121 protein-coding genes and 2 pseudogenes (1 of these 123 only partly in view) are annotated in these 110,801 nt (G+C 61.6%); 55 read left to right on the forward strand and 68 right to left on the reverse strand.

The features are described 5' to 3' along the window. The 3 genes in view from ACVZUB_RS31575 to ACVZUB_RS31585 are tightly spaced (each overlapping or abutting the next) and all read right to left on the reverse strand, a layout consistent with a single transcriptional unit that may run on beyond the window. Positions 1–238, reverse strand: the 5' portion of a protein-coding gene (locus ACVZUB_RS31575; protein ID WP_064444989.1) for a hypothetical protein. 14 nt of this gene lie to the left of the window's left edge; only the first 238 of its 252 coding nucleotides appear in the window; the start codon lies at positions 236–238; its stop codon lies off the left edge, out of view. Further along, on the reverse strand, positions 235–1,167 hold the full coding sequence (locus ACVZUB_RS31580) for a universal stress protein (protein ID WP_376137864.1): 933 nt from the start codon (positions 1,165–1,167) through the stop codon (positions 235–237). The genes ACVZUB_RS31575 and ACVZUB_RS31580 overlap by 4 nt, the downstream gene beginning before the upstream one ends. Further along, complete coding sequence (locus ACVZUB_RS31585; protein ID WP_482628568.1) at positions 1,164–1,682, reverse strand: flavodoxin domain-containing protein; 519 nt, start codon at positions 1,680–1,682, stop codon at positions 1,164–1,166. Before ACVZUB_RS31585 ends, ACVZUB_RS31580 begins: the two co-directional genes overlap by 4 nt. Before the next feature lie 238 nt (positions 1,683–1,920). Here ACVZUB_RS31585 and ACVZUB_RS31590 point away from each other — a divergent pair, with 238 nt between their 5' ends. Continuing rightward, positions 1,921–2,298, forward strand: coding sequence for a hypothetical protein (locus tag ACVZUB_RS31590; protein WP_376137868.1), 378 nt, complete (start codon positions 1,921–1,923; stop codon positions 2,296–2,298). A gap of 12 nt (positions 2,299–2,310) precedes the next feature. Here the strand turns inward: ACVZUB_RS31590 and ACVZUB_RS31595 are convergent, their stop codons facing one another. The 4 genes from ACVZUB_RS31595 to ACVZUB_RS31610 are packed head-to-tail and all read right to left on the reverse strand — an operon-like array spanning position 2,311 to position 4,620. Then, positions 2,311–2,454 carry a hypothetical protein gene (locus ACVZUB_RS31595; RefSeq protein WP_482628569.1) on the reverse strand — a complete coding sequence of 48 codons (144 nt, stop codon included), beginning with the start codon at positions 2,452–2,454 and terminating at the stop codon, positions 2,311–2,313. Then, positions 2,451–2,702: an HAD family hydrolase gene (locus ACVZUB_RS31600; protein ID WP_376137870.1), complete on the reverse strand. Its 252-nt coding sequence runs from the start codon at positions 2,700–2,702 to the stop codon at positions 2,451–2,453. Before ACVZUB_RS31600 ends, ACVZUB_RS31595 begins: the two co-directional genes overlap by 4 nt. Continuing rightward, a complete protein-coding gene (locus tag ACVZUB_RS31605; protein WP_482628960.1) occupies positions 2,699–3,697 on the reverse strand; it encodes a zinc-dependent alcohol dehydrogenase family protein in 999 nt (332 codons plus the stop codon). The genes ACVZUB_RS31600 and ACVZUB_RS31605 overlap by 4 nt, the downstream gene beginning before the upstream one ends. A gap of 35 nt (positions 3,698–3,732) precedes the next feature. Further along, positions 3,733–4,620: a universal stress protein gene (locus tag ACVZUB_RS31610; protein ID WP_482628570.1), complete on the reverse strand. Its 888-nt coding sequence runs from the start codon at positions 4,618–4,620 to the stop codon at positions 3,733–3,735. 236 nt (positions 4,621–4,856) lie between these two features. Between ACVZUB_RS31610 and ACVZUB_RS31615 the strand changes: the two genes are divergently transcribed. The 3 genes from ACVZUB_RS31615 to ACVZUB_RS31625 all read left to right on the forward strand — a co-directional run bounded on the left by ACVZUB_RS31615 (position 4,857) and on the right by ACVZUB_RS31625 (position 8,244). Next, positions 4,857–5,828, forward strand: a complete 972-nt coding sequence (locus ACVZUB_RS31615; protein WP_376137874.1) for an Acg family FMN-binding oxidoreductase — start codon at positions 4,857–4,859, stop codon at positions 5,826–5,828. An 80-nt stretch (positions 5,829–5,908) separates the two neighbouring features. Further along, the gene (locus ACVZUB_RS31620) at positions 5,909–6,556 is read left to right on the forward strand and encodes a response regulator transcription factor (protein ID WP_376137876.1); all 648 of its coding nucleotides are present in this window, start codon (positions 5,909–5,911) and stop codon (positions 6,554–6,556) included. Beyond that, the gene (locus tag ACVZUB_RS31625; protein WP_482628571.1) at positions 6,553–8,244 is read left to right on the forward strand and encodes a GAF domain-containing sensor histidine kinase; all 1,692 of its coding nucleotides are present in this window, start codon (positions 6,553–6,555) and stop codon (positions 8,242–8,244) included. The genes ACVZUB_RS31620 and ACVZUB_RS31625 overlap by 4 nt, the downstream gene beginning before the upstream one ends. 615 nt (positions 8,245–8,859) lie before the next feature. On the opposite strand, the gene ACVZUB_RS31630 is transcribed toward ACVZUB_RS31625, so the two are convergent. After that, on the reverse strand, positions 8,860–10,026 hold the full coding sequence (locus ACVZUB_RS31630; protein ID WP_376137880.1) for an iron-containing alcohol dehydrogenase: 1,167 nt from the start codon (positions 10,024–10,026) through the stop codon (positions 8,860–8,862). Positions 10,027–10,164: 138 nt separating this feature from the next. On the opposite strand from ACVZUB_RS31630, the gene ACVZUB_RS31635 reads away from it, so the two are divergent. The 6 genes from ACVZUB_RS31635 to ACVZUB_RS31660 all read left to right on the forward strand — a co-directional run bounded on the left by ACVZUB_RS31635 (position 10,165) and on the right by ACVZUB_RS31660 (position 15,726). Then, on the forward strand, positions 10,165–10,938 hold the full coding sequence (locus ACVZUB_RS31635; RefSeq protein WP_482628572.1) for an ABC transporter ATP-binding protein: 774 nt from the start codon (positions 10,165–10,167) through the stop codon (positions 10,936–10,938). Next, on the forward strand, positions 10,931–11,644 hold the full coding sequence (locus ACVZUB_RS31640; protein ID WP_482628573.1) for an ABC transporter ATP-binding protein: 714 nt from the start codon (positions 10,931–10,933) through the stop codon (positions 11,642–11,644). Before ACVZUB_RS31635 ends, ACVZUB_RS31640 begins: the two co-directional genes overlap by 8 nt. After that, positions 11,641–12,522: a branched-chain amino acid ABC transporter permease gene (locus ACVZUB_RS31645; protein WP_376137886.1), complete on the forward strand. Its 882-nt coding sequence runs from the start codon at positions 11,641–11,643 to the stop codon at positions 12,520–12,522. The genes ACVZUB_RS31640 and ACVZUB_RS31645 overlap by 4 nt, the downstream gene beginning before the upstream one ends. A 5-nt stretch (positions 12,523–12,527) precedes the next feature. Further along, complete coding sequence (locus ACVZUB_RS31650) at positions 12,528–13,724, forward strand: branched-chain amino acid ABC transporter permease (protein WP_482628574.1); 1,197 nt, start codon at positions 12,528–12,530, stop codon at positions 13,722–13,724. Beyond that, entirely contained in the window at positions 13,721–14,887 is a 1,167-nt protein-coding gene (locus ACVZUB_RS31655) for an ABC transporter substrate-binding protein (RefSeq protein WP_376137890.1), read from the forward strand. Before ACVZUB_RS31650 ends, ACVZUB_RS31655 begins: the two co-directional genes overlap by 4 nt. Positions 14,888–15,117: 230 nt before the next feature. Further along, positions 15,118–15,726 carry a TetR/AcrR family transcriptional regulator gene (locus ACVZUB_RS31660; protein WP_376137892.1) on the forward strand — a complete coding sequence of 203 codons (609 nt, stop codon included), beginning with the start codon at positions 15,118–15,120 and terminating at the stop codon, positions 15,724–15,726. A gap of 11 nt (positions 15,727–15,737) precedes the next feature. On the opposite strand, the gene ACVZUB_RS31665 is transcribed toward ACVZUB_RS31660, so the two are convergent. After that, a complete protein-coding gene (locus ACVZUB_RS31665) occupies positions 15,738–16,826 on the reverse strand; it encodes a CaiB/BaiF CoA transferase family protein (RefSeq protein ID WP_482628575.1) in 1,089 nt (362 codons plus the stop codon). Between the two features lie 27 nt (positions 16,827–16,853). Further along, positions 16,854–17,990 (reverse strand): acyl-CoA dehydrogenase family protein, encoded by a 1,137-nt coding sequence (locus tag ACVZUB_RS31670; protein WP_482628576.1) that lies wholly within the window; start codon positions 17,988–17,990, stop codon positions 16,854–16,856. 176 nt (positions 17,991–18,166) lie between these two features. Here ACVZUB_RS31670 and ACVZUB_RS31675 point away from each other — a divergent pair, with 176 nt between their 5' ends. From ACVZUB_RS31675 to ACVZUB_RS31715, 9 genes are all read left to right on the forward strand, one after another. Continuing rightward, positions 18,167–19,348: a thiolase family protein gene (locus ACVZUB_RS31675; RefSeq protein ID WP_482628577.1), complete on the forward strand. Its 1,182-nt coding sequence runs from the start codon at positions 18,167–18,169 to the stop codon at positions 19,346–19,348. Positions 19,349–19,381: 33 nt separating this feature from the next. Further along, positions 19,382–20,929 (forward strand): class I adenylate-forming enzyme family protein, encoded by a 1,548-nt coding sequence (locus ACVZUB_RS31680; protein WP_482628578.1) that lies wholly within the window; start codon positions 19,382–19,384, stop codon positions 20,927–20,929. Next, positions 20,859–21,767: an enoyl-CoA hydratase/isomerase family protein gene (locus ACVZUB_RS31685; RefSeq protein WP_482628579.1), complete on the forward strand. Its 909-nt coding sequence runs from the start codon at positions 20,859–20,861 to the stop codon at positions 21,765–21,767. Before ACVZUB_RS31680 ends, ACVZUB_RS31685 begins: the two co-directional genes overlap by 71 nt. After that, complete coding sequence (locus ACVZUB_RS31690) at positions 21,764–22,567, forward strand: SDR family NAD(P)-dependent oxidoreductase (protein WP_482628580.1); 804 nt, start codon at positions 21,764–21,766, stop codon at positions 22,565–22,567. The genes ACVZUB_RS31685 and ACVZUB_RS31690 overlap by 4 nt, the downstream gene beginning before the upstream one ends. 46 nt (positions 22,568–22,613) lie before the next feature. After that, complete coding sequence (locus tag ACVZUB_RS31695) at positions 22,614–22,973, forward strand: muconolactone Delta-isomerase family protein (RefSeq protein ID WP_138872126.1); 360 nt, start codon at positions 22,614–22,616, stop codon at positions 22,971–22,973. Positions 22,974–23,029: 56 nt separating this feature from the next. Then, a complete protein-coding gene (locus ACVZUB_RS31700) occupies positions 23,030–23,803 on the forward strand; it encodes an MBL fold metallo-hydrolase (protein WP_482628581.1) in 774 nt (257 codons plus the stop codon). A 4-nt stretch (positions 23,804–23,807) separates the two neighbouring features. Then, positions 23,808–24,875, forward strand: coding sequence for a nuclear transport factor 2 family protein (locus tag ACVZUB_RS31705; RefSeq protein ID WP_482628582.1), 1,068 nt, complete (start codon positions 23,808–23,810; stop codon positions 24,873–24,875). After that, a complete protein-coding gene (locus ACVZUB_RS31710; protein WP_376137908.1) occupies positions 24,865–25,632 on the forward strand; it encodes an enoyl-CoA hydratase/isomerase family protein in 768 nt (255 codons plus the stop codon). Before ACVZUB_RS31705 ends, ACVZUB_RS31710 begins: the two co-directional genes overlap by 11 nt. Positions 25,633–26,121: 489 nt before the next feature. Continuing rightward, positions 26,122–26,370: a hypothetical protein gene (locus tag ACVZUB_RS31715; RefSeq protein ID WP_076948940.1), complete on the forward strand. Its 249-nt coding sequence runs from the start codon at positions 26,122–26,124 to the stop codon at positions 26,368–26,370. A gap of 683 nt (positions 26,371–27,053) precedes the next feature. Here ACVZUB_RS31715 and ACVZUB_RS31720 read toward each other — a convergent pair. The 6 genes from ACVZUB_RS31720 to ACVZUB_RS31745 form a co-directional block, all read right to left on the reverse strand. Further along, on the reverse strand, positions 27,054–27,227 hold the full coding sequence (locus ACVZUB_RS31720; protein WP_482628583.1) for a hypothetical protein: 174 nt from the start codon (positions 27,225–27,227) through the stop codon (positions 27,054–27,056). Between the two features lie 211 nt (positions 27,228–27,438). Continuing rightward, positions 27,439–29,223: an Hsp70 family protein gene (locus ACVZUB_RS31725; protein WP_376137912.1), complete on the reverse strand. Its 1,785-nt coding sequence runs from the start codon at positions 29,221–29,223 to the stop codon at positions 27,439–27,441. 66 nt (positions 29,224–29,289) lie between these two features. Further along, a complete protein-coding gene (locus ACVZUB_RS31730) occupies positions 29,290–31,053 on the reverse strand; it encodes an Hsp70 family protein (protein WP_376137914.1) in 1,764 nt (587 codons plus the stop codon). Then, entirely contained in the window at positions 31,050–32,495 is a 1,446-nt protein-coding gene (locus tag ACVZUB_RS31735) for a GTPase (protein WP_376137916.1), read from the reverse strand. The genes ACVZUB_RS31730 and ACVZUB_RS31735 overlap by 4 nt, the downstream gene beginning before the upstream one ends. Further along, positions 32,492–32,974 carry a hypothetical protein gene (locus tag ACVZUB_RS31740; protein WP_376137918.1) on the reverse strand — a complete coding sequence of 161 codons (483 nt, stop codon included), beginning with the start codon at positions 32,972–32,974 and terminating at the stop codon, positions 32,492–32,494. The genes ACVZUB_RS31735 and ACVZUB_RS31740 overlap by 4 nt, the downstream gene beginning before the upstream one ends. Next, entirely contained in the window at positions 32,971–34,845 is a 1,875-nt protein-coding gene (locus ACVZUB_RS31745) for a dynamin family protein (RefSeq protein ID WP_376137920.1), read from the reverse strand. The genes ACVZUB_RS31740 and ACVZUB_RS31745 overlap by 4 nt, the downstream gene beginning before the upstream one ends. Before the next feature lie 354 nt (positions 34,846–35,199). On the opposite strand from ACVZUB_RS31745, the gene ACVZUB_RS31750 reads away from it, so the two are divergent. Together ACVZUB_RS31750 and ACVZUB_RS31755 are read left to right on the forward strand one after the other, a co-directional pair. Then, positions 35,200–35,391 carry a hypothetical protein gene (locus ACVZUB_RS31750; RefSeq protein ID WP_165639311.1) on the forward strand — a complete coding sequence of 64 codons (192 nt, stop codon included), beginning with the start codon at positions 35,200–35,202 and terminating at the stop codon, positions 35,389–35,391. Positions 35,392–35,539: 148 nt separating this feature from the next. Beyond that, a complete protein-coding gene (locus ACVZUB_RS31755) occupies positions 35,540–36,799 on the forward strand; it encodes a DUF7373 family lipoprotein (RefSeq protein ID WP_482628584.1) in 1,260 nt (419 codons plus the stop codon). A gap of 339 nt (positions 36,800–37,138) precedes the next feature. Here the strand turns inward: ACVZUB_RS31755 and ACVZUB_RS31760 are convergent, their stop codons facing one another. Further along, on the reverse strand, positions 37,139–37,774 hold the full coding sequence (locus ACVZUB_RS31760) for an isochorismatase family protein (protein ID WP_347570834.1): 636 nt from the start codon (positions 37,772–37,774) through the stop codon (positions 37,139–37,141). Positions 37,775–37,923: 149 nt separating this feature from the next. Here ACVZUB_RS31760 and ACVZUB_RS31765 point away from each other — a divergent pair, with 149 nt between their 5' ends. Then, positions 37,924–38,889, forward strand: coding sequence for a GlxA family transcriptional regulator (locus ACVZUB_RS31765; RefSeq protein ID WP_482628961.1), 966 nt, complete (start codon positions 37,924–37,926; stop codon positions 38,887–38,889). 160 nt (positions 38,890–39,049) lie between these two features. Here ACVZUB_RS31765 and ACVZUB_RS31770 read toward each other — a convergent pair whose 3' ends face one another. The 4 genes from ACVZUB_RS31770 to ACVZUB_RS31785 all read right to left on the reverse strand — a co-directional run bounded on the left by ACVZUB_RS31770 (position 39,050) and on the right by ACVZUB_RS31785 (position 41,751). After that, on the reverse strand, positions 39,050–39,577 hold the full coding sequence (locus ACVZUB_RS31770) for an RNA polymerase sigma factor (RefSeq protein WP_064688417.1): 528 nt from the start codon (positions 39,575–39,577) through the stop codon (positions 39,050–39,052). A gap of 142 nt (positions 39,578–39,719) precedes the next feature. Beyond that, entirely contained in the window at positions 39,720–40,052 is a 333-nt protein-coding gene (locus ACVZUB_RS31775; protein WP_482628585.1) for a hypothetical protein, read from the reverse strand. A 50-nt stretch (positions 40,053–40,102) separates the two neighbouring features. Then, the gene (locus ACVZUB_RS31780) at positions 40,103–41,035 is read right to left on the reverse strand and encodes a C39 family peptidase (protein WP_482628586.1); all 933 of its coding nucleotides are present in this window, start codon (positions 41,033–41,035) and stop codon (positions 40,103–40,105) included. An 80-nt stretch (positions 41,036–41,115) separates the two neighbouring features. After that, the gene (locus ACVZUB_RS31785) at positions 41,116–41,751 is read right to left on the reverse strand and encodes a hypothetical protein (protein ID WP_482628587.1); all 636 of its coding nucleotides are present in this window, start codon (positions 41,749–41,751) and stop codon (positions 41,116–41,118) included. Positions 41,752–41,950: 199 nt separating this feature from the next. On the opposite strand from ACVZUB_RS31785, the gene ACVZUB_RS31790 reads away from it, so the two are divergent. Then, complete coding sequence (locus ACVZUB_RS31790; RefSeq protein WP_482628588.1) at positions 41,951–42,160, forward strand: hypothetical protein; 210 nt, start codon at positions 41,951–41,953, stop codon at positions 42,158–42,160. 16 nt (positions 42,161–42,176) lie between these two features. Continuing rightward, a complete protein-coding gene (locus tag ACVZUB_RS31795) occupies positions 42,177–42,815 on the forward strand; it encodes a hypothetical protein (protein ID WP_482628589.1) in 639 nt (212 codons plus the stop codon). 62 nt (positions 42,816–42,877) lie between these two features. Here the strand turns inward: ACVZUB_RS31795 and ACVZUB_RS31800 are convergent. The 12 genes and pseudogenes from ACVZUB_RS31800 to ACVZUB_RS31855 form a co-directional block, all read right to left on the reverse strand. Continuing rightward, positions 42,878–43,525 (reverse strand): annotated as a pseudogene (locus tag ACVZUB_RS31800) (SOS response-associated peptidase). A 79-nt stretch (positions 43,526–43,604) separates the two neighbouring features. Further along, entirely contained in the window at positions 43,605–44,612 is a 1,008-nt protein-coding gene (locus ACVZUB_RS31805; protein ID WP_076949309.1) for a hypothetical protein, read from the reverse strand. Between the two features lie 448 nt (positions 44,613–45,060). Further along, positions 45,061–45,411, reverse strand: a complete 351-nt coding sequence (locus tag ACVZUB_RS31810; protein ID WP_076949308.1) for a helix-turn-helix domain-containing protein — start codon at positions 45,409–45,411, stop codon at positions 45,061–45,063. Beyond that, on the reverse strand, positions 45,398–46,453 hold the full coding sequence (locus tag ACVZUB_RS31815) for a tyrosine-type recombinase/integrase (protein WP_256718345.1): 1,056 nt from the start codon (positions 46,451–46,453) through the stop codon (positions 45,398–45,400). The genes ACVZUB_RS31810 and ACVZUB_RS31815 overlap by 14 nt, the downstream gene beginning before the upstream one ends. Positions 46,454–46,578: 125 nt before the next feature. Then, positions 46,579–48,336, reverse strand: a complete 1,758-nt coding sequence (gene arsA, locus ACVZUB_RS31820) for an arsenical pump-driving ATPase (protein WP_482628590.1) — start codon at positions 48,334–48,336, stop codon at positions 46,579–46,581. A gap of 20 nt (positions 48,337–48,356) precedes the next feature. Beyond that, positions 48,357–48,764, reverse strand: coding sequence for an arsenite efflux transporter metallochaperone ArsD (gene arsD, locus ACVZUB_RS31825; protein ID WP_076949306.1), 408 nt, complete (start codon positions 48,762–48,764; stop codon positions 48,357–48,359). Positions 48,765–48,824: 60 nt separating this feature from the next. Beyond that, positions 48,825–49,240: pseudogene (locus tag ACVZUB_RS31830) on the reverse strand (arsenate-mycothiol transferase ArsC). Positions 49,241–49,261: 21 nt separating this feature from the next. Then, positions 49,262–50,248 carry a thioredoxin-disulfide reductase gene (gene trxB / locus ACVZUB_RS31835; RefSeq protein ID WP_482628591.1) on the reverse strand — a complete coding sequence of 329 codons (987 nt, stop codon included), beginning with the start codon at positions 50,246–50,248 and terminating at the stop codon, positions 49,262–49,264. A gap of 41 nt (positions 50,249–50,289) precedes the next feature. Then, entirely contained in the window at positions 50,290–50,706 is a 417-nt protein-coding gene (locus ACVZUB_RS31840) for an arsenate reductase ArsC (RefSeq protein WP_482628592.1), read from the reverse strand. A gap of 51 nt (positions 50,707–50,757) precedes the next feature. After that, on the reverse strand, positions 50,758–51,414 hold the full coding sequence (locus ACVZUB_RS31845) for an arsenate reductase ArsC (RefSeq protein WP_482628593.1): 657 nt from the start codon (positions 51,412–51,414) through the stop codon (positions 50,758–50,760). Positions 51,415–51,438: 24 nt separating this feature from the next. After that, positions 51,439–52,536, reverse strand: a complete 1,098-nt coding sequence (gene arsB / locus ACVZUB_RS31850) for an ACR3 family arsenite efflux transporter (RefSeq protein ID WP_482628594.1) — start codon at positions 52,534–52,536, stop codon at positions 51,439–51,441. Further along, positions 52,533–52,919, reverse strand: coding sequence for an ArsR/SmtB family transcription factor (locus ACVZUB_RS31855; RefSeq protein ID WP_076949302.1), 387 nt, complete (start codon positions 52,917–52,919; stop codon positions 52,533–52,535). The genes arsB and ACVZUB_RS31855 overlap by 4 nt, the downstream gene beginning before the upstream one ends. Positions 52,920–53,031: 112 nt before the next feature. On the opposite strand from ACVZUB_RS31855, the gene ACVZUB_RS31860 reads away from it, so the two are divergent. Both ACVZUB_RS31860 and ACVZUB_RS31865 read left to right on the forward strand, forming a co-directional pair. Further along, positions 53,032–53,436 (forward strand): MerR family transcriptional regulator, encoded by a 405-nt coding sequence (locus tag ACVZUB_RS31860; RefSeq protein ID WP_217019156.1) that lies wholly within the window; start codon positions 53,032–53,034, stop codon positions 53,434–53,436. Next, positions 53,433–54,440, forward strand: a complete 1,008-nt coding sequence (locus ACVZUB_RS31865; RefSeq protein WP_256718344.1) for an alkylmercury lyase family protein — start codon at positions 53,433–53,435, stop codon at positions 54,438–54,440. The genes ACVZUB_RS31860 and ACVZUB_RS31865 overlap by 4 nt, the downstream gene beginning before the upstream one ends. Before the next feature lie 75 nt (positions 54,441–54,515). Here ACVZUB_RS31865 and ACVZUB_RS31870 read toward each other — a convergent pair whose 3' ends face one another. Then, positions 54,516–55,400 (reverse strand): helix-turn-helix domain-containing GNAT family N-acetyltransferase, encoded by an 885-nt coding sequence (locus ACVZUB_RS31870; RefSeq protein ID WP_482628595.1) that lies wholly within the window; start codon positions 55,398–55,400, stop codon positions 54,516–54,518. A gap of 97 nt (positions 55,401–55,497) precedes the next feature. Here ACVZUB_RS31870 and ACVZUB_RS31875 point away from each other — a divergent pair, with 97 nt between their 5' ends. The 7 genes from ACVZUB_RS31875 (at position 55,498) to ACVZUB_RS31905 (ending at position 61,023) form a co-directional block, all read left to right on the forward strand. Further along, positions 55,498–56,847 (forward strand): FAD-dependent oxidoreductase, encoded by a 1,350-nt coding sequence (locus tag ACVZUB_RS31875; protein ID WP_482628596.1) that lies wholly within the window; start codon positions 55,498–55,500, stop codon positions 56,845–56,847. Between the two features lie 12 nt (positions 56,848–56,859). Further along, on the forward strand, positions 56,860–58,098 hold the full coding sequence (locus ACVZUB_RS31880) for an MFS transporter (RefSeq protein WP_482628597.1): 1,239 nt from the start codon (positions 56,860–56,862) through the stop codon (positions 58,096–58,098). Between the two features lie 17 nt (positions 58,099–58,115). Next, positions 58,116–59,186 carry a flavin-containing monooxygenase gene (locus ACVZUB_RS31885; RefSeq protein WP_482628598.1) on the forward strand — a complete coding sequence of 357 codons (1,071 nt, stop codon included), beginning with the start codon at positions 58,116–58,118 and terminating at the stop codon, positions 59,184–59,186. 142 nt (positions 59,187–59,328) lie between these two features. Beyond that, positions 59,329–59,532, forward strand: coding sequence for a hypothetical protein (locus ACVZUB_RS31890; RefSeq protein WP_064688423.1), 204 nt, complete (start codon positions 59,329–59,331; stop codon positions 59,530–59,532). Positions 59,533–59,871: 339 nt separating this feature from the next. Beyond that, positions 59,872–60,084 (forward strand): DUF5956 family protein, encoded by a 213-nt coding sequence (locus tag ACVZUB_RS31895; RefSeq protein WP_482628599.1) that lies wholly within the window; start codon positions 59,872–59,874, stop codon positions 60,082–60,084. Continuing rightward, the gene (locus ACVZUB_RS31900; protein ID WP_482628600.1) at positions 59,993–60,364 is read left to right on the forward strand and encodes a DUF5956 family protein; all 372 of its coding nucleotides are present in this window, start codon (positions 59,993–59,995) and stop codon (positions 60,362–60,364) included. Before ACVZUB_RS31895 ends, ACVZUB_RS31900 begins: the two co-directional genes overlap by 92 nt. A 302-nt stretch (positions 60,365–60,666) precedes the next feature. After that, entirely contained in the window at positions 60,667–61,023 is a 357-nt protein-coding gene (locus ACVZUB_RS31905) for a histone-like nucleoid-structuring protein Lsr2 (RefSeq protein ID WP_064688425.1), read from the forward strand. Between the two features lie 549 nt (positions 61,024–61,572). On the opposite strand, the gene ACVZUB_RS31910 is transcribed toward ACVZUB_RS31905, so the two are convergent. The 6 genes from ACVZUB_RS31910 to ACVZUB_RS31935 form a co-directional block, all read right to left on the reverse strand. Further along, positions 61,573–61,887 carry a hypothetical protein gene (locus ACVZUB_RS31910; RefSeq protein ID WP_064688426.1) on the reverse strand — a complete coding sequence of 105 codons (315 nt, stop codon included), beginning with the start codon at positions 61,885–61,887 and terminating at the stop codon, positions 61,573–61,575. A 104-nt stretch (positions 61,888–61,991) separates the two neighbouring features. After that, positions 61,992–62,399 (reverse strand): DUF6188 family protein, encoded by a 408-nt coding sequence (locus ACVZUB_RS31915; RefSeq protein ID WP_482628601.1) that lies wholly within the window; start codon positions 62,397–62,399, stop codon positions 61,992–61,994. A gap of 1,561 nt (positions 62,400–63,960) precedes the next feature. After that, on the reverse strand, positions 63,961–64,299 hold the full coding sequence (locus ACVZUB_RS31920) for a hypothetical protein (RefSeq protein ID WP_482628602.1): 339 nt from the start codon (positions 64,297–64,299) through the stop codon (positions 63,961–63,963). Between the two features lie 98 nt (positions 64,300–64,397). Beyond that, on the reverse strand, positions 64,398–65,108 hold the full coding sequence (locus ACVZUB_RS31925) for an IS6 family transposase (protein WP_482628603.1): 711 nt from the start codon (positions 65,106–65,108) through the stop codon (positions 64,398–64,400). Positions 65,109–65,222: 114 nt separating this feature from the next. Continuing rightward, positions 65,223–65,507 (reverse strand): hypothetical protein, encoded by a 285-nt coding sequence (locus ACVZUB_RS31930; protein WP_482628604.1) that lies wholly within the window; start codon positions 65,505–65,507, stop codon positions 65,223–65,225. A gap of 55 nt (positions 65,508–65,562) precedes the next feature. Further along, positions 65,563–67,236: a SulP family inorganic anion transporter gene (locus tag ACVZUB_RS31935; RefSeq protein WP_482628605.1), complete on the reverse strand. Its 1,674-nt coding sequence runs from the start codon at positions 67,234–67,236 to the stop codon at positions 65,563–65,565. 460 nt (positions 67,237–67,696) lie between these two features. On the opposite strand from ACVZUB_RS31935, the gene ACVZUB_RS31940 reads away from it, so the two are divergent. Then, positions 67,697–68,542 (forward strand): hypothetical protein, encoded by an 846-nt coding sequence (locus ACVZUB_RS31940; protein WP_143541238.1) that lies wholly within the window; start codon positions 67,697–67,699, stop codon positions 68,540–68,542. Positions 68,543–68,879: 337 nt separating this feature from the next. Here the strand turns inward: ACVZUB_RS31940 and ACVZUB_RS31945 are convergent, their stop codons facing one another. From ACVZUB_RS31945 to ACVZUB_RS31985, 9 genes are all read right to left on the reverse strand, one after another. Next, positions 68,880–71,414 (reverse strand): cutinase family protein, encoded by a 2,535-nt coding sequence (locus ACVZUB_RS31945; RefSeq protein WP_482628606.1) that lies wholly within the window; start codon positions 71,412–71,414, stop codon positions 68,880–68,882. A gap of 939 nt (positions 71,415–72,353) precedes the next feature. Next, positions 72,354–72,593 (reverse strand): toxin, encoded by a 240-nt coding sequence (locus ACVZUB_RS31950; protein ID WP_076948904.1) that lies wholly within the window; start codon positions 72,591–72,593, stop codon positions 72,354–72,356. Continuing rightward, positions 72,590–72,850, reverse strand: a complete 261-nt coding sequence (locus ACVZUB_RS31955) for a ribbon-helix-helix domain-containing protein (RefSeq protein ID WP_076948903.1) — start codon at positions 72,848–72,850, stop codon at positions 72,590–72,592. Before ACVZUB_RS31955 ends, ACVZUB_RS31950 begins: the two co-directional genes overlap by 4 nt. 28 nt (positions 72,851–72,878) lie before the next feature. Continuing rightward, complete coding sequence (locus tag ACVZUB_RS31960; protein ID WP_143541236.1) at positions 72,879–73,187, reverse strand: hypothetical protein; 309 nt, start codon at positions 73,185–73,187, stop codon at positions 72,879–72,881. 285 nt (positions 73,188–73,472) lie between these two features. Beyond that, on the reverse strand, positions 73,473–73,637 hold the full coding sequence (locus ACVZUB_RS31965) for a hypothetical protein (RefSeq protein WP_156888993.1): 165 nt from the start codon (positions 73,635–73,637) through the stop codon (positions 73,473–73,475). 527 nt (positions 73,638–74,164) lie between these two features. After that, positions 74,165–75,034, reverse strand: a complete 870-nt coding sequence (locus ACVZUB_RS31970; protein WP_076948901.1) for a MaoC/PaaZ C-terminal domain-containing protein — start codon at positions 75,032–75,034, stop codon at positions 74,165–74,167. Then, entirely contained in the window at positions 75,034–76,230 is a 1,197-nt protein-coding gene (locus ACVZUB_RS31975; RefSeq protein WP_076948900.1) for a CaiB/BaiF CoA transferase family protein, read from the reverse strand. Before ACVZUB_RS31975 ends, ACVZUB_RS31970 begins: the two co-directional genes overlap by 1 nt. A gap of 90 nt (positions 76,231–76,320) precedes the next feature. Continuing rightward, the gene (locus ACVZUB_RS31980; protein WP_076948899.1) at positions 76,321–77,016 is read right to left on the reverse strand and encodes a nitroreductase; all 696 of its coding nucleotides are present in this window, start codon (positions 77,014–77,016) and stop codon (positions 76,321–76,323) included. Further along, positions 77,009–78,634: an ABC transporter substrate-binding protein gene (locus ACVZUB_RS31985; RefSeq protein ID WP_217019139.1), complete on the reverse strand. Its 1,626-nt coding sequence runs from the start codon at positions 78,632–78,634 to the stop codon at positions 77,009–77,011. Before ACVZUB_RS31985 ends, ACVZUB_RS31980 begins: the two co-directional genes overlap by 8 nt. A gap of 223 nt (positions 78,635–78,857) precedes the next feature. Here ACVZUB_RS31985 and ACVZUB_RS31990 point away from each other — a divergent pair, with 223 nt between their 5' ends. Continuing rightward, positions 78,858–79,391 (forward strand): TetR/AcrR family transcriptional regulator, encoded by a 534-nt coding sequence (locus ACVZUB_RS31990; protein ID WP_179090799.1) that lies wholly within the window; start codon positions 78,858–78,860, stop codon positions 79,389–79,391. A gap of 238 nt (positions 79,392–79,629) precedes the next feature. On the opposite strand, the gene ACVZUB_RS31995 is transcribed toward ACVZUB_RS31990, so the two are convergent. The 6 genes from ACVZUB_RS31995 to ACVZUB_RS32020 form a co-directional block, all read right to left on the reverse strand. After that, positions 79,630–81,015 (reverse strand): aldehyde dehydrogenase family protein, encoded by a 1,386-nt coding sequence (locus ACVZUB_RS31995; RefSeq protein WP_198035750.1) that lies wholly within the window; start codon positions 81,013–81,015, stop codon positions 79,630–79,632. Between the two features lie 29 nt (positions 81,016–81,044). Continuing rightward, positions 81,045–81,794, reverse strand: a complete 750-nt coding sequence (locus tag ACVZUB_RS32000; protein WP_064442779.1) for an enoyl-CoA hydratase-related protein — start codon at positions 81,792–81,794, stop codon at positions 81,045–81,047. Further along, on the reverse strand, positions 81,791–83,392 hold the full coding sequence (locus ACVZUB_RS32005) for an acyl-CoA synthetase (protein WP_076948895.1): 1,602 nt from the start codon (positions 83,390–83,392) through the stop codon (positions 81,791–81,793). The genes ACVZUB_RS32000 and ACVZUB_RS32005 overlap by 4 nt, the downstream gene beginning before the upstream one ends. A 54-nt stretch (positions 83,393–83,446) precedes the next feature. Then, the gene (locus tag ACVZUB_RS32010) at positions 83,447–84,136 is read right to left on the reverse strand and encodes a nitroreductase (protein WP_064442777.1); all 690 of its coding nucleotides are present in this window, start codon (positions 84,134–84,136) and stop codon (positions 83,447–83,449) included. 358 nt (positions 84,137–84,494) lie between these two features. After that, a complete protein-coding gene (locus ACVZUB_RS32015; protein ID WP_076948894.1) occupies positions 84,495–85,442 on the reverse strand; it encodes a TauD/TfdA dioxygenase family protein in 948 nt (315 codons plus the stop codon). Continuing rightward, a complete protein-coding gene (locus ACVZUB_RS32020; RefSeq protein ID WP_232330107.1) occupies positions 85,439–86,074 on the reverse strand; it encodes a TetR/AcrR family transcriptional regulator in 636 nt (211 codons plus the stop codon). Before ACVZUB_RS32020 ends, ACVZUB_RS32015 begins: the two co-directional genes overlap by 4 nt. Positions 86,075–86,154: 80 nt before the next feature. On the opposite strand from ACVZUB_RS32020, the gene ACVZUB_RS32025 reads away from it, so the two are divergent. Next, positions 86,155–86,439, forward strand: a complete 285-nt coding sequence (locus ACVZUB_RS32025; protein WP_232330108.1) for a hypothetical protein — start codon at positions 86,155–86,157, stop codon at positions 86,437–86,439. A gap of 110 nt (positions 86,440–86,549) precedes the next feature. Here ACVZUB_RS32025 and ACVZUB_RS32030 read toward each other — a convergent pair whose 3' ends face one another. After that, on the reverse strand, positions 86,550–86,816 hold the full coding sequence (locus ACVZUB_RS32030) for a hypothetical protein (RefSeq protein WP_232330109.1): 267 nt from the start codon (positions 86,814–86,816) through the stop codon (positions 86,550–86,552). Between the two features lie 240 nt (positions 86,817–87,056). Between ACVZUB_RS32030 and ACVZUB_RS32035 the strand changes: the two genes are divergently transcribed. From ACVZUB_RS32035 to ACVZUB_RS32050, 4 genes are all read left to right on the forward strand, one after another. Beyond that, positions 87,057–87,245, forward strand: a complete 189-nt coding sequence (locus ACVZUB_RS32035) for a hypothetical protein (RefSeq protein ID WP_076948893.1) — start codon at positions 87,057–87,059, stop codon at positions 87,243–87,245. 46 nt (positions 87,246–87,291) lie between these two features. Then, on the forward strand, positions 87,292–87,879 hold the full coding sequence (locus tag ACVZUB_RS32040) for a type 1 glutamine amidotransferase domain-containing protein (protein ID WP_076948892.1): 588 nt from the start codon (positions 87,292–87,294) through the stop codon (positions 87,877–87,879). Positions 87,880–87,998: 119 nt separating this feature from the next. Continuing rightward, positions 87,999–88,586 (forward strand): sigma factor, encoded by a 588-nt coding sequence (locus tag ACVZUB_RS32045; protein WP_064442773.1) that lies wholly within the window; start codon positions 87,999–88,001, stop codon positions 88,584–88,586. A gap of 963 nt (positions 88,587–89,549) precedes the next feature. Next, complete coding sequence (locus tag ACVZUB_RS32050; protein ID WP_076948890.1) at positions 89,550–90,395, forward strand: GAF and ANTAR domain-containing protein; 846 nt, start codon at positions 89,550–89,552, stop codon at positions 90,393–90,395. Between the two features lie 96 nt (positions 90,396–90,491). Here the strand turns inward: ACVZUB_RS32050 and ACVZUB_RS32055 are convergent, their stop codons facing one another. Together ACVZUB_RS32055 and ACVZUB_RS32060 are read right to left on the reverse strand one after the other, a co-directional pair. Continuing rightward, complete coding sequence (locus ACVZUB_RS32055) at positions 90,492–90,893, reverse strand: hypothetical protein (RefSeq protein WP_076948889.1); 402 nt, start codon at positions 90,891–90,893, stop codon at positions 90,492–90,494. A gap of 68 nt (positions 90,894–90,961) precedes the next feature. Next, entirely contained in the window at positions 90,962–91,639 is a 678-nt protein-coding gene (locus ACVZUB_RS32060; protein ID WP_076948888.1) for a GAF and ANTAR domain-containing protein, read from the reverse strand. 260 nt (positions 91,640–91,899) lie between these two features. Between ACVZUB_RS32060 and ACVZUB_RS32065 the strand changes: the two genes are divergently transcribed. Next, the gene (locus tag ACVZUB_RS32065) at positions 91,900–92,160 is read left to right on the forward strand and encodes a hypothetical protein (RefSeq protein ID WP_064442767.1); all 261 of its coding nucleotides are present in this window, start codon (positions 91,900–91,902) and stop codon (positions 92,158–92,160) included. Between the two features lie 316 nt (positions 92,161–92,476). Here ACVZUB_RS32065 and ACVZUB_RS32070 read toward each other — a convergent pair whose 3' ends face one another. After that, the gene (locus tag ACVZUB_RS32070) at positions 92,477–93,103 is read right to left on the reverse strand and encodes a recombinase family protein (protein WP_269750133.1); all 627 of its coding nucleotides are present in this window, start codon (positions 93,101–93,103) and stop codon (positions 92,477–92,479) included. A 1,786-nt stretch (positions 93,104–94,889) separates the two neighbouring features. Between ACVZUB_RS32070 and ACVZUB_RS32075 the strand changes: the two genes are divergently transcribed. Then, positions 94,890–95,075, forward strand: coding sequence for a hypothetical protein (locus ACVZUB_RS32075; RefSeq protein WP_482628607.1), 186 nt, complete (start codon positions 94,890–94,892; stop codon positions 95,073–95,075). 144 nt (positions 95,076–95,219) lie between these two features. On the opposite strand, the gene ACVZUB_RS32080 is transcribed toward ACVZUB_RS32075, so the two are convergent. The 3 genes from ACVZUB_RS32080 to ACVZUB_RS32090 all read right to left on the reverse strand — a co-directional run bounded on the left by ACVZUB_RS32080 (position 95,220) and on the right by ACVZUB_RS32090 (position 96,476). Continuing rightward, positions 95,220–95,684, reverse strand: coding sequence for a hypothetical protein (locus tag ACVZUB_RS32080; RefSeq protein WP_482628608.1), 465 nt, complete (start codon positions 95,682–95,684; stop codon positions 95,220–95,222). Between the two features lie 27 nt (positions 95,685–95,711). Continuing rightward, a complete protein-coding gene (locus tag ACVZUB_RS32085; protein ID WP_482628609.1) occupies positions 95,712–96,026 on the reverse strand; it encodes a hypothetical protein in 315 nt (104 codons plus the stop codon). 285 nt (positions 96,027–96,311) lie between these two features. Further along, complete coding sequence (locus tag ACVZUB_RS32090) at positions 96,312–96,476, reverse strand: hypothetical protein (protein ID WP_167398246.1); 165 nt, start codon at positions 96,474–96,476, stop codon at positions 96,312–96,314. Between the two features lie 64 nt (positions 96,477–96,540). On the opposite strand from ACVZUB_RS32090, the gene ACVZUB_RS32095 reads away from it, so the two are divergent. The 7 genes from ACVZUB_RS32095 to ACVZUB_RS32125 all read left to right on the forward strand — a co-directional run bounded on the left by ACVZUB_RS32095 (position 96,541) and on the right by ACVZUB_RS32125 (position 102,615). After that, complete coding sequence (locus ACVZUB_RS32095) at positions 96,541–96,711, forward strand: hypothetical protein (protein WP_482628610.1); 171 nt, start codon at positions 96,541–96,543, stop codon at positions 96,709–96,711. A 555-nt stretch (positions 96,712–97,266) separates the two neighbouring features. Further along, on the forward strand, positions 97,267–99,333 hold the full coding sequence (locus tag ACVZUB_RS32100) for an MMPL family transporter (RefSeq protein ID WP_482628962.1): 2,067 nt from the start codon (positions 97,267–97,269) through the stop codon (positions 99,331–99,333). Positions 99,334–99,360: 27 nt separating this feature from the next. Further along, positions 99,361–99,612 (forward strand): YgaP-like transmembrane domain, encoded by a 252-nt coding sequence (locus ACVZUB_RS32105; RefSeq protein ID WP_482628611.1) that lies wholly within the window; start codon positions 99,361–99,363, stop codon positions 99,610–99,612. Positions 99,613–99,654: 42 nt separating this feature from the next. After that, the gene (locus ACVZUB_RS32110; protein WP_482628612.1) at positions 99,655–100,074 is read left to right on the forward strand and encodes a DUF302 domain-containing protein; all 420 of its coding nucleotides are present in this window, start codon (positions 99,655–99,657) and stop codon (positions 100,072–100,074) included. Then, complete coding sequence (locus ACVZUB_RS32115; RefSeq protein WP_482628613.1) at positions 100,074–100,847, forward strand: sulfite exporter TauE/SafE family protein; 774 nt, start codon at positions 100,074–100,076, stop codon at positions 100,845–100,847. The genes ACVZUB_RS32110 and ACVZUB_RS32115 overlap by 1 nt, the downstream gene beginning before the upstream one ends. Positions 100,848–100,926: 79 nt before the next feature. Continuing rightward, positions 100,927–101,196: a metal-sensitive transcriptional regulator gene (locus tag ACVZUB_RS32120; protein ID WP_027494148.1), complete on the forward strand. Its 270-nt coding sequence runs from the start codon at positions 100,927–100,929 to the stop codon at positions 101,194–101,196. A 57-nt stretch (positions 101,197–101,253) separates the two neighbouring features. Continuing rightward, positions 101,254–102,615 carry an MBL fold metallo-hydrolase gene (locus ACVZUB_RS32125; RefSeq protein WP_482628614.1) on the forward strand — a complete coding sequence of 454 codons (1,362 nt, stop codon included), beginning with the start codon at positions 101,254–101,256 and terminating at the stop codon, positions 102,613–102,615. Between the two features lie 151 nt (positions 102,616–102,766). Here the strand turns inward: ACVZUB_RS32125 and ACVZUB_RS32130 are convergent, their stop codons facing one another. The 3 genes from ACVZUB_RS32130 to ACVZUB_RS32140 are packed head-to-tail and all read right to left on the reverse strand — an operon-like array spanning position 102,767 to position 105,188. Then, positions 102,767–103,699: a hypothetical protein gene (locus ACVZUB_RS32130; protein WP_482628615.1), complete on the reverse strand. Its 933-nt coding sequence runs from the start codon at positions 103,697–103,699 to the stop codon at positions 102,767–102,769. Then, positions 103,699–104,031 carry a helix-turn-helix domain-containing protein gene (locus ACVZUB_RS32135; RefSeq protein WP_482628616.1) on the reverse strand — a complete coding sequence of 111 codons (333 nt, stop codon included), beginning with the start codon at positions 104,029–104,031 and terminating at the stop codon, positions 103,699–103,701. The genes ACVZUB_RS32130 and ACVZUB_RS32135 overlap by 1 nt, the downstream gene beginning before the upstream one ends. Before the next feature lie 5 nt (positions 104,032–104,036). Next, entirely contained in the window at positions 104,037–105,188 is a 1,152-nt protein-coding gene (locus tag ACVZUB_RS32140; RefSeq protein WP_482628617.1) for a tyrosine-type recombinase/integrase, read from the reverse strand. A gap of 97 nt (positions 105,189–105,285) precedes the next feature. Between ACVZUB_RS32140 and ACVZUB_RS32145 the strand changes: the two genes are divergently transcribed. Then, positions 105,286–106,218 carry an ATP-dependent DNA ligase gene (locus ACVZUB_RS32145; RefSeq protein ID WP_482628618.1) on the forward strand — a complete coding sequence of 311 codons (933 nt, stop codon included), beginning with the start codon at positions 105,286–105,288 and terminating at the stop codon, positions 106,216–106,218. 75 nt (positions 106,219–106,293) lie between these two features. Here the strand turns inward: ACVZUB_RS32145 and ACVZUB_RS32150 are convergent, their stop codons facing one another. Then, positions 106,294–106,563: a WGxxGxxG family protein gene (locus ACVZUB_RS32150; protein WP_287484056.1), complete on the reverse strand. Its 270-nt coding sequence runs from the start codon at positions 106,561–106,563 to the stop codon at positions 106,294–106,296. 603 nt (positions 106,564–107,166) lie between these two features. Between ACVZUB_RS32150 and ACVZUB_RS32155 the strand changes: the two genes are divergently transcribed. Next, positions 107,167–107,922 (forward strand): ANTAR domain-containing protein, encoded by a 756-nt coding sequence (locus tag ACVZUB_RS32155; protein ID WP_482628619.1) that lies wholly within the window; start codon positions 107,167–107,169, stop codon positions 107,920–107,922. 463 nt (positions 107,923–108,385) lie between these two features. Here ACVZUB_RS32155 and ACVZUB_RS32160 read toward each other — a convergent pair whose 3' ends face one another. Continuing rightward, positions 108,386–108,586 carry a hypothetical protein gene (locus ACVZUB_RS32160; protein WP_287484054.1) on the reverse strand — a complete coding sequence of 67 codons (201 nt, stop codon included), beginning with the start codon at positions 108,584–108,586 and terminating at the stop codon, positions 108,386–108,388. A 27-nt stretch (positions 108,587–108,613) separates the two neighbouring features. After that, positions 108,614–108,958 (reverse strand): MerR family transcriptional regulator, encoded by a 345-nt coding sequence (locus ACVZUB_RS32165; RefSeq protein ID WP_482628620.1) that lies wholly within the window; start codon positions 108,956–108,958, stop codon positions 108,614–108,616. 177 nt (positions 108,959–109,135) lie between these two features. On the opposite strand from ACVZUB_RS32165, the gene ACVZUB_RS32170 reads away from it, so the two are divergent. The 4 genes from ACVZUB_RS32170 (at position 109,136) to ACVZUB_RS32185 (ending at position 110,771) form a co-directional block, all read left to right on the forward strand. Next, positions 109,136–109,594, forward strand: coding sequence for an Hsp20/alpha crystallin family protein (locus tag ACVZUB_RS32170; RefSeq protein WP_287484052.1), 459 nt, complete (start codon positions 109,136–109,138; stop codon positions 109,592–109,594). 57 nt (positions 109,595–109,651) lie between these two features. Further along, complete coding sequence (locus ACVZUB_RS32175) at positions 109,652–109,975, forward strand: hypothetical protein (RefSeq protein WP_482628621.1); 324 nt, start codon at positions 109,652–109,654, stop codon at positions 109,973–109,975. Between the two features lie 319 nt (positions 109,976–110,294). Next, positions 110,295–110,546: a hypothetical protein gene (locus tag ACVZUB_RS32180; protein ID WP_482628622.1), complete on the forward strand. Its 252-nt coding sequence runs from the start codon at positions 110,295–110,297 to the stop codon at positions 110,544–110,546. A 60-nt stretch (positions 110,547–110,606) separates the two neighbouring features. Beyond that, positions 110,607–110,771 carry a hypothetical protein gene (locus ACVZUB_RS32185; RefSeq protein WP_287484049.1) on the forward strand — a complete coding sequence of 55 codons (165 nt, stop codon included), beginning with the start codon at positions 110,607–110,609 and terminating at the stop codon, positions 110,769–110,771. Positions 110,772–110,801: the final 30 nt, after the last annotated feature.

The raw sequence follows: 110,801 nt of genomic DNA on the forward strand, positions 1-110,801 counted from the left end.
CGGCCTTGCTGTCGAGATAGCTGATGATGCGTTGCCGCGCGAGTCGTTCGCTGAGTTCAGGTCGGGCTTGCGGCGTTGTCCAGGACAGATCGTCGAGGCAGCCTGTCACGACGATGTTGATGCATTCCGCCGAGATGAGTCCCTTGAACTCCGCGGCGAGTCGATTGACTGTGGTGGAGTATTGGTTGCGGTCCGAGGGCGAGTTCGGTGGTGATTGGGGTTCGAGGTGCGTTGTCACGTGTTCTGGTCCTTCTGGCGGGTGGGGGACGGCATGATCAGCAACGGGCAGGACGCTGTGTGCATGAGACGGCGACTCGTCGAGCCGAGTAGCATCGACGAGAATCCGCCCCGTCCTCGCCGTCCGACGAGTACGAGTTGTGCCGATTTCGATTCGATTTCCAATTGTCTTGCAGGATTGTCACGTACGACGACACATCGAACGGCGACGTCGGGGTACTCCTGCCTCCACCCCGCAAGCCTTTCCGCCAAGACCGCATGCTCGGCGGTTGAGATCGTGTCCCAGTCCAGCGATACACCGTCAGGGTCGGAGCGAAACACGGTTGTAAGGTCGGAGTCGCTCCAGGCATGGATTGCAGTGAGCTCCACTCCGTGGAGTGAAGCGGTCTCGAACGCTTCGGCAATCGCGGGTTCGCTGTTCTCTGTCCCGTCGATACCCACCACTATCGGACCGCTCATCTGCGGCTGTTTCGAATTCGGGACGTTTCGGATGACTGCGACAGGCACGTTCGAATGGAGTACCACTGCCGCGCTGACGGAGCCGAGTATCGCGTCGGCGAATTGGTTGAGCCCGTGTGATCCGACGACAAGCATTGCAGCCGTGCGGGATTCGTCAAGGAGTGTTTCTACACCGTTTCCGAATCTCAGCTTGTCGACGATCTGTAATTCTCTGTCTCCCAGCGTCGCTGCGGACAGCAGCGCCTCGGAACGAGCTGTGGAGAGTCGTTCGCGACCAACAGTTCGTTGGTCTGGGAACCGTGGTGCACCGAGTTTGACAGCACCGCCGAAAGTGGATGCTTCGTCAGGCATCACGGACAGTAAGTGGAGCGGTCGAGTGCGAAGTACGGCTTCTCGGGCCGCCCATCGAACTGCGGACAGCGCCGGTGCCGACCCGTCGACACCCACCACGATTGGTGCTCCGCGGTTCATGACGTTTCCTCTGATTCGAAATCCCGTGTGGTGCGAGCTGCCTCGAGGATCGACTCAGCCCAGGAGCGAACCGAAGCCCAATCCCGGAAGTCGCCTTCGGGCGCGTGAACGACTCGTACGGCTACTCGTTCACCGAACCCCAATCCTTCGCGGTCGAGTTTGCCTGCGAAGGATTTGTGTTCGACTGCACCGGTTTTCTCCATCAAGGTGGGGATGTCGGATGGAACACCGGTCGTGGATTCGCCGGAACCGATCGGTCCCGAGGAGAACAGCCAAACCTGGCGAAGCCGCAATGCATCCGAGAAGCGTTTGGTGAATTCCTCTGCGTCCTTCATCCAGTGCCCCATATAGATCGCGCTCCCGAGGACTATCGTGTCGTACGCGGTGAGTTCGAGAACGTCGTCGGGGTGTCGGCGGTCCGCGTCCATTCCGCTCTCTCGCAGGGATTTCGCGAGATAATCTGCGATTTCGCTTGTTGAACCGTGGCGGCTTGCGGCCGTGACCAGTGTCTTCATCCAATGCTCCGCTCGGGAATCAACACGGTGATTGCTCACATGCACTCGCCGTGCTCGGGTGATCGTGATTCGAATTGTGCCGGGGTCAGGACTTCCTGGTCAGGGCCGCGAGGTGCACGAAAAAGGGTCTTTCGGCCTTCTGATCCGTGTGCAGTCGGCACCTGTGGTGGTGGTTGTTGTGGGCTAGCGTCGACGGCAGGTGGCGACTCGACCGGTACGGCTGCTCAGGAGGCGCACAATGAACTCGCAAAGGTTTGCGCGGTTGGTGAGCGCAACAGGGGAGACAGTGGCGGTGATCGGCGAGAATGTCGATGCCAGGTCGTTCCCGGTCGGGGTGTGGTTGTTGACAGACGGTCGGCATGTCGTGGTCGTTGGTGAGGGCGGACCGCTTTCGGCGGAGGCGGTAGACGGGAAGGCTCTGATTGCGGCGGTACATGCGCGATGGCCTGGCGCTGTCGTGTTGGAGAGGTTGTCTGCATCGGAGAACGCAGCTGATCCCCGTGCCTACTCGGCCAGATACGTCGAGGTTCGAGAGGACGGTTCGCACGGCGAGCCCGCCTATACGGATCTGACCGACGCAGGATTCGCCCTCGATCCGCCGATTGACGTCGAGTGACGGCATCGCTGCTCAGACTTCGTCGGTGTCCGAAGCTGCCCGCGATGTAGATGTAGACGCCACGTTCACCGAGGAACTTGCAGCAAGGGTGTAACTTGTGGCGTGTATCGAAAGTTCGATCGGTGGGACATCTTTCGTCTCCGATGTCACGGTCACATCCGAATGGGTGCACTGTATTCGAAGGCGGTGGCCACGGTGAATTCTCGGTAGCTCTCGTCATCGAGTTCCACGTTCCCGACGCCGCCACTCTCGCTCAATTCGTGAAACAAGCAACCCCACGCCGCTCGATGCGTTTGTCGGGTATCGGTAACCACTCCGTCCATGTCGAACAAGACTGCTCGAAATACTTGTCCACCAATGACTACCGAGGCGTGCTCGGAGTTCTCGGGGCGCCAGATACTCATGGCATCAGTACTGCTGCACCGGTGACTCGATCGGCAGCCAGGTCTTCCAGCGCGCGATTCGCACGAGTGAGCGGATAGGGCGTGGTGTGGACATCGAGGTGGTGATTGCTGGCGAATTCGAGGAACTCCAAGGCATCTCGCCTGGTATTCGAACTTACCGAGCGAACCTCGCGCTCGTAGAACAGATGTTTCTGGTAGTTCAGCACAGGTATGTCGGAGAGGTGTATTCCGGCGATGGAGAGGACACCTCCGCGGTCCAGTGCCTCGAGAGCGGTGGGAACGAGTTCGCCGATCGGCGCGAAAAGCATTGCCGAATCGAGTGGTTCGGGTGGACGGTCGTATGCGCCCTGTACCGAAGTGACTCCGAGACAGTGGGCAAGCTCGCGCGCGGGCTCGCTGCGCGTCATCACATGTACTTCCGCGCCGCGAGCGATGGCCACCTGGGCCGCAAGGTGTGCACTCGCGCCGAATCCGTAGATTCCCAGCCGCCCTCCCTCGCGTAGGTCTGCGCGCTCGAGCGCGCGGAATCCTATGATTCCCGCGCACAGGAGTGGTGCAAGCTCGTTGTCGTGGTATCCCGACGGAAGTTTGAGTGCGAATCTTTCTGACACAGACGTATATTCGGCGTACCCGCCGTCGACATCCCAGCCGGTGTAGGTGGAGTTCGGGCACAGGTTCTCGTCTCCCCGTCGGCAGTAGCGGCATTCACCGCATGTCGAGTGGAGCCACGCAACCCCGACACGATCTCCCGGCAGGAACGCTTCGACAGATGTTCCGACTTCTTCGACGAGCCCGACCACCTCGTGACCGGGGACGATGTTGCGGCGGTGTACGGGCAGGTCGCCTTCGGCGACGTGAAGGTCGGTTCGGCACACTCCGCAGGCGAGAACCCGAACGAGTAGTTCATCGGCACCTATTGTCGGGCGTGGTACAAGTCTTCTGACGAGTGGGTGCGTCTCGACAGGTCCGGGTCTGTCGACGTGCCACGACATCATCCATTGTGCAGCGGGAACTCGGGGAGTCATCTCGTTCATCGGTGACTGTTGACGATCAACACCGGGCAGTGCGCGTCGTGAAGCACCTCTCGACAGGTGCTACCGAGGAGCATCCCACTGAATCCGCCACGACCGCGTCGACCCAGGACAACCAGTTGCGCTCGTTCGGTGTGATTCACGAGATTCCGCCCAGGCCTGTCCTTCACGACGACGGTGTTGACGCCGACATCTGGGTAGCGATCGGCGTAACCAGCGAGACTTTCGGCGAGTAGCGCGCGCTCGGTGTCCTGACGAGCGTGCCAATCGACCTCCCTGAACTTCGAGAAAACTACGTCGAGGGCGACGTCGGACCATGCGTGGACCGCAACTAACTCCACGCCGCGAATGGAGGCTTCCTCGAAGGCGGTTGCGATGGCGGGTTCGCTGTGTACGCTGCCGTCGACCCCGACTACAACAGGACGAGTGGCGACATCCCCGTCGCCAGCGAGTCCCCGAATGATGGCGACCGGGCACAGGGAGTGCACTGCCAGCGACGAACTCACCGAACCGACTAGACCGCCGGTGTATTCGCCGTGTCCGTGGCTTCCGACGACGATGACCCGGGCAGTTTTGGAGATATGGCGAAGGACTGGAATCGGAGGATCCGACGCCAGTTCGACATCGATCTCGACTGCACTGTCGCCGATCGCTTGCTTGGCCAGTTCGGTCGCCTCGGCAAGTCGTTTCTTGGCGGCTGCTTCTTGTTCGTCGAAGTAGAACGCCGGCATACCGATCGGAACGCCGTAGGTGGTCGGGGTGAACATTGTCGTCAGGAGGAGTAGAGGTGCGCCTTTGAGTGCGGCTTCATGCGCGCCCCACCACACCGCGTCCCGTGATTGCGACGACCCGTCAAATCCGACAACGACAGGTGGGTTGATTTTCACGACTGTTCTCCTTGCTCATCGCGATGGATGCCAACTGGCCGTGACCGAATTTTTCGCGAAAGCCATCGGCGACGGCAGAGGAGAAAGTCATTTTCGGTGTCACCAGTCGGTTGGATCTACATTCACACAATCGGTTCGTCGGTGACCATTGGCTCTACTGCGAAACGTGTGATCCTGCAACGCTCTCTACTGAGGGCCGTGCGAATGGCGTTGGGCCGCCCGAGATCGGAGGAGACGTGGACCTCACCAGACCGGATTCGAGCGTGATCCAACTTGCTGTCGATCTCGCGTGTCGTGCGCCGTCTCTGCACAACAGCCAACCCTGGCGATGGATCTACACGGACGGCAAACTGCAACTGTTCGGTGATCACAGCAGGCTACTGCGGGCTGCCGATCCCACGGGGCGGCAACTGCATATCAGTTGCGGTGCTGCTCTCGACCATCTGAGAGTAGGTCTCTTGGGGTTGCGCTGGAACGCAGAGATTCACTACGAACAACGTGCGGTGTCCCCGAGTCTTCTTGCCACTATCACCTTTCGGCATGACGGGCATCCCCGTTCCCACGACTTCGACATGTTGACGGCTATCCGACGTCGGCGGACCGACCGGCGATCCTTCGGGATATTCGAGGAGATCGACGACGTGGTCGACAGTGTGGCTCACGATGCCGCGGGCTGGGAGGTGGGAGTTGTGGTGCTGAACGAGGCTCAACGGACCGGCCTGACCGCCGCGACAGAAGCGACAGCTGCAGCCAGACGATACGACTCGGAGTATCAAGCCGAGCTTCATTGGTGGGCTGGGCATTCTTTGAAATCGGGCGGTATTCCCGCAACTGCACTTGTTTCCGGCGCCGGTGGCGTTCCGCTGGGACGGAAATTTCCCTTCCGTCCCGATTCGCCTGTAGAAGTCGGTGGCCCGATCGACGAATCCTCTGTCGTGGCCCTCGGTACCCCGGCTGACGCACGTATCGACTGGTTGCGAGCCGGGCAAGCGCTCTCTCGCGTCTTACTCGAGTCGACGGTGCGAGGTGCGGCGACTTGCCCGCTCTCGCACATGACCGAAGTGACAGTGAGTCGTTCGGTCATCGGGAAACTGGTTCCTGAGATCGGCGTGCCGCAGATGTTGGTCCGAATCGGGCGAGCGCCCGAGGCCACCCGGCCGGCGGAGACACCACGACGATCCGTCGCGGATGTCCTCACCCTGAGTTGAGCGGGGTGATTCGTTCGTCCGCCGCGGGGTAGTCGTTCTATGTGGGCGAATGCGCCGATGGTGGCAGAACGGATGGTTCGATGACGGACGTGTTCCTGGTGGATGATCACGAGGTTGTTCGGCGCGGCCTCGTCGAGTTGCTGGAGGACGACCCAGGGTTGCGAGTCGTTGGAGAGGCGTCGGACTACGCCCATGCCATTGCGCGGATCCCGGCTCTGAAGCCCGACGTGGCTGTGCTCGACGTTCGGCTTCCTGACGGAAACGGCATCGAACTGTGCCGTGAACTTCTGTCGAAGTTGCCTGGTTTGCGGTGTTTGATCCTCACCTCCTTCGAGGACGACCAGGCGATGCTCGACGCGATCCTGGCCGGTGCGAGTGGTTACGTGGTCAAGGACATCAAAGGCCTGGATCTCGCCCGAGCGGTTCGAGATGTCGGTGCGGGGAAATCGTTACTCGACAACAGGGCTGCTGCCGCCTTGATGGCCAAGCTGCGAACCGATGCAGCGGATAAGAACGGTCCATTCGAGGAACTGAGCCAACAAGAGCGCGTTTTGCTGGGATTGCTCGGGGAAGGATTGACGAATCGACAGATCGCGGCGCGGATGTTCTTGGCGGAGAAGACAGTGAAGAACTACGTGTCGCGATTGTTGAGCAAGCTGGGCGTCGAGAGACGAACTCAGGCGGCGATACTGGCAACAAAGATGCACGAACATCTGCCGCGGCCATGACGAACAGCGAGTCGGGCTCCCGCCTGGAGAGCGGGACGACGTCGGTCAAATTGGGCGTCCCGATGGAACAACTCGTCCACGTCGACGGGTTTCTCGAAGCCTTGCTGGCAGTGTCCTCCGGTCTGGATCTGGATTCGACGCTACGGACGATCGTCAAATCTGCCATCGCGTTGGTCGACGCGAAGTTCGGGGCGCTCGGTGTAGTCGGCGAGGGCGATGAGTTGAACCAGTTCGTCTTCGAAGGAATCGACGAGGAGACGACGAAGTTGATCGGTGACCTTCCGCGCGGGCGCGGTGTGCTCGGCGTTCTGATCTCCGATCCGAGGCCGTTGCGGTTGGGCGATCTGGCGGAGCACGACGCCTCGGTCGGCTTCCCGAAACACCATCCGCCGATGAGGACCTTTCTCGGGGTGCCGATTCAGACGCGCGGCAAGGTTTTCGGAAATCTCTACCTCGCTGAGAAATCGAACGGAGAGGAGTTTTCTGCGCGCGACGAAATGACAGTTCTCGGGTTTGCTGCAGCCGCTGGAATCGCGATCGACAATTCGCAGCTCTACGCGTTGGCTCGGATGAAGCAGGAGTGGATGCAGGCGACCAGCGAGGTAACCACCGAGTTGTTGGCCGGGGTGAATCCGCTGGAGGTCCTTCAATTGATCACAGACAGATCCTCGTCTCTCACACACTCCGACTGTGCGTTTCTCGCCGTGCCCCCCGACCCGGAAGTAACAGGACGAGAGCCAGCCGAGCTGGTAATCACAGTTGCCAGTGGACCCGAATCCGACATCCTGGTGGGGCACAGCATTCCGTTGGACTGCTCGACGTCCGGTGCCGCCTACAGGTCGAATATGCCGATTTCAACCGAGTCGTTGGCCTTCGATCCTGGATTCGGTGACGAGAACGAGTACGGACCCGCGATCGTACTGCCGCTGAGAGACGGCCAGTACATTCAGGGCGTTCTGGTCGTGTTGAAAGTAAAGGGATCTGAGCAATACACCGCCGATCAGGTTTCGTTGATGTCGGCGTTCGCCGACCAGGGTGGGGTTGCGCTGCGGCTGGCTGACAATCAGCGTCGGATGCGCGAAATGGATATTCTCTCGGATCGGGATCGGATTGCTCGTGACCTTCACGATCACGTGATTCAGCGGCTCTTCGCCGTAGGGTTGTCCGTACAGGGGACCCTTCAGCGTGCGCGCGCGCCGGAAGTGCAGAGGCGTCTCGACGCGACCATCGGTGACTTGCAAGAAATAATTCAGGACATTCGCCGTGTCATTTTCGACCTGCATTCAGGTGACGACGGAGCGCTGTCTCTCCGAAAACGATTGAACCAGGTAGTAGCAGAAGCGAGCGCTGACACCGAATTGCGGATAACTGTCCAAGTCCGAGGGCCGCTGTCAGTTGTAGATGACTCGTTGGGAGAGCAAGCTGAGGCGGTAGTACGAGAGGCTCTCAGCAACGTGGTCCAGCATGCCCACGCGTCCACCGTTGGGATCACCGTCGACGTGCACGATGCATTGACCATCGTGATCGAGGATGACGGTATAGGTTTCGAACCGACCACGCACCGGCGTGGATTGAAGAACCTGTGCGACAGGGCGCTCGCACGGGACGGGACGTTCGAGGTACGGCCGCTCCCTGGATGCGGTACGAAGCTGGTCTGGTCGGTGCCACTACCAGACTGGAACGGGTGACGATGATCAAAGTGCTGATCGAGTACGCGAGTGCCAACGGGTCGACTCGAGGAATCGCCTGCGCGGCGTTTCCACACTGAACTCACTCTTGGTCACCGTAGTAACGGTAGTGCTGTTGGGTACGGCTGCATCGAATTGCTGATGAGAGCTACTGGTGTGGCAGCACTTCCGGGAAGCAGGCGGGCACGTCCCAAGCAGACCCTCGGCCGCGTGCGATCTCGTGGACCGTAAACTCACTCGTGACGAGTCGAACAAGTTGTGGGTCACGGATATCGCCGAATATTCCTGAATGAACTGGCAATGAAACAAGTCGACGGATCGAAAGATGTTTTCTGTCAGTACGTTTCGACAAAGAAATGAGCCGGGAGTCGTCGTTGTCGCCAGGCAGGCGCCGGTCACGAGAACAACACGACTGCAAGGATTCTCGGGACTCGCGACGCAGCCGCGATACGTAGGTGTAGCGCCATGACGTGCGCCCGACTCCCTCCTATCCGATGACGATTCCGTCCATGGAGCAGAATTGATCAAGAAAATGCGATGAACGACGCGCAGCTCATCCAGGGTGAAGCTCGCTCCAGGCTACCCAATCGTTCCAGGCTACCCAATCCTTGATCGTCACCACGCCGCTTCCAGTAGCGTGACGATGCTGCTCTCGGTCACGGGTCGGGGGTTGGAGGCCAAGGAGATGTCGCCCGCGATCTCTGAGGCCATCTCGGCGAAGTGTGAACGGTTGCCTCCTGCCGTTGAGATTCGGTTGGGTACAGGTAGCCGGTCGACGAACTGACGGACAAGTTCTGGAGCGGATGAGGCGTATCCGTCGTCGGTGCACCCGAAGGCTGCGGCTATGAGCGCGAGCTTCTCGCGGGTCACGGGAGCGTTGAATTCCATTACCGTCGGGAGCATGATCGCCGACGACACTCCGTGAAGGAGGTTGAACCGAGTCGCGAGTTGATGGCCGATCGCGTGCGACAGTCCGGCTCCAGTGTTCGTGATTCCGAAGATTGCCAGCCACGCGGCTTCGAGGCACGCTGACCGAGCGGCCGCATCGTCGGGATGAAATGTGCTGTGCGCCAAGTGATCGTCGAGCATGCGTATCGCCTTCGTGGCGAGAGCGTCGACGAAAGGAATGCTCCCGTTGGCCAGGATGCTTTCGACTGCGTGATCCAGTGCCCTGATTCCCGACGCAGCCCAGAGTTGTGGAGGCGTGTAGGCGGCTACGTGTGGGTCGAGGATGACGGCGCGAGGAGCCAGAGCACGGAAGCGGAAGACGTGTTTGGCGTGGGTCCGAGTATCGCTGATGCCTACGATGTCGGTGTGCTCGGCGCCAGACAGTGTCGTAGGAATCGATACGTGTGGGATGGCTGATTCGAGCTCTTTTGGAAGTATGACCTCGCCGTCCGTTGTTCGAAGTGCGCGATAAGCGTCGAATTGGGACAACTCGGTCAGGCCCTGAGAAAGGCACATCGCGACACCCTTTGCGCAGTCGATCGACGTACCGCCGCCGACGCTGATCACGCTGTCAGCGCCGCATTCTCTGGCCATCCGTGCGGCGGCGAGGACGGCTTCCCGAGGAACATGCTGAGGGGTTTCGGCGAAGGTGCCGATTCCCGCACCGCCCAAGACCGTCTGTACCCGCTCCCCGACGCTGCCTCTGGCCAGGGATGCAGACATGACGACGAGCGCCCGGGTACCTCCGATGGATCCGAGTCGCTCGGGCAGAGCCTCCAATGCGCCCTCGCCGAAGGTGACGTTCTCGATTGGCGGTGTTGTAAAAAAGCGCACTGTCCCAGTCCTTTTCATGTTTCGGGTCATGGTGGGGTCGGCATTGACAAGGAGAAATCTTCACCTTTATGGTGTGCATCACATCAATCGATGACTTGAAAGTCAAGTAATTGACCATGAGGCCATTTTGGAGCAGCAATGTTGGAAGTCTCGGATATCGAAGTTCGCTTCGGCGGGCTCAAGGCCCTCGACGGGCTATCCCTCGAGGTGGGCGAGGGGGAGATCGTTTCGCTCATCGGGCCCAACGGTGCAGGAAAGTCGACCGCGTTCAACGTGATTACGCGGATAGTTGATCCGCAGGCAGGCCAGGTGAGATTCAAGGGCGAGGATCTTCTCGAACTTCCCGCCCATGCGATCGCGGGTCTGGGAATCGGCCGTACCTATCAGGGACTCGAGCTTTTCGGTTCGATGACAGTCGCGGAAACCTTGGCCGTGGGTTACGAAGCGTTCGAGCGGTGTGGACTCTTCGCGGGTGCCGTCTGGGCAAGGCGATGTTCCGGGCTCGTTGGTTTGGCACGTTCCGCTGCCCTGGACGCGGCTCGTCGACTCGGTCTCGAAGATTTGTTGGATCTTCCGGTGACCGCCCTGCCCTATGGGGTGCAGAAGCGTGTGGACATCGGCAGAGCACTGGTGGGCAGGCCACGTCTGTTGCTCCTCGACGAACCGGCAGCGGGACTGACCCATGCCGATCTCGACGAACTCGGAGAGTCCATCACACGGATCCGGACCGACCTCGACGTGTCGGTTCTCCTGGTCGAACATCACATGCCGCTGGTCATGTCGATCAGCGACCGTATTCACGTGCTCGACGCCGGAAAGCCGATCGCCGAGGGGACGCCGGTCGAAGTCCGTTTGAATCCAAAGGTCATCGAGGCGTACCTCGGCGTTCCAGCGGGAGGCGACCATGCTTGAGCTGACTGGAGTGACGGTCTCCTACGGCGCCGTTGCAGCAGTCGATTCTGTCGACCTTGCCTGTGCGCCAGGCGAAGTGGTCGCATTGCTCGGCGCCAACGGCGCTGGGAAGTCCAGCATCGTCAAAGCTGTCAACGGCCTCGTCCGGCCGATTGGCGGATCGGTCGTCTGGCAAGGTCGGCGCCTCGAGTCCTTGTCTCCTGAGCGAATCGCCCGGGCGGGTATCGCGACAGTCCCGGAAGGACGTGAGATTTTCGGCAACCTCACGGTGCTCGAGAATCTCCGCTTGGGCAGTCATCGCCTCGGTCGACGCCGCGTCGACCGGTCGATGCTCGATCGTGTCCTCGAGTACTACCCCGTGCTTGCTGCCCGAACATCGCAGACAGCGCGTACTTTGTCCGGCGGCGAGCAACAGATGTTGGTGATCGGGCGCGCACTCATGGCGCAGCCGGAGTTGCTGCTTCTGGACGAACCATCACTGGGGTTGGCGCCGAAGATTGTTGCCGCGGTGTACGGCACCTTGCGGGAAGTGTGTCGGGACCTAGATCTCACCGTACTTGTTGTGGAGCAGGACATCACGACGGTGCTGTCTATCGCGTCGCACGCGCATGTCATGGCGTCGGGGCGGATCAGTGTTTCCGGAACCGCTGACGAGATCCGGTCGGACGAGTCACTGCGAGCAATCTATCTGGGAGAAACGGCATGAATCTGAGCTGGCAACTCGTTGTGGACGGGGTGGCGATCGGCGTGATCTACGGACTCGTCGGATTGTCGTTGCTGATGGTCTATCGATCCACTGGCGTGCTCAACTTCGCGCAGGGGGAGATGGCGGTCTTTTGTACTTACGTAGCCTGGTCTCTGATCGTGAGCTTCGGTGTGAGTCTGTGGCTGGGATTCGCTGCGACGGTTCTCTTCTCGTTCGTGCTCGGTGTCGTGGTCGAGCGAATCTTCGTCCGGCCTGCGGGCGCGGCCAACCCACTCACTGTCATGATCGTGACGATCGGGCTGTTCATGATGTTCAACAGCTTCCAACGAGACTGGTGGCCGGCGGGACCGAAATCGTTCCCGTCGCCGTTCCCTTCCGGGACTGTCGAGATCGGGGATGCCCGCGTCAGCTGGGTCAGCATCGGGATTCTGGGCACAGCAGCGTGTGTGATGCTCTGTTTGACGGCTCTGTTCCGCCTGACGCGTGTCGGTCTGGCGATGCGCGCCGTAGTCGACAATCCCACTGCCTCCTCGCTCATGGGCATCAGCAATCATCGGATCATTTCGCTGGGATGGGGTCTGGCGTCGGCAGTCGGTGCGGTTGCCGGAATGCTCGCCGTGAATCTGCTTCTCCTGGACCCGAGTACGGCCTACGCATTGCTTCTGTTCTCGTTCGCCACTTTGGTCCTCGCCGGTATGACGAGTCCAGCTGGGGTGGTCGTGTGCGGCCTGCTTCTCGGATTGTTGAACGCAGTCGCAAGTAGTTTCAAGCTCATCGGCACCGAATTGAGCATTGTCGTAACACTTCTCGCCCTGATTCTCGTTCTGGTGGTCAAACCAGGCGGGCTGTTCGGAAAGGCACCGGTGGTCAAGGTATGAATCGATTGACGAATCGCAGAACTATCGCGGCGGTCGCCGGGACAGCTACAACGGCAGTGGTCTACGGCGTGCTCTACAGCATGGCGTGGATCCCCGGTTGGCTCGTTCTGGTCGCTGCGGGTATCGCCGGAGTAGCTGTCGGGCGTGCACTAGGGCTCGCTCGTGCCTCGGCCTTGCCGACTCTGCTCGTTCTTGTTCTCGCACCGTCACTGATTGCACCAGTTGATCTCGTGCAGGTCTTGATTTTCGGGATCGCAGCATTGGGTTTGTACGTGCTGCTCGGGTTGAGCGGTCAGCTGAGCCTTGCCCAGGGAACGATGTTGGGAATCGGCGCGTACACGACTGCGATACTCGCGAGCGAGCATGGATGGCCTCTGCTCGCTGCGATCCCGGCAGGGGTTGCGGTTACCGGGCTGATCGGATGGCTTCTCGGCCTCGTTGCAGTGCGGTTCGACGGCGTCTATCTGGCGATTCTTACCGGTGCGTTCGCGATCGTGGCGCCAATCCTGCTCAAGTACTTCGCCGATGTCACCGGCGGGGTGCACGGGATTTCGATTCCGCCGCTGCACTCACCGATTCCTGCACTCACGGACGACCAGTTTCTCTACCTGTTGGTTCTGGCCGTCGCGATAGTGGCCGGTGTGCTGACTTGGAATATCGCGCGCGGACCCGTCGGCTTCGGTCTCCGTGCGATGCACGACAGCCCTGTCGCAGCTCGCGGTATCGGGATCAGCCTAGGGCGCGCAAAGATGCAAGCCTTTCTCGTCAGCTCACTCCTCGCCGGGCTGGCCGGCGGTCTCTACAGCGTTGCAGTTGGTTTCGTGAGTCCGGACAGCTTCGGTCTGATGCTCGGCATCCACTTACTGGTCATGGTCGTCATCGGTGGCACGGGTTCCATCGTCGGTGCATTCATCGGAGCCGGCGCCGTACATCTTCTGCAAACCCATCTCGAAGAGATCTCCGTACCGGTGGGGTCGGGATTCTCCGTGGCATTCGGCCCGCAGGCCGTCTTCGGGATCGTGCTGATTCTCGTTCTCCTGCTGATGCCGACGGGTCTGTCCGGCCTTCCGCAGCGCCGCGGTGCCCTGTTCCACACATGGCACCGCAGAACGACAGTCACCGATGCATCGCTGGTTCCAGGTCCCGCGGCACCAGCACGAATTCCAGTCGACGCAACATCAGAAGAAGGAGAAAGAAATTGAAGCCAATCACTGTGCTGGTCGCGTGTGCGACGGCGCTCACCCTGGTTGCGTGTGGCCAAGCACGCGGGTCGGATGAGTCCAGTGTCGTCGGTGTCACCGACGACACGGTGCGCTTGGGAATGACCGCTCCGTTGACCGGTCCGGGAGCATCCTACAGCGGTTTCGCGAAGGGGATGCAGGCGTATTTCGCGAAAGTCAACGCGGACGGTGGAATTCACGGCCGAAAGATCGACCTCATCGTCCGCGATGATGCGTACGATCCGGCGAAGACCGTGACCGAGACGTCGAGACTGGTCAAGTCCGACGAAGTGCTGGCCGTCGTCGGAGGAGTCGGCGGCGCCACGCAAAGTGCTGTTGCTGCAACCAACAATCGGGACGAGATACCGACGCTTCTTGCCATCACCGGCCTGGACGCACTCGTAGATCCACCGATGCCCTTCGTGTCGATCATGCAGCCGACATACGGCATGGAATCGGCACTGTGGATCGACTACATCGAAAGAATCCATCCCGGAGCCAAGGTAGGCCTGCTGTACCAGAACGACAACTCGGGTAAGACGGTCGATGCGGCATTGACCCTGGCGTTTGCCGGACGCTACGCCTCCGAGGGCTACGGCACCACCGATGCCGATGTCTCGACGCAGATCACCGCGCTGCGTCAAGCGGGAGTGGACGTCTTACTGTTCGCGTCTGCTCCGAAGTTCGCTACGCAAGGGCTCCTCGCCATAGAACGGTTGGGCTGGAATGTACCGACCCTCGTGTCGTCGGTCGGCTACGACTCGAGCGTCGCAACGAATGCCGGTGGTGCGGCGGACGGCGTCGTTTCCGCCCTGTCGGTCAGGCCTTATCAAGATGAGTCCGACCCAGTTGTCAAGGCAGCCAACGACATAGTCCGTCAGTACGGGGAACGGGTTGAACCCAATCAGTGGACGATGGTGGGCATTGCCAACGCAACGATTCTGGCGTCCGTTCTCGAAGATGCAGGTGAGGATCTGAACCGTGAAACTCTCATGGAGGCTCACGATTCGCTCACCCTGGATGACGGTCCGTGGTTCGGTTCGGTAGAACTCTCCCCAACCGATCGTGTCGCTCTGGGATGCTTCGAACTTGTCACGATCGAGAACGGATCTCACAAGGCATTGGGCGAACCGGTTTGTAGCTGAACCGCGGTGACCATGCAGCAGGGCCCGACGTCGAGTCGGGCCCTGCCGCCTGTGAAGAAACACGTCATACTTGGTGTTCACTCCATTGGTCATCACAGTCATCGAATTGATCTGTGGTGTCATTCCGATGACAATCGAATGGATCTGTTTGGTTGTAGGCATCGGCAGTTGTAGGCACGGCAGTTTTGGGCACCGACTGTCTGCATGGACAAAAGGGGGAGCACCGAGCAATGGCGCGCTGGGAGAACGAACACAAAACGAGTGAGCAGGTCCGTGAGATCAAACGCCAGGCTGTCTTGAGGGAGGCCTCTCGCGCATTCGGGCGAAAGGGGTATCACAACACGTCCCTCGACGACGTCGCTCGCTCGCTCAACATCGCCAAGGGCACGCTCTACAACTATGTGCGGGACAAGCAGGAAATTCTGTTCGAGTGCCACAAGGAAGCACTCGACATCGGTGACGCAGCGATGGAGCACTCATCATTCGCCACTACCGGTGCAGAGCAACTTCGGCTTGCGATCAGGTATTACCTGGAGCGGATTGCGGAGAACCTGGGTGCCTGCGCCGCACTGCTGGAAGTCGACGCCTTGCGGCCCGCTGACCGGAAGGAAGCGGTCGAGCGCAGGCGCGGGTTCGAACTGAGCCTCTCGACCATGGTCGAGAGGGGAGTCGCGGACGGCAGTCTCAAAGCCGCCCTCGACCCACTACTAGTCGTGCGCACCGTGATGGGAGCCATCAACTGGATTCCGCGCTGGTACGACCCGGAGCGGGACCAGTCGCCGGCGGAACTCTCGGTCGAGATGTCCGGGATGTTGCTCGACGGCTTGACCGCCCCCTGAGCAGTGGTGGGCTACAACAGGTCGCGGTTCGCCTCCCCGAGTCGGGGAGTACCGCGTGTGGGGCCAGGTCTGGCACCGTCGAACATCAGCGGTTGGGCTACACAGGTCAGCGTCGTGCCATCGGTGAGTGGCACTGCGTGAAACAGGTCTCGATCTCGAAAGTGCTTGTCCTGCTGAACTTCCGCAATATCCAGGACGGGAGACCAGGCGATGTCCGCCGCATCCAGCAGGCCGGACCACTCGTCACGGGTGCGTTGAAGCAGCGCGTTCTCGAGCCGGTCGCGTAGAGCCACGCGTCCCCGGATCCTGGCCGCTCGGGGTAACTCACGGACATCTGACATGTCGAGGAGGTCGCACAGCGGCTCCCAGAACCAGTCCTCGTATGCGACCGACAAGCTCAGCAGCTTGCCGTCGGCGCATGCGAACAGCCCGTAGGCGGGTTCGGCTGATCCGAGCTCGGGATTCGGCTGATCGTTCAACGACGGTACGAGTGAGGCAGTCAGCCAGGACACCAGTCCGTCGGTCATCGACACGTCGACATGCGCGCCCCGCCCGGTCTGTTGCCGGGCGAGGAGGGCAGCGAGCGTGCCGACCACCGCGAAGGTGCCCGACGACAGGTCTCCCAATGCCAATTCGTCGATCGCGGAAGTGTCGCGATCGGCCACTCTCGCATGGAGCAGTCCTGCTGAGGCTTGATACGAGATATCGTGTGCTGCTCTGAGGCGGTTCGGGCCGGTCTGCCCGAATCCTGTGATCGAGACATACACGGTCTGCGAATTGATGGCACTGACGTCGTCCGGACCGAAACCGAGACGAGTCATTGTTCCTGGGCGAAATCCCTCGATGAACACGTCCGCAGTGCCAAGGAGTCGGCGCAATCCGGCGCGGCCTTCGGCGCTCTTGAGGTCGAGCGCCACCGAGCGTTTGTTGCGATTGAGAGCGGCGTGGAAGGAGGGGAACGCTCGCGTCGGATCGCCGGCTCCTGGGCGTTCGACGATGATGACCTCGGCGCCGAGATCGGCCAGGATCATCGTGGCGTACGGCCCGGGGTATTGCTCGGCGGCAGTCACGATCCGGAGTCCGGAAAGGGGAAGTGTCATGTGGAGAGTCCTTGCGGTTGAGGGTGATCAGAAAGCTGCGCGTCCGGTGAGGGACTTGCCGATGATGAGCCGTTGGAGGTCGGACGGACCCTCGTAGATGCGGGTCATCGCGATGAGTCGGCTCAACTTTTCGACAGAAAAATCAGGGGATGTGCCGTAAGCGCCGTGAATCTGGAGTGCGCGATCGGCGACGCGATGGGCCATTTCGGTGGCAAACAGTTTGGCGGTCGCAGACGCGAGTGCAAATGGCTGACCTCGATCCACGAGAGACAGCGCCTGGTATGCGAGCCCGCGTGCGGCCTGGATCTCAGCATGGTTGTCTGCCAGCTTGGCTTGTACGAGTTGCTTGCCGGCTAGAGAATCGCCGAAGAGTTCCCGCTCATCGGCGTAGCGCAGGGCTGCCGATTGGGCTGCTTGTCCCAAGCCGACAGCGTTCAGAGCGACGAGCGCCCGCGCTTCCTGGAAGGTGCCGAGCATCGCACCCAGCCCTTTGCCCTGGGTGTCGAGACGATGGTCGGCGGGCACTTCGACATCGAAGGAAAGTTCGGCGGTGGTAATCGATCCGTTGGTGACCAGGGGTGTCACGCCGTAGCCGTGGGTTTCCTTGTCGACTACGAATAGGTCCAGGGCATCGTCGTCGGTCCGGGCGAGCACGATGGTGAAGTCGGCGATGTGGCCGTTGGTGATCCAGACCTTCGTGCCGCGCAGGTGGTAACCGTCACTGGTTCGCGTTGCGCGTGTTGCCGTGCGACGGACATCTGAACCGCCGGACGATTCAGTGTTCGCTGTGGCGCCGATCCTGTCGCCCGTCATGAGCGGGGAAAGGTAGCGCTCGCGTAGGGGAGCTGACGCGTGGCGCGCGAGAACGAGACCGACTGTCTCGTTGATGAAGGCAGGTGTCGTGACGTCGACGGCATGTTCGATCCCGGCTTCGAAGATAAGCCCTGCCGTGACTGCGTCCAAGCCGAGTCCTCCGTCGGGGACCGGGACTCGCCCGTTGCCGAGTCCGAATCCGAGGAAGCCGCGAAGCAGCGGCAGCAACCGCTCTCGGCTTGCGCCGATGGGTTCTTTCGAGGCCTCGAGCGCAGGACGGACGCGGTCCCGACAGAACTGGACGAACGATGAAAGCAGGGCCTCCTGCTCGGTGGTCCAAGGGGGGATCATTACGGCCTCCAGAGTTAGTGACTATCTAGTCGTAAAGATGACTTCAAAGTCAGAGTAACGTGGTGAAGCATCACGAACAAGGTTGTACGTGAACGGAAATCGGCTCTTGACGTTGCATTGCAGGCTATGTACGTTCAGTGACTATAGAGTCAGAAAAATACGAGAGTGAGTCATTTATGAAAGACGTTGTCGTCGCTGGAGTAGGGATGACATCCTTCGGAATGTTCCCGGAACGGACTTTGGTAGATCTGAGCCGTCAGGCTGTCGACGAGGCTCTCGCGGACAGTGGATGTGGGGTGGACGAGATCGAGTTCGTTGCCTATTCCAATTCCACGGCAGGCGCTATGAGTGGTCAGCACTCGATCCGCGGTGAGGTTGCACTACGCGACACCGGACTGCTCGGACGCGCCATCGTGAATGTCGAGAATGCATGTGCCTCCGGCTCGACCGCATTTCGAACGGCATGCCTCGAAGTTGCCTCCGGTGCCCGCGAAGTGGCGCTGGCTGTCGGGGCGGAAAAGATGTCCTATCCGGACAAAGCAGCGATGTTTGCGGCTTTGAACGGAGGCACGGACGTCGGAGATATCGGATCGCTTGTCGAACGCTTGGACGGTCGAACGAATCGCAGCATCTTCATGGACATCTATGCTGACGCAGCTCGTCGAAGAATGGCGAAATACGATCTTGGACAGGAAGATTTCGCGCGAATCGTCGAAAAGAGTCGTCAGGCGGGATCGCTCAACCATCGCGCTCAGTTCCGTAAGACCACGACTGTAGACGAGGTGCTTGCGGCTCGAACCGTGGTGGACCCGCTGACCCTTCCGATGTGCTCCCCGATCGGAGACGGTGCCGCCGCAGTAGTCGTGATGTCTGCTGAGTCTGCGCGTCGTCGGGGGATTGCCCCCGTGTTCGTTCGGGCAGTGGAAATCACCTCCGGCTTAGGAGACGTCGCCGGCCCAGTCGCTGCCGCTCGCGCTGCTCGCGCAGCCTACGAGAGAGCCGGAATCGAACCACAGGACATCGATGTCGCCGAGGTTCACGACGCAACAGCCTCCGCTGAACTCGGACTCTACGAGGACCTTGGATTCTGCGCACCGGGCGAAGCGTCGATGTTGATTCGAACCAACGCCACCGCGATCAACGGACGAATCGCGGTGAATTCGAGTGGCGGGTTGCTCTCCCGGGGACATCCGATCGGCGCGACCGGGTGCGCGCAGATCGTCGAACTCGTCGATCAACTGCGCGGCCGGGCAGGAGACCGCCAACGGGAAGGCGCACGGACTGCTCTCGCGGAGAACGGTGGTGGCTGGCTCGGTGACGACGCAGCCGTTGCTGTCGTGACCATCCTTTCGACCTGAACTGTCGGACGCAACTGACCAGAAGGACGACCAATGAAGCAATTTGTCGACAGTTTCTACGACGGCGCCGCCGAATTTCCCGAGCGGGTGTTCGCGATCGACCCGCAGGGGCGTGAATGGACTTACGCCGAAATCGCCTCGGTTGCAGACCGAGTCGCGACCGGAATCATGGCGGCCGGTGTCGCACCTGGATCCCGTGTTGCGATCTTCAGCCCGAATCACGTGTACGGGCTGGCGGTCAACTACGGCATCGTACGTGCCGGATGTGCCTGGGTAGCACTGAATTACCGTATGGGAGCCGCAGCAGTTCGCGAGACGCTTCACGACATCCCGGTCGCCGGCGTCTTCGCTCACACGTCACTGGAGGCAGAACTGGACGGCATCGATGTCGGTCCGGTGGGCGTAGTCTTGCTGGACGGATCCGGGCTAGCGCACCCGGGACTGGAGGACTGGCTACCCGCGCAGCCTGCGCGCACGTTCCCCTCCAGCACCCCGGAGGATCCCGCAGCGATCTTGCTGACGAGCGGCACGACCGGCAAACCCAAGGGAATTGTCGTTCCGCACCGTGCATTTGTGGCCATGCTCGAAGACTTCGACGAGATCTTCGATTACCCGGAGCCGCCGCGTCACCTCGTCGTCGCGCCGATCACACACGCGGCGGGCATCTACGCGGCCGCCCTGCATCGTCACGGCGGAACCCACATTCTGATGGATCAAGCCGATCCCGGCGCCATTCTCGATGCGATCGAGCGGCACAAGATCACGACGCTCTTCCTTCCCCCGACACTCATCTACATGATGCTTGCCCACCCGGCTGCGCGAAGCCACGATTATTCGACGCTCCGCACCCTCATCTACGGTGCCTCGCCGATGTCCGCCGACAAAGTCCGTGAAGCCTGGGATGTGTTCGGCCCCGTCATGTTCCAGGGCTATGGGCAGAGCGAAGCACTCATGATCGCTTCGGTGCTCTCCGTTTCCGACCACGCAGAGGCGCTTGCCGATCCGGCCCTCGCGCATCGTTTGGCGAGCGCAGGCCGACACGGTCCGAGTACTGCCGTCGCGATCATGGACGAGAGCGGCTCGCTGGTGAAGACGGGGGAGAAGGGCGAGATCGTCGTCCGCGGCGACATTGTCATGTCCGAGTATCTCGATCAGCCGGAAGCGACCGCAGAGGCCAAGGCGTTCGGCTGGCATCACACGGGCGATCTCGGGTATCTCGACGCGGACGGCTTCCTGTTCGTGGTCGACCGCAAGAAGGACATGATCATCACGGGCGGACTCAACGTCTTTCCAGGTGAGATCGAGCGAATTCTGTTGAGTCACCCCAAGGTACGTGATGTTGCGGTCGTCGGGGTACCTGACCCGAAATGGGGCGAAGCCGTTCACGCAGCCGTCGAACCGAAAGAATGTGGCTCCATCACCGAAGCTGACCTGATCGAGTACTGCCGTCCGCTGCTCGGCGGAGTCAAGACACCCAAATCCGTTGCCTTCGTAGAGACATTGCCACGAAATGCGACCGGCAAGATTCTCAAGCGCGAAGTCCGCGCTCCATTCTGGGAAGGGCGAGACCGTGATATCTGAGCAAGAATCTGAAAGTGCTTCGAGGGAAATATCGCTGATTCGACGAGGTTCGGCGCTGTGGGCGACCATCGAACGGCCTCACGCGATGAACAGCCTGACACTCGGTGTACTTCGCGGGATCGAGGAAGCCGTCGACGCCGTCGAGGAGTCTCCCGATCTGCGTGCACTCGTGATCGCAGGAAGTGGCCGTGCCTTCAGCGCAGGCGCAGACCTTACGGGAGTGCCCGACGTGACCTCCGCTGAGGGCGGCGCTGACGACTTCCGCAGCTACCTGACGGAGGCGGGCAAGGCTTTCGCCCGGTTGGCCTCATGCCGACGACCAACCATCGCCGCCGTGCATGGTTATGCCCTCGCAGGGGGACTCGAACTCGCCCTCTCCTGTGACATCATCGTGGCCGCGGAGGGTGCCAAACTCGGTGACGGACATGCCAAGTACGGCCAGTTTCCGGCGGGCGGTGCTACAGCCCGCCTTCCCCTGCGGGTCGGGCATGCGTTTGCCAAATACATGATGTTCAGTGGGGCGGTGTTGGACGGCCGTGAGGCCGAGCGCCGTGGTCTGGCAGAGCTCGTCACCGACGATGGCGACCTCGCTGCCACAATCGACCGTCTCGTCGAATCCTTCTCCGCCGCGAGTCCGCTCGGACTGCAGAGAATGAAGGAACAACTCGAACCGACAGTCGTTCCACTCGAAGATCACATCCGGGCCGAACTCGACGTAGCCGTCGAGTACGCCCGCTCAGCTGATCGAGACGAAGGGCTCGCAGCTTTCCTCGAAGGACGAACCCCCGCCTTCGGAGACAACGCATCGGTCAACGATGCCGAGAGGTCGCCCGCATGATTCCCACAACACATGAGTCGATTCTGTCCTTGACCGACCGCGTTGCCCTCGTCACGGGCGCGGGTCAGGGGGTGGGCCGCGAAGTCGCGCTGACGTTTGCGCGCAACGGCGCTAGAGCCGTCATCGTCAACGACTTCGACGAAGCACGCGCCGCCTTAGTTGCCCAGGAGGTGGAGTCTGCCGGGGCGCGTGCCGTCGTCATGGCCACCGACATCACCGACTACGACGCGGTCACCTCGGAACTCGGGGCGGCGGTTGGTGAACTCGGCGGGCTGGACATCCTGGTCAACAACGCCGGTAATGCCGGACCGCGTACCGCTGACGCAAGTTTCGACCCCTTTTGGAAAACCTCTCCGGACGACTGGAACGCCTGGCTGGGGACAAATCTGTTCGGGACCCTGAACGTGAGTCGCGCAGCGCTGCCAGCACTTCTCGAATCCGAGGCGGGCAGCATCGTCAACGTCATCTCCGACGCGGGCCGCGTCGGAGAACCCCATATGGCGGTGTACTCCGCGGCGAAAGCGGGGGTCGCCGGCTTCACCCGCGCGCTGGCAAAAGGGACCGGCAGGCTCGGGGTACGGGTCAATGCCGTCTCGCTCGGAAGCGTGCGAACGCCGGGCATCGAGGCCATGATCGCCGACCCGCAGGCTGTCGAGTCGATGCTCAAGCAGTACGTCATCCGCCGCCTGGGTGAGCCTGCCGACGCCGCGAACATGATCCTGTTCCTGGCGTCCGGCGCCTCCAGTTGGATTACGGGGCAGACGTATCCGGTCAACGGTGGCTATTCGTTCTCGTCCTGACAAAAGTCGAGCCCGTCGAGGGTTCCGGTACGCCATACGAGGAAAGGTGAGTACGACTGTGCTGTACATGTTCGAAGCACGACTGAGTCAGGGGCAATTGTCCAACGAGGAATTCTATTCCCGATGGCTGAGCGAAGCCGAGTACGCCGCGAGCCTTGTGGAGGCAGGTGTCATCAAATCTGCGTACAAGGTTCCCGGCGAACACCGGGTAGTCGTTATCGCCGACCTCGACTCACCGGAACGCATCGACGATGTGATCCACAGCCTGCCGCTGTTCAAGAACGGCCTGTGGCCGCAGGTCCAGCACACCTGGACTCCCTTGCGGCTCTACACCGACTGGACCGAGGATCTCAAGGCTCTCGCCTGCGGCCGGACCCCGATGCGAGCAAAGGACGCCGAGGAATGACGATAAACCGCATTCACCATCTCGACGGCTGCACAATGCGTCCGCGAGGATTGCCAGTGAACGGGCGCGGCATCTTGGTCGGGCACGTCCTCGCAGTGGAGTTGCGGAGCGGTGACGTAGTTCTCGTCGATTCCGGGATCGGACGAGCCGCGCGTCGCGAACCCCGACGAATGCTCGGTGCTGCATTCGTTCACGGGTTTCGGCCCGACCTGAGCGAGTCGGGATCGGTGTTCGCGCAGTTGGTCAACCTCGGGCTAGCCGACCACGTGCGACACATCGTGCTCACGCACCTGGATGTGGACCACGCCGGTGGGCTCTCGGATTTTCCCCGCGCGACCGTGCATGTGCATACGCGGGAATTGGCGGCAGGAAGCTCTGTGCGAGGGTGGAACGCTCGAATGCGCTACAGGACAGCACTGTGGGGGCACGGACCTCGATTCCGCTCGTTCAGCGACGGCGGAGACTCGTGGAACGGATTCGACGGGGCTCAGGTCCTGGAGGGTCTTACCGACGAGGTGGTGGCGATCCCCTTGCCAGGGCATACGCAAGGTCACGTCGCAGTAGCCGTGCGCTCTGGGGAGAACTGGCTGGTGCATGCGGGTGACTGTTACTTTCACGGCAGTTCGGTCGGACGCGACCGCGACGACGTCCGTTGGGGAGCTGAGCTTTTCGAGACAGTTATGGCCGTCGATCGCCGCAAGGTTGCCGCGAACCACGAACGACTTGCCGAACTCGTCGCCCGCACGGACCGGACGTTCGAGGTGTTCTCTGCGCACGATCCGTTCGAATTCGATGAATGCCGTGCGCCAAACGGCGCGAACGAGAGGTAGGACGATGGAAAAGTCTGCAGCGCAAAATGATACGGAACGATCGGCCGAGTCCTTTCTTGCGTTGATCCGAGCCCAGGATGCCGCGGGAATCGTCAGCCGGTTCTCTCCGGAGGCGTCCCTCGTCGTCAACGGACGCAAACAGGATCGGATCCCGTTTGCCGGGGCTTACGACGGCACCGATGCAGTCGGGCAGCTACTTACACGTATCTTCGAAGCCGTCGAGATCCACGACCTACGTCCACAATTCACGCTGCGTGATGCCTCTGACGAGGTGGGTACGAAGATTGTCTGCTGTCTCAACCTGGTCGGTACGGTGCGGTCGACTGGAACGCAGTTCGACCTCGAAATATCGGCAATGGTGATGGTGAACGGTATGGGCGCAGTGGAGTCGGCGCGGGTGTTCTACGACACCGACATCACCCGCCGCGCCTTCGAAGAGAAATCTGACACCGTGTTACGAGACGAGAAGGGAAGTGGAATCAGCGAGGTCTCGCACGCGGTTTCGTATGACCCGAAACAGATCGTGTCCGAAATCTACAAGCTCATCTTCGAGGGAGTTCCCAAGGGCACCAAAGTAGGTTTCGGTGACTTGGCTCGCTCGACGGCCGAATTCGCTCGGCACAACATCACCAAGCCGCCATCATTTTGGTGGCAATTGGTGAGAAATTTCAACGTGTGGGATCTTTCACGGCAGTCGGCGGCGCTTCGTCCGTACTACTCACCTGGCCTGATTCATATGATCAAGGGTGGGGAGACCGAGGTCGAACTCTGTGGGACGTACCACGGACACCAAGGACTCTCCGACTTCGCGCTGACACTGTTTTCGGACTTGGAGTACGAGGGAGTACCGCCGCAACTCGAGACCATAGCCGAAGGTAATCGATGCGCCGTCCACATGCCCGAAACATTCGTCAACAAGGCGACGGGTACACGGGCAGTGGTTCACATGCTCCACCTCTGGCGTTTCGACGACGTCGGTAGGGTCGTCGAATTCAAGAGTTACAACGACACTTTCGAGATCGTCCACAGCTACGGTCTCGCGGGCTCCGGAGGAGAACTCCGTGACAGTTGACGTAACCTACGGGGAGCGAACCGCCACCGTCACATTCTCGAACAGTGGATCGCTCAATGCACTCGACCTGCACACAGTTCATGATCTTGCCCGTACATTCGAGAGCATCGCGACTCGGGCCGACATCGACGTCGTCGTTCTTGGCGCGGAAGACCCCGGATTTTGCGCGGGCGGCGATCTCGGGTTCGTGGCCGAGCATCTCAACGACCTCAGCTCAGCCGTGGACCAGTTCCTCGACCAAAGCGACGCCCTGATCACCTCTCTCCTCACCATGCCACAGGTCACCGTCTCGGCCGTTGATGGTGTTGCTGCAGGTGCCGGACTGTCACTGGCTGCGGCCGCCGACATCAGTATCTGCTCCGACCGAAGCACGTTCTATCCGGCGTACGCGCGGCTCGGCGTTCCACCGGACCTCGGAGGCTCAGTGACCCTCCCACACCGCCTCGGTTACCGCCGAGCATTGCAACTTCTCCTACTGCACTCGAGCCTCGACGCACGGTCAGCGCACGAATGGGGTCTCGTCGACGACGTCCAACCTCAGGAAGGATTCTCGAAGCATTTGTCCGAGAGGATATCCCGGATTCTCGATCTTGAGCAGTCCGCGCTTCGCGCTACGAAGAGCATGCTCGTCGGAGTTCATGACCTTGAATCGGCGCTCGCTCACGAACGGCGCCACCTGAAGGTTGCGATGTCGACGCCCTCCTACGCGCACAAAATCAGATCGTTTGTCGTTGATGCGGTACACGGTGTGAGCTGACCACCGACGATCTGTCAATCGAGTCAGGTAGTGGCCGTTCCTCCGCGGCCACTGAGCATTTTCGATCGGTTACTGGTTCAGATGTGATTCGGGCACCAGCTGAAGGCCCTCGAAGTTTGGACAACAGTAACCATAGAAACTGGCTGCACTGACCGAATGAGCATGAGAGACAACATCGTTGGTGTGACCAGGTTGAGCTTGCACTTCACCAGATCGTCTGCGCGATGTACCTACGAGGCATTGTCGACGAACGTTATCGTTTTTCCTGGCGCTCGATCCGGACTGTTATCAGAGCTGACTGCAGGAGCGTGAACCGGCAGGGGCGTGAACCGGCAGGACGATGCTCCACGCCGGCCTCGGACGGACATCATGGGTGACAGCTCCAGCGAGTGATGGCGGTATCGAGCACACTCAACCTCCTGCTCTGCCAGAACGTGTCGCTGGGCCCCGAACGTAGTTGCCGCGAAGTTGCTCTGCCAGAATTGGAAGATGACCGACAAAAACGGCAAAAGCAATGATGTGACTGCAGTAGGTTCCCGTGTGCGAATCACGGTGTCAGACTCCGATGCCGGTGGCAGCGTGGCATGCACGGGTGTGGTGATCGAGGACTACGAGGACATGGTCATTGACCGCGGTTCGGTGGGGCGGGACTGGGCTCCGGTGCATCGGTGGGCGATCGCACTCGATGACGGGCGCCTGATCTTCGCGAACGACGACGACCTGACGCCGGCAGAATAGGGCGCATCGGAAGCCTGGAACGCTTTGCGAGTCCATTCGGCAAGAGCAGCGTCAGACTCTGCTGCCCGAGGCTGTTTGGTGGTCGCCTAGCAAACACCCAGGAAGCGTAGGTCGAAGTGTTTTGACGACCGTACTTGTGTCGTGATGGTGCGAAAAGCTCGGTGGCTAGTCGAGTCGTTCCGACACCGACTCAGGGTGTTGCTCCTACACCGATGTCGAGAAAGATACTCAGCGGCCATTGCGTCTGCGGGTACGGCAATGGCTTCTGACTCGGTATCGGCTGAATCACCAGGGATTTCGTTGGTGTGGTTGCCACCTTGAGCGACGGTCATTTCGGATTCGGGTTTCATCGTCCCTTGGTTCGGCACGTACGCCGCGTGTCCGGTATCGGGGGTGCACCACCACCGCCCGTAGTGCCCGCCTGTCCTGTAATCGCTCCTCGCGGACCTCTGAGTGCCGTCTTCGACGGATTCGCGGATGCACCTCTCATTCAGTGTGCACTCCTGACCTTTCACGTCTGTCGTCGGAACAGTGGACGAAGATCCCAAACATTGAGCACTGCAGGAAAACTGGCCTCTTGGGTTCGAATTTGGCTAACATCTTGTTGCTGCGGTGATTCTGAGTGGTCAGTTCGTCCGCGCAGGGCCTGCCCTCCGGTTGTTCACTCGCCGGGCGGCGGGCTTCTACCTCGCCTCGATTGTCACACGATCCGAATACGTCGGGTGCGTGGTGACGGTACTGACCCGGCCCTCGTCGGAGAGTGAGGAACTTGGTATGACCGCCAACGGATCATCTGCCAACGGCGCTTCGTGATGCGCGGCGGGCACAGTCGAGACGAAAGCTGGCGGCCTTCTCATGTCTCGTCTCATTGCTTCGAGCGCCGGTTGGTTCTTCGTCCGTGGCGATGGCTTGGTCTGTTCACGCTGTGGTGGAGTGCCGGCCGGCTGGGCGAGCGTGATCGTGCGAGGTGAGGCGCGGGTGGGAAGAGTCTTTCGGGATGTGGGAATCGCGGGGTCGTGGTGGTCAAACATTCGTCCTGTGTGGCTCGGCTTTTGGTGGATCGGACAATCAGAGGAGGCCTGTCTTTTTGAAGAAGCTAGTGACAGCAGCGCTGTCGGTCATGCTGTAGACGTCGATTGTGAGGCCGGTTTCCATGTTGACGTAACTTCCCGATACTTGTCCGGTGGCGCCGTCACTGATGTTGACTCCTGCTGTGCGGGAGTCGTTTTCGACCAGGGTGTAGTTCCCGTAGTCGTATTCGCGGTATCCGAGAAGTGTCTTTTTCGCTTGTTTCAGGTCGAGGCTGGCTGTGAAGCGATTGCCGTACTCGGAGAAGCTTTCGGCGAGTTGGTTGGATTTCTTGATATCGCAGCTGATCACGAGGGCGCCGTCGGTGGTGAAGGTGGATTGCCGGCAGTTTTCGGAGGCACTGCTCAAAGCTGTGGGGAGGGCCGCTTTGACGGTGTCGGCGTCGGTGACCGGTCCGGCAGTCGTGGTCGTTGAGGATGTGCTGCCAGCGGCTGCTGGATTGTCCACGTTCGAGTTGCCCGGTGACGGGCGCAGAACGATCACGGCTGCCACGATTGCGCCGATGACGACGAGAGCGCCGGCGGCGGCAAGGTACTTGAGTTTCTTGGAGCTGGACGGGTTCGACGTGTGAGGTCTTTGGGTGGTGGCGTTGAGAGTGAAGGCGGGTTGCATCTGCCCAGGGGCGGGGTGGGCGTTCGGGCTTGCTCCGCTGCCAGGCGCAGCGAGCCGCGGGTTGGGGTAATCACGTCGAACCCCAGCACCGATGAGTGCGCCCTGGGCGACCACTGTTTTCGGGTCGTCGAGCGTCGCGATCGGCCCGAGGGCAGCGAGTCGTTGATGGACCAGTGGGATCCGTGACGAACCACCAGTCAGGTACAGGGCCGAGAGCTGACTCGGATGAGTGATGCCCGCATCGGTGAGTGTTTGTCGCGTCAAGGCGACTGCACGGTCGACGGCTGCGGCGATGAGTGATTCGAATTCCGGGCGGGTGATGGACAGTGTTTCCTGATGTCCATTTCCGTTGACCGTGATCGTCGCTGACGGGCTCGAGGAGAGCAGTTCCTTGGCTCGCTGGATGGAGTCGTCGAGACTACGGGTGACGTGCAAGGGCGCGGAGGTGCGGATGAAGTGCAGTAGATCGGGATTGCGATCATTGAGCATGTGATCGACCCACCCTCGTAGTACCGCGTCGAGGTTCTTTCCGCCGAGGCTGTTGTCGCCGCGCGCGGCGATGATGTCGAACGAATTGGCATCGGTGGCAGTCAGGACGGCAATGTCGAGGGTGCCGCCGCCGAAGTCGAACACTGCGATCTTCGTGCCGGCGGGCATGGTTTCGGTGCGTGAGTAGTAGTGCGCGGCGGCCCGGGGTTCGGAGACGGTACTGACGCGTCCCGATCCGTAGCCGACTCTGGCTGCAGCGTCGAGCAACACCCCGACCTCGCGTGGTGACCAACCCTCTGGATGGGTCAGGACCAGATGGGAGGGCGCTTGGTCACGGTGGGCGGCGGTGGCACGCCCGATCACCGTGTGCAGGACAGCAGCGACCGGCAACGAGGCGGGGATGTCGTAGCCGTTGACGTGCACCATGCCTTGGCCTACGACGCGTTTGGGGGACGGAATGAAGGCCGCTGGATTCGTCTCGGCCCGATTCAGGGCGACGTCGCCGACATCGATAGTCGCTGGTGATTCCACGAATACGGCCGAACTCATCAGATTGCCCTGGTGGGTCAGAGACAGAGTTTCCACTGCTCCGGTGACAACACCGGTGTGCGCGGCGGCGGTATTCGATGTTCCGAAGTCGACGCTCAGCATCCAACCCGACATGATGTATCTCTTTCCTGTGATTGCTTGTCGACCGCGCTGTGTCGGTCAGTTTCCTGAAGCGGATGTCTATTGGTCGGTGACGGAACAGAACATCCACTGGCCTTCTTCGCGGACGTATTCGACCAGGACCACACCTTCGTCGGTCGTGCCATCTTTATCTGTGACGATCCGCAGACGGACGGAGGCGTTGTCGCCGACGACGTTCGAGGAGATGAATTCCTTGACCGTGATCGTCACGCTGGCGGGCGGGGCTTCATCGGGTTCTGTTGTGGCAGAGACATAGCCGTCGCAACGCATGGATTCGATTGTGGCTTTGTCACCTGCACTGACGGCGGCGAGGTATTCGGTGGTCCGGTCCTGGACCGCGGTGATGTCGTCAGCGGTGCCCGGCGCGGTGTTCACCGTCCGGATGGGCGAGGCGTTGTGCGTGGGGGTGTCGTCGTTCGACCAGGCCGACAGCCATACCGCTAGCCCGACGGCACAGAGTACGACGAGCATTCCGGCACCGATGAGGACACCGCGCGAGCGGGAGCGCGACGCGGGGGCCACTGCAGCCTCGAATGCTGAGGGCTGCGAGCTGTGCGAATGGCCGCGAGTGGGAACGCTGCCGGTACGGGCGGATTCCCCGAACAACGGCGCTCGTGTGGGCGATGGCACACCTGCACCTGCGGAAGTGCTCGATGGAAAAGGGCCGGTCGTTGCATCAGACGATGGTGTGGTGGCGATCAGTGCGCCTTGAACGACCACTGTTTTCGGATCGTCGAGAGTAGCGATCGGACCGAGCGCGGCGATCCGGCTCTGCACCAACGGGATCCGGGACGAGCCGCCGGTCAGGTACAGCGCCGTCAACCCTTGTGGTCCGCTCAACCCTGCGTCCACCAGAGCGGCATGGGTCAAGGTCGCGGCGCGCTCGATTTCCGAAGCGATGATCGTTTCGAACTCGCCGCGGGTCAGGGTGAGGGATTCGCGGCGATCGTGCCGGCTGTCCACCACGGAGATCGTCGCGGACTCGGTAGAGGAGAGGAGCTCTTTGGCGCGGCGGATGGAGTCGTCGAGGGTCCGCAGGGTGTGGGCCGGTGCGGCGGTCCGCAGAAAGTGCAGCAGCTCGGGGTTTTCGTCCTGCAGTTGAATATCGACCCAACGGCGCACGAGCGCATCGAGATTCTTTCCGCCGAGGCTGTTGTCACCGCGCGCAGCAATGACCTCGAACCTGGCGCCGCTGGTGGCGGTGAGGACGGCGACATCCAAAGTTCCACCGCCGAAGTCGAACACCGCGATCTTCGCGCCCGGCGCGAGGTGTTCGGTGCGGGTGTAGAAGTGGGCGGCCGCACGAGGCTCGGACACTGTTACCACCGAGTCGTTCTGGTATCCCAGGGCTGCGGCCGCTTCGCGGAGAACCTCGATTTCGCGCGGCGACCATCCCTCCGGGTGAGTCAAGACCAGCCTGGCCGGTGGTTGGCCGCGGTGTACTCCGGTCGCCCGATCGAGGGCGAACCGCAGCACTGCCGCGACGGGCAACGAGGCGGGGATGTCGTAGCCGTTGACGTGCACCATGCCTTGCCCGACGACGCGTTTGGGGGAGGGGATGAACGCTGCTGGGTTCGTTTCGGCCCTGTTCAAGGCGACGTCGCCGACGTCGATTGCGTTCGGCGATTCCACGAATACGGCTGAGCTCATCAGGTTGCCCTGGTGCGTCAGGGGCAGTGTTTCTGGTGATCCGGAGCGGATTCCGGTGTGCGCGGCAGCAGTATTGGAGGTTCCGAAGTCGACTGCCAGGACCCACCCTGGCGTCGGGGGCGCCGCGGGTGTGGTGTGGTGTGGTGTGTTCATGCCTGCCTCCGCATGCTCGTGTACGTGCGCACCAGTTCCGCCAAAGCTGCGTCCTCTGCGGCGGTGCGCGTGGAAATCGCCTGCCGCTGAACGTGAACCAGTCGTTCCCCGGCGTAGTGGGCGAGCTGCCCGGGGCTGGTCTCGGGGTGCACGCCTAGGCGTTCGGCGTCGGTCCGTCCGGAGAGTAGTCGCGTCAGTTCGGTGACGACGGGCGCGTGCGGGTCCGCGAGCAGCATCCCGCGCAGTGCGCGATACAACAGCACAGTGTGCATCGCCGGATCGTTGCGCACCCAGTCGGTGATGGTGCGGATGTGCTCGCGGGCAGGATGATTGACGGCGAGGAGGCCGAGTTCGGTGAGGATCCGATCGGCGCGGTGCAGCGCCGCGAAATCTTGTAGTGCACTCTCGAGTAGGTACTTCACTTGCGTGATCCCGGAATGTTCGGTGAGCCATCGGTTCACCGCGTGCGCGCCCTGCCCCGCGACGGTGCGGGCGCCGAGGACGCCGTATTCGCCGAGGAGATCGAGTAGGCGATCGCGCATCACTGGCCCGAGCTGTTCGGGGCTTTCCGATTCGAGGAGGTCCATCAACTCCAAGGTGTTCATCGATGCGAGGGTGTGCAGGGCGATGGCGTCTGCTTCGGTGACCTGCCCGGTGTGGCTGCTCTCTGCCAGAAGACCCGCGACCGGCACCACGGTGGCCACCGACTGCGCCAGTCGCTGCGCGAGCTTCTGAGCGTGCTTGTGTGCGTGTTCGATCGGGTTACGTTGCCCCAGTGCGCCTTCGCCGAAACTGTCTGCTCGGGAGAGCACACCGAGGGTGTTGAGTGGGGTGAAACCGAGTTGGCGCAGGAATTCGATCTCGTCGGCTCGTGGGGTGCTGTCGAAGAGGAACACGGCACCGTCTGCGTCAACGGACGCGGCGCGGGTTTGGGCGAACCCGTCGATCAAGGCCGCCCTGGTGCGGTTTTCGTTCTCCACGGTCAGTGTCGCGAGCCCGGGAGTATCGACGAGGGTCAGGTTGGCCAGTGCCTGTGTGGGCAGGTGCCGGTGCACGTAGGCGATGTCCGCAGCATCGGCATCGAGGCTCACGGAGGTACCGGCCGCGAGTGGGATCGGGCGGCGGTCACCGTCGAGGTCGACGAGTTCGGCACGTGAGGGTGCCCCCGCTTGGTAGACGGTAACGACGTTGGTTGCTTCCAGTGCTGCGGTTTCAGCGACCGGCGCCCCGATCAGGGCGTTGACCAGTGTTGATTTACCTGCCTTGAGGCGGCCGACGATCACCACCCGCGGCGGCGACCACAAGATCGCACCGATGCGGTTGGCGTGATCGACGAGATCCCCACCGAGTCCGGCGAGGGAGTGCAGGCCGCGGTCGAGAGCAGTGCGGACCGCTTGTTGCCGGTCGAACTGCGCGGGATTCGGCGGGTACGACGTACTCATACGGGCATCGGGTCCGTCGGCGCGATGTAGACAGCGACTTCGGCGAACCGGATGATCCCAGCGGGGCCGACCCAGCCGGGCCGGACCAGGGCAGCGACGGTGCCGACCTGCTCCGGGGTGGCCGCGACCGCGCCGGAGACTGCCTTGTGGTGCGCAGAGTCGAAGAGGGCACCAGGGGCGGCGTCGAGCATGTGGACGTCTACCTGCGCGAGGTCTTCGCGGATCCGTTCACGGGCGGAGATGCCGCCGTCGAGGTCGTGGATACCGATCAGAGAGGTGACCAGGCGCCGATCCGCATCTATCGGTATCCCGTGTGGGACCGCAGTAGGTGCGGGCGCGGTGACAACAAGTGGGCCATACCCGGCGCCGTTGTCATGGTCGGCGGTGGCGGGTGTTCGGGCGGTGCACAGCATCCAGCCGGCGGCGACGCCTCCGGCACCCACCAGCACAATCAAGACGAATGCGAGCGTTGGGTTCATGAATTCGTCGCCTTCTCCGAGTCGGACACCGCTGTGGCCGGTGCGGATGCTGATGTGGGCGTGGACAGTCGGGTGATGAGGTTCTCCACTTCCGAGGATCGCGCCGTCACCACTCGCAAGTTGTTGTTGAGGCGCTTGAGCGTCGCATCACGCGTCGCGCCGTCCAGACGCGCAGCTTCCTTCGCGTCGGTCATCTGTTGCTGCACCTCGTCGATGCTGGTGCGCAGGTGCTCGCGGTAGCGGATCACAATTTCTGGCCGCGAGAGCGCCAACGCCCCCTCGAGCATCCGCGAAGTACTGACTTTCGCGGTCGCCACGGTCTCTCGCAGCCATGTCAGCAGGTTCGTCTTTCCTGCTCGCATCGCTTTGTAACCGAGGTTCACCCCGACCCACACGACGCCGGCGATCGCCCCGACTCCGATCAGAGCGCCGAGCATCGAGGTACCGATCATGCCCATTGTCAGCACACTCGGGTCGAGTAGGCCTTGCTTCTTGCTACCGACCTGGCCGGTCGTGAGGGGATCGGATTGCATGGAGGCGATGACATCGACTTCGATGCTCTGCCATACGGTTTCGGAATCGAAGAGCGGCATCACGATGCCCCGCAGCTGATCGAGGAACACCTGCACCGCCGCGGTCATCGCCGCGAGGAGATCCGCTTCGATCTCACTGGTGAACACCTGCGGGTTCTTGCGCAGTACTTCCATGCCGGAGGAGTTGATCCGGTCTGTCCACTTCGATTTCACGCCGTCGAGTTGTTCCTCGAGGCTTGTCAAGGCAGCTTGGCGGGCGAAGACGAGGTCTCGGCCGAGGTACTGCTCCCACTGCGTCGACTGCGCTTTCAGCTCGGTGAGCCGGTCCCGCTGCGCCTCCAATTCCGGTAGCGCGCCGGCGCCTTCTTCGGTGACGGCGATGTCCGCGGTGATCTTCGCGTGCACTTTCCGCAGCCCTTCGAGCGCGGTCCTCAGGCCGTCGACCTGGGCGCGGTGGTCCGAATTTAGTGAGCTCTGAATGAGGGTGCGGAGAGCGGTGATCCCGGAGGCGTCCTCGGCGGCGCCTCGGCGTATCGGATCTGCAATATCGGCGGCCGTGAGAGCGCGGACACTCGAGACCCCGAGCACGGGGACGGTGCGGCGTAGATGAGTACGAAGCAGGCGGCGGTTTTCTTCCACGATCGGCTTCCACCGGCGCAGATTCTTGTCCGTTTTCGTCACCACCACGATCACCGCTTCCACGGTCGCAGTGCAGGTTCGAATGAACTCCATCTCCGGTGCGGTCAGCGGGGAGGTGGCATCGCAGACGACCACGATGACGCCGGCCTGTTGCGCCGACTGCACCGACAGTTGCGCACGGACTGCATCGAGTCCACCGGATCCGGGGGTGTCGACGACGACGAGACCTTGCAGATGAGGGGAGGAAACGGGCACGATCGCCCGGGTCGGGAGCACCTCGCCCTGTGTGTCGGCGACATGACGGCCCGCAGCGCTGACCCAGTCCGCGACCTCGTCGAATCCGATGCGGCGCACCGCGCCGGGGAACACCAGATCCGCCGAACCTGGCGGATGTTCAGCACCAGCGGGCACCAGCGAGATCGTTGCAGACGTAGTGACGTCGACATCGACCGGCGAGACACCCCGAACCCCGACGAGAGCGTTCACCAGTGAACTCTTACCTCGATTGACCTCACCGACCACCACCACGGTCCGCTGATCGTACCCGCCGGACGTTTTCGCAGCCGCGGCATCGGCTGTCGCCGTGAAGCCATAGGTGCGCAGGATTTTCGTCGCACCGGCCAAGGTGGATTCTGTCTGGCTGCTTATGTCGCTGCCCGTGTCCGCTGCGACAACGGCAGATTCGTCGGACTCCGCCACCTTCTGCCCCCTCCACTGCTCGTCCCACCCGGTGCACGACGTGTCGTCGCCCCACCGCCCACCCAGGGAAGCGAGCCGTCCCGCCTCGCGGACAAAACCTTATCCGAGGTGAGCGCACAGTTTGTGCGGTGCATTCACAAAGTCAGATGCGCACAACGAGCGGAAAGTTCCCCCGAAACCCGAACGAAATTCAGCAGCCACATCCAGGCGGGTGATCGCACACCTGACGAACGCGGATCACACCCGCCGCGCAGCGGATCCCCATCTTCGATTCGGAAGGGGCTGAGAAGGCCTGTGTTCGGGTGCATCGTCCGCGACGGTGCCGATGGGAGATTTCTGCTGCATACTGCCTGGATGACTGATCGCTTCGATGAAGAGCTGATGATGTTGGCTGACATCCGAGCGTATCTCCGCACCGCGGAAGGCCCGGATTTCCCCATCTCGACATCTGTGATCGACCGAGTGCTCGACGAACGCAACAGCGCCCGCCTCGGGCGATCCGCGGAATCCGATATCGGCCTGCCAGTCGACGAGCAGCAAGGATGAGTGCTCTCCACGAGAGACATCACTGAAGCAGATGAACAAATTTCGGGGCAGTGGGAACAAAACCCGCCGCCGTCCCATCTGATTGTCGAGGTTCCTTACCTGGTCGGTTCGGCCGGTTCAGGTCGATCACGCGGTAATGAGTGGGGACATGACAGTTCTGAGAGAGGGAAAGATGCGCGCGAAAACCTTTGCGCCGTTGGCAGCAACGGTAGCGGCAATCGTGTTGGTGACTGGATGCTCGCGCACCAGCGAAGGCCAGGCGAACGCCGAAAGTGAGAGCGGAAGCAGCGCGACCGTCGCTGCCCAGGGCGCAGCACCTGGGGAGATGGATCCCGGAACGTACCGCACCACTCCTCAAGCCGACTTCGGAACCGTGACCAGCGTCAACTCCGGCCGCTACGTCGAAGGGCAGCGGATGGCCGAATTCGTCGTCCTCCCCACCGAACTCGACCCGCTGCTGACGGGCCCAGTGGGGATGTCGACGTACGTCATCAAATCCGGCACCGCACTGAGCGTCCTGCTGACAGGTAAGTCGCCGGACATCGCCGAACGCGAAGGCATGTTGACCGGGTTCTCCACCTCCCGCTCCTACGAAGACAAGAAAGCGGACAAGTCCATCGTGCACGCTGTATTGCGGTTCCCGGACGCAGAATCAGCGCAACGGGCAGCGGCAGATATGTCCGCCGATGACGCGCTTCCCAGCGAGTACTTGCCTGGCGGGGTACCTACGAGCATCGACATCCTGCCGGACACACTGACCACCACTCGCGAGAGCTCCGACGGTACGTTCAGCTCGAATTCGTTCACCCCGCACGGGCAGTACATCATCTACACCTGGGCCAGCGCTCCGATCGCAGAAAAGGACTGGACGGCGCAGATCACCGCGAAAGCCCTCGAACAACAGGGCCCGATGATCGACAAGTTCCCCGCGACCGCAGCCGATAAGTTCGCCGAACTGCCGATGGACATCGACAACGTGTTGGTGCTGACGATCCCGGAGGACGACGGCAACCGCACCACCAGCTCCGACGCCGTATACGGGCCTCGTGGGTCGGCGCACTTCTCGACCCATCCGACACTGACGCTGGACTTCATGGACAAATCCGAGACGACGTTGATGGCACGTTCGGGAAGCAATGTCTATCGATCTGAAAGCGCTGACGGTGCAGCGACGCTGTTCGATTTGTTCAAAGGAGACATCGTCGACTCCGAAGGATTCACTCCATCCGCCAACCCGCCCGGTGTCCCGAACGTGGCCTGCTTCACCAAGGACAGTCCGCAAGGAACGTACAACTACTGCATCGTCCACCAAGGGCGGTACCTCGGTGAAATCAGTGCTCTCGACGACGAGACGAAGGTCCACCAGATGACCACCGCGCAGTACAAGATCCTCGAATCCGCGAAATAGTATCTACAGCAACAATATCCGGTGTACACCTTGGGGGTGTACACCGGATATTGTTGCTGAGGTGACGGAGGCCGCTGGGTTGACTCGTGTGGGCCGGGTTCAGCCTCCACGTAGCGTCAAAGCCCCTCGGGGGGAGGCTTCCGTTTCCCGCGGAGGTGCGGGAGTGCTGAGAACAGACCAAGCGGTCGCAGCTTCGCGTTGCCTGCCGGCGTCGCCGTCCGCGTTCATTGGACTGATCAGCCTTGAAGTGTCGCGGCATCCGAGGGGCTAAGATAAGTCGCCGGTATCGGCGGGGAGTCGAAATGTCTTAAACTGTTGTCCCGGTGCGGCATTGGTAAGTCAGTTGGAGGCTGACTCGCGTCCCTGGATGGCTGAGACGACAAGATTGCTCTTGGGTAAATTCGTTCCGGAATTTACGGCCTCGACCCATTCGCTTGTTGTTGCGACGGCGGCGAAGTTCGATTGCAGAAGAATCATGAGGGTCTCGTGTAGCGACTGCGCTGATACCTGACCTGCTTCGTTGGCCAGATGGATCGCACCGCTGGCATCGGAGATGATTTCGGCGGCGAACCCGAGCGCCTCTGCTTCCACGGCGGTGCCGAGGTCGCAGTTGTTCGTCATGTACCCGACGATCGTGATGGTGTCGACGTCCTTCGTGCGCAGCCATTCGGCGACATCTGTGCCGGCGAAGATACTCGCGTACTGCTTGTGAACGCGCTTGGTTGCCGAATCGATGTGACCCTCGAGTGCCGGGTGAAGCGACCATCCGGGGGTGCCTTCGACAAAGACCGGGGCGCCGTCGGGCATTCGATGTTGCACGATGACGACGGGAAGGTCATTCGCGCCGGCAACCTTGACGGTGTTGAGTATGTTTGCCAGCGATTCCTCACGCGGCGGATATTGAATCTCCAGAGGGCCGTCGAAGTACTCCTGCTGGACGTCGACGACGATAAGGGCACGGCGAGGTGTAGGCACTTTCATCACTCCTGGAAGATCGGCCGGATTCAGTTTCGCGTCGGTGTCCCTGACGCTCATCTTCCATTGTTCGGTGGTCTCTATGAATCGGTGAGTGGCACGGGTGCATACTTTCGATGACTTTGCGCCAAGCAGCGGGGGAGACCGAGATGCGAATTGCCGTGTACGCGTTCGACAGCATCACGATGTTTCACCTCGCGGCACCGCTGATGGTGTTCGGTGAGCTAGGCCGACTCGGAATTGCACGTGATTGGGAAACCAGGTTGTGGTCCGATCGCTCGGGTCCGGTGCGGACCGCAGAGGGATACTCGATCGCAGATGTGGCGGGACCGCGGACGCTCGATTGGGCGGACATCGTGATCATTCCCAGTTGGCCGCTACCACTTTCACCGATCAGCGAGACGTTGCGAGCCAAGCTTCGCCAGTCACACGCTCGCGGTACACCGATCGTGGGGCTGTGTCTCGGCGCTTTTGCCGTCGCCGACGCGGGGATCCTCGACGGCCGAGCGGCCGTTACGCACTGGGACATGATGCCCGCCCTCGCCGAACGCCATCCCAGCATCCGCTTGGACGAGTCGGTGCTTTATGTCGACCACGGGGATGTCATGACGTCCGCGGGGACGGTGTCGTCGGTCGACGCTTGTCTGCATTTGGTGCGTAAGCACCTCGGATCCGCAGTTGCCACCCGTGTGGCGCGAAACCTGGTCGTCGCGCCGCACAGAGAGGGTGGCCAGGCCCAGTACATCGAGAGACCACTCGCGGAGCCTGCGGGCGATACAGCTGTTGCGGATGTACTGGAATGGGCGCTACGACGACTGGGCGAACCACTTTCCGTTGACCGTCTCGCGGGTCAGGCTCGAATGAGTCGTCGAAGCTTCATTCGGCAATTCCGCCTCGTTACTGGCACAACTCCTGCACGATGGGTTCTCCAACAACGCCTGAGCGAGGCTCGAGTGCTTCTGGAGACGACCGATTGGAGTATCGACGCTATTGCTGTCGCGTGTGGGTTCGGAAGCGCAGTCACCTTTCGGCAGAACTTCGCATCCGCGTTTGCGATCACACCTTCGTCGTACCGGAAGCAGTTCGCAGACCACCCTCTCAGGGGTTCCGGATAAAATGCGACGTCGGTTGGGTAGAGAGGTGAACGCTCAGGTAACAAATATGACCATCCCGCGTCTCCCACTTCGCGCGTCAAGGGTAGGCCAGGCCGTCCCTGGTCGTACCGCCCTCCGCTGACGATCCACCGCCCTCACAAGTACCTGGATTTGAGAATTGTCAGCCGGTGGATGGGGCGAGTGCGGTGACGAGTTGTTTCCGGGCGCGGTTGATGCGGCTTTTCACTGTCTGGACGCCGACGCCTTGGTGTTCGGCGATGTCCGCGTAGGAGAGTTCTGCGAATTCGCGGAGCACGATCGCGACCCTGAAATCTTCCGGAAGCTCAGCAAGGGCTGTACGGACCGCGTCGACGTCGACGACGCGGTCCGCAGTCAGCGAGGCGGGATCGTGCAGTTCGACGAGATCGTCCGGTGCAGTCGGGTCTGGGGTACGCCGTCGAATTGTTGCCAAGGCGGCGTTCGCGGCGATGCGGTGCAGCCAGGTGCTGAATCTGGCATCCCCTCGGAAGCGGTGCAGGTTCTGCCAGGCCGCGGTGATGGCGTCCTGGAACGCGTCCTCCGCGTCGTGATGATTCCCGGTGATCTGCAGGCATACAGCCCACGCGTGGGTGCGATGTCTGCCGACCAATTCGCCGAAGGCGCGGCTGTCGCCTTCGCGGCACAGCTGCAGTAGCGCGGTGTCGTCCATCGGTCCCCTCGGTTGGTCAGCGGTCAGAATATATGCCACAGGTTGCCGAAGAATGACATGGCCGATCACCTGTCCTTTTTGCGAGGATTCAGTCGGCGTGAGAGAGGCCCTGGATGGCTGACGCCGCGGTCGGCGCTGATATTTACATGCCGTCGCCGAGATCGATGTCATCGTTGATGTCCTCGTCGTCGCTGTCGTCGGGGACTTCGACGTCTCCGAAGTGCTCGAGGTCCGGGTGAGCATCGCCGCTGTCGCTGCTCACGGTGTCGTCGTCGAACGTCCCGATGTCGTCAACATCGTCTCCGGGGCGCACGGTGTCGTCCATCGGTGGGGCGAGTATGTCGTCGGCAGGGGCGCTGTCAGGGTCGAGCGCATGCACGAGAGCCGCGGACCACACGTCTTCGGGCGGTTCCGGCAGCAACGACTCGCGTGGAATGCCGAGTTCGTCGAACAGACTGCCTTCGTCACCGGACATTGCGGATCTCACTTTCTCTGATCATTCGGCCGCGGCGTGCGTGCGGTGAGTCATCGATGCGTCAGGGTAATGATCGCCCACGGCCTCGGAGCCAACGCAGCGACGGTCGGATCTACGGTGGAATCGGCGAGGTCAGCATCCGGAGCATCGGCGACGAGCATCTCGTGCCCGGAGTCGGACCACGCATCCTCGAACCTGTCGATGGGGACCTCGAGTTGGTTGCCGTCGGGATGGCCAGGGTCGGAGAGGATGACCACGCCACGTTCAGTGTCGATGCCGGCGACCACGAGAGCATGATCCGGGGTGTCGTCTTCGACGGTTTCCTCACCGGGATACCAGATCTCACCAGAATCGACCATCGTGACCACCCCGTACCCGTCGGACAGTTTCTCCTCCAGATCGCTGATCGAACTGGTTTCGAGATGGCACGGCACGCCTTGGTCTTCCATGAGGATTTCCATGCTCTTCGATGTCATTCCTTGTGACGGATCACCGTTCGGAAACAGTCCGAGTTCGAGTGCCCGATCGACGAGCTGTTGCGGGTCGCTGATGTCGAGGCCTGTGTATTCGGAAACGATCTGAGCAACGGACGACGGGCCGCAATAGCCGTCGACCTCCTGGTAAAACCAATCCGCTGTCCACGCGGTGGGCGTTCCGTATGTTCCGTCGTCAGGGCCTGGGGTTCCGTCGGTCGCTGGTGTCGGTGTCTCGGCCGGGTCGGGAAGTGAGGCATCGTCATTGGTCGGGATCGGAGCGGGCGGGGCAGCGTCTGGTTCGATGTCGTTGTCGGGGACGGTCATAGCGGGCATGGACGGCATCGCATTCGGACTCGTCACCGAGTCGGGAGTGTCGTCCCACATTGTCGGCATCGCCGGCATGTCGATCCCTGCACTATCCCCGAGGAACTCGGCCCCGTCATCCGTCGGCGTCGGGTCGCCAGCGTAATCGGTGTCGGCTAGGTCGGTGCCGAAATTCTCGTCCATGTCTATCCCATCAGATGTCGGCACCGAAGTGCGAATAACGAATTGCATTGCAGAACAGCGAAACCGAAATCAGACTTCAGTCAGAGATCTATCGCGTCGGGAGCTGGTGGCGCCGTGTCAGGGGTCTCGGCGGGATCAGTGAAATCGGGGACCGGATTCCACTCACCGGTCTGACCTGGATCAGTGACGAACCCGTCGGCGAAGCCGTCGCCGTCCACGTCGATGCCCGCGAAGTCGAGAATTCCGTCGCCGTTGGTGTCCACGATGACGGTGTCTACTCGGCCGTCGCCATCGGAATCGAAGTCCGCTTCGTCTGCGAGACCGTCGAAGTTGGTATCGAGGACGACCCCGTCGATGCGGCCGTCGTTGTCGACGTCGATCTGGGTGATGTCGGCGTAACCGTCGCCGTTGCTGTCGATATCGATCACATCGAAACGTCCATCACCCGCAGTGGATGTTTCCACCACATCCGCCGTGCCATTACCGTCGAGGTCGTGCGTGATCTGATCGATGTCACCGTCACCGTCAAGATCGATCTCGATGGTGTCGACGATGCCGTCGCCGTCGAGGTCGCGCGCTGACCCGTATCCGCTATCGACGCCGGAATTCGACGTCGGAACAGAGGATGGGGTGGCTGTATCGGCGCCGGTGAACTGGGCATCTTCCGGGTTGCCGGTGACCTGAGGGTTGATGGAGATGTCATTCGGAGTAGCCATCGCAGAAGTCCCTTTCGCTGTGGTGACACAGCGACCGTTCGCTGGTGTCGACAATCAGATGCACCACAACCCCAGAAAGTTCCCGAGGAGTGCAAACTGGTTCATTCCTCTGGCTGAGTTAGCGGGAACACGTTCGCCTTCGAACATTGATGAGACGCTTCCTTTCGGAGCTCTGCTCGGGCGAGGAGTGCCCCGGACGGTGGATTCCGCGATTCAACTTCGCCCTGAGCTGCGGCGTGAGGCCGTCGGTGGGGTCGATCGTGGAGAACCCGACGCCGAGTCCGAGGAATGCTGCGACGTTGTCGGTCATCCGGATTGTGAGCATGTCCTCATGCTTCCAGTGACCGCGGAATTCCGCTGGCAGGTGATCCAGTGGTGCGGCGCACGTCGGGCCGAGCGCACTTGGTGAGCGTTACGGTCTGACGATGACTCCGATTGAAATCGACCTTCCGGATCCGGCTGCAGCACATCGGATGCTCGCGGGATGGGCGGCAGCGTACGCGGCAGTTTTCTCCTTCTCTGACCTCCATTCGACCTTCACCATCGAAAACAATCGAGTCACCTACCGCGACGGCGGCGGATCGCACTTCGACGTCATTTTGCTGCCGGGTGGCCGTGCTGCGATCTTCGGTTTCGATCGGCACGACCCTGATCCTGCTTTGGAGGTCGGCCGCGCCGTCTTGTGCGATCACGGTGCCGAACCCTGGTGGCTCGACACCGCAAGCAACGACGAAATCCTGAACTTCGCTTACGGATACGAGGTCGGGACGTGGAGAGCTGTTGGCCATGATCCGACACGCGTTGTGCCTTTCGTCCTCGCACCGGGTTCGTCGGGGGAGCCGAATTCAGCGCTCTCATCCCTCGCGGATTTCCTCGAGCAGGCTTCGGAAGACCTTCTCGGGGAATCAGTACGCGGAGATGAGACAGCCCTCCGCGCGCTGTTGAATGCTGGATCGGACCTCGACGAGCTGACTCTGCGCGCAGCGCTGGTGGGGGAGTACGAGTACCTGCAGGATGGGCTCGAAGCGGCAGCTCTGTTTCGGCTCCGCGACGCTCCGCGGTGACCGTCAACTCAACGCGGTCAGACGAATGCTGCCGGTCCAGTTGTGCACCAACGGACGTGCGGTCAGATCGGCTCCAATAGTGACGGGTTGTTGTTGCGAGGGCTGTTCACCGTAGTCGAAACTTCGTAGGGCGCGAGATGCGGCTCCGCAACCGAATTGATCATGGCCTGGACCTCGCCTATGTCGGTGAGGTTCGGATCGAGCCAGTGTCCCCAGAACGATTCGAGCAGGATCAGCGGGGATCTGTCGAGTATGTGCCCCAAGGAATCTGAGGCTGGCCGAGTCAAAACTGTGCAGGTCCCTACCCACTTGTTCGGATCATCTTCGGGCAGTACAGGATCGGACCACAACTCGTACAGTCCGGCCATCGCGAGAATGTTGTCCTCGCCGTGAAGGAATAGGGAATTTTCGTCCCTGCTTCACTTTTCATTCACTCGTAGTATTCGGCGGCCGGGATGATGGCGCGCCTTTTGGAAGCGCTACTTCTGAATGACGGCTTCTCCGTGACGGTTTCACTGCGGGCGTTGATGAGCTTGGACGCCATCTTTCGATCCTTAGACCAACCGGCAACAAGCTCTATTTGACCGTCCTGAGCTGGCGCTCGGGCTCGGCGTCGGGTTCCTCGCGGGGGTTCGTTCGATGATCACACGCACGGGCTGGGTGGGTGCGACGTTGTAGGACGGTGGGAGTTCGTCGCCGACGGTGTGCATGGTGTCGAAAAACGACTGCAATTCCTTATCTGTACTGGGGGAAGTTAGTTATTTCCATCAGAACTATTCGGATAATGCCTCATCTCAGACCTGGATAGTCATTCCACGTTCCACCCGACATTCGCGACCATCTACTCGCAGTGCCGACGGACACCCCGATTGCATCGGCGACAACTCGTGCCGGTAGCGAAGTCGCTAACTGCCTCATCGCTGCCTCCTTCGCGAGCCGCGGAGGTACTCCAGCACCCGACACAATCCGGCCCAGGTGCGCTGCCGTGACGCGACTGGAAGGTAGGAGGCCTCCGAACAGCCAGTTCGTTTCAGAATTTCGATAAATCGCACGACCAGAAGGCATCTCCAGGTAGCGGCGAACCAGCTGCGCAACAGAATCCGGCAATTGGATCGGCTCCGATGCGAACCTGACAGCGACGCCCTGATCCGTCAACACAACATCAGAGCGGCGCAGGCGAACACAGGCCGCCAAAGGTTGGGCGTACAGCAGGATGAAAAGCCCAGCAACCCGTGCAGCCATCTCAATGGTCTCGTCGACGAGAAGATGGTCGACGGCCTGCCACAGCTCGTCCGCACTCATTGCTGCCGCAGGACTGAATCGCTTGTTGATCGGCACCTCGATCCCGAAGGCGTGGCCATTCGCGCACGCCCAACTGACAAAAGCACTGAGGGCATTGTTGCCCGTACCCACGTTCGCGACGAAGTAGTCAAGATGCCCCTGATTGGCAGTGGCCAACGAAACGCCCTGCGCATCAATCCAAGACAAGAAGGCACTGAACGCGCGGAGATCGCCCCGGCGCTTGTCGAGCACAGCCTGACTCAGAGGTTCGAGCGTTGACTGTTGACGTAGGCGACGCAAGACATGCCACCGGTGATAGCGCCCAAGGATGGCGGCGTTCGACGGAGGGAGGGCTGCGAGAAAGGACTTCGCATAGATTTCGAATTCGTTGAGGCGCACATCTATCGGCGGCAATGTTCCTGAGCTGACAAGGAGTTGACGGAAATAGTTCACCCGCCGTGACTGCGGAAACCGATTGACTCCCTCGTGGCTGATCGGCACCTGTCCGGAAGCCATGGCCCGCAACATTGCGGCGATTGGCTCCTTGCTGAGCCATCGTGTCACCGAGCGTTTGTCCGGGGCGCTGAGCAAGTGCGTGTAAAGGCTGACCAGATCGGGATGGAGTGTGTCATCCTCCCGTGACAGAACGCTGCGGGCTCGATCGGCTAGACGGCAAGGACCGCAGTGCGAGCCTGTGAGCTGCTCTTCACTGCCGCAGGACTTGCAGGCGAACCGTGCAGGGACACCCGCGCATGCGGCGCAGACGATGTCGCCCGAGTCGTTGTGGAATGCGAGGACCTTGGTGTGCCCGCACGATGGGCACGTGGCTGGGTGACGGCGCAATCGCGAGTAGCAGGGGTTGCAGATTGGCCCTCCGAGTAGGTCGTAGCCGGCCGAGATTTCCCGTCCACACAGGTGACAGGTTCTATCCCCTGACCGTCGCGGCATCGATGGAGCGCCGGATTCAGTCACGAGGTGGTCGATGGATGCGGGCGGGTACTGGTCTGAGCGAGCCGACGGAGGGGCCTGAAACCTCCGGACGGTTGGTGGTTCCAGTACGGATTGTTTGACCGATGCCTACGGGATGGATCTCGATCAAGTCGTTGGGAGTGCAGTCAAGGATGGTGCACAGTGCTGCGAGTACTTCCATGTTTAACCGGGCTGGCGGTCTCGTGACCAGCCGGAATACCTGCTCGCGTGAAAGTTGAACGCCAACGTTCCGGAGAGGTTCGATCAGTTCCGTGGTTTGGAACATGCCGGCCGTTGCCATGAGTTCGCGCAGCCGCCACGTGATCGCAGTGTCAGGATTCGGCATCGTGTGCTCCGTAGATTCGTGAGAGGGCTTGGGCGATCACTCGGTTCTTGTAGTCGTTTCCGACTGAGGTGTAGATCGCGGTCGTCGAGGCGTAAAGATGTCCGACCTGGTCTTGGACGAACTTCTCCGAGTAACCCCATTCGATCAGATTCGTGATGTAGGTATGCCGCAGACAGTGCAGGCTGAGTTCTGATGACAAGTCGGCGCCGTCGCGGAGGTCGGCAAAGCGATGGTCGAGGTAACGCATCGACACGCGCGTCCCGCGTTCTGTGGTCCACAACCCGCCGCCAGGGTGGTCGGGAAATCGCACGCGGCCGAGATTGACCCATTGCGCGAGCCCTTCGACGATCCAGTCGAGTTCAGGCACCGTGAGCACCGTTCGCCTCCTGGGCCCCGACCCCCGCGAGGCCTTTCCCCATCGCACTTCGACCGCTCCGTAGGTGCCGTATTGAGACGCTGCGGGATTCGGGCGGCAATCTGCCACATCGAGTCCTACCGTCTCCGCTCGCCGCAACCCGTACGCGTAAACAGTCTTGAAGATCTGTGCGTCACGAAGCGCAGACAGGGACCCCTTTTTGCCCGCCCGCACGATGGATGCGACACGTGCATCGGCGTGAGCGAAGAACTGTTCGAGTTCGTCGTAAGTCAATGCCCGGCGCTGCGCCCTTCCCTCGTATTCGATCAGATGCGCGACCGTGTTCCATTCGTGGCAGATCTGCTGCGGACGCGCGCCGAACCGGGTTTCGCATTCCACGCCCCAGCCGTAGCGTGCATCGATAAGGAAATCGCAGAAGAGTCGGATCGTGACCTGGTAGCCACGAATAGTGGACTTGGCCAGTGGGCGAGAAGCCGAGACCGCCTGCACCGTAAAGTCTTCGAGATCTCCGGGCTCCCACTCCCAGGGAAACTTCTCGCAGTATTCGGCGAAGCGGCGAATGAACTGAGTTCGGACACCGACGGTGTGATCGGCAAGCCCTCGGCTCAATTGCTGGTCCCGCCATCCGTCGAGCATCGCGCCGAAGACGAACTCCGGCTCGTTCAAAGGACGTACGTTACCGGCAAGTCTCAGGGACATGCCTGGTGACTGTTCTCCGTCTCGCACTCGATCAGTGTTGCACTACATGCATCATTGTTGCAGTTGTTTGCGAAAATTTGGACGCTGAGTCGCTATGCCTTGCTCAGGGCTGCCAGGGCGGCTTCGCCGATGGGTTCTTCGGCGAGCATCGGGACGACAGCGGTTCGTTGGCTGTATTGGTGCGTGATGGTGTCGATTTCGGGGACTTCTCCGGCTGCGCGCTGCTGCAGGAGCGGCGAGGTCGGTTCGGCAGCGGCGAGGGAGTTGTTGACCACCCATGCCCAGGGTTCGATGCCTGCGCGCTGCAGATCAGTTTGCAGACCGGCAGCTTCGAGGACCGGTGTGGTTTCGGCGAGGGTCACGAGCAGGACCTTCGTGGCGTTTGGGTCCTGGAGTCGCATCAATGGGGTGGTGAAGTTCGTGTTCTCTCCCATCTGGCGGGCGATTTCCCGGTGGTAGGAGCCGGTGGCGTCGAGGAGCAACAAGGTGTGACCGGTCGGGGCGGTGTCGACGACGACGAATTTGCGGCTCGATTCGTGGATGACCCGCGAAAATGCTTGGAAGACGGCCACTTCCTCGGTGCAGGGTGATCGGAGGTCTTCGGCGAGGTTGGCGCGTCCGCGTTCGTCGAGGTTCTTGCCTTTGGTGGTCAAGACTCTGGTGCGGTACTGCTCGGTGGCTTCGGCGGGGTCGATGCGGGAGACCTGGAGGTTGGCGAGTTCTCCGCCAAGAGTGTCAGTGAGGTGCGCTGCGGGGTCGGTGGTGGTCAGGTGCACCTGGTGGCCGCGTTCGGCGAGGGCGACAGCGATTGCGGCGGCGATGGTGGTCTTGCCGACTCCGCCTTTTCCCATACACATGATCAGGCCGTGATCGTCGGTGTCGAGTTCGTCAATCAGGGATGCGAGCGGAGCGCTGGGCAGGTGCCGGCCGGGGACCGTTGAGGCGGCAGATACCAGGCTGGGATTGGGGGTGAAGAGGCTTTCGAGTGCGTCGATACCGACGATGTTGGCCGCTTTGAGCGGGACCTGATTGGTGGGCAGCTGCGCCAATTCGGTTGGCAGGGCGGCGATCGCGGCTTGCTCTCGTCGGCGGATCGCGGTCGCGAGTGGATCGGTGTCGTCGGCCGGTTCCGGGAGGACACCGTTGATGACGACGTGTTGGTGGGTCAGTCCGATGTCGGCCAGTTCGCGGTGGGTGCGGGTGATTTCGGCGAGCGTCGAACGCTGGGCGCGCGAGACCAGGACTAGGCGGGTCCGCTGCGGATCGGCGAGCGCGGCAACGGCGGCGGCGTAGAGGGCGCGCTGCTTGTCGAGTCCGGACAGCGGCCCCAGGCACGATGCGTCGCCTTTGCCGTCGTCGAGGAACTCGGTCCACGATCCGGGAAGCTGCAAGAGCCGGATGGTGTGCCCGGTCGGGGCGGTGTCGAAAAGGACATGGTCGAAACCCGCGGTGATCTCATCGCTCCCGGAGAGCAGTCCGGTGAACTCGTTGAACGACGCTATTTCGGTGGTACAGGACCCGGAGAGCTGTTCGGCGATCGCCACGATCTCCTTCTCGGGGAGCAGCCCGCGGACGGGACCGATGATCCGCTCGCGATAGGCGGCAGCGGCTTGTTCCGGATCGATCTCGAGCGCCGACAATCCGGGAGCGGCGGGGATCGGGGTGATGGTGTTGCCGATGCTCACACCGAACACCTGCCCGACGTTGGAGGCGGGATCGGTGCTCACGAGCAGCACTTTCTTCCCGGCGCGAGCGAGGGTAATCGCGCTCGCGCACGCGATGGAGGTTTTACCGACACCGCCTTTGCCGGTGAAGAACAGGAATCGGGGCGCGTTGCTGAGGAACTTCATGTCCGGTGTGAGCGCTTTCTTCAGCAGCAGGTGGTGGAGTCGGTGTCGTCGGTGGAGCAGCATGCCGAGGTGTCGGAGAGTCCGAGCATGGCGATCCCGGCCGGCGCCTCAGCCGTTGCGGGTTCGGTGATGCCTGCCCATTTCGCGAGTTGGCTGCGGGTCGGATATGTACCGGTCAGGGCGGTGACTCCGTCAACGAGCGCCAGCGGGAGTCCTTCGGAGCCGGAGATCTTGAGGAACGCTGCGACGGTGCTGTTTTCGGCGAAGGCCAGTGGGTCGTTGGCGAGGTTGTGACGAGCGATGGTGCCGCCGTTGCTAGCGACCCAGTCGAGGTCGGCGGTGAAGGTGATCAGCGCTTGGTCGACGTCGTCGCCGCAGACGCCGGTGTTGCAGCACAGTGCGGGTTCGAATACTTCGATGGTGCTCATGGTGATGTTCTCTTTCTTGCTTCTCGAGTCTTCGATGGTGCGGGTTCTACCGATCCGGTGTCAGCGGGTCGCCAGACGGGTGGCGAGGGCGTCGACGCGGGCGGCGATGTCGTCGCGGACCAGGCGCATTCGTTCGATGCCGTCGATGCCGCGTTCGGACGGCTCGTCGGTGTCCCAGTTCTCGAAGTCGGTACCGGCGACGGGATCGACCTTCGCTTCGCTGCCCAGGGTGACGACGAGGTCGACATCGCGCACCAGTTGCGGATCGATCAGTGTCGGAGTTTCACCGGTGATGTCCACCCCGACTTCGAGGAGGGTTTCGGCGGACAGGGCGTTGACCGCGTCACCGGGTTTCGTGCCGGCCGAGTACACGTCCACCTGGTCGCCGGCGGCTTTGCGCATGAGACCGGCGGCCATCTGAGACTTTCCGCCGTTCTTGTCTTGACGCACACGAACAGCACTGAAGGCTTGCTCATCGAAGTTCCTTTCGCTGGGTGTCAGACGGCGTCGACGGTGTGGCCGGCTGCGTCGAGCGTGTTGGCGGTGATGTCGCCACGATCGGCCAGCCAGCGTTCGGCGTCGATTGCTGCGGAGCATCCGGTGCCGGCAGCGGTGATCGCCTGGCGGTACGTGTGATCGACCAGGTCACCGGCAGCGAAGACGCCGTCGACGGAGGTCGCGGTGGAACCGGGAGCGACGCGCACGTATCCGGCGTCGTCGAGATCGACCTGGCCCTTGACGAGCTCACTGCGCGGGTCATAGCCGATGGCGACGAACATGCCGGTGATCTCGAGTGTGGAGGTCTCACCCGTGACGGTGTCACGAACGACGAGCCCGGTGACGCTGTTCTCGCCGAGGACCTCGACGGGCTCCGTATTGGTCAGGAAGCGGATCTTCTCGTTGGCCTTGGCGCGCTCGAGCATGATCCGTGAGGCGCGGAATTCCTCGCGGCGGTGCACCAGGGTGACCGAGCGAGCGAAGCGGGTCAGGAAGGTTGCCTCTTCCATCGCGGAGTCGCCGCCGCCGACCACGACGATGTCCTGGTCACGGAAGAAGAAGCCGTCGCAGGTGGCGCAGGCGCTGACACCGCGGCCGAGGAGGCGTTCTTCACCGGGAATGCCGAGGTAACGGGCTGCCGCACCCATGGCAAGGATGATCGCGTGCGCGGCGTACGTTTCGCCGTTCGCGACGACCGTCTTGATCGGGCCGCTGAGATCGATCTCTTCGACGTCCTCGGTGCGGATGTCGGTATCGAAGCGAAGTGCCTGCTCACGCATCTGTTCCATCAGATCGGGGCCCATGATTCCTTCGCGGAATCCGGGGAAGTTCTCGACCTCGGTGGTGGTCATGAGGGCGCCACCGAACTGGGTTCCCTCGAACAGCAGGGGCTGGAGTTCAGCGCGCGCGGTGTAGACACCAGCGGTGTATCCGGCGGGGCCGGAACCGACAATGATGACGTCGTGGACCGTGGACGGGATGGTCATTGTGTCTCTTTCACAAGATCGAATGCGGGAGGCGTGGGCGGTCAGCGTGATACCGAGGGGGCGGTGAGTTCGGTGATCAGGGCCTGGACGCGGGTTTTGATGTCGTCGCGGATCGGGCGGACCGCATCGATGCCTTGACCGGCGGGATCGTCGAGGACCCAGTCGCGGTAGCTCTTGCCGGGGAAGATCGGGCAGGTGTCTCCGCAGCCCATCGTGATCACGACATCGGAGTCCTGGACGGCATCGGTGGTGAGGATCTTCGGGGTCTGGGCGGAGATGTCGATCCCGAGTTCTGCCATCGCCTCGACTGCGGCGGAGTTGATGGTGTCCGCCGGTGCGGATCCGGCGGAGCGGACCTCGATGGCGTCGCCGGTGAGATGGCTGAGGAAGCCGGCGGCCATCTGCGATCGGCCGGCGTTGTGGACGCACACGAACAGGACGCTGGGCTTGTCGGACATGAGTGAGAAGGTTCCCTTCGAAGATGAGTGAGCGCGTAAGGACGGGGCCGGTCAGACGGCTACGGGTGTTGTCAGTTCGGCGAGCAGGGCGATCACCCGTGCGTCGAGGTCGTCGCGGATCGCCCGCACCACCTCGAGGGGTTGCCCGTCCGGGTCGTCGAGTGACCAGTCGAGGTACCGCTTGCCGGGGTAGACGACGCAGGCATCGCCGCAGCCCATCGAGACGACGCAGTCCGCTGCGGCGACTACGTCATCGGTGAGTGGTTTCGGGAACTCGTCGGCCAGGTCGATCCCGATTTCGGCCATCGCCGTGACGACGGCGGGGTTGATCTCGTGGATCGGCGCGGATCCGGCGGAGCGGACATGGACGCGGCCGCGGGCGTGGTGGTCGAGTAGTGCTGCCGCCATCTGTGATCGGCCGGCGTTGTGCACGCACACGAACAGGACTTCGGGCACGTCTTTGGCGAGTGCGCCGCTGGACTGGGCCAGTGCGGTGAGGCGGTCGGCTGCGAACCGCGCCGCGAGCGAGGTGAGATGGGTGTGGATCTTCGCGGTGCGGCGCAGCGCTGTGTAGGACTCGAAGACGTAGCGTTCGACGGTTTGTGGGGAGAAGACTCCGACGTATTTCGCTGCCAGGTCGTGCGCGGTGCGCGAGAGAACGGCTTGGGGTGCGAGGAGTTCGGGTTGGGCGCGGTGCTCGTTCATCATGACTCCCGAAGAGATGTAGGTGACTTACGTACCGGTGGGTGCGGGTGAAACCTCTTTGACGGCAAAGCGTTTACGTAGGGCGAGGGAGACGTAGACCAGTCCGACGAGTACCGGTACCTCGATGAGCGGGCCGACGACACCGGCAAGTGCTTGGCCGGAGGTGGCGCCGTAGGTGGCGATGGCGACGGCGATCGCGAGTTCGAAGTTGTTGCCGGCGGCGGTGAAGGCGAGGGTGGTGGTGCGTTCGTATCCCAATCCGATTGCGGCGCCGAGAAGGTAGCCACCGCCCCACATGAGTGCGAAGTACGCCAGCAGCGGCAAGGCGATCCGGACGACGTCCCAGGGCTGGGAGGTGATCTGTTCGCCCTGCATCGAGAAGAGCACGACGATGGTGAACAGCAGACCGTAGAGCGCCCAGGGGCTGATCTTGGGGATGAATTTGTTGTCGTACCAGTCGCGGCCTTTGGCTCGTTCTCCGAAGAAGCGGGACAGGAACCCTGCCAGCAACGGGATCCCGAGGAAGATGAGGACTGATTTCGCGATCTGCCACGGTGAGGTGTCGATGGTGGTCTGCTCGAGGCCGAGCCAGCCGGGCAGGACTGAGAGGTAGAACCAGCCGAGCACGGCGAACATGATGACCTGGAACACCGAGTTGATGGCGACCAGGACGGCGGCGGCTTCGCGGTCACCGCAGGCCAGGTCGTTCCAGATGATGACCATGGCGATGCAGCGGGCGAGACCGACGATGATCAGACCGGTTCGGTATTCGGGGAGGTCGGGCAGGAACAGCCAGGCCAGGGCGAACATCAATGCTGGTCCGAGAACCCAGTTCAGGAACAGCGATCCGGCGAGGAGTTTCTTGTCGCCGGTGACCGTGTCGAGGCGGTCGTAGCGGACCTTCGCCAGGACCGGGTACATCATGATCAACAGTCCGAGTGCGATCGGCAACGAAATGCCGTCGATCTGCACCTTCTCCAGGGCTGTGTTCACGCCGGGGATCCAGCGTCCGACCAGCAGGCCGGCGACCATGGCCACGCCGATCCACACCGCCAGATAGCGGTCGAGTGTGGAGAGCTTTCCGACGACTGCGGGGTGTTCGGTGGTGGCAGCGGTGTTGCTCATGCGGTGACCTCCGCGCACGCGTCCGCGGCGGTCACGGTGGAGCCTTCGACCAGGAGCACGGCGGAGAGTTGTTGCAACGCAGCAGGGATCACCCAGTAGTACACCCAGGTTCCGCGGCGTTCGCAGTCGAGCAACCCGGCTTGGCGCAGCACTTTGAGGTGATGCGAGATCGTCGGCTGGGACAGGTCGAAGGTGTCGGAGATGTCGCAGACACACGCTTCACCGCCCTCGTGGCTGGCGACCAAGCTGAGCAGGCGCAGACGCACGGGATCCCCGAGGGCTTTGAACATGCGGGCCAGATCGCCGGCCCAATCCTCGGTCAACGGTTCGCGGACCAGTGGAGAGCAGCAGGCGCCGGTCTCCACAACATCTTGATTCGACATACTTCGATATTGACAGATGTCGAAACAACACGCAACCAACCTTGGGTGAACACCTTGCTGTCACGCGGTAGGACTTGACTCTGTAGTCGGGTACAGGGTTCACAATGACGGCATGCGTAGCAGTGAGTTAGCCGCCCGGTCAGGGGTGAACGTGCAGACGTTGCGGTATTACGAACGGCGCGGACTCCTGAGCCAGCCTCCTCGGTCATCCTCGGGATACCGCGCATACCCCGATGAGGCTGTCGAGGTCGTCCGATTCGTCAAACGCGCCCAGGAGCATGGCTTCAGCCTCGACGAGATCGACGAACTACTCCACCTCGCAGGGGGCGGTCCCGACGACTGCGACACGGCGCGCCAACTCGCCCAGACGAAAATCGCCGAGTTCGAAGAACGGATCCGAGACCTGCAACGCATGCAGGCTTCACTGTCCGAATTCGTCTCCACCTGCGCACTACCGCGAGCTGACAGGCGCTGCCCGATGCTGCAGACATTCCACACCGACGAAGGAACACCATGATCCATCTCGACATCCTGCAGGTCCCTGATTGCCCCAACGTGCCGCTTCTCGAACAACGCATCGAACAAGCCCTCGCGGATACGCCGATGGAATGGGAACTACGCCACCTTGTTATCGAAGATCCCCAATCAGCAGAAACCGTGGGTATGACCGGGTCGCCCACGCTGCTCATCGATGGCCGCGACCCCTTTGCCGAGCCGGATCAGGCCCCGAGCGTGTCCTGCAGGCTCTACCGCGATGACGCGGGCGCTATCGGGGGCGCTCCTACCGTTTCGGCGCTGAGGAAAGCATTCGGAATGGATTCTCCCACCCCGGACGAGAGGGCCGAGGTCGACAGCATCGACCGAATCGTCGACTGCTGTTCCGCCGATCCTGCTCCGGTAGCGGACCTGGGAGCGTCCCGCGGGCGCGCTACACCGACCGGTCCTGCGGAGACCGCAGTGCATCAGGCCATCCTCCGCACCTTCGCGGAGGATGGCGCCTCGCCGACGATCGAAGACCTCGAACCGATTGCGCAGCAGTTCGATTCCTCTGCCACTGCGATACTGCAGCGCTTGCATGACGCTGATGTCATCCGAACAAACACTTCCGGCCAGGTGCAGTCGGCCTACCCCTTCTCTGCGTCCCCGACCGCGCACCGCGTTCACCTGCCCTCAGGTATCGAGGTCTACGCGATGTGCGCAATCGATGCCCTCGGCATCTCGTCCATGCTCGGAGTCGACACCACCATCACGACGTCCGATGCGGGCGATCAGACCCTGATCGCGGTCACCGTCCGCGGCATCCACTCACACGCACAACCCACAACGACCGTCGTCTACGTCGGAGCCGAAGCCGCGCAGGGTCCCTCGGCAGATATCTGCTGCAGCCACCTGAACTTCTTCAACGACAGGGATGCTGCCGAAGCCTGGGCCGAAGCCCATCCGAACGTCTCTGGCATCGTCCTCGGCCTCGACGAGGCTACGGAACTCGGCGCGGCCATCTTCGGCCCACTACTGAACTGACCCCAGTCTGTTTCGTGAGCAGGCCACCAATGCTGCCCGCCGACCACCGACGTCGCTGGAACGACGAGACCCGAATCAGCTCTCTTCGGCGGCAGACCGCCGTTCGAGGAGAACTGTGTCGCGCCAGATGCCGTCGAGTTGGGCGATCTTCTCGCGGATGCCGATGGTGCGGAACCCTGCTGAGTGATGCAGGGAGATCGAGGCGCGATTTTCGGGGAAGATCGACGTCTGCAAGGTCCAGAGGCCGTCGTCGTCGGCGGCCATGACCTGTTTGCGTAGCAGCGCTTTTCCGACGCCGCGGCCGCGCATCCCGTCGGCGACGTAGACGGAGTTCTCGGCAACTCCGCGGTAGCAGTCCCGCCCGGATACCGGGCTCAGGGCCGCCCATCCCACGACAGCATTGTCGATGACCGCGACCCAGCGATGGTTCGGTAGCCACTGACCGTCGAGGTACTCGCGGCTGGGGACTTCGGTGGTGAAGGTGGCGTTGCGGGTGTCGATGCCTTCGCCGTAGATCCGCAGGACCGCGTCCCAGTCGTCGTCAGTCATCTTCCGGACGGTGACGTCGTCGGGTAGATCGCTCGGGCAGCACGGCCGCGGCGCGAGAACTCCCATGACGATGTCCGCGGCCTGCGGAAGGGCGACGCAGCAGGTCGGATTCATCGCGACGACCGTGCTGGTGCCGTCCTTGCGCAGGTTGACGAATCCCACGTCGGCGAGCTTGCGCACGTGATGCGAGACGGTCGGCTGCCCGATCCCCAACGCTTCGGCGAGTGCGCCGACGGTAATGCCGCCGGTGGCGCTGGCGACGCGATGCAGGAGCCGAACCCGCATCGGTTCGGCGAGACACGCGAACCACTGCGCATAGGTGTCGGCGTCACTTTGTTCGAGCACGTTCGAGCCGACCGCACCTTGGTCCGAATCGCCGACGCGCACCGTCGGGGTCTGCAGCGATGTCATACCCCCACTGTATCGACATTCGTCGATGGTTGCATTAATCGACGCCTGTCGATACAGTGGGGAAATATTGATAGACGTCGATGGAAGGATGTTTGTGATGACCGAGCTACCCGTTGTCGTGATCGGAGCCGGACCGATCGGCCTCGCCGCCGCCGCGCAGCTACGCGAGCGTGGACTCACGCCCCTGGTACTCGAGCGGGGAGAAGGCGCAGGTACGGCGATTGCCGAATGGAACCACGTCCGACTCTTCTCCCGCTGGACTGAACTCGTCGATCCCGCCGCACAGCGCCTGCTCGAACAGAACAGCTGGAACGCTCCCGACGGCGATACGTACCCGACCGGTCAGCAGTGGCGCCAGCTCTACCTCGAACCCCTCGCCGCGGCCCTAGGCGATGCCGTGCGATTCGACACCGAGGTGATCGGTGTCGCCCGACGTGGCCGCGACCTGGTCGTCGACGCCGGCCGCGATACCGAACCTCTCTCCGTTCACCTGCGCCGCGGCGACGGCAGCGAGGACCGCGTCTTCGCACAGGCCGTCGTCGATGCCTCCGGCACCTGGGGCACCCCGAACCCGCTCGGCGGGGAAGGACTCCCCGCCCTCGGCGAGAGGGCTGCCGCAGCCTCGATCACCTACCGTGTGCCCGATCTCGACGACGCGGCAGTGCGTGCCCAGTTCGCCGGCAAGCACACTGTCATCGCAGGCAGCGGCCATTCCGCACTGACGGCGATCGTCGCGCTGGCCGGTCTCGAATCGGAAGCTCCGGGTACCCGGATCACGTGGGCTGTTCGCCGCGGGAGCGTCGGTTCCGCGTTCGGCGGCGGCGAATCGGACGAGCTGCCCGCTCGCGGTGCCCTCGGATTGCGTGCGAAGAAGGCTGTCGACGACGGACTTCTCACCGTCGTCACCGGTTTCCGCACCGCAGCCGTGGAGCCAGCCTCAACCGGACAGATTGCACTTGTCTCCGACGCCGGCACTCAGATCGAGAGCGTCGACAACGTCGTCGCGCTGACCGGATTCCGCCCGGACCTGTCGTGGCTGTCGGAAATCCGACTGGGCCTGGACCCGGTGCTGCAGGCTCCGACACAGTTGGCGCCGTTGATCGACCCGAACGTCCACTCCTGCGGCACGGTCTATCCGCACGGCGCGAAAGAACTTCGTCACCCCGAACCCGGCGTGTACCTGGTGGGGATGAAGAGCTACGGCCGCGCACCGACGTTCCTGGCCATGACCGGCTACGAGCAGGTCCGCAGCATCGCCGCGGAACTGGCCGGCGATCACGAAGCCGCTGCGCGGGTGGAGTTGATCCTCCCCGAGACCGGAGTCTGCGGTGGTGCAGGTGTTTTCGACGAACCCGACGCCGCGGAAGCCGAAGGCGGTTGCTGCGCCGCTCCCGCTCCGCAGCTGATCTCTCTGTCCGGTGCCGCCAGCTCCAACTCCTGCGGATAAAGCGCTGAGCTGATGACGACCATCGAGGATCCGCCGCAGCGCCCTGTCAGCCTCGCTCCTTCGGGGCTGCGGCGGGTCCTGGTGGCGCTGTGTCTGACCGAGATCACCAGCTGGGGAATCCTGTACTACGCGTTTCCTGTTCTGTCGGTGGCTATTTCCCGTGATACCGGGTGGTCGAGCGCTGTGATCGTGGCGGCGTTCTCCGTCAGTCAGCTCGTCGCCGCCGTCGTCGGTATCCCGGTCGGGCGGATCCTCGATTGCCGCGGCCCGAGATGGGTGATGACCGCAGGTTCCGTGCTCGCGGTACCCGCGCTGGTGGTTATCGCAACAGCTCGTACCCTCCCGCTCTTCTTCGCGGGCTGGGTGATTGCCGGTATCGCGATGGGTGCGGTGCTGTATCCGCCGGCGTTCGCGGCCCTGACCCGCTGGTACGGCGACAACTACGTCAAAGCGTTGATGATTCTCACTCTTGCCGCGGGGCTGGCCAGTACCGTTTTCGCTCCATTGTCTGTCGCTCTGGCCGATCGTTTCGATTGGCGCACAACCTACCTGGTCCTCGCGGTCATACTGGCTGTGATCACGATCCCCGGACACATCTGGGGTTTGCGTGGTGGGTGGCCCGACCCGATCCGGCTACCCCACGCGCAGTCCGGCGACTACCACCGCACCTCTCGCAGCCTTGCATTTCTTGCTCTGATCGTCGCCCTCGCTGCAGCTGCCTTCGCCGCATCCGCCGGCGTCTTCAACCTCGTACCCTTGTTGATCGAACGCGGTTTCAGTCCCAGCCTCGCCGCACTCACCCTCGGATTGGGAGGTGCCGGTCAGGTCATCGGCCGCATCTTCTACCTACCACTTGCAGCGAAGACCAGTGTCCGCGTGCGCACGGTATCGGTCATCGTCGTGGCTGCCCTGAGCACCGCGTGGTTGGGTCTGGCGAGCTCGGCGGCGGCGTTGATCGGGATCGCCATCGGTGCCGGACTGGTTCGCGGCATCTTCACCCTGATTCAAGCCACCGCCATCACCGACCGCTGGGGAGGCGAACACTACGGGCGCCTCAACGGGCTGATGTCCGCGCCGATCGTCATCGTCATGGCCTTGGCGCCGTGGGCCGGCACCGTGCTTTCCACCTGGACCGGGAGCTACGCCCGCGCGTATCTCGTCCTCGGAGCGATTGCCCTCGTCGGCGCCGTGATCAGCGCAGCAACCATCCCCACCCTCCGTACCACCACAACGATTCCGATCACTTCCTGACCGAAAGACAAATTCTCATGACGTACTACGACGCGATCGTCGTCGGTGGCGGTCAGTCCGGTCTGGCCGCAGCCCATCATCTGCGCCGCCAGCGGCTCGACACCGCGATCATCGAAGCCGGTAGCGAACCTGTCGGCTCCTGGCCGCACTACTACGACAGCCTCACCCTGTTCTCCCCAGCGCGGTACAGCTCCCTGCCCGATCTTCCGTTCGGCGGCGATGGTGACCGCTATCCCGGACGCGACGAAGTCGTCGACTACCTGCGGCGCTACGCGAAGACCCTGGACGTGGACATGCACGTCAACGAACGGGCCGACACCGTCACCACCGACGGATCCCAATACACCGTCCGGACCGACAGCGGAGCGGTCTTCACCGCACCTCGGATCATCGCCGCCACAGGCGGATTCGGCACACCCTATGTTCCAGCACTGGCAGGGCTGGACACCTTCACCGGTGCCGTCGTGCACGCAGCCGAGTACCGCACCCCCTCCGACTACGCCGGGCAGAACGTCATTGTGGTCGGTGCAGGAAACTCCGCAGTGCAGATCGCCGCAGAACTCGCCGAGACAGCCGATGTGGTCCTGGCCAGCCGAAACCCCGTGAAGTTCACGCCGCAACGTCCCCTGCGGCGGGACATGCATTTCTGGTTCAAGTACACCGGAATCGACACCCTCCCGATCGGGCACCTTCTCTCGCGGCCACCGACGTCACCGGTGTTCGACACCGGCCGCTACCGCGCCGCACTCACTGCCGGTACACCGCAACGCCGCGCCATGTTCACCAAACTCGAAGGAAACCAAGCCTTCTGGCCCGACGACACCACAACAACCGTCGACGCGATCATCCTCGCCACCGGATACACACCCAACCTGAACTACCTCACAGAACTCGGGGCACTCACCGAAACCGGCCACCCCAGCCACAAGAAAGGCCTATCCACCACCCACCCCGGACTCGGATACGTGGGACTGGAATGGCAACGAAGCCTCGCGTCCGCATCCCTGCGCGGGGTAGGCCGCGATGCGCACCACGTGGTCCGGCGACTCACACCTGCTGACGCTGCTCGGTTGCATCCGACCGAATAATTCCCGGTCAGCTTCGGTTGGCGTAGCGCCCACACATGGCCTGACCTCCTGTTACCGGTTCCTGTCCCACTGAACAGTCCTGTACCACTGAACAGTGTGGGTCCGACTTCCTCGCGCGGATGGCATGTGATGATCTCTGCAAATGCGTCAAACTCAGGGAAGGGGTAGCGCGATCAACGGTCCCCGGCCGGCACCTGCCGATGTCGCGTTGGCGGTCGCGTCCGCCACAGTTCTCGGTGTCACCGTGGGGGTTCTCCTTGCGGAGGTGGTGACCGGCGTTGTGGTCGGAGCCGGCACCGCGGTGGTCTTCCGCTTCGTACTGCGCTCGATCATCACCAGGAAATGAGCTACGGCGCTGGTCAGCGGGGCGGAATAAGTTGGCGCATCGTCTCGTTGTAGAGGTTGTCGGTGTTCGGTTCTTTGCCCCGGGTACCACCCCAGAAATGCCGCTTCGAGCGGCCACTTGCCGAGAGGCGCAAGACGGGCACCGACCCTGTGAAGCCGCTGGACGCCTTTTCGGTGCCGGCGGCTTCGTCATATCCGGTGGCGATCAGTGGCGACCGGGTAGGTCTACTGGCGGTTGTGCAGTATTCGAAACGTGCAATATTCATCAGCCCCGGGACGGACCGCTGTGAATCTGTCCACCTTGATCCGGTGTGTTCTCAGGTCGACCAGAATGGACGACATGGCGCAGTACTGGAGCGAGTATCCGTGGTCCGAGGTCGACGGTCAGGTGCCCAGTGCCCTGCCTGTGGGTCGCTACGTCAGCGTCATTTCGAATGGACACGGAGCGCTGACCGCGTGGGTTGCGGGGCCAAGCAGGTGCTACAGGACACCGCATCCGGCATCCGCGCACCCGCGCACCCGCGCACCCGCCCGTACGGGTTACTCGCGGTGACCCGAGCAGGGAACCCGAGGAAGTCTGGTTCGAGCCATACACCGAAGAAGACCTGCGGATGGTCAACGACGACGTCAACTCCTACCTCGCGGAGGCCGGAGTCCGGTTGCAACCCCGGGGGTACAAATGGCACGTGCTGGTCCCTGAGCGCGTTCGCGATGGCGAAGCGTTGGAGCACGCTCTGCGTGAGAAGAACCAATACATCGAACCGGCCGAAAGCCTAAGAGCAATAGAGCGATTGTACGAATCGCTGGTCAGCCAGATGCCGCCGACTTCCTGACTAGTCCCACCAGTTTGCGGTCTCAGCCAGACCGAATTTGTTGCACGATCATCCACAGCCAGTCGCGAACAGGCTGCGGAAACGGGCTCCAGCACAACCACCAATTGTCCATAGTGAACCTTCCCTAATTGTGCTGTTGCACTGACTCAGTGACGACCTGGCAGGTTGACCTCATCGGCGGTCTTGTCGTTTATCGGCGGTCTTGTCGTTTCGCAGCCCTCGATCGTCTCGGTGCGGACACAAGGGTTGCTAGGGTTACCCGGTCATTGGAGAGATTCCTATCGAATTGGAGACGATGTTGCATGGCTGAGAGAGTTATTCGCCAACTTATCGACGATCTCGACGGTAAGCCGATCGACGACGGGTTCGGCGAACGCATCCAATTCTCGTATCAGGGGTCGGATTACCTGATCGATTTGCGGCCGACGAACGTCGACAAGTTCAACGCCGCCCTTGAGCCTTTCGTGAAGGTCGCCGAGAAAGTCGGAAAGGCACGCCGCGGCAGTAAAGCTGATGTGACGGCGAAGGATACCGGTTCCGGGCGCTCGAAAGAGCAGCTGCAGGCAGTGCGGGACTGGGCAGTCAAGAACGGCTACGACGTGGCGCCACGGGGGCGGATCAAAGCGGAGATCCTCGACGCCTTCGACGCTGCGCACTGATTCGATCCGATTGATACGGCACGACATTCAAAGCTGATGCGCAATCGGGTGTGAGGGGAATCGTTTCCTCGCACACCCGTATCTTCCTAACCCGGCGTGGATTCCGCCACCGGCCGTCAGCTGTTGCGAACTGCGGGTGTTTCCAACAGAAAACACCCACGAATTACTCATTTTCCGCAGTCGAAGGACGTCGAAGCGCATCGCCGTCTGCGCTCGGCCGCCGACTGCCACTGCGAACAGCAGAGATTAGACGCAGTCATCTCCGGGTACAGTTCCGCAAGCAGCCTGCGGAGTGCGCGCATACACAATCCAGTCGGTCCACCGTCGACGTCTTGCGCTCATTCTGCAGGCTGCACCCGCAACCGTCAGTCCAGATCATTCCCCGAGTTCCCTTGCAGACGAGTAGGCCCGGCAACGGAAGCATCGTCGACGGCCTCACACAGTTCACTCCTCGTTGAGCCAGACACCTTCTGCGGCTTGAATCTTGCGGATCATCGAGGGACCTGCGGTCTATCGAACCTGCTGATCGCCAGCACTATCGGCGACGGCTCAGGCGGAATAGAGCGACTGGAACGTAGTCACGAAGCCGTCGATGGTTTCGTGCACTTCGGCCTCGTCTTGCGGTGCGCGGCTCGGGTCATCGTGTCGTAGAGCGTTCATGATTTCGATCTGCCCCCATGCCCAGCGTAGGTCTTCGTGGCGATCGTGTTGTTCGTGCTCGTACGTGTCGACGATCGATTCGTAGACGGTTACCAAGGCGTGCAGGGAAGTTCGGCCGTGATCGTAGTCGTCGGCCACCTCGAGGATCAGAGTGTGAAGATCTGGTGATTCGGGTGAAGGATCGTGCGGGTTGTCCGAAGTCATGAGTCTTGTCCTCGCGATTGACGGCCGGGGAAGGTTCCGGCGGGGATGAAGTGTGCGACAAATTTGTGGTCTCGGGAGTAGTGCTCGGGCGTCGGTCCCGGTATTCATGGATAGCCAAGTCCGTCGGTGCTGGGCCAGTTCCACGCTGCGATCGTGCCGCCAGGTGTCGAGACGACGAGCACGTTCCCGGTCGCGGAGACGTTCCAACTTTCGAAATCCGGCGACGGTGGCACCGACAGTACGGTCCCGGTGTCGAACAGTACGACGAGTGATCCGTCTGCGGTGCAGGTGCTGAGTTCGATTGTCGCGCCGGTCAGTTCCGCTGCGATGTCTGTTCCGGATGCAGGTGCCGGAAGGCTGATGGTGACTTCGGTGTCGTCAGGAAGGGTGAGGACAGGGTTCTCCTCGACGAAGTATCGAACGTGCGCGTCAGTTTCGAACTGCCGTTCCTGCCGGAATTGTTCTGGGAGCCATTGGCTTGCCCCGAACATCACCGACAAAGCGACGTTCAAGCCACGATCAATTCCGTTCTGGATCGGTATATGAAGTCTTACGAAGTCTCGACTGCGTCAACAATGCCGGGGACAGCGACCCCGGCTTGCTGGAGCCGATCGCCGGGTGGGCGTAAACTCAGCCACTTTTCGACTACTGCGTGTGGCTCTACCGCCGGTTTCCCTCTCGTTCCCCGATGTTGCCTGACTGGCGAGACAATGAGAGCCTATACGTACTTGGCGGAGTCGGATCCAAGAGTTTCGTATGCAGATCCACGCTTTGCTTCCGGCCATGATCCCGCCGGACGATGGCCGTTTCGTCGAACTATCCGATGTCCACGTGCGCGCTTCTGCTGCAATGAGAGTCCTGCGTGATTCGATTCCATGGGATGGATACGCAAGTTATGTCAGTCAGTTTTCTTAAATGACTGTGCAACAACCAGTTTCGATGGACAACGCTATCTGAATTGACATTCTGGGCGAAAATGCACGACGATCAATGGCTCTGGCAGGGGTAACTGTGCGCGTCTCCGATGCCGGCGGAACCAACCTCGTCGAGATCGACGTGCTCGTGACCGCCGACGCCATTACCGAAGTGCCGCCGGTCGGCTGAGACTTGTTCAGCGCCGAGCCTGCAGGAGCGGAGTTTGCGTCAGGCGCGGCCGGAAGATAGGCGATAGCCTTCATGGTGTGATCGCGCTCTATACGGCATTGGCTTTAGCGGTGGGTGTTGCTGTCGCGGCGCGCCGTCCTGTGGGCGGCAGGAAGAATCTGGCCGACGTGTTCGGCGGCACCGAGCATTAAGCGGTCCAAACCGGAACGCGTTGGGCTGTAGACGTACTGGCGGTAGAGGGACTTTCTGCTTCGGAGCAACCGTTGGCCGCATTACGTGAGTTGCGTCGGGCTAGTCGGGCGTTGTCGCTGACCGGTGCCAAGGTTCTTCTGGATCAACTTCTGCCACCTAGCTAGCGCAGTCGAGGAGTGCTATCACCGAAACGCGAGCGACCTGGGCCTGGCGTCTACTGAATGCACGGAAAAGGGCCGGCGAGCACTATGCTCACCGGCCCTGTGAGTGAAGATCGTCCTGGGTCGCCACTCCTGAATGATGTCGACTGTGCTCGTCCGGATCGCAGGATTGTCGACTGTGAAGGTGACCTCGCCGCGATGGTCGGCGGTCTCGTCCACCAGCTGTTCAATACGTGCGGATGTGGTGTGGCCGGGATTGCCCACAGCTGAACCGGCTGCGAGGTAGACGCCTACGCCATCCTCGCCGAGGGCTTTGCAATCTGGATGACCGGACACTGGATCTGGGCGTTCAAACACAAAGCCTGGCGCACCCGCCTAGCGCCGACCACCTACGGCCTCCCCGGAATCCATCACCTCGCACCGATCCACACCAACCGCACCCCCCAAACAAGCCACGCACACCCCGGTGTGGCCGGGTAGGACGAACCTGTGACGAAGTGAGAAGTGGAGCGCGTCCGGTCAGGTGACCTGAGGGTTCGAGGGTTGGGATCTGAACTATTGGGTCTCCCGCAGGAAACCTGCGACAAGATTGAGATATGTTGCGGGCCTGCTCCTTTCAATGTGACGGGATATCTGAATGCTGGCCGTCCAGCGCCTCTTGAATGGGTGCGCCGGCCCTTCGCGGCGGTCGGGGCTCGGAGGTGAGATGTTCCGTTAGTTCGTCGATCTCACGGACAAGCTGAGTGCGGTAGGCAGTTGTCAGTCGGCGCGCAGACATAGATATCACCCAGTCGCATTGCTCCTTGGTGAAACCGCATCGTGCCTGAAGCTCAGCTTCGAGCGCTTGCTCGTCGGCCGCCCCGTACGCGAGTTCACTCAACTCTGCCCGGTGATCGACTGCCCACTTAACAGCCTTCAGGCCAGACAACCGCAGCGAATTATCCGGTTCCGGCACGTGACCTCCTAGAAGGGCACTGTCACGTTGATTCAAAGGCATAGTGGCGCAATCGGTTTGGGGAACATAGCGATGCACCCAGTTGAGGTTTTTGCGCTTCAGGACGCAATCCCGCTCGTGGTGACTTCCTGCCAGACCGCGAAACGGTCGACCATCTCGGTACGCCATTCGGGCACCGAGAGCCGGTGTCGACCTGGCCGGAAATGCGGCGAGATACCGCTGAAGGCGGACAGGAACCGCTGCGCATGCCCGGGCGATGTGAACCGTTTCATAGCCCGTTCTCGCTGCCTGGTGGGTTGGTGCGAGTTCTCTGCCCGGTTGTTCAGGTACTTCGATCGGCGATGCTCAACCGAGGCCAGCATCTCGCGGTGGGAGGCCTGGTAGCTCGCCAGCTTGTCGGTGACGATCACCCGCGGCACATACTGCAAGCCCTTGAGCAGCTTGCGGAAGAACTTCTTGGCCGCCAACGCGTTTCGGCGTGACTGGACCAGCACATCGAGCACGTTGCCGTGCTGGTCGACCGCGCGCCACAGGTAATGCCGGGTACCGTTGATACGGATGAAGACCTCGTCGAGGTGCCACTTGTCACCGGGTTGTGGGCGTCGGCGACGTAGCTGGTTTGCGTATGCCTGCCCGAACTTGGCGCACCACCGTCGGATCGTCTCGTAGCTGACCACGACACCGCGTTCGAGCATGAGTTCCTCGACCTCACGGAAGCTGAGCGGGAACCGAAAGTACAACCACACACAGTGGCTGATGATCTCGGCCGGGTAGCGGTGGCCTTTGTACGAGAGCGTCGGAGTGGTCACGCCACATTCTCCCAGTTCGCCGCGTTCAACAACGTGACAGTGCCCCTTGGAAGGCGAAGGTGTATTGGTCATGATTTCCTCTCGATCGAGCGTGGTGGGCGGTAAAGTGGACAATCAGTGATCAGAAGGATGCGGGGCCGTGGATGTGTTCTTCTGGCGGTACCACTGCCAGCCTGCGGTGATGACAACAGCGCCGACGAGGGACCCTAGGATTCCGCTGGGGCGCAACGCTATTCCGTCGCCCGAAATCAGACTCACGAGCAAACCGCCGACTAGAGAACCACCGATTCCCGCGATGAACGCGAGGGTCCAGTCCACACGTGCGGTCGTTTTTCCCAGTATCAACTGGGCTGCCGCTCCGATGAGAATCCCGAACAGGAGTATTCCGATGATGAGCATGAGATGAGACCCTTTCGTGGAGTGACGATGCACGACTCGAACGATGTACGTTGCGTCATCTTTCCGGTACGTCCGCATCGGGCGTGGTGAATTCCATGCGAAAAGCACTGACTACGTCGCGATTCGTCCGGTACAGGCGGGCCGATTCCAACAACCCGAATCGTGTGAAGCGTTCCTGTAGAGGTGGCCGCACTCGGGAGAACCCGAGTGTCACCGAGCGGGAACGCAGCCATTCCCTCAGCGCTATCAGGGCGCCGGCGCCGGTCACGTCGATGTCGGTGACGGCTTCGAGGTCCAGGACGAATGTAGTCACCGGATGCGGTGCGGATTCGACTGCATTGCGCGCTCTATCAGCTAGGACCGAGCCGTTGGCAAAGAAGATGGGCGCAGCGAAGCGCATGATGATCACTCCCGGCGCCGTCTCCCTCACGTCGTCAACCTCGTCGAGCAGCGATACGGTCGGGTCATCCGATTCGGCGAGAATATCGACGGCGGGATTGCTTGCTCGGCGCGCAAGGTTGACCAACGACAGGACGAACGCCAAGGTGATCCCACCGATCGGACCTACGACCAGGACGCCGACGAAACATGCTGCGCCGATCGCGCATTCAGCCCTCGATTGTGTCCACAGCTCCCTGAAATCAAGAAATCCGATGAGCTTGAAGACTGCAACGGCGACGATCGTCCCTATCGCCGGAGACGGTATGTCTGCCAGCAAGTCTGTCCCGAACAGAAGCAGCAGCAAGGTTCCCACGGCCAGGACAAGGCTCGGCAGTTGCGTGCGTGAACCTGCGACGTCCATCGCTGCGGTCCGTGACGTCGACGAACCGAGGGTGAACGAGGACGAAAAACCCGATGCGATGTTCGCCGCCCCGAATGCCAGGAGGTCGCGGTTCGGATCTGTGGAGTAGTTGTTCTTCTCGCCGTACTGCCGAGAGACGAGTAGCCCTTCTGCAACGGCAACAGCGGTCAGTGTGATGGCCGAGGGGATCAGGGCGAGCCATGTCGACCAACTGAGCACTGGCACCGAAAATGTGGGGAGACCAGCCGGGACTTTTCCCAGTACCGACACCCCTTTGCCTTGAAGATCGAAAAGGACAGACGCGGCGGTGGCCGCGATCATGACCATCAAGGCCCACGGAGCAGAAGCAATGATCCGTCGCCCCCAGAGGAGTATCAGAATTGAGCTGATTCCCAGGCACATAGCCCAGAGGTTCGCCTCACCGAGATGGCTTACGAGGTCGAACAACTTCTCACCGAATTCGCCGCCGCTGTTGATCGGCACACCCAGTACCTTCGCCGCCTGGCTGACGGTGATGTCCAACGCCAAACCGCCGACGAATCCGACAAGGATCGGTTTCGACAAGAAATCGGCCAAGAAACCGAGCTTGAACACAGCGCACAACAGAAACATCACACCGCCGAGAATCGCTTGTGCAGCAGCCATCTGGGTGTAGTTTCCACTCCCTGCCGCACCCATACCCATCAACGACGATGCGACCATCGCAGCCGCCGCAGCATCTGGCGAGGCCACGACTTGACGTGAAGAAACGAGCAACGCGAAACCTACCGTCGGCACGATCAATGCATAAAGCCCTGCAGTCGCAGGCAAGCCCGCTATTTGCGCGTATCCGATGTTCAGCGGAACGGATATTGCGAGCAATGTGATCCCAGCAGAGAACTCTCTCAGCCAGTTACTTCTGGTCAAACCCACGACGGGGAGACGCACGAGGTTCTCCTGTCCTGAGTATCGGAGTTAGATGTTCGTCACGGCAGTGCGATGCCAGCGAGCGTTTGTGAACAACGCAATCTTGATGTCCGGCTTCTCGAAGCCGCTCGTTTCGCACTTTTCATGGCATCGGCCGCCTCGAATTTACCGTTTCGACGATCTCCGAACATCACCCCACTGGGGTGAAAATTCCAGGTCGTTGAAACCGCCGCAAGGCCTCTCTGTCCACGGTGAACCCATCTTGCACACACAGAACAAGCAGACGACACTGCGTGCGCGTCCAACTTTTCTGCAGGGGCGCTTTGTTCCGGCGAACGAGTTCAACTTTTCGATGTCACGATCCGCTTCACCAATCAGCCACACAGGTCCGGTTCGGGTGATCACCCGAACACAGCTATCAACTATGTTCACTTATCGGTACTTACAGGACGTCACGTCCACCGACGGTTACGGATCACATATGGACACATCACTTCGGAAACGAGAGATCATTCGGCGCACAATCGATGACCACCTCGTCGCGATGCGGGCGTCACAACCATGGAATGCCACATTTCACGTGATTCACGACTTGATTCATATCGGGATCATCGATCGCGCGATGACGTTGGCTGCACAGTCCTTTACCTCGATTCTGCCCGTCATGATGGCGCTGTCCACCCTCGGGCTGACCGATGTCGTTCCAGGCATGGGCGGTAACGGAATTTCCGCGGTGCTCAAGCACTCCCCGACACCGTCTGTTGCTTTGGGGTTCGTTGGTGTTCTGCTGCTGATGGTCAGCGCGACGTCATATGCCAGAGCTCTCGGTCGATGCCACGCAAAGATATGGCACGTAACAACATTGACTTATCGACAAGCCTGGAGATGGCTGGCCACAATTCTAATCGTCGTCGGGGGGTCGCTCGCCGTCGTCGTGAGCTACTCGCTGTCCGTTGACGACACAACGGCACGAGTCATGGCACTCATTCTTCAATCCGTTATCTGGTGGTCTGTCTGGTCCAGTGTTCCTGCGATTTTGGTGCCTTATTACTTCAGCAGAGCAACCCTCTTCGCCTGCGGCGGTATCACGTCCATAGGTCTGATCACCCTCCAACTCGCAACACCGTTGGTGGTCCCGAGATTGATCGAAACCTCGGGACAACAATTTGGTGTGTTGGGAGTAATGGTCACACTTGTCGGTTGGTTGTTCGCCTTTTCTGTTGTCGTGATCGGCGCACCTGCTCTCGTGAAGTCACTGCAGGAGTCCCGGACTTGCGACGTGAGTCCTCGGAGATTTCCCGATCCTCGCGCTCTGCGCAGCGTGTAACGAGCCGGCGCCACCTCATGCACCGCAAGGAGCTCTCGATGGTGGTGCCGCCAGATGTTGCGGGACCGCCAGCGCGAAGAGTGGAAGTTCAGCCGCGGCTGACTCTGTCTGTGTATTTTTCGCCGGGACGGAATAACGTGCTTCGAGCGAGAGCGGTTGGTCAACTCGAAGACCCGCGGGGCACAGATTTCGGTGACATCGACCGAATATTTTAAGAGCGTGGCCCGTGTCTTCCCGCCGTTGGTCGATCTGTGGGACTACTTTATCCGCCGAGAGGGTGGGCACTGGTTTCATGGGTTTCGTGCGCGGCGTGAGTGCATCACGCCGCGCACGAAACCTAACTTCCGCCAAGCGAGCCGGATCCGAGTGATCCCGATCCGGGGATAGGAGGTTCTGGTGTTTCAGGATCTACCGGATACGGCTCGGAGTCGGGTGAATCACCGTCGACAGTGAGCAGAAGGGCGCTGGCAGGCTCGCCGGCTGCCGCGTCGACGACGATTGCTCGGGTGAAGGTTTCACCGTCACCGCGCCTCAAGACGAGTGTGTGCTGGCCGGGCGGGGTGCTGGCTGGGATGGTGATGGTGCCAGCGGCAAAGCCGTCGTCTCCGATCTCGAAGCTTCCGAGATCGGTGGGTGCCGAGTACATGAAGACGTTGACAATCTTCGACACTCCCGTCGAGACTCCGCTTTTCGCCGTGTAAACGATGTCGATCTTCTGTCCTGGGCGGGTCGAGTACTGCCGGTCGAGGTCGGTGCTCGTGCCGGGTTGGGTACTGACGGTGTGGGTGTTCAGTGGTCGACCGAGGGCTTGGAGAGCTGAGTTCGCGGCACAGATGGTGGTGAACTGTTGCAGGCTCGTGTAAGGGCAGGCGATGTCACTGAGTTCGTACGAAGTGTGGATTCTGGCGCCGAGGCCGTTCTGCGGGTTGATGCCGATGAACGTGGTCGGGTCGCTGAGTCCGTCGGCGAAGGATGCGTCGCATACCAGGTCACCTGGCCGGCAGATGGATGTGACGACGCCGGGGTGTGCGTTGACGAAAGCGTCGGTTCCCGGTTTCCTCGTGTGTACCAGCGCCCCTGCAGTATTCGCGCCGCCGATGTTCTCGGGTCCGGAGGCCCTGTGGACGGGCGAGGCGATCAGGACGGTCTTCGTCACCAGCGCTGCGAGCGCCGGATCGTTGTCATTGATCCAGGCCAGTGCGTCTTCGATGACGTGCGCCCCTTGCGAATAGCCGGACAATATCACCTTCGGAAGCTCTGCGCCGCAGTAGGACTTGAGGCGACTCAGTACCGTATGCACGCCTGCGGCGCCGAGGTCGACCGAGGACCTGTAGTTGATCGGATAGTCGAGGGCCCCGATCTCAACTTCCACGGCAGGGTAGGCGATGCCCAGAGGAACGAACGTGTCACGGGAGCTCTTGCCGACATACCCCGACACTGCTCCGACCGGGGTGCCTATGCCTCGATTGGGGCGGTCGGCGCCGTAGAAGAACAGCCCGAATTCGTCGGCGAGTTGTTGGACCATTCCCGAGGGGTGGGAGCCGTTCGCATCTCCGTCACCGGAGCCTGGTTGCGGATCTTCACCTGAGCCCCGGACGCCGAGGAAGTAGGTCGTGCCTGCGCACCCATTGGACGGCGGCGCTCCGACCTGCACCGGGGTCAGTCGGTCCTGGGTGCTGCCCTCGCCTAGCTGACCGGAACTGCCTGACCCCCAGCAGTAGGCGTCGCCGCCGGTAACGACGGCGCACGTGTGCTGGTATCGGCCGGCGGTGATGTCGGTGACGCCGGTGATCTCGGCGACCTGCACCGGGGACCACCGGTCTTGGGTGCTGCCGTCGCCCAATTCGCCGTTGCTGCCCGAGCCCCAGCAGCGGGCGATGCCTGCGGTGATGGCGCAGTTGTGAAAGGCGCCGGCGGTGATGTCGGTGACGCCGGTGATCCCCGATACCTGCACCGGAGTCAACGCGACCTGGGTGCTTCCGTCACCGAGCTGGCCGGAATTCCCTGTTCCCCAGCAGCGGGCAATGCCGCCTGTAACGATGGCGCAGGTGTGGCTGAGGCCGGCGGTGATGTCGATGGCACCGGTGACTCCGGCGACCTGCACCGGGCTCGGTTCGATCCAGTCGCCGGCACGCACTTGGCTTCCGCTGTTGTATCCCCAACAGCGCACGGTGCCGCCGGTGGTGATCACGCAGGTGTGAGACCAGCCGACGGTGATGGCGACGGCGCCGGTGATCCCGGGCACCTGCACCGGGGTCAGATGTTCCTGGCCAGCTCCGAGATAGTCGGAAGGGTCAGCGGTTCCGTCCCCGAGCCGACCGTAATTGCCTGATCCCCAGCAGTAGACGTCACCGCCGCCTGCGATTGCGCAGGTATGAACGACACCAGCTGCTATCGAGGTGGCGCCGGTGATTCCCGCGACCTGCACCGGGGCCCACCGGTTCATTTTGGCTCCGTCACCCAACTGGCCGTTATCGCCTGATCCCCAGCAGTAGACGGCGCCGCCGCCGGCGATGGCGCAGTTGTGGTCGTAGCCCACCGTGAGGGCAGTGACGCCGCTGATTCCAGCGACCTGGACCGGCGTGTTCGACTGGCTTTGGAAGATTCCCGCCCCCAACTGACCCTGAGCATTGGTCCCCCAGCAGTAGACGGTGCCTATCTCAGCGATCGCGCAGGTATGTCCTTCCCCGGCTGCAATCGCAGTGACCGGGGGTAGCGAATCGCTCGCTCCGGGATCAGCATTCGCTGCGGGCCCACCTACTACGCCGGGGGCGATGACCAACATGGTGGTCAAGAACAGGGCAGCGCCGAGCACAACCAAAAGCCGTGGCACTCGTGCAGTGCGCAGTCGTCCGCGAGGAGACAGGGTCATTGCTACTCCGTAGATGTCAGGGGTAGATCGGGTAGTCCTGCAAGAGTCGGCTCCGAGAGGTGGGTACAAGCCACATCGGCGCTTCCCCACTTTGCCCACGGCGGTGCGTCGGTCTTGGCCGTCGTATAGACCAAAGGCAGACCAGTTGGGTTCGTCTAGGACGAATTAATACAGTACTTTGAGAGCGCTCGCGTGCCGTGCCCCCAAAAATGGGGGCACGGCACGAAGATTCTGAGCGAGCACACGGTGCATGGTGTTGGCGAAAACACCAGGTTCAGGCCGTCATATAGCTGAATTACCTGCTTCAGACATGCGAAGACGGGTGTGCTGTGGAGAGAATCCGCGAGGGTCTTACGGTCATGCGCGGTATCCGTGGGCCATGTCCAACCGAGTTCATCGCGGGTAGACACTCCGAAGCTTCGAAGCAAGCAAGGACATTCCGAGAAACCTCCTTGCTAGACGGAACGCTTCTGTCCGCAATCCCGAAAACGGTCTTGGTCTCAACAGGTCAACGCATCACCGACGATAACGGATCAACCCCAGAAGGTCGGCGAGTGGAACAGTGCCGATCGCTGGGGTCATCGGTCGAATGGTCTACCAGCGCAACAACAACGTCAAACGCGTAGGACAAGCGTTCAACCCGACGGAACTGTTCAGCAAGTACTCCGTGTTCCGCCGCGACCGCACGATACGAGTTATCAAAGTCCCCGGCCTATGCAGCTGAAAAGCCGAGACTTAGCCAGTGGACGACAGCGGCGCGCGGGTTTCTGTCCCCGGGTGCGCGGTGCACGTCAGCACGGCGACGCCCGGTTCTTCGCGGCAAGGCTAGGGCGCAGTTCCATCCTGTCGATCCGCCGGGCAGGTGGCTCCGTTGCTGGGCGACGGCCAGACTCCGACGCAACAGCGACGGGCCTCATCCTGAGCGGTGATCGGCAAGGATCATGGCAGGAGGTCGAGGTAGTGGGAACGGGCTTTCATGGCGTGGATGAGCAGTTCGTTTCCGCTGTCGAAGCGCAGGACGACTAGTTCGAGGAGGCGGCCGTCAGGGTCGAAGCCCAGCCGGAATTGGCGCGCGGGGTTGTCGTCGTCCAGATCTGCGATATACACGTGGTGCTCTGCCGCGTAGATCCCGGCCTTTTCGTTGATTCCGTGTTTGAGTGCGGATTTATGTGCCTTCACGCGACCTGGGTCCAGGCGCGCACCGCTTCTCGGATCGCTTCGGATCGGGAGACGTGTTCCTGCTCTGCGCGCGCGTTCAACGCCTCGAGCAGTGCGGCGTCCATACGTACGGGCACTACGGCCCCGGGGCCGACCCCGACGGTGGGTCGGCCGCGCTTGCGTAACTTTTCGACGTCGTAGCCGGTCTCGGCTTCGTCTGCCCATTCTTCGATCATGTCGTCGGTGACAGGCTGTCCGTTGATCGCTTCGTGAGTCATGGATATTAGTGTAATACGAAATTCTTGATCAGGGACGTTTCTGGATCCCGCTGCCGGTCGTCACACGCCCGCGCTCTACATGTCCGGATACCGCGGCGGGATCCAAAGTTTCTGGCGAAAATGCACGATAGCCAATACCGAGATATTCCGACAGGCCACCGAAGAAGTTACGGCGGGTACAGATCCCGAGACCGTCGCCACGCGCATCAAAAGGAAAGCCAGATTCGCCAACTCCCTCTTCGAACAGGCGATGAACTATCGATACATCACCCAGTCGGGAGACTCGTCCCGCTTGATTTCCGCAAGTCAGACCGGATGGATCAACATCACCGTTCATCCCCACACGGTAATTGCGGTGAACCCGTAACCAACGACGGGGAAATAAAATGCACGATGCAGTTTGCTGACAGCTTCTGACGATGGGTTTTCCGGTGTTGAGACAGAGCACGATGATGTAGACGTTGAACGCTCAGCCGATTCCCTCGCCGTACGGCCACTGGTTCAGATGCGGGGCCGTTCCGTCGAAGATCGACCGCAGAGCGCACGAACTCGCCAACCGGTATCCGATGGGGCAGCCATCTGGTCGGACACCACGGCACTCGTCGACTCCCTCGGATGATTCTCAGAAGTGTTCAGCCATACCGATACCCACAGGGCTCTCGGACAGTGCCTCGCGTGCAGCGAAGCCGACGCCCTCACCACACTCCTCACGCTCACAGGCCGCGCCGACGGAGCACAATTGCTCATCGAACACCACGGACGAGGCGACGAACCGGACGAGAACCACTATCGGAAGTCGGTCCGAGCAGGGGAGGGAACACCTAAAGCCCAGTGATCCGGATCATGTTAATAGGTTCGTATTAACCAGTTAAAAACGGTAGAAACAGGTTAATTGGATTGCAATTAACCTATGACTAACGCCGAAGACATCACCCGCGGATTAACTCTCAAGTCTACCGCAGTGCCCACCATAGAGATTGCACCCACGCCGGAATCACCTCACGCGCAACCTGACTGATTCTCGTCGGAGTCCTCGACTGCACCGAGTGCATCACCGGAAAAGAATGGCCACCCACGTCAGTATCGATCGTGTAAGCAGTATTCGCTGGGAGTTACTACAAGGATACCGGGCCGTTGCTTTTCGTTTGCCTGCTCACTGGATTCCGGCAGATCGCTGAAGTGGATTTTGTTGCAGCATTTGATTTCCCGGTCTTGTGACCATTGGCGAAGAAACACCGGTTGGATCAGTGATTCCCAAGAACAGCACATTTAACCTTACAGTTCTGTTGGAAATGCGGAGCTGGACTCGTGTCGCTAGCTGAGCATCATGCGGCCGTGTGTCAGTACAGGTACATCGCCGCGCTCCGGGCAGGTGGCGAAGAACCAAAGCGTAGAGCCCTCGTTCCAGACCGAGATTCGTAGGCTGTGACCGGGCAACACATAGCTGGAGAAACGAGCATTGAAACTGCCTACCCGTGCGGTATTCCCACCTAGTATCTCGTCCACCAGTGCTTTGCAGACAATCCCGTATGTCGCCAATCCGTGCAGGGTGGGCCGCTCGAAGCCTGCCTGCCGAGCGAATATTGGATCCACATGTAGTGGATTCCTCCCACCATTCAGTCGGTACAGCAGGGCTTGATCCGGACGGGTTGTTCGATGGATGACCATATCTGGTGCGCGGTCGGGCAATACTGTTGGCGTTTCGGTCGACGGGGTCTTCTTGCCCTGCCCGCCTTCGTCTTTGGCCCATATGCTTGTTCTACTGGTCCAGTAGGGCTCTCCGCTCGCTGTCATTGCGAGGGATTCCATTTCGATGACGGCGGCGTTTCCTCGATCCGACACGTTTATCATGCGCGTTGTAATCATGGCGGAGTCTCCGGGAGCGACTGGACGGTGAATAACCAATTTCTGGCCTGCATGCAGGAGTTTCGCGGGCGCCACGTCGATTCCTGGTAGCGCCGTCGTATTCGGAGTGCTCGGCGCCGAGACCCCTTTTCCTGCAACCATTGCGAACGTGGGAAGTACCTGCAGGTTTCGCTCGTAGACCCAGCGTTGTTCGGTGAGGTCGGTTGGATCAGATCCTGCGCCTATGCTCAGGTGGTACAGCAAAACGTCCCGTTTGGTCCATTGCAGGCGCTGCACGGTGGGTTTCACCGAAAGTGCGGCTGCGACGTCGATCGGCATCAGATCACCTTTGCGGACCGTAGTTCGGTGAGGTCCTCGTCATTGAATCCGAGCAGGGTTCGGTAGATTTCGTCCGTGTGGGCGCCCAATGCGCATCCGAGCGTTTCGATGCGACCCGGCGTCTCGCTGAAGTGCGGTAGCGGTGCAACCATCGAAATTTCGCCGAAATCTGGATCCTCGACATCGACGATGGTGCCCCGCTCGCGGTAGTGGGGGTTGCTGGCGATGTCGGCGACGTTCATGAGGGGAGATGCAGGAATGCCTACCGCACTGAGGATCTCGGTTGCTTCATCGGCATTCTTCTCTGCTGCCCACTCGCCGATGATCTTGTAGAGGTATTCGGGGTTCTCCGCGCGCGCGGCGCGCGTAGCGAAGCGCGGGTCGTCGGCAAGATCGGGTCGGCCCAAGACCTGTGCGAGGCGGCGGAACAGCGGATCGGTTCCCGCGTGCACAGCAATCCGGCGGCCGTCTGCAGTATCGAAGTCACTCGCCGGAACCAATGCCGGATTACGGTTACCGCTTCGCTCCCGGGTCATGCCATTCGAGGAGTAGGACAGCAGCGCATCCTCACTGGCCCGGAACCCTGCCTCGTAGAGTGAGGAGTCGATGATTTGCCCCCGTCCACCGTTGGCGTCTCGGTGGTACAGGGCAGTCACTGTGGCGAAAGCTGTCAGGTAGGCGGCCATATAGTCGATCATCGCGAATCCTGTTCGCACCGGCGGGCGGTCGGGTTCACCGCTCACATAGGTGAGCCCGGAGAATGCGCTGGCGATCCTGTCGAATGCACCCCGATCTCGATAAGGTCCGGTCAGACCGTAGCCGGTGACGAAGACGAAGACGCCGTGCGGATTGACTGCTTGCATCGACTCGGGGGACAGTCCCCATTTTTCGAGCGTGGGCAGGCGGTGGTTGCTGACGACCACGTCGAAATGGGGGATGAGTTCACGCAAAATTTGCTGCCCTCGGGCCTGTCTCAGATCGAGGGTGACGGACTTTTTGTTTCGCCCCTCCTGCGCCCACTGCAGTGAGCGCTTTCCCGGGGTGCCGGAATTTCCACGGAGGAAGTCGCCCGCGGTCGGCTCCTCGACCTTGACGACCTCGGCGCCGAAGTCGGCAAGGAATGTAGTGGCGACGGGTGCCGCGATAACCGAGGAGATGTCCAGGACCCGGATGCCTTCAAGGGGTAGTTCAGCCATGTTCTTCAGCGTCCTTCGATGTCGTGCCGTGAGTGGGATTTTGTCGTCAGGTGTCTCGGATGGGCTCTCGGCTCGGCGGGTGGGGCCGAGTTAATGCGCCCACGAAGCTGCGTTCGCAACCGGTTCTCGAGTCGTCTGAAAGCCATTGGCGGGATGTTCTTCGTCGGCGTAGCCGAACGAGATTGCGCAGACGATCTTGCGGTTGTTGTCCAGTCCCAAGAATTCGCGGATGAACTCGGCGTAGCCGGCCAGCGCTGCCTGAGGAATGCAGGCGACACCGAGGCTCTCCGCTGCGAGCAGGAATGTCCCGACATAGAGTCCGCAGTCCACCGCGCCGTACACACCGAGGGCGTCCTCAGTGGTTATCACTGCGACGTGAGGGGCTCCGAAAAATTCGAAGTTCTTCATCGCTTGTCCTACTGACGCGACACGGTCACCTGGCTCGATGCCCAGAGCGCCGTAGAGCTGGGCCGCACAGTGTCGTCGCCGGGCGCGATACTCACCTTCGTATGCATGTGGGAACGGAAAGTCCGGTTGATGTGGTCCACTACGCACGTGTTGGACTAAGCCACGCCGAAAACGCTCGGTAGCGTCTTTGCTTGTGATGGTGGCGTGCCAAGGTTGGGTGTTGCACCAGGATGGCGACTTCTGTGCCATCTCGAGAATTCGCTCGACGATATCGGTGGGAACTGTCTCCGGGCGAAAGGCGCGGCAGCTTCGTCGGTCCTGCAGAATCGCGTCCAGGACTTCGGGACGTCCCGTGGTGTGGAGCTCTGAATCAGGCACTGAGCCAAGCCTTTCCAAAAAGCATGATGGAGTCCATGCTTGGTTCGATACCGTGAACGCCGGCCGCCCACAGAGTGAAAGTCGGCGCCGCGCCGAGTGTGACGAACGGGACGGTCTCGTTCACCAGGCCCTGAAGTTCTTCGAGCAATTCTCGACGTGCATCCGAGTCTGCATCTGTTGTCTGAAGTTGAGAGAGCAAGGCGTCCATGCGTGGGTTCGAATATCCCAGGTAGTTATTGTTGGACGTACTATTCAGTGCTGATGTCAGTTTGTTGACGGGTGCGGCAGCGGGCAAGCTGATGCCGGAATAGCTGATGTCGTAGTCGTGCGCGACGTTGAGTCTTTTGGTTACATCGCCGGCGCTGTTCTCCAGCTCCAGTGTGACTGTGAAGCCCACCGCTTGGAGCATGGACTGCACCGCGAGTGCAGTGGTCTGCGATTTCGCTGCGGCGATGCCCAGAAACGATAAGTGTCCGTCGTATCCGTCGCTCTTTGCCTCGTCGAGGAGTCGTTTCGCAGCCTCTGGGTTGTAATCCAGTCCGCTGACTTCACCGTGCAGCGGGGACCACTCGGGGAAGATCGAGGATCCGGGCAGGCCAGCGCCTTTGTCAACGCGTTCGTTGAAAGTGTCCAAATTGACGGCGTGAGCAATGGCTTGACGCACGCGAACATCGGCACCGGGGCGACCTGGACGGTTGTTGATCATGACGACGCTGGCGAGGGGCACCGTCTCGATATATCCGGGATAACCCTCCGTCCGGGCGCGCTGTACCGCCTCAGAGGAACGGATGAATCCAACTTGGACATCGTTCACATTGAGGGCCTCAATCTTTTCCGTATCTCCGGTCAACCCGACGAAGCGCAGAGCATCCAGATATGGCTTTCCGCCCCAATAGTCCGGTCTTGCCTTGAGTCGGAGTTCCTCATTTGGCCTGAATTGGTCAATTGTGAAGGGTCCAGCTCCGATGGGAGTGAATTGCTCACCCGCGACAGAGCTCGCGGAGACGACCATGCCGTAACCGCTGGCGAGTGTTGCGGGAAACTCTGTCCACGGCTGTTTCAGCGTGAACGTGATCGAGCGAGGTCCCGAGGTTTCCGCGGACGCGACATTCGACTTCCATAGTTGGCTTCCGGGGCCGTTTGCGTTGGTGTATCGGTCGATGCTCGACATCACCGCGGCTGCAGTCACATCATTTCCGTCGCTGAACGTAACCTCGTCGCGTAGTTGCAGGACCCACTGCAACCCATCCGATGACACAGTCAAAGACTCGGCCAAGTGTGGGACGAACGTGCCGGAAGTGGGCTCATAGCGCATCAGAACGTCGTAGATAGCCGCCATTTCATTGCCACCGGTCGCGCCCAGCGCCGGGGTCTTAGCCGGGTCGAGGTTGGTGACATTGGAATAGGCGGCCATCGTCACGGTGCCGCCGCCGGTGGGTTCGGTGGATGTTTGCTGCCCGCCGACGATCCCATTATCGACAGCTCCCGTAGGCGTTTCCGTCAGATCCGCGCCGCTGGAGTCGCACGAGGCCAAGAGTGTCATCGTCAGCAGGGCGATGCCGATCATCAATCGAGTGGATCGAGCACCGCTTCGTCGAAGCGGCAAGAACACGCGCATGGATCCTCCAGCCTGTGAACTAGCATAATGTTACTAACGAAACGCTAGCAGCAATGGGGTTCCATCACAAGGATTTTCGACCACTCGGTTCAGGGGTCAAGACCAGGCTCGCGAACTGTTAGCGTTGTTTCGATCCAGAGGAGGGGCGATGACCGAATTACCGAAGTCTGAGGACAACCGTGGCTCGCGCAGGTCTCGCGACCGGAAGGCAACTGAACAACGGATGCTCGATGCGGTGACACGACTGCTCGAGCGCGACGGTGTGCTGGCGGGCATCAACCTCCGGGAGGTGGCGGACGAGGCCGGTGTCAATCGCGGCCAGGTCTACCAGTATTTCGGTTCGAGAAGAGGTCTACTTCGTGCTGCAATTGCCCAGCACAGCTGGGGAGAAGCCGCGATTTTCCAGGCCGACCGCGCGCTACCGTTCACACAGAGGCGCGCGCGTGTGCTGGAAGAGACGATCCGTGCACAAGAAGCTTTGCAGCTTACCGCGCTTCTCGTGCTCGACGGAGATCCTGATGTACGACTGTTCCCTCAGCTGGATCGCAGCAAGGCCGATCTCGAGCGCGATCAGAAAGAGGGGGATCTGCACCCCGATCTTGATCCGGTCGCAGCCCATGTCATGACTGCCGCAATGAACTACGGCTACACCATCTTTCGTGAGCAGATGAGTCGCGAGACAGGTATTCCGGTAGAACAGCTCGACGAGCGCGTCACTGAGGTGGCAGTCCGTATGCTCACGGGTCTGTCAAAATGAGCGACTGCGCATTCTCCCATTATCCGGGAGCCGCTAAAGATCGTGAGTCACTGCTCATGCCGACCCAATTCGCAAATATCCTGCTTGTCTGCCAGGCACTGGTGCCGGTGTGAGCCACTCCAGCTGATCGAACCTTTCCGCACCCCGGTCGGTGAGGAGAGACATGTCAATTCCAAGGATGAGCGGATTCCAAAATTGGGGCCGCTCGATGTGAGAGCGACCCCAAATGCTTTGTGATTCAGGAAATATGCTTGACGCTGATGACGCGGGTTTGTAAGAAATCCTCGATGCCCGCGAGACCGCCTTCTCTGCCGAAGCCGCTGGACTTGGTACCGCCAAACGGCAACTCGACCTCCAACGCGTTGTGCTGGTTGACCCACACCGATCCGGCGTCTATCCGCTCGGCGACTGCGGTCGCCGCAGCTTCGTCAGCACCCCATACCGATGCTCCGAGCCCGAATTCCTGGGCATTGACCGTCGCGATCACCTCGTCCAGGCTGCTGTAGGCGACTACGGGGAAGACCGGACCGAACTGCTCCAACGCCACGATTTCGGCGGAATCGTCGACGCCGCAGACCAATGTCGGTTCGAGGAAATAGCCCGGCAGGTCGGTGCCGGGTTTTCCGCCGGCCACGATCGTGGCACCACCGGCCACTGCCTTGTCGAGCAGTCCCTGCACGAAGGCGAGTTGCGCCTTGCTGTGAAGAGGCCCCATCCCCGTACCGGGTGCGAGTCCGTCACCCACGGTGAGCCTGGCCATGAGTTCGGAGAAGATCCGACAAAACTCGTCCACCTTGCCTTCCGGTACATAAGCACGTTTGGGTGCGACGCACATCTGTCCGGCATTGAAGAAGGCCGAGTTCACGAGAAATTGTGCAGTGGAAGCGATATCGGCGTCATCAAGCACGATCGCCGGATCGTTGCCACCCAGTTCGAGAGTGACCGGTGTGATGGCCTCGGCTGCTTGTTTCATGATCAACTTGCCGACTCCGGTGGATCCGGTGAAGGTGACCTTGCGAATCAACGGGTGTTCGACGAGTGCTTTACCGATGGCCGGCCCGCCGTGGACGACCTGAATCACGCCCTCCGGCAGAATCGCGGCAAGGACCTCGACGACCTTGTCCACCACAAGGGAGACGGACTCGGCCGGCTTCACGACGACGGTGTTACCGGCGGCGAGCGCTGGTGCGATCTTCGCGACCATCAGAAAGACCGGGAAATTCCACGGCACGATAGCGGCGACAACCCCGAGTGGCACCCGCTGTATCCGGGCGGTTCGTCCCACGACGTCGGGTCCGAATTCCTCGTCAGCCCAATCGATCTGAGCCGCGTGCGTGAAGTTTTTCGCGCTGACCCACATCTCGCCGCCGGCTTCGATGGCCGTCTTGCCCTGTTCCTTCACCAGCAGGGGCACGATCTCGGCGCTCCTGCGTGTCAGCTCGAGAGCGCAGGAGTGCAGCAACTCTTGCCGGTATGTGCGGTCGGTTTTCCACTGTGCGAAGGCTGAGTCCGCGTTCCGGACGGCCTGATCCAGCTCCTCCTCGGTCGTGATCGGAATACGCCCGATCTCTTCGAGCGTGGCGGGATTGATCGATACGAGTTCGTTCATCGTCTGTTCTCTCATCGTCGTGACTCTCATCGTGTGCCAGTGGCTCAGTGTCCGAGCCACTGCGGCGGGCGCTTCTCGAAGAAAGCACTGATGCCTTCCTTCATGTCGTCCGATGCGAGGAAGACCTCGATCGCTCGTTCGGTGGCCTGCCATCCGAGTGCGTCCTCGTCGGCGGTCAGGGTGCGTAGCGCACGCAGGCTCTCGCCTACCGACATCGGGGACGAGAGGCAGATGTCTTCGGCGAGCGCCATGGCCCGCTCGAGCGCGCATCCAGGCTGGGCCACCTCGTTGACCAGTCCGAGTTGGTAGGCCCGGTCCGAGTCCAGCGTGCGGCCCGAGATGAGGAGTTCTCGCGCGATGTTCGGTGGCAATGCCCGCGCGGCCCGGAAGAGTGCGCCCGATGTGGCGACGAGTCCGCGGCGGGTCTCGGGGAGGCCGAAACTCGCTGTACGGGAGGCTATGAGCGCATCGCAGGCGAGCGCGATTTCGAATCCTCCGCCGAGGGCCGGGCCCTCGACGGCGGCGATCAGGGGGGTGCTCCGCTCCCGTCGGATGATCCCGTACTCGCCACCGCGCTCGGTTTTCAGGTCGGCGCCCGCGCTCAGGTCGGTGCCTGCACTGAAGATCGTCGTTGTCCCCGTGATGATTCCGGCCCACAGTGCCGGATCGTCGTCGAGTCGGTTGAGGGCTTCGTCGATTCCCTCGGCCATGGTGCGGTCGATCGCGTTGCGTTTGTTCTCCCGATCGAGGCGGATGATCAGGATCCTGCCGTGCTGTTCTTGGATTACGCTCATGCGCCTACCACCTCAGCGACGGTAGCGCGAGCCCAGCGGTAGTCCGCCTTTCCGGCGGGAGAGCGCACGATGGCGGGAACGACGACGATCGAACGCGGGATTTTGTACCCGGCGATCGAGGCCCGGCAATGTTCGGCGATCTCATCGGTGTCGATATCTTCGAAGCCCTCGCGAAGTTGCACCACAGCCGAGACTTGTTCGCCGAATCGGGCGTTCGGTGTGCCGGCGACGACTGCATCCATCACGGCGTGATGACTCTTGACGGCAGCTTCGACCTCTTCGGGGAACACCTTCTCGCCGCCGGTGTTGATGCACACCGAGCCGCGGCCGAGCAGCACGATCGAGCCGTCCGGTTCGACCCGGCCCATGTCTCCGAGGATCGACATCCGCACCCCGTCGACCACGGGGAAGGTCTCTGCGGTCTTCTCCGGCTCGTTGAAGTACCCGAGTGGTACGTGTCCGACGCGGGCAATGTATCCGAGCATGCCGGAGCCGGGCTCGATCGGACGCAGTTTTTCATCCACGACCAGCATGTCGGGGTTGCCCACGACGCGCATGTTGCCGTCCGCGTCGATCTCGAGTGTGCCGTCCACCCCGGATTCCGATGCTCCGAATCCGTCGCGCAAGAACAGGTTCGGCATCAGTTCGAGAAGCTGGTTCTTCGAGCTGCGTGACCACAGTGCCCCGCCGGAGCTGACAAGTGTCAGCGAGGTGAGGTCGTAGTCGGAGCCGTGGCGGGCTATCGCATCGGTGAACGGACGTGCCATCGCGTCACCGACGACCGTGATGCAGGACAGTTGCTCGTCCTGAATGAGACGGAGCGCTTCGACTGGTTCGAAGCTGCGCATGAGAACCTGTTTTGCGCCGCTGAAGAAGCCGCTGAACACCGAGTAGACCGCGGCTCCGTGCATGAGCGGTGCCGGGAGCAGAAACGCCATGGGGTGGGAGTTGGCTGCGACAGCGTCGGCGAGGTCGGCGGTGTTGGTGAAGGCGGCACCTCCGTGGTTTCCACCGGCGAGTGCGGCCATGAAGAAGTCCTCGTGTCGCCACACCACTCCCTTCGGCATTCCGGTTGTGCCCCCGGTGTAGATGACGAATCTGTCGTCATCGCTGCGTGGGCCGAAGTCCCGGTCCGTCGAGTGGGTCCGCATCGCGTCGTCGAAGTCATTGAGAGGCAAGGGTATCGACGTCGGGTCATCCACGTACCCGAAGACCAGGACGTTCTTGATGCCAGGGCAGGCGGGGAGGGTGCCGGCGATGATCGGAACGAATTCGCTGTCGACGATCAACGAGACGATCTGAGAGTTGTTGTAAAGGTATGTCAGCTCGTCTTCGGTGTACCGGTAGTTGATGTTGACCGGCACCGCCCGAATCTTGAGGCAGGCCAGCAGTGCCTCGACGAACTGGGTGCTGTTGCGCATGTGGATGCCGACGTGCTCACCCACCTGGACACCTTGCTTGGCGAGGTAGTGTGCGAGTCGGTTGGCCCGTTGGTCGAGCTGGGAGAACGTGCGACGCTCATCGCCGCAGACCAGTGCGGTGCGGTCGGGAAGTTTGTCGACAACGGCTTCGAAGAGGTCTGCAAGGTTCAACGACATGTGAGGGATCCTTCTCGAGTGGAACGAAGACGTGGGCAGCGGCGGGCCGTCAGCTCAGGACACCCAGTCCACGACTGTTCCGATGTCCGCCCGATCGGTGCGGAAGCCGTTGGCGGGGTGGGATTCGTCTGCATAGCCGAACGAGATCGAGCACACCACCTTGCGGTCGGAGGGAAGGTCGAAGAAGGTGCGAAGGTAAGGCGCGCTCCCGGCGAGAGCGGCCTGCGGAACAGCGGCGACACCGAGGCTGTGCGCGGCGAGCAGGAATGTGTTGATGTACAAGCCGCAGTCGATCGCGCCGTAAACTCCGAGTGCCTCGTCGGTGGTGATGATCGCGACGTGGGGTGCGTCGAACAGATCGAAGTTCTTCATGGTCTGCTCGGACGAGGCTTGGCGATCACCGGCCGCGATGCCCACGCTCGAATACAACTGCATTGCGCATTCCTTGCGGCGCGCACCGTACGCACCCCGGTACTCTGCTGGGAAAGGGAAGTCGGGCTCCTGCGGGGACGTTCGAACGTACTCGGCGAGTCCCTTCCGGAAGCGCTCGGTGCTTTCCCCTTCGGTGATCGAAACCTGCCAGGGCTGGGTGTTGCACCAGGAGGGAGTGCGCTGCGCCATCTCGAGGACCTGTTTGATCGTCTCACGCGGAACGGGGTCCGGTCGGAACCCTCGGCAGCTGCTGCGCGTCTCGAGTACGGACCGCAGATCGGTGTGGACAGGCAAGGTGGGTACTTCGGTCACGATGACACTCCTGTAGATGACTGGACGATCAGACGTCCGGAGATGGGGCGTTGGACCCGTTGTGAAATGTTCGACGCGGAAGCTGCGGCTTCCGACGGGTTCTTGAAGTGTTGCTGATTTCATCAGTAAGTTACTGGCGCAACAGAATTAGTTCTTCTAGATCAATCCTGGGGTGGGGATTCCCACGTAGTCGAGCGGTCAAATCGCTTATGAAAGGTCTTGTCCATGAGCACATCACAGATGACCCTGCGAAGCCCGAGGGCAATTCGAGAGTGCGATGACGAAACCGAGGGCGGCGACGATTCGCCCTCGGTTCGCCGCGATATTGTGTGAAGTGGCCGTTCCTTGTTGTTGCAGATTATCGGGAGAGGCCGACAGGCTTGTCGCCGACGATCGAAATCCGCTCCATCACACGGCGTGCCGGGTAGTAGTCGCTCGACGCGTAGTGCTGGCATGTCCGGTTGTCCCAGAAAGCGATGGTGTTCGGCTTCCAACGCAAACGAACCTGCAGTTCGGGGCGCATCAGGTGGCGGTACAGCAGGCGCAGCAACTCGTTCGACTCTTCCTCCGATACGCCCAGAATCCGTTGCGTAAAAGCGACATTGACGAAAAGAACGCGCCGGCCGGTCTCCGGGATCACTCGCACGACGGGGTGGTGTACCGGTGGGAAGTTCGGTCGGAGCTTCTCGATCGCTTCCTGTGGCATCCCGGAGCCGAACGATTTGATCCAGTCGTGTTCGGCTTCGAGGTGATCGATCCGGGCTTTGATGTCGTCGGGAAGTAGGTCGTATGCCGCGCCTGTGTCGGCCCAGAGTGTGTCGCCACCGACGGCGGGGATCTCGATGGCACGCAAAACTGCTGCGAACGAGGGGAATTCGTGCCACGTGACGTCGTTGTGCCAGATGTTTTCGGCGCCGACGGCGGCTGCGTCCTTGGCGAGGGTGGCGACGTCGACATCGCTTTGCCCTGGTTGGGTGTAGCGGTAGAACGGGTGCTGTTCGAGGGCGCCCCAGGCTTCGGCAAAGGCACGGTGGTCCGCGCGTTCGATGTTCTGGTCCCGGAAGAAGAGGACCTTCCATTCGAGCAGTGCGCGGCGCAGTTCGGCCATTACCTCGTCTGACAGGTCTCCGCCCAATCGTATTCCGGAGATTTCGGCCCCGATGGTCGGCGTCTGTGGTTCCAGCGAGAATAGTTCGTAGGGAAGGACTTCCATATTCGCTGCGGTCCGTGGCGCGATGATCGGCCCGAAGTAAGCGAGCGGATCGGTCGCAGTGGGTGCGGCAGTCGCCGGAAGTGCATATGTCATGAGGTCGCTCCTAAGGATTCGGTGGTAGTCGTCGAGATCGGTGCCTCGAGCATGGCTACGCAGGTATCGACGAGATCGGAGACGATCGCCGTGCTCTCTGCGGGGGTGCGATCAGCCGCTTCCTGCGCGGCGAGCATCGTCATGTTGTGCATGACGATGCTGTCGGTGCGCCAGAGCGCGATCGGGTGCGGGGCAGGACAGAGTTCGATCAGCAGGTCCCGCACGTGGTTGTAGCTTTCCGCTCTCAGGTGCTTCCGGATCAGGTCGGCGAGAGCCGGATTGAACAGGGCTTGGACGAGGAAGCGCCCATATCGGCTGCCGGGTCGGCCGAGGGTTTCCGCTGCGAGCGGCCGGACGAGGGCCTCGACGGCTTGTCGGATGGTCGGCGGGGCTCCCAAGCGTGTTATCTCGTTGAGCATTTCCTGTCGGCGGGTGTCGACGGGAGACATGCGGGCCTCGACCAGTGCCTCGATAAGACCGTCGTGAGAGCCGAAGTGGTACTTCGCTGCCGATTTGTTGGATTGGTTCGCCGCGAGCTGGACGCCAGTCAGCGTCAGTGCGTGCAATCCCTGTTCGGCGATGATCTGTTCGGCGGCCTCGATCATCGCCTGTCGAGACGTGGTCTGGGTCATACCTAGAGATTAAGGGGCACCCCTTAACATGTCAATGGCGCCTCACTGTCGAGAGCAGTTCTCCGCACATGGGGGCGTGGGTGTTCAGCTCATCCGAGCGGTTCTTCCCGGGGTGCCGGGGTCGCAGTCGGGACGTGGTCGCCTTCGCGCACTGGGTTGACGCCATCAGCGACATCGTCGAAACTGCCATCACCGATGGCGAACTTACCGACACACCCACCGCACACCGACTCGCATGGAACCCGTGCGCTGGCACCGTCGGAGCAGCCAACGCATCAGCAACCCTGCGAGAAGACATCGATCTCGCAACCTGCCTCGAAGACGTGGTAACAGCGCAGTTGCGCAATGCCTTCACGCCCGCCTGATCTAAAATATGGGCACTGAACTCAACATCAACCGGTCTAAATTAATTGCGGGACAACTAGACCGGCAACATCTGCACCATTGACTTAGCGACAGGATCCCACTTTCGAGTTCAGTTCTCGATCCGAGGGGGCCGGTCGCTAGCTTCCCGCTCGATCCGCGCAAGCTGGATATTGGTATACAACGACGAACGCTTCAAACCCGTGTTCTTACATAGCTTTTCGATCTTGAACTGGCCCGTCTCATAAATTTGCAGTAGATACACACGTTCCTCGGGTGAGAGCTTGTGCGGCCTCCCTTTCATCTTCCCAGCAGCTGTCGCGGCGGCAACAGCATCACGAGTACGGGAACGAATCAGATCTGACTCGAACTCCGCCATCAACGCAAGAATTCACGTGGGCGTCGCCGTTGCGGCAATGGTGGGTTTCACGTTTATAGATCCGGTGATTCCGGTGGTGCGGCAATAAACGATCCGCCAGATTTCGGGGATGCCGCGATACGACCTGCCTTCCGGCTGTTCATTCGCCTGGGGTGGGTCGCCCGAAACAGTGGCGGGTACAAAACACTTGTGCGTCGCGGTCGATGATTGAAGAAACGTCGGTTGGGGAAGGGGAGCGGAATGGCTACTTACAGAGTGATCAGTCCTGCAGGCGACGTCACCGCGACGCGCGACATCGAGAGCGCTGACGATGCGCATGCCTGGTTTGTGGATTCTCGCGCCGACAACTCGGAACTGGGATGGCGAATGGAAGTCCACCATGATGGCGAATGGTCGTTCTTCGACGACACCGAGGGCGCATCCAGCTGAGCAGTCGCGCGGCGGGAGTGACGAAGATGAGGAAGGACGTTCAAGCATGAGTCAATTACTGGCAGGGAAGAAAGTGGCATTCCTTGTGGCGACGGAGGGAGTCGAACAGGTCGAGTTGACAGATCCGTGGGATGCATTGGTTGCCGAACACGCTCAGCCGTCGATTGTTTCGACAGAATCCGGCACCATCCAGGCGTTCAACCATCTCGACAAAGCTGACGTCTTTGACGTGGACGCGGTGGTCGAGTCGGCGGAGTCGTCCGAATACGACGCTCTCGTCCTGCCCGGGGGCGTGGCCAACTCTGATTTTCTCCGCATGAATCCAGAAGCGGTGGCGTTCGTCCGGAGTTTCTTCGATGCAGGGAAGCCCGTCGCGGTAATCTGCCACGGACCGTGGACGCTGGTCGAAGCCGGCGTGGTGGCCGGTCGTACGCTGACGTCGTGGCCTAGTTTGCGTACCGATATCACGAACGCCGGCGGCACGTGGGTAGACGAGAAAGTCGTAGTCTGTACGTCTGGCCCGAATACGTTGATATCGAGCCGCAAGCCCGATGATTTGCCGGTGTTCTGTGCGAAACTGACCGACACGCTCAGCCAGTCCGAGGCGTCGTCGAGGACTCTCGAGGGAAGTTGACGAGGCAGGTAGACCGTGACTTCTGCACCGCCCGAACCAGATCCGGAGAATACTCTTGATCTGGAACCCGGAAGTGCCGAGTCCGTACTGGTGACCGGCAGCAGGCTCGACAACCAGGCATGGTGAATGCGATGGGAAGAGCCGGGCAGGACAGTAACTTGGCGCGCGTGCTGCTTGAGGTGGCATCGGGTAATCGAGACGCGTTCGCCGAGTTCTACGATCGCACCTGTGGCCGGGTTTACGGGCTGATCATCCACATGATCGATGATCATCGACGTAGCGAGGAAATCACACGCCAAACCTATGCCGAAGTTTGGGGGACTGCCAGCCGATACCGAGCCGAACGCGGTTCGCCGACGGCATGGGTCCTTCGGATCGCTCATCGACTGGCAGTGGCAGACATGCGGTCTCAGCAGCACGAACGCATCCAGCCGATTGCTGACGACTTCGCCGACGCGCAGGAGTCGCGTCGGCAGGGAGAGAATGTAACTCGTGAACATGAGATAACGCTGGAGTCGTTCTGGCCGACAGTGCAACATCGGGAGAGGAAGGATCTTTACCGGAGTTATTACCGTGCCATGACATCTCGGCAGATCGCTCAGGCCGACGACATCCCGGTGGAAGTGGTGAGATCGAGCATCAAAACAGCCCTACTGGCGGTCCACCTTCACTACGTCAGAACCTCGTCCCGCCCTATGTCGCATTGACGAAGCCAGAGTGGGAGCTTCCGTATGGCAAGCCATCTGGGTCATGTCAAGACAATTCACGTTTCTCGTGACAAATAGAGGTCAGAATGTGTTGGCAGAGTGCCGATGATGTGCATGAAGGCTCTCCCGTCACAATCGTGACGGGAAACCGTGCGGCGGTTTCGTTCAGTGTCCGTGGGCTAGGACTCGCGGACGGTACGTATGTTCCGGATAGTGCGACCATCGGCTGGCGGGCTCACTGTTCGTGTGGCTGGGAGGCTCCCGAACTCATCGAGCGTGTCAGCGACCCTCGATTACCTCGCCGCCGGGGTCAGGTCCTCGATCACTATGGTGGGCCGGCGTTACCGGAAACCGAGGACTGGTGCTATGCACAATGGCTCGATCACCTTCGCCAGGTTTCTGCCGAAATTTCGGTAGCGATGGAGAACGCGGGACAGTCCGCAGGGAAATAAGGCGATGGTTCGATCGCGGCATCGACGCTCGAAGGTGCCATGTTTCATCGATCGGCGAATTGGGCAGAAGGGGCGAGAATCGTTGCCCGCTCACATGCGCACACCGGTGAGTTCGGGCAACGGAGCCTGACAAGACTGCACTCTCTCCTATCGACGAGGGTACGCGCCTGATCGGTGGCTGACGACGAACCACCGATCAGGGCCTCAGATACTGCGTGTCAGCATGTTGGTCCTCGCTGGCACGCACGGCCCACCGATCGGATGCTCACAACACCAATCGGTGGGCCACCACGAACGCACAGCGTGCTACGGCTCGACTTTACGTGCGCTTTTCGGCCTCGTGGTCACACTCAACCGGACCCGCATGGTCCGCCTCCTGGACCACGGATCCAAGTGGCGGGCCAACTCTCGATCGGGCGTACTCGTGCTCGGTATGCATCGAGCCAGAACGCGCATCCGCGCGAACCTAGCATCGAACCGTGTTTTCTATTGAAGTATTATCGACATCTCGGTGAAACAAGCGCCGCGCGACGACGAGTACGCGCAGGACGCTCACCCGCAGTTCTGCTGCGGGATGGGACCGAAAATGGACGATTCATCAGCAAAGGCTGCCGCTGACACATCCGGTATCTCATCGTCCGGTCAGCCGCTCGCGGACGACATCTTCGAGTCGCCGGACAGATTCAGTGTGCAGGTGAGCGCGAGTGCATCCGAAAGACTGATTCAAACATTCTGTCAGCAGCTGGTGGCAACAATCGCGAGCGCCGACATGGCCGGCGTCGTGCTTGTTCCCGAACGCGGCACGAAACCTAAGACAGTGGCATGTACCGATGCCCGCGTTTTCGACATCGAACACGAGCAATACCGGATAAACGAGGGTCCGGGTGTGGAATCTGCCCGAACGGCCCAACCCGTGCGTGCAGACAATGACAGCGTGGTTCGCAAGTGGCCCGACTTCGCGCAGCGCGTCTCCGAGGTCGGTGTCGCCAGCTATCTCTCGGCCCCGTTGTTCATCGACGAGATTCACGTCGGGGTACTGGGCCTGTACAGCTTCGTCGATCACGGCTTCGACGAGATCGACGAGGTATTGCTGCAGGTGTTCATCGCCGCAGTGGAGGGTGCGGTGTGGAAGGCCAGGCGGGGAGAAGAATGGAAAACCGAAATTGCAGGCCTGCGGGCGGCGATGAAATCGCGCGGACACATCGAACAGGCCAAAGGAATGTTGATGGTCATGCATGCAATCACCGAGGACCAAGCATTCGAGATGTTGGCCGCGCAATCGCAGCGACAGAACATTCGCCTCACGACAGTGGCTGCTGAGATCATCCGAGCGTTGAGCGGACAAGCAGGAATCTAGATAACCGAGAACCTCGCTGCGAAAGAAGCGCGACAACCGGACGTGGTCTCACTGCCGCGCATAGTCCCCTGTTAAACGTGAAACTGGACGTAGACCCTAACCGAGTACGTTCAGCCGTTCGGCGAACTGCAACAGAAGGTCCATCGCCTCTGGGCTCAAACCGTGAGCGCGGAGAAGGAAGCGGCGAACGCCGTCGTCGTCAATCGCCGATATCGCCATGCGTTCGCGGTCTCGATTCTCGCCGCTGTCATCGCTGCGCTCGTAGGGCAGGTCGTAGAAGTACGAGAGCGGCACTGCGAAGTACTCGGCGATCCGTTCGATGTATCGCGGGGCTGGCCGCCGTCGGACACCATTACGAAGTTGAGGAAGATACGGAGCCGAAATCGGACAACCTTGATCGGTCAGTGCCTGCGCAACCATGGTGTTGGTTGTACGGACGGCCGAGCGGGCGACCAGCGCATTGAGCTGGCGGGCGAACACGTGATCGCTCCCCATCATGGCCCACCACCCATCCTAGAGTTAGCTACATAGTAGCTTTTGGTGGCGAAGGTGATGATCATGTCATGTCATGTCGTATTCGTCTCGGTGTGATGAGCGATGACTTCACGTGCCAGCACCGTGACGCGGCGATGCTGGGCGCGGGCGTCCGACTGCAGGCGACGTAATGCATGGTCGATCGACATGGTGTGGCGCGCAGCGAGTATCCCACTTGCAATATGCACATCGGCTCGCGAGAAACCGTAGGGGCCGGCAGCAAGATACGGCGTTCGCGTAAGGTCGGTGAACACATAGCTGACCAGTGACCGGGCGCAGCGTACGCAGATCCTCTCCTCCTCAGGTGTGAGGCACCGAGGGTTCTTGATGTAGACGGTCAGAACCCCGAGGGGTACCGAGTCGATGACTAGCGGGAACGCATGGACGTTCCGGACATCCAGTGCGTAAGCGTCCGCGGCGAATGTCGGCCATTCGTCCGCACCGTGATCGCTCGCGTCGTGATGGTGCACTTCTGGACGTAGACGGCGAAAGCACTCCACGGTCGGGCCTTCGCCGAGGATGAATTGCAGTTCGTCGACCTGCGCGGCGATGTCGTCGGTGGCGTAGACAAGGTCACCGGCAGTGCCGGAGAACACCGATACCGCCGCCCCGTCCACAGCGGTCTGTCCGAGAAGATCGAGAACGACATCAGCGGTCCGCGCGGCAGGTCCGTGTCGGTGAGGTGGCGAGCGGGGAATGTCGTTGAGCATGCCGGACGCCTTCCCATCGATCGGGAACCTCAACCCTCCGACATGATTTCAATGAACCTGTACGAGCGCCATGTTTGCCTCGACGACAAGCAGGGTAGGAATCTGTGCGATCCACCGGTAGCCGATCCCCCAAACGTCGTTGCCGGTGGATCGCCTGTGCCGTACCTGACCTCTGCCGGGCCGAGGTACACGCACTACCCGTGTTTCGCTCTCTCGAAACCCGACGGGTTCTATCTCGATGGGGCGCAGAACGGTGAGCCGTGAGAGTCGACGACGAATGCTCGAGCAGGAGTGCGCTTGCACACGCTGCACCGAGTCCGGAGGTCATCGCGGCCACGGAACTTCTTCTCGCTCAGCCTGATGCGTACCGCTACCGTCGACGCTATCTGGAGCTGATCGTCCGTGGTCGCGGTTCAGGCGTGGCCTCCGACTACACCGCTGCCGAACGGTATCTCTTGCGTACAGCCGATGCGTGCCGGCGCTCGTTGCGCCGGAACAACTCTTCGCCTGCTGAGGACTGACGTCCTATTGCCCGAAATTAGGGATGCGACGCCCTTGGTTCCGGTGTACTGATGTAGAGATGTTGAGTCTCATAGGTTTTCTTCTGGTTCTCTGGCTTGTCTTCGTTGTCGTGGGTTTCGTCGCCAAAGGCTTGCTGTGGATGGGTCAAACGTAACGCCTCCACATAAGACGCGCCGACACCATCGGAGCAGCCAACGCACCAGCAACTCCGCGAGAAGACTCGACCTCAACATCAACCGGGCGAAATTGCTTGAGGGACAGCTAGTCCGACAGCATCTGCACCATTGACTTAGCGGCCGGATCCCGCTGTCGAGCTCAGTTCTCGACCCGAGGGGTCCCGCTGCTAGCTTCCCGCTCGATCCGCGCGAGCTGGATATTGGCATACAACGACGAACGCTTCAAACCCGTGTTCTTACATAGTGTTTCGATCTTGAACTGGCCCGTTTCATAAATTTGCAGTAGGTACGCACGCTCCTCGGGCGAGAGCTTGTGCGGCCTACCTTTCATCTTCCCAGCAGCTGTCGCGGCGGCAACTGCATCACGCGTGCGGGAACGAATCAGATCCGACTCGAACTCCGCCATCAACGCAAGAATGCCAATGAACATCTTCCCCATCGGATCAGCCGGGTCGTACACCTGACCATCTATCGACAGCGACACACCCTTCTCCGCGATCCGCTCTACCGTCTCATGCAAATCCTTCGCCGAGCGAGACAGCCGATCGAGCTTCGTCACACAAAACACGTCGCCGGCGCGAGCCGCGTTGATCGCATTATCCAAACCCGGCCGACGAGCCTGCCGGCCACTGACACCATGATCGACATAGACCATGTCACGATCCACACCGGCCTTCACCAGAAGATCCACCTGAACCGCCGTGTCCTGCCGGACCGTACTGCACCGCGCATACCCGATTTTCACGCCACCCCCACTGCCGAACACGAATTGTCCACTAGAGCCTATGCCATAACGGACAAATCCAACGGACACCCAAATTGGACGTTTCGGTACGAAATTTCGCCACGTCAGTCGCGCCTAGGCGCCCGTTCTTCACCGTCCGGTATGACGAGGGTCAAAACGCACGCCCAGAGCCGCAGGAAGCCGATCAGCGTCCAAATCGCAATTTTCGGCCCCGCCGCGGTCTGCGGGAGCAGCTCGCACACACCTGGACCGAACAGCCCACGATCAAGGCCGCCACACTCACCAGGCGAAATCCGTTAAATGGCATCGGATCTTGGCGCCGGCCGAAGCGCGACGCCACCGAATGGAGCTTCGAGATACTCAACGAACCCCACAAGATTCGGTCAACTGGGTTCGGATCCGCGTTTCCTCCCACAGCAACACCCGACAAGATGCGAATCAGGCGCACCCGCGAGCAACCCAAGTGCTCAGCATTTCGTAGGGTTCGACGGACTGGGAACGCTCCGCGAGCTTCCGCAGATGGCTGCAAACGGACGACGGAACGGCTCACACGACTGATTACAGACCGCAGGACCAGTCGCAAACAGTCTCCACAACGACTTTCGCCGCCAAACAGACTGCGCAACGCCTTGCGCAGCTGAATACAGACACGAGTGGGGTTCGCACAGAGGGTGCACAGCGAAGTTTTAGCGCTGAAACGCACTGCGGAACGACTCATGCAGCTGTTTTCCAGTCATGAACGGTTCGCACAGACGGGGAATGGCGATCGGCTAGCGATACAAATAACAGCACAAGAGATACGAATAAGTTTAAATAACATCAGCAGTCTGATACTGTAGGTCCTACAACGTAAGAACCCCTCAGTCCGGGAAGACTGAGGGGGATACGTCGAGAATTAAATAGTGACCAACTGCTCGAACAGTTGATCAAGGGTGAATCGTGCGAAGACGCCTGCAAGCCACTTGCCGATTTCACGCCAGATGTTTCGATCTGAACGTCGCTTGATCATGGTTCTGCTCCTTTCTGTTTAGTTGTTGTGTCACAAAAGACAGGCCGTCACCCTAGGGTGAGCGGCCTAGTCGTCTGCTTGGAAACAGCATAACAGACGGGACGGTCTTCCGTTGCATAACACGAGAATCGGCGCGTCAACTCGATCCCGCGGCGCAGCAGACCGTCGCCCCAGATTGTAAAAGCGCTGGTCAGGCCTCTTTCAAGATTTCGGGAACTTCGCCTTCTTTCGTCGCCGCACACTGCAACTCCCTGTCCGCGCATCCACTCCCGGCCTCATCGTCGACTGGCGGTTGGCCGGGTGACAGTTCGCATCCGCGACAGCCGACACCCAAATCCTGTCCGACCTCCCGAGTGCGATCAGACTGCGACGAGCATCAGGTCGCCACACTGACCAGACCGAAGCGCAAGCCGAAGTCCTGACCTGAACGCAACCCGTCCAGATCGGTCACACGTGGCGACCTGAAACTCATTCACCGACCAAAAATCAGAGCTACCGCGACACCGCCCGTGTCGAGTCCCGTCGCTCCCGCACAATCACCCCGCCAGCGCACCGAGCGGGAGGTGCCCACTACCGCACACACCCACCGCCGGCCACACACCAGCAACCGAACGTCACCTCCGGCGCCGTTGCCGCTACGCAGCCCCGAGTGGTCAAGAAAGTCGTCGTACAAGTCGCCCCAGAACACCATGCCGGGGACCCGACCCGTCAACCCACGCTTCGCTCTACGGGGTTGACAGCCCACCCTCGACCTGGTGACAGGGGAGCGACTCTACCGACTCTCAGGAAGGCAGCACCATGACCGAAACAGTCACTCCCACACGCTTTGTCGTAATACCTCGCACCGCAGAACACGGCGGATACGAGAACGAGTGCTTCACCCACTACGTCCAAGACAACCGCGGCCGCTACTGCCTCCGCGGACCGATGGTCCAGTCGGACGCGGAATGGCTTGCGAACAAGATGAATACACAGTTGGGCTAACCAACAGGCAAGGCCCGCACCGGATTCGGTGCGGGCCTCGCTGCTGTACTCCTACGCCGGGGCGGGACGCTCCGGCATCTTCAATCATGATCAGCTCCGCCCCGTCCCGACCGACGACGAACTGCAACCCAAAGACCGAGCGCATCACTCGTCAGCGTCCTCATAGACGAGGACTTCAAAGTCCTCGTCGTCCGAGTTACGCCACTCACAGGACACTCGCGCCGCCGGATTCGCTTCTGCCACTATCTGCTTTATGGTTTCCTCCACCGACTTTTGCCAATCCTCGATCGACCTTCCCTTATAGCGCTTCAGGTATACGTCGTAGTCAAGATCGGCAGTCGAGCCGTACTGCTTTTTGGCTTGCTCCACCGACTTTTGCCAAACCTCGATCGACCCTCCCGGATAGCGATCCAGGAATACGTCGTAGTCGAGATCGGCAGTCCAGCCGGACATCATCCACTGATCCTCGCCCTCGGGGTCGAGCTGTCCGTAATTCGGCTCCAGCCCCTCTCGCTCCATCAGCGCACGGACTGCGGGCAGTACCAAATTGACCTGCTGCATAGTGAGCGGAGCCCGAAGTTGGAAGGTGAAACGAAACAATTTCTGCACGAGTCGGAACTCTAGAGCAACAGTTCCTCAGGAAGCTTGCGCCCCTTGACGTTCAGCGGTCTCCCGCGTCGTCACACGCGCCAACATCTGCTCCATCTGCGGCCACCCCAACGGTAACGACACGCCTTGCATTCTGAGGCGGGTATTCCACTCCGGAGCGAATGCATCCCACAGGACTCGGACAGCGGGGGCCAAGACATCGCGCTCGATCGCAACGACAGTCTCGCTGTCCCAAAGCGATTCCCCGTCAACAGAATCCGGCTCGCCGAACACCGAGGTCAACCTGTCAGCTGCGTAACCGAGTGCAATCAAGTCCGAGGCACTGAAATGTTCTCTGCTCACAAAACCCCACTTCCCGACAACCATCGACGACCACACCATCCTGCCGCACCAGGCCCCATAACCGCAGGAGACGAATTTCCCTGAGGGTGTCGGACCCCCGAACTATCCTTGCAATCGCGACGAGCACCAGGTCGCCACACTGACCAGACCGAAGCGGAGGCCGACGTCCTGACCTGCAATAAACCGTTGCAGATCGGTCAACTGTGGCGGCCTGGTGCTCTTTCGTGTGCAGCTCCGTCGCTGTACGCGATCGACCGGTTGGCCGAGACTGTGCAACGTCGGGATCTACTTCGGAGCGTCGCGCTCGGGCATCTTCATGATGATCAAATCGGCGCCGTCCTTGTACCGATACGCCCACTGACCATCCTTCGTCAGCACCGTGCCAGCCTGGCCCTCGTCCGGGGCCGGGCTCCACCCTTGAACCTCATCGGGTTCTGCACTCTCGCTCATCTCACTATTGTCTCAACCTCCGAAAACCGGCCGAAACCAGTACAAACCCGCGCACAGTAGAGCAATGAGCGCCGCCACCGGAAAGCCAGTGCCGCCGATGCTCGCCACACTCGGGCATCCACCCACGGGGGAGCGCTGGGCCTTCGAGTCGAAATGGGATGCGACTGCGCGGGTTCGCAGAAACTCGCGGACGATAGCGGCGCAACTCGCGCGTGCGTGGAGCATCAACCCCTGAGGGACAACCGCATTCGCAGACTGGCGACCATCAAACGCCTTCTGCGGCCGCCAGCACAGCCTCGCGTTGGATCCGGCAAAACCACTGCCGTCTACCGATCGGCTCCGGCCCACCCCTTCCCCCATACCCCCACGGGTACTTGCATACCCCCCTAGGTATGTGTCACAGTAGAGATGTACCCGCCAGAAAGGACCGCCATGTGCTACCCCGTCCCGTGCCCGGCATGCGGTAAGACCACCTGGGCTGGCTGCGGTCGACATGTCGACAGCGTCATGAAGAACGTTCCGCGGTCGCAGCAGTGCTCCTGCTCCATGGAGACACCCGCCCCGGCTACACGCGACAACTTCTTTCGTTCCCTGTTTCGTCGCTGACCCCCACCCCAACAGCACTCCACTGCATTTCGCAGGAATCTCTGGGCGTCTTCAACACTTCTGAATACCCCCACCCGTATTAGGAGAAGCAATTGTGACCAAGCCCGCTACCGCGGCGGCCACCGGCCCCCACGACCGCCATCGGCCACCGGCACCCGGCGCACTAGGCCGCCTGGGAAGCACGATGGTCGCCCGCCGCCGATGGGTGTTCGGCATCTGGCTGATCGCCCTCGTTGCCCTGGGATCGGCTGCGCCATCGGTGTTCTCATCCTTGGCCGGGGCCGGTTGGCAGGCCAACGGCTCCGAATCCGTCCAGGTCCGCGAGCTCGCCCAGCAGCATTTCGGCGGTAACTCCTCTGCGGCAGTGCAGGTGGTCGTTCACTCCGACACCGCCACGATCGAAGACGCAGCGGTGCAGCAGACACTCACCGACGTCGCGGCCGTATTCGACGGTGACACTCGCTTCGGTGAGGTCATCGCCCCCCAGCCGGGCATGACGATCAGTCCCGACGGTCACACCGGCATCCTCATCGCCGGCGCGAACGCGAGTACCGATGACATGGTCATGGCCGTCGACGAGGTGAAAGGCGAGCTGACCGCACTCTCCGGCGACGGCATCGAGGTCTACCCCACCGGGTCCTCCGCACTGTGGTCGGACTTCAACAAGGCAAACCACGATGCCATGATCCAGGCCGAATTGTTCTCCTGGCCAGTTACTTTGGCGATCATGGTGCTCGCGTTCGGCTCCCTCGTCGCCGCGGGTCTGCCGCTGCTGCTGACCGTCGCCGGTCTGGTGGCCTCCGCCGGCGGACTCGTTCTGCTCAACGGCGTCACGCCGATCTCGGTGTGGGCGATGAACTTCGCGATGATGTTCGCCCTCGCCCTCGGAATCGACTACGCCCTGTTCATCGTCGCCAGGTTCCGCGACGCACTGCGCAACGCCGATCCACGTGCCGCGGTCGCCGAAACCATGGACACCGCAGGCAAAGCCGTGGTCCTGTCCGGTCTGACGGTCTTGGTGAGCCTCTCGGCCGTCCTGCTCGTTCCCGCACCGGCGGTGCGCACCATGGCCGTAGGCATCATGCTCGCTGTCACATTCGTGCTGATCGCCACCATGACCCTGCTCCCCGCAACCCTGGGTGCGCTCGGCTCCAAGGTCAACGCCGCATCCCTGCCCTACGCCAAGCGCCAGCAGCACCACTCCCCGAAATTCGCAGCCTGGGGTGAACTGCTGCACAAGCACCCCTGGCCGTTCGCTCTGGTCTCCGTCGGCATCCTCATCGCGCTGGCCCTTCCGGTCCTCGGACTGAAAGTGGCGATGCCCTCGATCTCCGTCGTCCCCGAGGACGCACCGGTTCGCCAGGGTTACGAACTCGTCCAGGCCCAGTTCGGTGACGGCGCACCCGGCGCACTGCAGATCGTCGTCCCGTCCGCGGATGCCGCCGCGACCGCCACGGCAGCCAGTACCGTCGACGGGATCTCGATGGTCACTCCGCCCCAACCTGCCGCGGACGGCTCGAAATATTCACTGCTACAAGCACTTCCCACCGTGGACCCCTCGGACGAGAGAATGGGCACCATCCTCGGTGACCTGCGCGCCGAACTCCCGGAGTCGGCGTTGGTCGGCGGTGCCCCGGCGGAGAATCTCGATCTGCAGCAAGCACTGAACGACTACCTGCCGCTGGTGATCGGAATCATTCTGGCGCTCGGTTTCATCCTGCTGCTCGTTGCACTCCAAGCACCGCTGATCGCGATCCTCGGCACCGCAGTCAGTCTGCTCTCGACCGCCGCAGCGTTCGGGGTCGCGAAGCTGATCTTTCAGGACGGGCACGGTGCATCACTGCTCGGCTTCACCCCACAAGGCTTCCTCGACGGCTGGGGTCCGGTGTTCTTCTTCGCGATGATCTTCGCCATCGCCATGGACTACACAGTGTTTCTGCTCGCCACCGCGAAAGAGCACTACGAGAAGACCGGGGACCCGAAAGCCGCTCAGGTCGACGGGCTCGCCCACTCAGGCCGGGTCATCTTCGCCGCCGCCGCGGTCATGGTCGCAGTGTTCTTCACCTTCGCACTCTCCGATCCGCTCCCACCGAAAGAAATGGGCATCATCCTCGGCGTCGCGGTACTGCTCGACGCCTTCCTGATCAGGCTCATCCTGCTGCCGGTCCTGCTGCGTCTGACCGGTCACGCCGCATGGTGGTCTCCGGCTTGGCTACGCAAGGTGCTGCCGTCGATCAGCTTCTCGCACTGACACCCCACCGAACCGAACGGAGCAATCATGACCGACCCGAACACCACGCGCTCGTCCGCGTTCGCGGGATGGCCGATCGAACGTATCGTCCCCGCCCTCGCTGCCGGCGTCACCGCCACCGGCCTGGCCCTCGGCGAACTCCACGCACCGCAGTGGCGACTGCTCAGCGCGTTCGCTGCCGCGAACCTCGCCCTCTACGCAGCGGTCGGATGGTGCCCGGCCAGCGCGCTTCTCACCAGGGTGGGCGTGCCGAGTATTCGCCGTCCCCGAATCGGGTAGGCACACATCACCGTAGTTCGACGACCGAAAGGAACTTCCCTCATGAACATCGCACTCTCGACCACTCTGACCGACACCGACTTCGACACCGCAGTCGACGCCGTCAAAGCCTCCCTCGCAGATCAGGGCTTCGGTGTTCTCACCGAAATCGACATGCAGGCCACGTTGAAGGCCAAACTCGGCGAGGACATGGAGCAGTATCTGATCCTCGGTGCCTGCAATCCCACCCTCGCGCACCGCGCCGTCGGGGTCATGCGCCAGATCGGGTTGCTGTTGCCGTGCAATGTCGTCGTCCGCGCCGACACCGCCACATCCGGATCGGTCATCGTCGAAGCGATGAACCCCGACATCATGGTCCAAGCGACCGGCGAACCAGCACTGTCCGACGTCGCGGCCGAGGCCACCACCAAGCTCCAGGCCGCCATCGACGCACTCGGTGGCCAGGACGCAGCCCACAGCTGATGACCCTGACGCTGGCACTGGTCCTCGGCGTCGCCGTCGGCATCCTGCTCGGTCTCCTCGGCGGCGGCGGGTCGATCCTCGCCGTCCCGGTTCTCGTCTACGCCCTCGGAATGGACCTGTCGGAGGCGATACCGACATCGTTGCTGGTGATCGGTGTTGCCTCGGCGACCGGGGCCATCCCCAAGGTGCGGGCGAAGCTGATCGAATGGCGACTGGCGGCGATCTTCGCGGCCACCGGTATCGTCGGCACGCTGGTCGGCACCGTCTTGGGCAGGCATCTGCCCGAGGCCGCAGTGATGATCGGCTTCGCGATCGTCATGATCATCGCCGGGGCGCGGATGCTGCGCAGCACCGACGATGTCGGAACCGCCTGCAAGACAGGAAGTTCCGGGATCGATTGGCGGCGGTGCGCACCACGGTCCATACCGACAGGGTTCGGGGTCGGTGTCCTCACCGGACTGTTCGGCGTCGGCGGAGGATTTCTGATCATCCCCGCTCTGGTGCTGTTGCTGGGAATCGAGATGAGTGTCGCTGTCGGAACGTCGCTGGTGGTCATCGTCGCCAACTCCGCCGCCGGACTGATCGCTCAGGCCGACGGGCTCGGCGGGAACTGGGCACTGACAGCGGCGTTCGCCGGTGCTGCGACCGCAGGCTCGCTGGTCGCCGGAAAACTGAGCACACGAATCGACACCGACAAGCTGCGCACGTGGTTCGCCTACCTGGTGTTCGCCGTCGCGGGCTACGTACTTGTCGACACCCTCGTTCTTTCATGACCGACTGCACACACCGAACCGATGCCCCCGGGGGTAATCTGGAACGACTACCACCATCACACACCCTCAGGAGACCGCAATGATCGGCGACGAAGACAGCATCGCATTGGTACTCAACCGTCTGCGCCGCGCACACGGCCAACTCGCCGGAGTGATCGGCATGATCGAGAACGGACGCGACTGCAAAGACGTCGTCACTCAACTCGCCGCCGTCTCCCGCGCCCTCGACAAAGCCGGATTCAAGATCGTGGCCACCGGCCTTCGTGAATGCATGACCGGCGACACCGCAGACAACAAAGAGCCCATGACCGAAGCAGAACTGGAAAAGCTCTTCCTCGCACTGGCCTGAACGAGGACGTTTCACGTCAGAAACGAGGCCGACCCGACTACACCGTAGGAGTACCCCGTGAGCGCCACCGATCCGGACATCGCAATCATCGAAACGTCGAGCCTCGGCGACCGCAGCTACCTAATCAGCCACGACGGCATCGCCGTCGTGATCGATCCCCAACGTGACATCGACCGCGTCCTGGCACTGGCCACGGAGAAGAACGCCGCGATCACCCACGTACTCGAAACCCACATCCACAACGACTACGTCACCGGCGGACTCGAACTCGCACGCGCTACCGGAGCAGAATACGTTGTCCCCGAGGGCGACCCGGTCGAATACGAGCGACGAGCGGTCGGCGACGGTGATGTCGTCGCCGCGGGATCGGCGACGTTTCAGGTGATGCACACACCGGGCCACACACATCATCACGTCAGTTACGTGCTGCGCCTGGGCGACGAACCGATCGCGATCTTCACCGGTGGCTCGATGCTGTACGGATCCACCGGCCGCACCGACCTGCTCGGTTCCGAGCACACCGACGAGCTCACCCACGCGCAGTTCCACTCGGTCCGTCGTATCGCCGCCGAGCTGCCCGCTGATGTCGAGGTCTACCCCACCCACGGGTTCGGTAGCTTCTGCTCCGCGACCCCCACCAGCGGCGACTCGTCGACCATCGGTGAACAGCAACAGTCCAATCCCGCGCTGACGCAGGACGAGCAGACGTACGTCGACGAGTTGATCGCAGGATTGTCTGCCTACCCCGCGTACTACGCCCACATGGGCGTCATCAACACCGAAGGTCCGGCCCCGATCGATCTGTCCACCCCGGAGCCTGTCGATCCCGACGAACTACGCAGGCGCATCGACGACGGACAGTGGGTCGTCGACCTTCGGGCGCGGACCGCCTTCGCTGCTGGGCATCTGGACGGTTCCCTCGGTTTCGAGCTGTCGACGACGTTCGTCACCTACCTCGGATGGCTCTACCAGTGGGGTGCGCCGCTGACATTGATCGGTGACACCTCCGACCAAATCGACGATGCCACCAGAGAGTTGGCGCGCATCGGCATCGACCGCCCCTCCGGTTCGGCTGTCGGTGAGATTCACTCACTCGCCGGCGACGGACACGTCCGGTCCTACGAGGTATCCGACTTCGCCGGACTTGCCGCAACCGACTCCGACATCACTGTGCTCGACACACGTCAACAGTCCGAGTACGCGGACGGCCATATCCCCGGTGCAGTGAATATCCCCCTTCACGAACTACCGCACCGACTTGCAGAGGTCCCCGACGGCGACGTGTGGGTGCACTGCGCCTCCGGCTACCGAGCTTCGATCGCGGCCTCACTGCTCGACCGCGAACACCGCACCGTGACGCTGATCGACGACGACTATGACCACGCCGTACAGCTCAAGCTTCACACTGCGCGCACCTGACGGACGCGCCGCACAGGCCCACCCGCCAACACGAGTACACGCCTACAACTGAGCCGCCTGACTGAAGTGCTCGACCTGAAGCCCAGGTCCTACAGGGTCGGAAGCTCGCTCGCCGCTTCCACGCCTCCGGCGACGTTCGAGGTCGAGCCGCTTACGGCGCGGTGGGATCGACGTCGAATTGTCCGGGGTGAGCGGTTCTGACGTACCGTACTGCGGTGGTGTTACCGATGCCGAAAACGGTCATCAACGTGACGGGATCGCCGGTCTGGGTTGCTTCGTCGAGGATGCGATCGACCCGTAATTGCCCGGCGGTCAGGCCGATCTCCCGGAACGGTCTGGTGATGTAGTGGCGGCTGACGGGCACTGCGGTCGGCGCGGTGTATCCACTGATCAGCAGGTAGGGGTTCGTGCTCGATGGCCACCGTACGTGCCGATACGCCAGCCAGCTGTGCAGTAATTCGGTGGTGAGCTGGTCGAACCACACCGTGTGCCGTGTGTGAGGTCGGACGATGGTCGCTCGGCCGCTCGTGCGGTTGATCTGGTCCAGACGCAGATCGATGATCTCCTCGATGGTCAGTGCGTGAATTGCCACGAGTGCCAGGATGATTCGATGATCGGCGCGCTCGAATTGCTCGAACAGTCCGTGCAGTCGGTCCGAAGAGACAGGGCGAAGCATCCGGCGGTTGTAGCGCCCGGCGACAGCTCGTGCCGGATCTGCGAATACACGCCGTTCTCGCTTGAGCCCACGAAAAAGCGACCGCAGAGCGGTGTGAACGTTGTGCCGTGACTGCCCGGCATGCCCAACCAGAGCCTCTTCGATGTCCCGGGCTTCGACGGCACGCAGGCTTTCGTGTGTCTCGCCCCAACCGATGAGGACCGGCAGCGCGAAGTTGAGGTAGATCGCGATCGTCGCCTCCGACAGCGGACGCGACGGCCGTCGGCCCCGACCACCCAACGCCGCGACCCAAGCTCGAACGTCCTCCTGGAACTGCGGCGGAGTGTCGTCGATCATGCGCAACGTCCGCTGGGTATGACGGGCGGCATTGCTGGCGATCGACCCGGCCGTGGGGCTGCGATCAGCCATCAGTTCGGGGGTGGCACTCGGCGGGTACCGCGCAATCTTTTACCGGTCACAGGCGACGACGGCCTTACTCGATCGCCGACTACACGTGCTACTGATTGCTCCAAGTGGCTGGCAGCGGCCTCTTCTGCCTGCATCAGATCGCCGACGGTGCAGTTCAACGCCGAACAAATCTTGTCGAGATCGTCGAGACGCACGGTGATGGGGGCCGAGGACCACAACGCTGCGGCCTTGCTGAGCGAAGGATGGAAATCGACTTCCTCGAATGCTTTCAGCAGCTGCGTTGGGCGCCAGATGTCTCGTTGCGCCGCGACCATTCGCAAGTTCCACTTCATAGTTCTCAGTTCTCCGTACTCAAGCGCCGTACAGCGCGCTGTGTCGATTCGATGACCGCCCGTTCCGGGTCACCTCCGGCCGACGCCAGGTAACCCACAGTCGTGCTGGCCCACTCGTGTCCCAGCAGCTTCTGCACATCCCACAACGGCATGCCCTGCTGGTAATTGTGTGTGGCACAAGCGTGGCGCAGCAGATGCGGATACAGCTCGGTCACCGGGCCGTTCAGGTGACGGAGCGAGGCAGTCTTGAGGTTGCGCCGAAATGTCGAGGGCTGAATTGCTGGTGCCACAGCCAGGTCAAGCGCCACCACAGCAGTTGGTAGACGCTCCGATGGCCATAGAGGTGCGCCGGCATCGGTGGGGTCGTCGGTGAAGTCACCCCGAATTTGTTCGAGGTACCACCACAGCAGATCACGGCCTTCTTCGAACAAGAACGCTTGCCGCTCCCGCGGCCCTGATCCACGTGCGCCCTTGCCCTTGACGACAAAGCGTCCCCACTGACCAACTTCCCAATGGATATCACCGATCCGTACGGCGCACAGCTCCGACGCACGTACTCCAGATAGGTACGCAATCTTGGCCATGGTGTAGTCACGGGCGTTGACGTGGTACTTCCGCGAACACGGAAGCGCGTCACGCCAGTCAGCGAAGAACGCCGCCATCGCCCGGTGAGACGGCGGGATCCTGAGCTTGAAATCTCCTCGGTGCCGGGGCCGGTTGAACGGATCGACTGGCGATTCGACACCGACACCGAAAGACCTCAAAAGCTCACCCGCGTATCGCTGCTCGAGGAACCGAAAATAATTGTCGATCTGGACTGTCTTCTTGCGCACGGTGGCGTGGCTGCGTTTACCAGGACCCGAGAAATACTGGTCGAACTGTTTCTGCGTCAATCGCCATGGCACACAATCGAAGTAGTCGCACACCTCGATAACTGGATACATGATCTGTTGCAGGGTCGACGGAGTCAGTCCCGCGACGTCTCGGGCCCATCCGTATTCGACCAGGGTGTTCCGGTAGAACTCGCGCTCGTCTACATCAGGATCGAGTCGCTGCAGCGACTCGACATCGGCTAGTGCCCGCGCCGGAGAAGCCGCGCCAGTCGGTGCCGAGTCCGCAGCAATGCGCTGCCTGCGACGAGTAGCGAAATCTGACACAAACGGTGAAGTTACGCAATCAACTGGCAGATTCCGCTAGTTGTGGGTGAAATCTGGATGGCTACCGGATGAAGAGAACCACCGGCCCTGACCAGCGGTGCAGTATCGATACCAGGAACCAGCGAACGCCGGAACCCGCTCGAACTCCAGTGGAGTCAGAGCCATCGCCACCACCGGCGCCAAACCGCCGGCACTGTGGTCGCGCAACGGCAACAACTTCAGCGCCTCGTTCCCCGAGATCGTCGACGCACTCAGCGACGTGCTCGACCACCGCGAAACCGTCCTCGACGGCGAGATCGTCGCACTCGGCCCCGACGGTGTCCCGTCCTTCTCCCGGTTACAGCGCCGGATGCACGTCCTCAAACCCACCGCGCAGCTCCGCAACGACGCCCTGACCACCTACTACGTCTTCGACGTCCTCGACATCGACGGAACATCGACGACCGACCTGCCCTACCTCGAACGCCGCGAAGCGCTCGCCAACCTCAGCCTCGAACACCCGCGCATCAAAGTCCCACCCCACTGGCTCAACGTCGACGGACCGACCATGCTTGAGGTCGCCCGCAAACACCACCTCGAAGGCATCGTTGCCAAAAGCATCACCTCGACCTACCAACCCGGAAAACGATCCCCGAGCTGGCTGAAAACACCACTCCGCGCCAACACCGAAGGAATCATCTGCGGATTCGTCCCCGGATCCGGCAACGCCGCCGGCGGAATCGGATCACTGATCCTCGGCGCCCACGACGACTCCGGATCGCTCATCTACATCGGAAACGTAGGCACCGGCTTTTCCGCGAGACAGCGCCGCGAACTACGCGAACAACTCATCGACATCGAACGACCCACCAGCCCGTTCGCGATCGCGCCACCACGAGCAATCGCCCGCGAAGCCCGCTGGTCAGAACCACTTTTAGTGTGCGACGTCGAGTACCGCGAGTACACCGGCGGCGGACTCAGACACCCTGCATTCAAAGGTATGCGCATCGACAAGACCGTCGATGACGTGAACCTCCCCTCCCGCCATTGACCCCGGCACGCGTCCTCTGTTGCGAGGGGTGCAGGAGGCGGGGTGAGTGCGGGTTGTGGATGGTGTGGGGTTTGGTCAGTAGTGGGGCGGCATCGGTGGCGGGGTGGGGGCGTTGCGGCGTGTGAGGCCGGTGAGTCCGAGGAGCCCGGTCAGGCCGAGTAGCCCCCAGAGTCCGGTGCTGTCGCTGGTGCGGGTTTTCTCGTCGTTGTGGTCGTGTTCTTGGCTTTCCGTGGGTACCGCTGCGGGCGGAGTGTTCGAGGTGGCCGGTGCGTCGGCGTGGCTGGCGCCGGTGCAGGCGAATACGAGGGCAGTGGCGGTGAGGGTGCTGATGACGGTTGTACGCATGCTTGCTCATCTCTTCTCTGTGGGTTTCGGTGTCACAGAATGTGACGCGTCTGGTATCCCGGAATCTGTTCCTGGTGAAGGATTTTCGGGTTCGGTGTCGTCCGCTGGGCCTGTACCCGTCGCCGGTGGCGTGAAACATGGCGCGGTGTTTGGTGTTGATGGTGGTGGCGCGTGGGCGGTCGTTCGTGGTTGCGGGGGTTTCGGTGAAAACACATCCCCATGCCGTTGACGGTGTGTGGTCGGGGCGGGTTTGTATTGGCGGTCTGTGGGCTACCTCTGGGGTGCGGCACTGGGAACACTCGACGAGGATTTCGGGGTGCCGCGCAGACGACCTGCCTTCCGGCTGTCCACTCGCCGGGGGTGGGTCATCTTCGAAAGGGGCATCCCGGCACGGGTAGTGCCGGGATGCGCATCGGGTTCGCCGGCGTCGGCGCTCACACCTCGGCACCGGCGAACCCCCTTTGGCTGCTGGTGCGGCGGGGGCACCATCGCGGTGTGGGTTTGGTAGTGGTGTGTTCGGGCATTCGTGAGTTGTTGACAAGTGGAGATCGGGGTTTCGCCCACTTTCGTCGTGTGCCGTCACGGTCTCGTGTGAGGTGTGGGATGGATGTCGTACGAAGCACTGCGGTCGGTGATGGGTGGTTTCCTCCGCTCGATGCGGCTGCCGAAGCGTTGCAGGATCTGTATCGGGTGTTGAATCCGGCCGAGCACAGCGAAAAGTATTTGCGGCGGTTGTGTGAGCATGCGGTGGAGTTGATCGAGGACGCGGACATGGCGGGGGTGACGGTTCTCGATGAGGAGGGTGCTGCGTCGACGGCGGCGCGCACGTCCCGTGACGTCGCCTTGGTGGACGAGCTGCAGTATCGGTCGTGGGCGGGTCCGTGTATCGAGGCCGCGGAGAGCGAGCAGATCGTGGTGGCGGACCGCAACGCTGCGAGTGAGCGGTGGCCGGGTCTGGCGTCCGAGGCCCGGCGATTCGGGGTGCAGAGTTTCCTGTCGATTCCGTTGCTTGCGCTCGAGCCGGGGGTGCGTGCGGGTGCGGTGAACGTGTACGGCAGCCGTGCGGACGGGTTCGCTCGTTCTGAGGTGGCGTTGATGAATTTGTTCACCACCGCTGCCGGCTATGCGATCGGCAGTACCGAACGCTACCGGGGTGCCCGGCAGTTGGCTCTGCAGCTCGAGCGTGCTCTCGATTCGCGGGCGGTGATCGATCAGGCGAAGGGGGTGTTGATGGCGGTGCACGGTGTCGATGCGGATGCGGCGTTCGCGATGCTGGTCGACAGATCCCAACGCACCAACACGAAACTGCGGGCGGTGGCAGAGGATCTGCTGGCGAGCGTGCGCATCACCGAGACCTGAGGACAGGCCCTCGCCGATGGTCGGTAGCGAGGACACGAGGACACTGGTCCGCGACTTTGTCGTGCTGGCCGGTTGATGCCGAGATGTGACTGCAAGCTGCCGCTGGGCCGATGTGACTGCGAGTTGCCGCTGGGCCACCCTAGGATCGGCACACACACACACCGCACCTTCGTCGCGGGACCGGAGCTGTCCGGCTTTCCTCAATCCTCGATCATAGGAGTGGCACTGCAACAGAATGTTTCGCGTTTCGAGGCGAGTGAGGGCTGGTACTTTCAGCCGATCGGGTGCAGGGTGAGAATAGTTCCGGTCTGTGCTGGCTCGGGACTGTTGTTCTGCCGGACGTCGACTCCCATCCCCGTCCGGCAGAGCCCGCTCGAAGCGATCCCGGCGGCGTCGAGTGCTCCGCGGTGAATCGAGAACCGTTGGTTCGGGTAACGATTCCGAGCCCGGACGCCCTCGGAACTCAGCGCTCGTCGTCGAGGGGGACGGGTATCGATTGTTCGCGCAGATCTCCCTCCGGCGCCGGCCATGGGGTGTCGAGTTCGCTGGCGAGGGCCGCGACGTGGACGGCCTCCACTGCGTTCGGGTCGGCTGGGATGGTTTGTTCGATGTAGTCGGCGTCGGGTGTCGCGTCGAGTGCTGCGCGAATGCGGTCGTGTTCCATGGCGGTGGTCCTTTCTCTGTCGGGCGATCACGGTCGCTTCTCTGTGTCGTGTGTGTTCTTCTGGCGTAGGTGGGCGTTGTCTGCGCGTAGCCGGGTGTTGTCGCGGCGCAGGAGGGCGGTGCTGTCTTCGAGTTCGAGGACTCGTTTGATGCCGACGAGGTTGATGCCGTCGGCGATCAGGTCCGCGATGCGGCCGAGGCGGGTGAGGTCGTCGTCGTTGTAGCGGCGGGTACCGCCGCGGGTGCGGGTGGGGGTGATCAGGCCGTACTGTTCGTAGAGTCGCAGTGTGCCGGGGGTGAATCCGGAGAGCTCCGATGTCACCGAGATCGCGTACAGGCCAGGGGGTTCGGCGATGGTCGGGTTGCGCGTCATGATGATCCTTCCATCAAAGAATTTTCCGCCTTCACCGTGGATCTGTCGGAAAATACTCTTGATCCGATGTGTGTTGGATGATATACCAAATCTACAGCATCTACTGGAGAAGTTCGGTGGATGCGGTGGTGGTAGTCAGTGAACGGTTCCAGTGACTTTTCCTGGAGGTGACCGAAAATGTTGATGCGCACCGATCCTTTCCGTGACCTTGACCGCCTGACCCGACAGCTGTTGGGTACTGCGTCGCAGCCGGCGGTGATGCCGATGGATGCCTGGCAGGAAGGTGAGCAGTTCGTCGTCGAGTTCGACCTTCCCGGCATGGACCCGGATTCACTCGACCTCGATGTGGACCGCAACGTGGTGACGGTGCACGCCGAGCGGCCGGTTCGCGCCGGCGAGGAGGAGATGATTGCGGCCGAGCGCCCGCGCGGGGTGTTCAGTCGTCAACTGTTCCTGGGCGAGAACCTCGACACCGACAATATCGAGGCCGGCTACGACGCGGGCGTGCTGAGGTTGACGATCCCGCTCGCGGAGCGGGCCAAGCCCCGCAAGATCGAGATCAGCAGCACCGGGAACAGCAACGGGAGCAGCAAGGAGGTGGGCCACAAGCAGGAGAGCAAGCAGATCGATGCGTGAACAGCACGCCGGAACAGTCCAGTCCACAACAGCATGTTTCGAGAGGGTGCAGAGACAATGACTGGGGTCGGTGATGTCGAGATCGACCGCATCGCCGAGGATGAGTGTGAAGTAGCCGGCAGGGGTCGGGGTGGCTACTCGGAGTGGGAGAGGCTGGGTATCCGCCCTTGGCACGAACTGGAATATGCTGCCGTGGTAGAGGATTCGGATCGGATTCTCGCTGATGCGCTCACTCCGGCGGCGTGGGTGTTGCTCACCCGGATTGCCGGCTGCACCCTCGACCCCGGCTTGGTGGCCCCGCCGATCATGGTGTCCCGGTATACGTATCGGGTTCCGGTGATGCGGCCTCGGGCGACCCAACGCTCCCCTCCGCACGGTTAGGGGTATGGGCGGGTTTCTCGTTGGCCGGCCCTCGACGGCGCAGCGGGGACCCTCGGGTGTGAGGACTTGCGGGCAGGGTCCGTGGGTTCTTGTGCGGTGGTTGCCGAGACGCTCACACACTGTGACGTCTTTTGCGAGTACCGAGCAGCAGCGGGTACAGGCCTTGGACGGCGGAGAGTGCGAGAAGTGTGACCGGCTCGGCAATCACCTTTTCCGGCGGGCAGCGTGAACGCGCACCGTGCAGAGTTTCGTCCGAACACACTGTCTACGAGTTATTTTCGGTCTACCAGCTTTTTTCGACAGACGGCGAGGTCGCGTGATGGAACGGTACAGGTTCACGTTCGAGGATGGATCGAGCGCCGAGGAGTTCTTCGAGTCGGACAACGAGGCGATCGTGGCGGCGACGGCCGCTAACGGCGGTAGTAGTTGGGGGTTGTATGTCCAGCGCTACGACGATCGCGGGGCGTTGTTGCCTACGAAACTGCCGCCCGGTGGGCACCGGGGCACGTGGTGCCCGCGGATCGGCGTGCCGAGTCCGGCGCTTGTGCCGGATCCGGCTGCGACGCCGTGAGGGGTTTACAGGATCGTAGGCGGGGTAACAGGCGGTCAGAGGACATGAAGGAGTATTCGCATGGATGTCGATGACCTCGATGTGGTGGTGTGGCCCGAATCCGAGGAACGTGAAATGTGGTGGCGTCAGGTCGTCACGGTCGGCTGCGCGGATGCGGCGTCGGCGCCGATGACACCGAATCGGAGTGTGCAGGACACCTCTTCTCGGATTCTGCACGCCGCGTAGATTCGCCGCCAGCAACGTGTGTCCGCAGGG

The organism is Rhodococcus sp. OS5, from assembly GCF_056837585.1.

Excerpts from the sequence above, each read along its gene's own strand:
- ACVZUB_RS31975 (WP_076948900.1), bottom strand. The coding sequence starts at position 76,230 with ATGGCTGAACTACCCCTTGAAGGCATCCGGGTCCTGGACATCTCCTCG.
- ACVZUB_RS31875 (WP_482628596.1), top strand. The coding sequence starts at position 55,498 with ATGACCGAGCTACCCGTTGTCGTGATCGGAGCCGGACCGATCGGCCTC.
- ACVZUB_RS31960 (WP_143541236.1), bottom strand. The coding sequence starts at position 73,187 with ATGAACGGTGATGTTGATCCATCCGGTCTGACTTGCGGAAATCAAGCG.
- ACVZUB_RS32175 (WP_482628621.1), top strand. The coding sequence starts at position 109,652 with ATGACTGGGGTCGGTGATGTCGAGATCGACCGCATCGCCGAGGATGAG.
- ACVZUB_RS31885 (WP_482628598.1), top strand. The coding sequence starts at position 58,116 with ATGACGTACTACGACGCGATCGTCGTCGGTGGCGGTCAGTCCGGTCTG.
- arsB (WP_482628594.1), bottom strand. The coding sequence starts at position 52,536 with ATGAGCAACACCGCTGCCACCACCGAACACCCCGCAGTCGTCGGAAAG.
- ACVZUB_RS31895 (WP_482628599.1), top strand. The coding sequence starts at position 59,872 with ATGGCGCAGTACTGGAGCGAGTATCCGTGGTCCGAGGTCGACGGTCAG.
- ACVZUB_RS31680 (WP_482628578.1), top strand. The coding sequence starts at position 19,382 with ATGAAGCAATTTGTCGACAGTTTCTACGACGGCGCCGCCGAATTTCCC.
- ACVZUB_RS32040 (WP_076948892.1), top strand. The coding sequence starts at position 87,292 with ATGAGTCAATTACTGGCAGGGAAGAAAGTGGCATTCCTTGTGGCGACG.
- ACVZUB_RS31625 (WP_482628571.1), top strand. The coding sequence starts at position 6,553 with ATGACGAACAGCGAGTCGGGCTCCCGCCTGGAGAGCGGGACGACGTCG.
- ACVZUB_RS31890 (WP_064688423.1), top strand. The coding sequence starts at position 59,329 with ATGCGTCAAACTCAGGGAAGGGGTAGCGCGATCAACGGTCCCCGGCCG.
- ACVZUB_RS31590 (WP_376137868.1), top strand. The coding sequence starts at position 1,921 with ATGAACTCGCAAAGGTTTGCGCGGTTGGTGAGCGCAACAGGGGAGACA.
- ACVZUB_RS31665 (WP_482628575.1), bottom strand. The coding sequence starts at position 16,826 with ATGACACTTCCCCTTTCCGGACTCCGGATCGTGACTGCCGCCGAGCAA.
- ACVZUB_RS32180 (WP_482628622.1), top strand. The coding sequence starts at position 110,295 with ATGGAACGGTACAGGTTCACGTTCGAGGATGGATCGAGCGCCGAGGAG.
- ACVZUB_RS32150 (WP_287484056.1), bottom strand. The coding sequence starts at position 106,563 with ATGCGTACAACCGTCATCAGCACCCTCACCGCCACTGCCCTCGTATTC.
- ACVZUB_RS32105 (WP_482628611.1), top strand. The coding sequence starts at position 99,361 with ATGACCGACCCGAACACCACGCGCTCGTCCGCGTTCGCGGGATGGCCG.
- ACVZUB_RS31765 (WP_482628961.1), top strand. The coding sequence starts at position 37,924 with ATGCGAATTGCCGTGTACGCGTTCGACAGCATCACGATGTTTCACCTC.
- ACVZUB_RS31845 (WP_482628593.1), bottom strand. The coding sequence starts at position 51,414 with ATGATGAACGAGCACCGCGCCCAACCCGAACTCCTCGCACCCCAAGCC.
- ACVZUB_RS31635 (WP_482628572.1), top strand. The coding sequence starts at position 10,165 with ATGTTGGAAGTCTCGGATATCGAAGTTCGCTTCGGCGGGCTCAAGGCC.
- ACVZUB_RS31720 (WP_482628583.1), bottom strand. The coding sequence starts at position 27,227 with ATGAGAAGGCCGCCAGCTTTCGTCTCGACTGTGCCCGCCGCGCATCAC.
- ACVZUB_RS32120 (WP_027494148.1), top strand. The coding sequence starts at position 100,927 with ATGATCGGCGACGAAGACAGCATCGCATTGGTACTCAACCGTCTGCGC.
- ACVZUB_RS31580 (WP_376137864.1), bottom strand. The coding sequence starts at position 1,167 with ATGAACCGCGGAGCACCAATCGTGGTGGGTGTCGACGGGTCGGCACCG.
- ACVZUB_RS32115 (WP_482628613.1), top strand. The coding sequence starts at position 100,074 with ATGACCCTGACGCTGGCACTGGTCCTCGGCGTCGCCGTCGGCATCCTG.
- ACVZUB_RS31750 (WP_165639311.1), top strand. The coding sequence starts at position 35,200 with ATGACTGATCGCTTCGATGAAGAGCTGATGATGTTGGCTGACATCCGA.
- ACVZUB_RS32135 (WP_482628616.1), bottom strand. The coding sequence starts at position 104,031 with ATGAAGTGGAACTTGCGAATGGTCGCGGCGCAACGAGACATCTGGCGC.
- ACVZUB_RS31805 (WP_076949309.1), bottom strand. The coding sequence starts at position 44,612 with ATGGCTTCCGGACAGGTGCCGATCAGCCACGAGGGAGTCAATCGGTTT.
- ACVZUB_RS31640 (WP_482628573.1), top strand. The coding sequence starts at position 10,931 with ATGCTTGAGCTGACTGGAGTGACGGTCTCCTACGGCGCCGTTGCAGCA.
- ACVZUB_RS31795 (WP_482628589.1), top strand. The coding sequence starts at position 42,177 with ATGACTCCGATTGAAATCGACCTTCCGGATCCGGCTGCAGCACATCGG.
- ACVZUB_RS31810 (WP_076949308.1), bottom strand. The coding sequence starts at position 45,411 with ATGCCGAATCCTGACACTGCGATCACGTGGCGGCTGCGCGAACTCATG.
- ACVZUB_RS31675 (WP_482628577.1), top strand. The coding sequence starts at position 18,167 with ATGAAAGACGTTGTCGTCGCTGGAGTAGGGATGACATCCTTCGGAATG.
- trxB (WP_482628591.1), bottom strand. The coding sequence starts at position 50,248 with ATGACCATCCCGTCCACGGTCCACGACGTCATCATTGTCGGTTCCGGC.
- ACVZUB_RS31905 (WP_064688425.1), top strand. The coding sequence starts at position 60,667 with ATGGCTGAGAGAGTTATTCGCCAACTTATCGACGATCTCGACGGTAAG.
- ACVZUB_RS31930 (WP_482628604.1), bottom strand. The coding sequence starts at position 65,507 with ATGCTCATCATCGGAATACTCCTGTTCGGGATTCTCATCGGAGCGGCA.
- ACVZUB_RS31770 (WP_064688417.1), bottom strand. The coding sequence starts at position 39,577 with ATGGACGACACCGCGCTACTGCAGCTGTGCCGCGAAGGCGACAGCCGC.
- ACVZUB_RS31685 (WP_482628579.1), top strand. The coding sequence starts at position 20,859 with ATGCGACCGGCAAGATTCTCAAGCGCGAAGTCCGCGCTCCATTCTGGG.
- ACVZUB_RS31730 (WP_376137914.1), bottom strand. The coding sequence starts at position 31,053 with ATGAACACACCACACCACACCACACCCGCGGCGCCCCCGACGCCAGGG.
- ACVZUB_RS32130 (WP_482628615.1), bottom strand. The coding sequence starts at position 103,699 with ATGGCTGATCGCAGCCCCACGGCCGGGTCGATCGCCAGCAATGCCGCC.
- ACVZUB_RS32110 (WP_482628612.1), top strand. The coding sequence starts at position 99,655 with ATGAACATCGCACTCTCGACCACTCTGACCGACACCGACTTCGACACC.
- ACVZUB_RS31955 (WP_076948903.1), bottom strand. The coding sequence starts at position 72,850 with ATGACTCACGAAGCGATCAACGGACAGCCTGTCACCGACGACATGATC.
- ACVZUB_RS32185 (WP_287484049.1), top strand. The coding sequence starts at position 110,607 with ATGGATGTCGATGACCTCGATGTGGTGGTGTGGCCCGAATCCGAGGAA.
- ACVZUB_RS31645 (WP_376137886.1), top strand. The coding sequence starts at position 11,641 with ATGAATCTGAGCTGGCAACTCGTTGTGGACGGGGTGGCGATCGGCGTG.
- ACVZUB_RS31880 (WP_482628597.1), top strand. The coding sequence starts at position 56,860 with ATGACGACCATCGAGGATCCGCCGCAGCGCCCTGTCAGCCTCGCTCCT.
- ACVZUB_RS31865 (WP_256718344.1), top strand. The coding sequence starts at position 53,433 with ATGATCCATCTCGACATCCTGCAGGTCCCTGATTGCCCCAACGTGCCG.
- ACVZUB_RS31870 (WP_482628595.1), bottom strand. The coding sequence starts at position 55,400 with ATGACATCGCTGCAGACCCCGACGGTGCGCGTCGGCGATTCGGACCAA.
- ACVZUB_RS31860 (WP_217019156.1), top strand. The coding sequence starts at position 53,032 with ATGCGTAGCAGTGAGTTAGCCGCCCGGTCAGGGGTGAACGTGCAGACG.
- ACVZUB_RS31605 (WP_482628960.1), bottom strand. The coding sequence starts at position 3,697 with ATGATGTCGTGGCACGTCGACAGACCCGGACCTGTCGAGACGCACCCA.
- ACVZUB_RS32165 (WP_482628620.1), bottom strand. The coding sequence starts at position 108,958 with ATGACGCGCAACCCGACCATCGCCGAACCCCCTGGCCTGTACGCGATC.
- ACVZUB_RS31990 (WP_179090799.1), top strand. The coding sequence starts at position 78,858 with ATGCTCGATGCGGTGACACGACTGCTCGAGCGCGACGGTGTGCTGGCG.
- ACVZUB_RS31855 (WP_076949302.1), bottom strand. The coding sequence starts at position 52,919 with ATGTCGAATCAAGATGTTGTGGAGACCGGCGCCTGCTGCTCTCCACTG.
- ACVZUB_RS31660 (WP_376137892.1), top strand. The coding sequence starts at position 15,118 with ATGGCGCGCTGGGAGAACGAACACAAAACGAGTGAGCAGGTCCGTGAG.
- ACVZUB_RS32055 (WP_076948889.1), bottom strand. The coding sequence starts at position 90,893 with ATGATGGGGAGCGATCACGTGTTCGCCCGCCAGCTCAATGCGCTGGTC.
- ACVZUB_RS31705 (WP_482628582.1), top strand. The coding sequence starts at position 23,808 with ATGGAAAAGTCTGCAGCGCAAAATGATACGGAACGATCGGCCGAGTCC.
- ACVZUB_RS32020 (WP_232330107.1), bottom strand. The coding sequence starts at position 86,074 with ATGACCCAGACCACGTCTCGACAGGCGATGATCGAGGCCGCCGAACAG.
- ACVZUB_RS31620 (WP_376137876.1), top strand. The coding sequence starts at position 5,909 with ATGACGGACGTGTTCCTGGTGGATGATCACGAGGTTGTTCGGCGCGGC.
- ACVZUB_RS31985 (WP_217019139.1), bottom strand. The coding sequence starts at position 78,634 with ATGCGCGTGTTCTTGCCGCTTCGACGAAGCGGTGCTCGATCCACTCGA.
- ACVZUB_RS31910 (WP_064688426.1), bottom strand. The coding sequence starts at position 61,887 with ATGACTTCGGACAACCCGCACGATCCTTCACCCGAATCACCAGATCTT.
- ACVZUB_RS31755 (WP_482628584.1), top strand. The coding sequence starts at position 35,540 with ATGACAGTTCTGAGAGAGGGAAAGATGCGCGCGAAAACCTTTGCGCCG.
- ACVZUB_RS32030 (WP_232330109.1), bottom strand. The coding sequence starts at position 86,816 with ATGGCGGAGTTCGAGTCAGATCTGATTCGTTCCCGTACTCGTGATGCT.
- ACVZUB_RS31970 (WP_076948901.1), bottom strand. The coding sequence starts at position 75,034 with ATGCCGATCGACGTCGCAGCCGCACTTTCGGTGAAACCCACCGTGCAG.
- ACVZUB_RS32170 (WP_287484052.1), top strand. The coding sequence starts at position 109,136 with ATGTTGATGCGCACCGATCCTTTCCGTGACCTTGACCGCCTGACCCGA.
- ACVZUB_RS31740 (WP_376137918.1), bottom strand. The coding sequence starts at position 32,974 with ATGAACCCAACGCTCGCATTCGTCTTGATTGTGCTGGTGGGTGCCGGA.
- ACVZUB_RS32015 (WP_076948894.1), bottom strand. The coding sequence starts at position 85,442 with ATGACATATGCACTTCCGGCGACTGCCGCACCCACTGCGACCGATCCG.
- ACVZUB_RS32155 (WP_482628619.1), top strand. The coding sequence starts at position 107,167 with ATGGATGTCGTACGAAGCACTGCGGTCGGTGATGGGTGGTTTCCTCCG.
- ACVZUB_RS32090 (WP_167398246.1), bottom strand. The coding sequence starts at position 96,476 with ATGAGCGAGAGTGCAGAACCCGATGAGGTTCAAGGGTGGAGCCCGGCC.
- ACVZUB_RS32035 (WP_076948893.1), top strand. The coding sequence starts at position 87,057 with ATGGCTACTTACAGAGTGATCAGTCCTGCAGGCGACGTCACCGCGACG.
- ACVZUB_RS32000 (WP_064442779.1), bottom strand. The coding sequence starts at position 81,794 with ATGAGCGTAATCCAAGAACAGCACGGCAGGATCCTGATCATCCGCCTC.
- ACVZUB_RS32095 (WP_482628610.1), top strand. The coding sequence starts at position 96,541 with ATGAGCGCCGCCACCGGAAAGCCAGTGCCGCCGATGCTCGCCACACTC.
- ACVZUB_RS31840 (WP_482628592.1), bottom strand. The coding sequence starts at position 50,706 with ATGTCCGACAAGCCCAGCGTCCTGTTCGTGTGCGTCCACAACGCCGGC.
- ACVZUB_RS32100 (WP_482628962.1), top strand. The coding sequence starts at position 97,267 with ATGGTCGCCCGCCGCCGATGGGTGTTCGGCATCTGGCTGATCGCCCTC.
- ACVZUB_RS31735 (WP_376137916.1), bottom strand. The coding sequence starts at position 32,495 with ATGAGTACGTCGTACCCGCCGAATCCCGCGCAGTTCGACCGGCAACAA.
- ACVZUB_RS31690 (WP_482628580.1), top strand. The coding sequence starts at position 21,764 with ATGATTCCCACAACACATGAGTCGATTCTGTCCTTGACCGACCGCGTT.
- ACVZUB_RS31585 (WP_482628568.1), bottom strand. The coding sequence starts at position 1,682 with ATGAAGACACTGGTCACGGCCGCAAGCCGCCACGGTTCAACAAGCGAA.
- ACVZUB_RS31995 (WP_198035750.1), bottom strand. The coding sequence starts at position 81,015 with ATGAGAGAACAGACGATGAACGAACTCGTATCGATCAATCCCGCCACG.
- ACVZUB_RS31725 (WP_376137912.1), bottom strand. The coding sequence starts at position 29,223 with ATGTCGGGTTGGATGCTGAGCGTCGACTTCGGAACATCGAATACCGCC.
- ACVZUB_RS32005 (WP_076948895.1), bottom strand. The coding sequence starts at position 83,392 with ATGTCGTTGAACCTTGCAGACCTCTTCGAAGCCGTTGTCGACAAACTT.
- arsD (WP_076949306.1), bottom strand. The coding sequence starts at position 48,764 with ATGAGCACCATCGAAGTATTCGAACCCGCACTGTGCTGCAACACCGGC.
- ACVZUB_RS31715 (WP_076948940.1), top strand. The coding sequence starts at position 26,122 with ATGACCGACAAAAACGGCAAAAGCAATGATGTGACTGCAGTAGGTTCC.
- ACVZUB_RS32075 (WP_482628607.1), top strand. The coding sequence starts at position 94,890 with ATGACCGAAACAGTCACTCCCACACGCTTTGTCGTAATACCTCGCACC.
- ACVZUB_RS32160 (WP_287484054.1), bottom strand. The coding sequence starts at position 108,586 with ATGGAACACGACCGCATTCGCGCAGCACTCGACGCGACACCCGACGCC.
- ACVZUB_RS31785 (WP_482628587.1), bottom strand. The coding sequence starts at position 41,751 with ATGGCTACTCCGAATGACATCTCCATCAACCCTCAGGTCACCGGCAAC.
- ACVZUB_RS31780 (WP_482628586.1), bottom strand. The coding sequence starts at position 41,035 with ATGGACGAGAATTTCGGCACCGACCTAGCCGACACCGATTACGCTGGC.
- arsA (WP_482628590.1), bottom strand. The coding sequence starts at position 48,336 with ATGAAGTTCCTCAGCAACGCGCCCCGATTCCTGTTCTTCACCGGCAAA.
- ACVZUB_RS32045 (WP_064442773.1), top strand. The coding sequence starts at position 87,999 with ATGGTGAATGCGATGGGAAGAGCCGGGCAGGACAGTAACTTGGCGCGC.
- ACVZUB_RS31775 (WP_482628585.1), bottom strand. The coding sequence starts at position 40,052 with ATGTCCGGTGACGAAGGCAGTCTGTTCGACGAACTCGGCATTCCACGC.
- ACVZUB_RS31945 (WP_482628606.1), bottom strand. The coding sequence starts at position 71,414 with ATGACCCTGTCTCCTCGCGGACGACTGCGCACTGCACGAGTGCCACGG.
- ACVZUB_RS32060 (WP_076948888.1), bottom strand. The coding sequence starts at position 91,639 with ATGCTCAACGACATTCCCCGCTCGCCACCTCACCGACACGGACCTGCC.
- ACVZUB_RS31670 (WP_482628576.1), bottom strand. The coding sequence starts at position 17,990 with ATGATCCCCCCTTGGACCACCGAGCAGGAGGCCCTGCTTTCATCGTTC.
- ACVZUB_RS31940 (WP_143541238.1), top strand. The coding sequence starts at position 67,697 with ATGGACACATCACTTCGGAAACGAGAGATCATTCGGCGCACAATCGAT.
- ACVZUB_RS31600 (WP_376137870.1), bottom strand. The coding sequence starts at position 2,702 with ATGAGTATCTGGCGCCCCGAGAACTCCGAGCACGCCTCGGTAGTCATT.